Source organism: Marinifilum sp., assembly GCF_965230805.1.
In the GTDB taxonomy this organism is placed as follows: domain Bacteria; phylum Bacteroidota; class Bacteroidia; order Bacteroidales; family Marinifilaceae; genus Marinifilum.
Window position 1 is genome coordinate 4556045 of record NZ_OZ246019.1, and the last position, 115343, is coordinate 4671387.

Below are 115343 nucleotides of genomic sequence, written 5' to 3' on the forward strand. Positions count from 1 at the left end.
GGTAAAAGATTCAAACACCACTTTTCTTAGGAGACCATTATCCATCCATTTTGTAGATTATGAGCTTAATACGATCAGCTTATACATCAAAAAGATCGGTGATGGAACCAAAAAATTAGGTGAATTAAAGGAAGGTGACACATTAAACATTGTTTACCCACTTGGTAATCAATATTCCATTCCAAATAAGGCCAATACCCTACTTGTTGGAGGTGGTTGTGGTGTAGCACCCCTGCTATACCTTGCCAAACACCTTAGCGAAGCAGGAAACAATGTAACTACACTACTGGGGATACGCACAGAAAAAGATGCAGTAGAACTTGATGCTTATAAAGAATACGGCAACATTCTGCTTACAACAGAAGATGGCTCTTTGGGCGAAAAAGGATATCCAACCCAACATTCCATTCTCGAAAAAGAGAAATTTGATTACGTATTTACATGTGGCCCTGAGCCTATGATGAAGGCCGTAGCTGCCTATTCTGCAGAAAGGAACATTCCATGCGAAGTGTCGCTCGAAAACACAATGGCATGTGGATTTGGAGCATGCTTGTGCTGCGTAACCGAAACAACAGAAGGTAATAAATGTACTTGTACCGAAGGACCGGTATTCAATATAAACGATCTGAAATGGTAAATTTAGGAGTAAAACTTAAAGATCTAAGCTTAAAAAACCCAGTGATGACTGCTTCGGGAACCTTCGGGTTTGGTGAAGAGTTCGAAGATTTTATTGATTTAAGCAACTTAGGCGGTATTTTGGTAAAAGGTACCACCAGACATCACAGAGAAGGAAATCCTTACCCTAGAATGGCTGAAACGCCTTTAGGAATGCTAAATGCTGTGGGATTACAAAATAAAGGAGTAGAAAACTTCTGCAATGAAATTTATCCGCGAATTAAACACTACGATACCAATATTCTTGTAAACGTTTCAGGTTCGGTAATTGAAGATTACGTGGAAACAGCTGCCATGATTAACGAACTGGATCAAATTCCGGCAATTGAGTTGAATATTTCTTGCCCGAATGTGAAAGAAGGTGGAATGGCATTTGGAACCAGCAGTGAATCCGCAGCTTCCGTGGTGAAAGAGGTTCGAAAAGTGTATAAAAAACACTTAATGGTGAAATTATCGCCTAATGTTACGGATATATGCGAAATTGCTAAGACTGTTGAAGCCGAAGGCGCAGACTCCGTGTCGCTTATCAATACCTTATTGGGGATGGCCATTGATGCTGAAACCAGAAAACCATTGCTATCAACCGTTACAGGAGGTTTATCGGGTCCTGCAGTTAAGCCGGTTGCCTTAAGAATGGTTTGGCAGGTGTTTAATGCTGTTAAGATTCCAATTGTAGGTTTAGGCGGTATTATGAATGCAAAAGATGCCATTGAGTTTATTCTTGCTGGTGCTACTGCAATTCAGATCGGGACAGCGAATTTTATTGATCCACAGATTACAGAAAAGGTAGTTGTTGGTATCGAAGACTACATGAAGCGCCATAACATTCAAGATATCAATGAATTAATTGGAGCTTTGCAAGTTCAGTAATTCAAGCTTTCTAATTAAAGAAATAATTCTCTATTATCAATATGATGAGTTTACATTTGTGATTACATCTGTAAACTCACCCTTTTTTAATCCCTTTTACCGGAAGTAATATCTTTATATAAATTAAACTTTATACACTATAAAATAGCATGTTACAAGGACACGGCGACGATGGTTACAAATTTAAACAGGACATAAAAGCTAATTTTAGCACTAATGTGTGGTATGGTGGCTATTCCGAAGCTTTAAAAAATCATTTGATCGAGAATTGGAATGCCATTAACTCCTATCCGGAAGCCTCAGCAGAGAGTTTTATTACTATTTTGTCTAAAGATTTGGATGTTGAACCTGAAATGTTGATGGCTGTAAACGGTGCTACCGAAGCTTTTTATCTGATTGCCCAATGCTTTAAGAATACACGCTCAACTATTATTATTCCTACGTTTTCGGAATATGAAGATGCCTGTAGAATTAATAATCACAAGCTAGATTTTATCAATTGGAACGAATTGTCCTCTTCCTCCCAGTTCGATTCAAAATTGGTTTGGATCTGCAATCCCAACAATCCAACCGGCGATATCCTATTGCAAAAAGATCTGGATACTTTATTGCAAAATCATCTCAATTCGGTTTTTGTTCTTGATGAAGCCTATATAGATTTTACCGATTCAATTTCATCTTCTATAGATTTGATCAAAGAGCACCAAAATCTAATCATCGTAAAATCACTAACGAAAAATTTTGCAATTCCCGGCCTGAGATTGGGATATTTGATTGCCAACTGTGCATTGGTGCAGAAAATTGAATTCTACAAGGCTCCCTGGACGGTAAATTCACTGGCAATTGAGGCCGGAAAATACCTAATTCAGCACAAAAGCGAAGTATTGCCTCCTGTAAAACACTATAAATCAAACACCGATAAATTCATAGAAAAACTGAAGCAAATTTCAGGAATTAAAATTCACAGCACAAAAACTTCCTATTTTTTAATCGAACTAGAAAAAGCCCACTCAACAGAACTTAAAAACTACCTGATTTCGGAATTCGGCATCCTCATTCGTGATGCAAAAAATTTTCGCGGCCTAAATTCTTCTTATATTCGTGTAGCAACATTGAGCGAAGAAAAAAATCAATTGCTAATTGATGCATTACAAAAATGGAGCAAAGTACATTAATTATCATACCTCTTCTTGTAGGATATGTTTTAGATCTAATTTTCGGAGATCCCAGAAAACTACCTCACCCAATTGTAGGTTTTGGAAATTCAATATCTTACCTAAGCAAATCTTTAAACAAAGGCAACAGTCGATTAATTAAAGGTGCAATCATGTGTTTGTTTCTGGTATCATCGGTATTTGCTTTTTTTTACCTGATCTCGCATTTTTTGCTGGAGCTTAACGAATACACTTACCTTATTTTTACATCGACATTTGTATTTTATGGATTGGCCAACAAAAGCTTATTGCAAGAAGGTACAGAAGTATTTCACCACTTGAACAGCATGGGATTAGAAGCTGGCAGAAAAAGGTTATCGTGGATAGTTGGGCGTGATACTTCAAATCTATCGGAACAGGAAATCCGTTTGGCAGTATTTGAGACACTTTCTGAAAATTTGTCTGATGGTGTTGTAGCCCCTTTATTTTATTACGCTATTGGCGGAGTGCCGGGCATGATGTGCTATAAGATGATTAACACCATGGATTCCATGATTGGTTATAAAAATGAAAAATATATCTTATTTGGCAGGTTTGCTGCACGACTTGATGATGTAGCAAATTTTGTTCCTGCAAGAATTACAGCCTTATTAATGGTATTGGTTTCTTTTAATTATCGTGCATTTACATTCCTGTTTAAATATGGAAATGCCCACACCAGTCCTAATGCGGGCTATCCCGAATCAGCCTTGGCCGGAATACTAAATTGTAGATTTGGTGGCCCGCATGATTATGGAGGGAAAAGCGTTGATAAACCCTTTATTGGTGAGAATAACCGCCTATTAAAAAATGAGGAAATCAATACCATTAAATACATTAATCATGCAGTTTGCTTTGTTAGCATTTTTCTGATAATTGCATGCTACTTACCATGGAAGAGCCTGTTTTAAAAAAGAAAAAAATGTTCCTATACGGAATGATAAATTCGTAAATTCACAACAGCAATAAATTCTCGTCAAACATCTACAAAAAGCTATGATTCATCTCATTACAGGAGGGCAAAAATCAGGAAAAAGTGAATATGCCGAAAGCTTAATCCTAAATAAAACCAATCAACCTGTTTATATGGCCACATCCCGAATTTGGGACGATAATCATAGAAAAAGAATTGAAGCCCATAAGGCGCGTCGTGGAAGTCAGTGGTTGAATATCGAAGAAGAGAAATTTTTAAGCAATCATGATGTGAATGGAAAAATCGTTCTGTTGGATTGCATCACCCTTTGGTTGAATAATTTCTTTTTCGACAACGGAGAGGATGACAATAAAACCATTGAGCAAGCCAAGGAAGAATTAGATAAGATTTTTGCAAAAGACTGCGATTGGATCATTGTAAGCAATGAATTGGGTTTGGGGGGGCATCCCGAAAACCAAATGGCTATGAGATTTAACGACATTCAGGGGGCTATAAACCAATATATTGCAGCTAAAGCTGATATTGTAACTATGCTAATCTCAGGAATTCCACTTGAAATAAAGAACACACTAAAATAAATGAGGATAGAATTTAAAATTGAGTCTTTATCAGACCAGCTTAATAAAGAATTACAGCAAAAAATTGATTCGAAAACCAAGCCCATTGGTTCCTTGGGAATGCTAGAGAAAATAGCATTCCAATTGGGAAGAATCCAAAATAGTCTGAAACCACAGATCAATCATCCAAATGTTGTAATATTTGCAGGAGATCATGGCATTGCTGATGATGGAGTCAGTTTTTATCCTAAATCTGTAAGCTACCAAATGCTTTACAATTATATGGAAGGCGGAGCTGCTTCAAGCGTATTTGCCAAACAGCACGGCATAAAGTTTAATGTTGTTGATGCTGGTGTTGATCACGATTTTGAGCCGGATCTTCCTATAATAAATCGGAAATTGGCCTATGGCACTAAAAACTACCGTTTTGAATCGGCAATGACCAAAGAACAATGCCTTGAAGGAATAAAAAGAGGTGCCAAAGTAGTTGAAGATATCTATAATAAAGGATGCAACTTCCTTATTTTTGGCGAAAAAGGAATTGGTAATACATCATCGGCTTCTTTAATTTTAAGTCTGCTGGGCAATATTCCATTAGAGGAATGTGTAGGCAGAGGAACCGGACTCGATAAAGAAGGTGTAAAAAACAAGTTTGATTTGCTAAACGAAGGACTCTCGAAATACAACAAATCAAAGGATCCTATTGATGTTTTGACTCATTTTGGTGGATTCGAAATTGTAATGATTGTTGGTGCGATGCTGAAAGCTGCCGAACTAAAAATGACACTTTTAATCGATGGCTTTATCATTACTTCAGCTTTGTTGGCAGCATACAAAATCAATCCTAAAGTGAAAGAATATTGCTTGTTTGCTCACAAATCGAATGAACAGGCACATGTTAAAATGCTGAATATCCTCGAAGGAGATCCCATTCTGGACATCGGCATGCGCTTGGGTGAAGCAACCGGAGCGATGATTTGTTTTCCGCTAATAAAAAGTGCTGTGCAATTTATGAACCAAATGGCTTCATTCCAGGATGCTGGTGTTAGCGAAGCCAAAGAAGAGATAGTAATATAAAAACCACAATCGCATACTTATGAATTTCGAAATCGAAAGTCCAAAAAAAGAGTTGATTGAACAACTCCAACACAAAATAGATTTTAAAACCAAACCCATTGGCTCACTGGGAATGCTTGAGCAATTGGCTCTTAAAATCGGATGCATCCAAAATACATTATCACCAGAATTAAAAAAGCCGGTGATCATGGTTTTTGCCGGTGATCATGGCATTGCCTTAAATGGGGTTAGTCCTTATCCACAAGAGGTTACCTGGCAGATGGTTGCCAACTTTATGGCTGGTGGGGCTGCCATTAATGTATTTGGTCGACAAAATGGTATCGATATTAAAATTGTAGATGCCGGAGTAAACTACGATTTTAACAAAGATTGGAATGTAATTGATGCTAAAATTGCTTACGGAACCAAATCCTATTTGAACGATGCAGCCATGACTGCCGATCAGTTTGCCGCTGCCTTAAAAAAAGGAGCTGAACTGGTAGAGGAAGCACATGCCGATGGAACCAATATTATTGGCTTTGGCGAAATGGGCATTGCAAACACCTCTTCGGCAGCAGTTTTGTTACATCTTCTTGCTAAAATTGACTTAAAAGAATGTGTTGGCCGAGGCACAGGATGGGATGATGAAGGTTTAAAAAGAAAATATGAAATCCTTAAAACTGCCGTTGATAACTACAAAGGAGACCTGTCGGCAGAAAACATATTTGCACACTTTGGCGGTTTCGAAATTGTAATGATAGCCGGAGCCATGTTAAAGGCTGCAGAATTGAAAATGATTGTGATGGTAGATGGTTTTATTATTACATCGGCACTTTTGGCAGCATCAAAAATGAACCCAAATGTGTTAGACTATTGCATTTTTACTCATAAATCGAATGAAAATGGGCACAATCACATGCTCGAACATTTAAAAGCCAACGCCATTCTTGATTTGGGAATGCGATTGGGCGAAGGAACAGGAGCCGCTGTTGCCTATCCAATTATCGAATCGGCTGTTAACTTCCTGAATCAAATGGCTAGTTTCGAAGATGCCGGTGTAAGTAACAGCGATAAAATTTAAGTGCATGGTTTTGCACATCGCTATCTAAAAAAATACGGAAATAATTATTTTGATCTTTTCCATCTGGCAAATGGAAAAAATGATTAACAGATGAAAGAACTCAATATTTTCTTTACAGGATTATCCTTTTTTACTCGGATTCCTTTTCCAAAATGGGCTGATTTTAAAAAAGAATATCAGCGCGAAGCAATAAAATATTTTCCCATAGCCGGTGCAATTATCGGAGGAATAGCAGCACTTGTATTCTACCTGTGTAATGTACTATTGCCTTTTAACCTTGCGGTGATATTGAGTATGATTGCTACGGCCATGCTAACAGGAGCTCTGCACGAAGATGGTTTTATGGATGTTTGCGATGGATTTGGTGGTGCTTGGACCAAAGAAAGGATTCTTGAGATTATGAAAGATTCTTTAATTGGTGCTTTTGGGGTAACAGGTATTATTTTCCTGATACTCACAAAATTCTACTGCCAGTTTTCCATATCGGCCAATCAATTGCCATGGATTTTAATTGCAGCACACTCAAGTTCGAGAATGACAGCAGCTACTTTGGTAAACACACACCAATATGCCAGAGTCGAAAACTCCAAAGCAAAAGACTATTCGCAGAAACTAAGTATTGGAAATTTTATTTTTATGATATTATCGGGAATTCTGCCATTGGCGCTCTTAGGAAATGCTAAATTTTTCTTGATTATTATTCCTGTATATGCAAGCAAATGGCTGTTAGGAAGATTCTTTAACAAATGGATTGGCGGATATACCGGCGATTGCATTGGAGCAACACAACAGGTTTGCGAACTGGTATTTTATCTATCGTATTTATCACTATTAAACTATTAAACTGAAAGAATATCGGAGCAATATCCCCATATTTATCCGATAATTTGAGAAATTTTCTACTCAAAATCAGTGAAAACTATGACAATATTTTTAGTGGAACTAAACTTATTAATAATACACATATGGAAATCTATTTAATAAGACATACCGCCGTAGCCATTGAAAAAGGCATTTGCTACGGACAAAAAGATGTTGATTTGGCCGAAACATACCCTCAAGAATTAGAAACTGTTAAAACAAGCCTTGAAGGAGTGGAGTTTGATAAAATTTATACAAGTCCGCTAACAAGGGCAAAGAAATTGGCAAACGACATTTATCCCGATAAGGCAGAAGAAGACAAGCGTTTAATGGAGCTAAACTTTGGCGATTGGGAAGGAAAAAACTGGGACGAGATTAAAGACCCATTCCTTGAAAAGTGGATGGAAGATTTTGTGAACTTAAAGTGCTCAAACGGAGAATCATTTGTAATGCTTCGCGATCGTGTTCTTGAATTTTGGAATGAAGTAAAATCATTAGAGGCAAATAAAATTGCCATTTTTACTCATGGCGGTGTGATCAGAACCATTCAGGCAATCGAGAAAAATATTAAACTGGAAGATTCGTTTAACCAACCAACACCAGCCTTTGGCGAAGTAGTTATTGTTAGCACACACAAAAGCCTTTGATGCTCGCAATTTAAATTAACGTGAGTTCGACGTAAAATTAATAAGCCAGAAAAGTATATTGCATAAAGGCTTTCTGTGGCCGGCAAACCCGTTCAGTGGTACAAAGCTCTGAACGTGGTTCATTGCGTTTTTTTATTCTCACCAAACTTTTTATTAGCATTAAACTGGTTTCTTGCTAATGACAGAAGCACTGTCGGGCTTTCTGCTGCCCAATATTTTTAATCGAACTTAGCTTATTACATCAAGCAAACTGAAATTGCCAGGTATTTTGAAATAAAACTGGCATAAATTATAATCAATATAAACTAGATGTAATGCCTTGTTAATTAAAAAAATATTCTACTTTCATATATCTATTAAGAAAAATAACACTACGGGTAATATTGATGAATAGGGACATTCAATAAAAAAAAAGCCTGTAGTGTTTCATACTAAAGATACAATTAACCTCATTTTATAACTTTTAATATTTGAATTTATGTATTATTATACATTGTATGACAACAAGCTAACCCAAGACAATCCTGATGATTGTATGGCAAAGTCTGTAAACAGTGTCGTTAAAACTGAAGAAGACCTGTTTAAATCTCTTACTGCACCTGGTTCCATATTAAAAGATGTGGAAGTTAAAGCTGTTAAAAGTGAAATCTGGAAAACCATAATTTCTTTTCTTGAAGAAGGTTACGGATATCGCGATGAAAATATTAGTATTCGTTTGGATATCAGTGGAAAATTCGAAGACAAAGATGATAGATTTGATCCGGATCGTCACAAAGTGAATATCTCTATAGTACCCGGAAAAAGTCTGAAAAAGGCTTGTAAGGAAATTAAGCCACAGTTTGTAAAAGCTACATCTGTTAAACCCGAAATTGAAAGTGTTTACGATTGGATTAGCGATACAAGCGATGATGTTTTAAGCCCGGGAGGTACTCTTGAAATTTCTGGTGAAGATTTGAAAATATACACCCAACCTACAGGGCAAGGCGTATTTTTCATCAATAAATCGAATGGACAGGAAACGCTTGCTGCCATGCCACGAATGAATGAACCCAAAATGCTTTCATTAAGAGTGCCGGAACTTGTGGCAGGAACTTATAGAATTGAGATCAGAAATTCGGCTCGAAATGCAAAAAAATTGCGTGTTGGCACAACACCTACTGAATTTACTGTGAAATAGAAAACAAATGGTTAATTGTATGACTTGATCCGTTTGGAATAAAACCCAAACGGATTTTTTTTTACCATACCCTGTATAAGCTTTAAGCATACCCCTGTATAAGCCTTAAGCATTACCCTGTATAAGCTTTAAGCATACCCCTGTATAAGCTTTAAGCATTACCCTGTAAAGGTAGTATACAGGCTATGGTAAAAAAATAAGATTTTAAGGAGTCTAAAAACCAAGTTAATTTCTATGAATAAGATTATTTAACGTGAGTTCGAGGTAAAATTCGTTCACAGTTTGATCTGATTTTGAGTAGAAATTTTCTCAAATTTTCAAATGAATATCGGGATATTTCAAGAAGATTTGAGGAAATTTATGCCGAAAGCAGGCAAACACATAATAGAATTTTACGTCGAACTCACGTTATTTAGGTCGTTTCTGATTGATCAAAACTCCTTTCTATAATCAACGATCATTTTAGTTTTAAATTTGCCAGCACAAATATAAAATACTATTTTAGCGAACTGGAATTAACAATAATTAAACATGAAACAAGTGTTTATTTCTTTGATTTTCTTGCTTTTAATCTGCGTATCATGCACAGAACGTGTAGTATTCATGCATGAGAAGGTTACTCCGGAATATGCAGAGGTTGTAAGCAAAGATGATGTACATGCTTTCTCGGATACACTTATTACCCCTTATATATATACCAAGGTAAGCTCCTTGCGAATGCTTCCGGTAAAAGAGAAGAAACAAAAATTTGTAGAACTGTTACTTCCTTCGGTACTACTTGCACAACACGATTTAAATCAGAAAATTAAGAGATTGGAACATGTAGAAAATTGGCTGAAACAACATCCAAACTACATTAAAAGTGATAGTATTTTTCTGTTTGATTTATACAAACAGTACAAGTGCAGCGAAATCAACGAATTAAAAAGCAGGTTAAAACCGCATCCTGTAAGCATTGTATTGGGGCAGGCAGCTTTGGAATCGGGTTGGGGATCGTCACGATTTTTTGAGGAAGCGAATAATGTTTTCGGAATTTGGTCGTACAATTCAGGCGAAAACAGAATAAAAGCGCTGCGCCAAAGAGATTCCACAAATATTTATGTGCGCAGATACTCCAGTTTAGAAGAATCGGTTTGCGATTATTATCGAACCATTGCACGAGTTCCTGCTTACAAAGAATTTAGAACGGAAAGGGAATTGAGCAACGATCCAAACAAATTGATACCCTTATTATATGCTTATTCTGAAGTCGGAAAAGATTACACAAAGAAACTGAATCGCCTAATCAAGAACAATAATCTTGCTCAATACAACTGTTATTCTATTGACAAAAAATTCGTACAAACCGAAACCATTGAGCTGGCTCAGTTAAGTAAATTCCCTCTAAAAAACCTATACTAACTAATATTTTTGCGTTAATTCTATTTGAATTTTCTGTGAAATGTATATTTTTAGGCTTGTTTTGACAGAAAAATCTAAAATCAAATAATCATAAAAGTATCAGTATGAAAAAATTAATTTTATTTATGGCAGTATGTTTTTGTGCTACAAGTATATTCGCACAATCTGCTGCTCAGTTGAAGAAAGAGGGTGGTGTTGCTGCAAAATCAAAGGATTACAAAACTGCATTAGAAAAATACGAAGCATATTTAGCAACTGAAGGAGCTGGTGAAGATTTACCAATTATTTACAATTTAGCTATCATTTCAAATCGATTGAAAGATTACGGTAGAGCTGAAAAATATTTCGCAAAAGCTGCTGAAAGTAATTATAAACCAGCTGGCGCTTATTATAATCTTTCTAAAATTCAGAAGAAGTTAAAAAAGACAGATGAGATGGTAGCAACCTTAAAAAAGGGTATTAAGGCTTGTCCTACTAAAAACTCTAAAATGATTGCTGCGCTTTCTAAGCATTATTTACTTGAAGGTCAAAAAGCACAAAAAGCAAACAAAGTAGATGTTGCTAAAGATTTTTACAAAAAAGCCAGCGAAAACAAATCAAGATATCAGGCTGACGCATTGCTAGGTTTAGGCATGTTGTATTTTAACCAAGGTGCTACCATCATGCAAAAAGCCAATCCAATTGCCAACAAAGAGCCGGAAAAATTCAAAGCTGAATCGGCAAAAGCTCAAGCTTTATACAAAAAAGCAATGGCAGAATTGAATAAAGCAAAAGCATTGGCTCCAACAAGAGAAGATCTTTTGAAAACCATGGCTACAGTTAAGGCTGAGATCAAGTAATTTCTTAGAAATAATATAAATAAAAGGGATACTCAAAATTGAGTATCCCTTTTTGTTTTCTTTCGTATAGGAAATTGTATTTTCATGCCGTCCCCTATGAACTTGTGTTTCAAATATATCAGCAAATCAGTTTGCAAGAGTATGCTGCTCTTGTTGATCTGTATTTTTTCTTTTTCGCTACAAGCAGGTAATCTTAAAGGAAAATTCGATCTTCACTCCGTAAACTTCGTACAAAAATCGATTGATGTAAGCAAATCCGACGAAACTTTATACTTTTCGCTAAGAGCCTACTCCTTGCAAGGATTAAGCAAGGTTGATGTTTTTTTTGAATCGCCATCGGGTAAAAAAATCATTCAAACCTCATGCAGTAATAAAAAGAAAACCAAAGTGGGAATGCTTTTGGGCAGGATCCTGTTTAAAAAGAAATCAGAAAGTGGTGAATGGAAAATCAATAAAATTGTTGTTGTTGATTTGGAAGGCAATAGCCACACTTACGACAAAAATTTTCTTGCCGAGAACAAGTTTACGCATTCATTAATGATCAAAAGCAAAAGATAGACTTGCGGCCCAAGATTCGAGAAAAAATCCTTTATTTATTACTAATCTTAATTAATAGTAATTCAGTAAGATACTGATAGCGTTACTGTTTTTTACACATTTTGCTGTAATTTCTAAGCTGTTTTATTCGCATCTTTGCAATTCACAGAATACTTATTCACCGTGCATTTGCACATATAATTAAAACAAATGGCTAAGATTAGTTCAAAAGATGCTTTAAGATATCACGCCGAAGGTCGCCCAGGCAAAATTGAGGTGATTCCTACCAAACCCTACAGAACACAAAGAGATTTAGCTTTAGCATATAGTCCTGGTGTTGCAGAGCCATGTCTGGAAATTGAAAAAAATGCCGCCGATGCCTACCGCTATACCGGCAAAGGAAATCTTGTAGCAGTAATTTCTAATGGTACAGCTGTTCTTGGTCTTGGTAATATTGGAGCTTTAGCAGGAAAACCAGTTATGGAGGGTAAAGGCCTTCTTTTTAAGATTTTTGCAGATATTGATGTTTTCGACATTGAAGTGGATGCAAGTGATGTTGATAAATTTGTGGAAACCGTAAAGGCAATTGCTCCAACCTTTGGGGGAATTAACCTGGAAGACATCAAAGCTCCTGAGTGTTTCGAAATTGAAGAACGACTAAAAAAAGAGTTGGACATTCCGGTAATGCACGATGATCAGCATGGTACCGCAATTATTTCGGCTGCAGGTTTGCTTAATGCCTTAGAATTAGGGAACAAAAAGATAGAAGAAGTTAAAGTAGTTGTAAACGGTGCAGGAGCTGCAGCCATATCATGTACTAAACTTTATATCTCTTTAGGGGTAAAACCTGAGAATGTAATCATGTGCGATAGCCGAGGTGTTATCAACTCGAAAAGAAGCAACCTAAACGAACAGAAAAAGCTGTTCATGACCTCTAAGGATGTGGATACACTTGAACAAGCTCTTGTAGGGGCTGATGTATTTTTAGGTTTATCGGTAGGCGGAATCATGAGTAAGGAAATGGTTCAATCTATGGCTAAAAATCCTGTTGTATTTGCCTTGGCTAATCCTGACCCTGAAATTTCGTACGATGATGCCTTCGATGCCCGTAAAGATGTAATTGTAGCTACAGGTCGTTCCGATTACCCTAACCAAATTAACAACGTGTTGGGTTTCCCATATATTTTCCGTGGTGCTCTGGATGTAAGAGCAACCGCCATTAACGAGGAGATGAAAATCGCCTCGGTACATGCCATTGCAAAATTGGCCAAAGAAGCTGTTCCCGAAGCGGTTCATGCTGCTTACAACGAAGCAAATATTGTATTCGGAAAGCATTACATCATTCCCAAGGCACTAGATCCACGTCTTGTTTCGAGTGTGGCAGTTGCTGTGGCTAAAGCCGCAGTAGAATCCGGTGTTGCCAAAAAAGACATCAAAGACTGGGGTGCTTATGCCGATGAATTAAAACAACGATTGGGTACCGAAAATGAATTGTTGAGAACGGTATTCAACAAAGCAAAACGATTCCCTAAACGGGTTGTTTTTGCAGAAGGCAACAACTTTAACGTTCTTAAAGCTGCCCAAATTGCAATGCATGAAGGAATTGCTAAACCAATTATTTTGGGTAATCCTGAAAATATTAAACGCATTGTTGCCGAAAATGAACTGGATTTAGCTGGAGCTGATATTATTGATGTAAGATGCGAAGCCGAAAGAAAACGCAGAGATTGCTATGCTGATATTTTATGCGAGAAACGCGGCAGAAAAGGCTTAACCCATAAAGAAGCTGCAGAAAAAATGTACGATCGAAATTACTTTGGTGCCATGATGGTTGAAAATGGTGATGCCGATGCCTTTATTTCGGGTTACGCCACCAGGTATTTCGAAGCTCTTAAAATAGCTACCAAAGTAATTGGAATAGAGGATGGAATGAAAACCTTGGTGGGAATGAACATCATCATGACCAAGAAAGGACCTCTTTTCTTTTCGGATACCACCGTTAATCCGGAACCAACACCACAATCCCTGGTTGATACTACAATAAGTACAGCCCGAGCGCTGAAAACTTTCAATGTCGACCCGGTAATGGCCATGGTGTCCTATTCTAATTTTGGTTCTGTAAGAAAAGGAAGTCCGGTAAAGGTGAATTTGGCAATTGATCATTTGCACGAAAACCATCCGGAATTGCTTGTTGATGGTGAAATGCAATTGAATTTTGCACTTGATAAAAAACTTCGCGACAAAACATTCGCTTTTAACAAGATTAAAGGGAAAGATGTAAATACCATTATATTTCCTAACCTTAGCTCAGGGAATATTGCATACAAATTGATGCAAGATTTGGGTGGCTCAGAAAATATTGGACCAATTTTGCTGGGAACGGCAAAACCATTTCATATTGTTCCTATGGGCTGTTCGGTTCGCGAGATTATTAACATGACAGCCATTGCTGTGGTGGATGCTCAAGGGTAAGTATAGTTTTAACATGAAATAATACTGATATATAAAAGAAAGGGTGGACTTCGATTCCATCCTTTTTGTTTTATCAAATGACTTTCTATTTTTGCACAAAATATAAATCATGAGTATAATTTACATCCTCGATCTTGTTGGAACACTTGTATTTGCGATTAGTGGAACCATGTCTGCTGCAAATAAAAAGCTGGATCTGTTCGGTGCCTACTTTACAGGCTTTGTTACTGCTATTGGTGGAGGTACACTCCGGGATGTAATTTTGGGTAATTTTCCGGTTGCCTGGATTAGTGATTTAAATTACATCATGGTGATTAGCTTGGGTGTGATTTTAACTTTCCTGTTCAAGAAAATGATCATGTCCTTAAAACGAACACTATTTTTGTTTGATACCATTGGAATTGGCGTGTTCACAATAATAGGTATCGAAAAATCATTAAGCTTGGGCATTCATCCGTTCCTGGCCATTATCATGGGTTTGTTTTCGGCGGTAATGGGCGGTGTAATTCGTGATACATTGTGTAACGATATCCCCTTGGTTTTTAGAAAGGAAATCTATGCAACGGCTTGCCTTGCCGGCGGTGTATTATTTATATTCCTGGACTATATCGAGATAAACTCTGCCTTAAACCAATTCTTAACCATTTCGTGCATAATTTTATTCAGGCTAATTTGCATTCGGTTTAAGATCTCCTTACCAGTATTAAAATACTAAGCACTATGACTTTCTCCGGTTTCCCGAATTTGTTTATTTCAATAAATGAGAGTTAAAAATGGCCATTTGATTAGATTAACGTGAGTTCGACGTAAAATTCTATCCACAGAAAGTTATATTTGGGATAGATTTGCATTAAAAATTTGGAAAGAATAGCGGGCTATTTTGAGGAATTTTTAATGTGAAAATGTCGTAAAGAGAACTTTCCATTATGTGTTTGCCTGCTTTCGGCATAAATTTCCTCAAATCTTCTTGAAATATCCCGATATTCCTTCGAATATTTGAGAAGATTTCTACTCAAAATCAGTGCAAACTGTGAACGAATTTTACGTCGAACTCACGTTAGATTAAGACATATCTATCAAATTTGTAAAATTTAAATACTTGGAAGCGTGCTCACCGTAAGTATGTACATTGCCATCAGTAACTCGATAAGTACAGCGTTCACCGTAAACACCCGAGAATAGTATTTCATATTCCTGGTCTTCTTCATCCTGCATCAATATTTTGTAAATGTTTTCATGTATTCTGCTATCAAGTAAGCTTTTAGAACAGCAGGGGCAGTACATAGATATCTTTTCGTTTTCTTCCATCTCAAAATTAGGGTGTTTAATAATTTCATAATCACCCAGGCGAATACTAAACAAAAGAATTCCTCTTTTTCCCTTGTGATTTTTTGCTGATATTACGATTCTGTTGTTAACATTTAGGTAAGATCGGCAATGTGGACATATATAATTTGCATTCATAACATTAAGCTTTAATTGTTAATTTCATTTAAAAAAAATATACACCAATAATAGAACAATGTCAATTAAAATCAGCCAATTATAATGGTGATGTATGAATTGGGATATCACCACATGTTAATTAGTTTAAACTATGTTTTTGATTCAATATTAATTGGTCTATATTTGAATTAATGTGCTCAAATAACAAATTATCAAAATCGTAGGGTTTGAAATTAGTAATAAATATAATTCGCTGGTTAGCAAGGTTTTTAGGGATATTTCTATTCCTATTTTTTATTTGGTTTACAATTGAAATAGGTACGCCTGATTTAGCTATCATGAGTAATCAGGAAGTTAAATTATTCATAGCAAATCTAATCATGCTAATTGGACTTATTGTTGTTTGGAGATTCGAATTTATTGGAAGTTTATTTTTATTGGGAGGTTACACTTTTTTTTCAATTGCTAATTATTCCTTTTGGATAGGTCCCATTTTCCCAATCTTCTCGCTTATTGGCCTTCTGCATATAATCTGTTGGTTAAATGATGTGATAAAACAATCCAAAACCGATAAATTTTCTATGCAATACTTCCTGAAATGATATCGAAATATAATTCGTTCGAAGAATACGGATGTAGCTTAAAATTTACTAATTTTGAATCTTGACTGAAGTAAACAACATAAATATAACCAAATGTTAAATATTGCATTATTCGGCCCTCCAGGTGCCGGAAAAGGAACCCAATCGAAAATGCTAGTAGAAAAATACAATTTAGCTTATATTTCTACTGGTGATATCCTTCGTAGCGAAATTGCAGAAGGTACCGAACTTGGGCTTCAAGCTAAAGATATTATTAAAAAAGGGGGACTGGTTCCTGATGAAATTATCGTTCAAATTATTGAAGAACGAATTAAAACAAATACCGAAGTAAATGGATTTTTATTTGATGGCTTTCCTCGTACAACAGTTCAGGCATACATTCTGGAAGGATTACTTCTTAAGATGAATACCAAACTAGATTGCATGCTAAGTTTGGAGGTTCCTGCCGATCAACTGCGCAATCGTTTGCTAGAGAGGGCGACAAAAGAAAACAGACCTGATGATACTGATGAAGTTATTAATGTGCGTCTTAAAGAATATGATACCAAAACTGCTCCTGTAGCTAACTTTTATAAGGAAAAGGAAATCTATCATGGAATTGATGGAATGGGAGGTATTAATCAAATATTTGACCGTTTAACCAATGTTATCGATCAAACTCTGGAAAAATCGTGGATAAACCTGGTTCTTCTTGGCCCTCCCGGATCAGGAAAAGGAACTCAAGGTCGAAAGCTAGCTGAAAAATTTAACTTGGTATACATTTCGACAGGGCATTTAATGCGTCAAGAAATTAAGAAAGGCACGCAAATGGGTAAGAATGCTAAAACTTATATAGAAAAAGGGGATATCGTACCCGATGAAATTGCCATTAAACTTATCGAACGCCAAATAAGGAAGCATCCAAATGCCAATGGATTTATATTTAAAGGATTTCCTCGTACCATTGTTCAAGCTTATATTCTGGATGGTTTGCTAAGAAAACTAGAATCTACCGTTACCACTGCAATTAATTTAAATGTTCCAACTTTAGAGTCAATTAAAAGATTAACTGCCCGTAGCAAAACGCAAAGTAAACGCGCTTATGATGCTGATACAGATATTATAATTCACAGATTAGAACAGCATGAGAAACGCAGTTCAAAAGTTAGTGAGTATTATATAAAGCAAAATAAAATTGAATTGGTAGATGGAGTAGGAGAAGAAGATAAAATAGCCGATAGGCTAAGCCAAGCTGTTCTCGATTCCTTCAAAAAAATTAGATAAACTAATCCACCGACTTTGTTTCATTTTACAAAGTCGGTTTTTTTTTGGACAAATAAGAATATCATTGCTTGACAGGCTCATTAGGTCATTTGGTCAAATCTGATCTTAACAGATAGCTATAATTTGTTAAAATTGTAATTATTATCAATCTTCTTTACATCATATGTTTCTGGAAAATCCTACTTTAAATGATATAATTTCTGGAATAAATGAACTTTTTACTTCTGAGAAGTCTCAATTATTACTTCTGATTGGTGAAAAATGTGATGTAAATTTAAATGATTTGGTAGCAAATCTGAATAGAAAAAACATTCTTTTTAATGGAGGAATCTTTCCTAAAGTCATTCACAAGAACATTACATCAGAGCAAGGAGTTGTCATAAAAAAAGTTGATTTTGAACTTGTTACAATATATTTTAATTCCGAAACTGAATTTCTTAATAAGTTTTCAGATTATCAGGATCATAACTTTACAACGGCATTTACTTTAATAGATGGACTCTCGGAATCTGCTTCGGAACAGCTAATGACTTTGTTTACACATTTGGGAAACAATGTAAGGTTTTTTGGAGGAGGTGTTGGTCGACTGCGGACAAATACAAATGGCATTTTAATAAATAACGATGGAGTTTATAACACAGGAACAATTGTAGTGTTTTTGTCAGCAAAAACAAAAATGGATGCCAAACATGGATGGAAAAAATCAATAGGCCCTTTTATCGTAACAAGATCAGAAAAAAACCTCATTAAAGAATTAAATTGGGAAAATGCTTTTGATGTTTACAGTCGCTGTTTAAAAGACTCTCAAAACATCTTGTTAACAAAAGAGAACTTTTTTAAATACTCTGTTAATTTTCCTTTTGGATTTTTTAAAGAAGAAAGAGACTATATTGTAAGAGATCCGATGGAAGTAAATAAAGATGGATATATAATTTGTGTGGGCAATATTCCAGAAAATTCTTTAGTTGATATTTTAAGCATTGAAGAGAAGAAACTAAATGACATACCCAAAAAAATGATATCTAACTGTTTAGAAGAATCTCAAAATGCACCCATTGCAGTTCTTTTTACCTGTATTTCTCGTGTAAATCATTTAAAAGAGAAGTTTGATGAAGAATTACAAGGATTTAATTCTGAACTTTTAAAGCATTTTCCTAATTGTGAGCTGGAAGGTGCTTTATCAATCGGAGAAATATATTCTAGTGGCAAAGGATATTTGGAACTGTTAAATAAATCAATTGTTTTAGGAGTAGCCTATTAATTTTTTTCAATGAACACAAATAGCTTAATTACTGATATATCTTTTTTATATGAACTTTCTTTATCTGTAGGGCAATCGTTAGATAAAAAAGAGAACTGTAAAAAATTTTTGCACACCTTAATGTCAAGAAAAAACCTCGAATTTGGTGGTGTGTGGATACGAAACTACAGTATACCATATTCACCAAAAACAACAGGCTATACAGTTATTTATTCTCAGCCTCAAATCAAGTTAAGTCAAACTCTCATTTCTGATTCAAATTTTTTAGATCAGTGTTTCGAGGATTCAGATTCATTTTCTATTCAGTTGACTTCCGAAGTTGCTGATGCAATTAGTTTTAAAAAAAAGGAGAGAGGCATTATTACCTTTTTTAAATTACAGGATTTGGGTTTTCTGGTTTTATACTCTTCGGCAAAAGTTAAAGTATGGAACCAAATTGAACAGAGAAAGTTAAAGAACGTAATTAATAAATTCGCGGTTTCGGTTAAAGCTTGTTTATTTCACGAAAAATCAACCTTAGATTTAATTACAATTTCCAAAACACAAAAGGAATTGGAAAAAGCGAAAAAAGTAGCGGAAGAATCTAATGAGCTAAAATCAGCATTTTTATCCAATATTAGTCATGAATTCAGAACTCCATTAAATGCCATAATTGGTTTTTCTAACTTATTAAAAGAAAACAATCTGGATAAAGCAGATCAAAATAAGTTTATCCAAAATATTTTGAGCAGTAGCAGTAAGTTAATGAAAATGGTTAACAACTTATTGTATGTCTCAAAAATGGATTCCAATCAGCTGAATTTTACACTTGATTTCTTTAATATAAACGCAATTTTAAGAGAGGTAGAATCCTATTTACATTCACAAATTGTAAACAAGCCTGAAATTGAGTTCAAATTGGTACTTCCAGTTAACTCTGAAGACTTACAAATTGAATCTGATAGAGAGAAAGTATTGCAAATTCTGGATAGCTTGTTAGACAATGCACTTAAATTTACTAAATGTGGTAAAGTTGAATTAGGTTATTACATTGATAACAATTCTATTCCCGTTTTCTACATAAGAGATACCGGAATTGGTATGTCAAAAGAAAAACAAGCCAGTATTTTTGAGGCTTTCAGACAATTGGATTATGAAGCCAACAGAAAGTTTGAGGGTTCAGGACTTGGACTAACCTTATGCAAAAAGCTGATCCATTTGTTAGGTGGAGAAATATGGTTTGATTCAGAAGAAGACTTGGGCACTAACTTTTATTTTAGACTATCAGGAAGTGGAAAAATACAAATGGATCTATTAAATAGTTTGACTTCTAAATCAGATCGAAATTTAAATGCTATTGAGAATTTAAAATATTCAGAGAAAAATATACTAATAGCTGAAGACGTTAAGTCAAACTTTAATTACCTAAATGCAATAATTGAGTTAACAGATGCTACTGTAATCTGGGCTAAAAACGGTAAAGATGCAATCCAAATTTGCAATCACAATAATCCTCGCATAGATCTGGTATTAATGGATATCAGAATGCCGGAAGTTGATGGCATGGAAGCCATTAAACAGATAAAAAATGTGAACGCAACAATTCCAGTAATTGTTCAAACTGCTTATGCAATGAATAGTGAGCGCGAAGAGTGTTTAAAGGCTGGTGCTGATCAGTTTATATCCAAACCTATTGATCCGAGGAAACTGATGAAGATACTTCAAGAGTATTTAAAGAAAACATAGGGAACTTAAGCAAATGCCAGAGAGTTTATATATTTGTCCTATAATTCACATTATGTTATTTTTATATATAAATAAAAAGGGATCGGATTTGATCCCTTTAAATATCTAATTATTCCATACCGTCTAACTGAGTCTTAACTTCGTTGTATTTTTCAAGGTAATCTTCTTTTTCATTCCTCAACTTGAAATATAATTCTTTCAAAGTAATCAGCGAGTTTTTCTCACCTGGCTGCATTTCAAGAACCCTTTCGAAATATGGAATTACTTTTTCGTATTCAGTATAAACTACTTTAATTGCTTCATTATACTTCTTAGCATCCATAATTTCGTTAGCCTCTTTGTGCTTTGCAATAGCTTCGTTCAACTTTAAAAGACCCAAGTTATATTGAGAAGTAAAATCGTCTGGACTTAATTCCAAAGCCTTTTTATACATTTCTTCAGCTTTATCTAGCTCCTTAGTCTTTTCAAATAAAGTGCCTTTAGCACGATAGAAAGAACCATTATTTGGATCTAATGCAATTGCTTTGTTAAGATAATCATCTGCTTTTTGTGGCTCTCCACCCATCATGTAGTAATTGATCAACTCCACCAACATCCAAGAATCATTTGGAAACAATTCAAAACCTTTATGCAAAAATTTTACCGACTCTTCTTCTTTACCTGCATGCTTAAGTACATGTGATAAATTAGCGTATGATTTAGCACCACCATAGTTATAATCAATGGATTGCTTGTAATACTTAATTGCTTTGTCATAGTTTTCAGATTTTTGAGCCGCCATACCTGCATTAAAAATAACCGCAGTATCCACTACTGAGTTTTCTTTAAACATATCCATAGCTTCAATTTCAAGAACTTTTTCGAAAGCATCCAATGCACCAGCAAAATCCCCATTATTATAACGGTTCACAGCTTCATTTGTGTAATTCGGAATCATGTTCGTCATTTGCGCTTTTACCGGCTTAAGCATCTTGCCCTTTGCATCCAATTCCAAAGCTTTCAAATATGCAGCATATGCAATATCCAAAGGATTCTTTTCTAATTTTTTATATGCAGGAAGCGGACTTTCAAAAATTCCTTGGTACACTTTACCTTTAACAAGGTATGCTTTTGGATAATTAACACATTTCTCGTCTTGAATTCCTTGATCAATAGCTTCTTTCGCTTTATCTATCTTCCCTGAAGTAAGATAATTTTGAGCTCCAGTTACTTTGCTTTTTTGTGCGAATACTGTTGAAACGCATATAAGCATAACCAAAATGAATGATAATTTTCTCATAATCAATGTTTAGTTTTTATAACAATCCCGAACAAAAATAAATCTTTCTTTGATATTTCGCACAAGATTAATCACTTTATAATTATTCTAAGTATCAAATGTTATTCTTCGCTACCCTCAATTGGCTGATCTTTTGCCTCATTTCCTTCTTCATCTTCACTAGATGAGTTTACTTTAGCCACAGCTGCAATTGAATCACTTTTCTTGCTTAAGTTTATTAAACGCACTCCTTGAGTTGCACGTCCCATAACTCTTAGATCCGAAACTGCCAAACGAATGGTGATACCTGATTTATTAATGATCATCAAATCGTCGTCATCAGTAACATTCTTAATTGCAATTAATTCTCCGGTTTTCTCTGTAATACTAATTGTTTTTACACCCTTACCACCTCTGTTGGTAATTCGATAATCATCAATCTTAGATCTCTTACCATAACCGTTTTCTGATACAACAAGAATATCCTCGTCTCCATTTTCGACACAAATCATGCCAACAACTTCATCATCTAGATCTTTTAAAGTAATTCCCCTCACCCCGGAAGCTGTTCTACCCATCGAACGAACCTGATTCTCAGCAAATCTAATAGCTTTACCTGATTTTACAGCAATTAGAATCTCATTCTTTCCATTAGTTAATTTTGCTTCAAGAAGTTGATCGCCTTCACGAACCGTAATTGCATTTACTCCATTAATTCTAGGACGAGAATAAGCCTCAAGAGGAGTTTTCTTCACTACACCTTTCTTCGTACAAAGAACAATGTAATTATTGTTGATATATTCTTCCTCTTTTAGATTCAGTAAATTAATATATGCTTTCACATTATCGTCGGGTTCAATATTCAATAGGTTTTGAATTGCCCTACCCTTCGACTGCTTTGTTCCTTCCGGAATTTCGTACACCTTAAGCCAGAAACACTTTCCTTTTTCTGTAAAGAACAACATGGTATTATGCATTGTAGCCATAATCATGTGCTCAAGGAAGTCTTCCTCCCGGGTAATTGATCCTTTTGAACCTACCCCTCCTCTATTCTGAGTCTTGAACTCTGCTAATGGAGTACGTTTGATATATCCCATATGAGAAATAGTAATCACCATTTCTTCATCTGCGTAAAAATCTTCAGGATTAAATTCTTCCGAAGCATAAACAATATCAGTTCTTCTTTCATCACCATATTTTGCCTTTACTTCCGTCAGCTCTTCCTTAATGATATCCATTCTCATCGATTCATTGGCAAGAATCGCATTCAAGTGATCAATCAATTTCATTAATTCATCATATTCAGCATGCAGCTTTTCGCGCTCTAAACCAGTAAGCTTCTGCAAACGCATATCAAGAATAGCCTTTGCTTGAATTTCATCCAGCTCAAAATTACTCATCAAGCCATTTTTAGCTTCTTCAGGAGTTTTAGAACCTCTGATCAATGCAATTACTTCATCGATGTGATCCAATGCAATAATCAATCCTTTAAGGATGTGGGCTTTATTTTCAGCTTGCCTTAATTCATATTGAGTTCTTCGGACCACCACATCATGCCTGTGCTCTACAAAATTATCAATTAAGTCACGGAGGTTAAGCAGCTTAGGTCGACCTTTAACAAGTGCAATATTATTCACACTAAAAGAAGTTTGCATTTGTGTATATTTGAATAGTTTATTCAATACAACATTTGCAATCGCATCTCTTTTCAAGTCGAAAACAATTCTCATTCCTGTACGATCCGATTCATCGTTAACATTTGAAATGCCATCGATTTTTTTATCATTGATTAAATCAGCTGCTTTCATAATCAGCTCAGCCTTATTAACCATGTATGGAATTTCGGTTACAATAATTTTCTCACGACCTTTTTCGTCTGTTTCAATATTTGTTCTGGCACGAACAACCACACGACCTTTACCTGTTTCAAAGGCCTCTTTAACACCTTGATAACCATAAATTGTTCCACCAGTAGGAAAATCCGGAGCTTTCATGATGCGAATCAGCTCATCCATTTCTACTTCTTTATTATCAATGGTAGACACAATCGCATCAATCGTATCAGATAAATTATGTGGTGGCATGTTTGTTGCCATACCCACAGCAATACCTGATGCTCCATTTACCAAAAGATTAGGAATACGGGTCGGTAGTACCGTTGGCTCCTTTAATGATTCATCAAAGTTAGGAACCATATCAACAGTATCTTTATCTAAATCAGATAAAGTTTCTTCTGCAATTTTACCCATTCGTGCCTCTGTATAACGCATCGCTGCAGGGCTATCGCCATCAACAGAACCGAAGTTACCTTGTCCGTCAATCAAAGGGTAACGCAAAGACCAGTGCTGAGCCATACGAACCATAGTCATGTATACAGAGCTATCCCCATGTGGGTGATATTTACCTAATACCTCACCAACAATTCTTGCTGATTTCTTGTACGGTTTATTAGCTGTGATACCTAACTCACCCATTCCGAAAAGTACTCTTCGGTGAACTGGTTTTAAGCCGTCTCTAACATCTGGCAAGGCTCTGGAAACAATAACTGACATCGAATAATCGATATAGGCAGATTTCATCTCTTCCTCAATGTTGATACGTATAATTCTTTCTCCCGTAGTCATCTATAATTAATTTAAAATTCTAAACTTTTCTCAGAACTACAAAAGTAACAAAATCTGTGATTTTTGCGTAAGAAAAGTAGCTATATTTAAGAGTAGATTAAGATAAATATTAATGCATTTTTCTTTACAGCTTGATTTCTAGTTTGGTTCCTATTTCGATTGAGTTTTTAATTGAAATTTGATGCCGAAAAAAAGCTTTATCTAATATTTTTTCATTACTTTAATGTTGCTTTAATCAAATCGACAAAAAAATGAAGTCGAATATTTGCAATAGTAAGAACTTAATTAAAAAACTACTATATGGATTCAAAATTTTCACCTCGTATTAAAGATGTTCTTTCATACAGCAAAGAAGAAGCCGAAAGGCTTGGCAACAGTGCTATTGGAACCGAACATTTATTTTTAGGAATTCTTCGTGAAGGTGAAGGTATTGCTGTTGATATCCTTATCTCTTTGGGTGTTGATCTATACGACATCAGAAAAAGTATTGAAAAGGAGATCAAATCAGATGCTATTACTGATTTGGATCAAAACAACATTCCTTTACAACGTTCAGCAGAAAGAGTTTTAAAACTAATTTATTTAGAGGCCAAAGCCTTAAAAAATAACACAATTGACACTAGCCATTTGCTTCTTGCCATTTTGAAAGATGACAATAGTATGGTTACTCAATTTCTTGAAGGACAAACAATCGACTACAATAAAGTAAAAGAGAATTTAAAAACCCTTTTCCCTAAAGCGCAGGCCGACTATCCATCGGAAGAACGTGAAGGAAAAAGTGGCATGTCGGGTGGATCAAAAAGTACTGGCGCTCGCGGAAAATCAGAAACTCCGGTTCTTGACAATTTTGGTATTGACATTACCAAATCGGCCGAAGAAGGCACTTTAGATCCAATTGTTGGACGTGAAACAGAAATTGAACGCCTTGCTCAAATCTTAAGCCGTCGTAAAAAGAACAACCCTATTTTAATTGGAGAACCTGGCGTGGGTAAATCTGCCATTGCAGAAGGACTTGCTCTTAGGATTGTTCAGAAAAAGGTCTCTAGAGTTTTATTTGGCAAACGAGTTGTTACACTTGATTTAGCATCAATTGTGGCAGGTACAAAGTATCGTGGACAATTTGAGGAAAGAATGAAAGCCATCCTAAATGAGTTGTCGAAAACAAGCGATATTATTTTATTTATTGATGAAATCCACACAATTGTTGGTGCCGGAGGTGCAACAGGATCATTAGATGCCGCAAACATGCTTAAACCTGCCTTGGCAAGAGGTGAGATACAATGTATTGGTGCAACTACTTTAGATGAATATCGCCAGAATATTGAAAAAGATGGTGCTTTGGAAAGAAGGTTCCAGAAAGTGATGGTAGAACCAACATCCTCTGAAGAAACCGTTGAAATTCTGAATAACATTAAGGAACGGTATGAAGATCATCACAATGTGTACTATACCGAAGAAGCAATTGAAGCTTGTGTGAAGTTAACATCAAGGTATATCAGTGATCGATATCTTCCGGATAAAGCCATTGATGCATTGGACGAAGCCGGTTCTCGTGTTCATATCTCAAACATTCACGTTCCTGTGATTATTGAAGAACTGGAAAAGAAAATTGAAGAGACTCGCCAAAGTAAAATAAAGGCTGTAAAAGCTCAAAAGTTTGAATTGGCAGCAAGCTTTAGAGATAAGGAAAAGAATTTCTCTGAAGATCTTGACAAAGAAAAAGACAAGTGGGAACAGGAAATAAGTCTTAAAAAAGAAAAAGTTTCCGAAGAAGATATCGCCGAGGTTGTGGCAATGATGACTGGAGTTCCTGTAAAAAGAATTGCCCAAGCTGAAGGTTCTCGCCTGCTTAAAATGGATGACGAACTACAAGGAAAAGTAATTGGTCAGGACGATGCAATTGCTAAAATTGTAAAGGCTATTCAGCGCAACAGAGCAGGACTAAAAGATCCTAATAAACCAATTGGAACATTTATATTCCTTGGTCCTACCGGAGTAGGTAAGACTCAATTGGCGAAAGTTCTTTCCGAATATTTATTTGATAGTTCTGAGGCTTTGATTCGCATTGATATGAGTGAATACATGGAAAAATTTGCCGTATCAAGATTGGTTGGAGCACCTCCAGGATATGTTGGCTATGAGGAAGGCGGACAACTTACTGAGAAAGTGAGAAGAAAACCGTACTCGGTTGTTCTGTTGGATGAAATTGAAAAAGCTCATCCTGACGTATTTAATATTCTTCTTCAATTGCTGGATGATGGACAGTTAACCGACAGTTTAGGGCGAAGAGTTGATTTCAAAAATTCTATTATTATCATGACTTCTAATATTGGTAGTCGCGAACTTAAAGATTTTGGAAAAGGAATTGGTTTCCAAACAGGCGGAAATGATTCTAATGATTATGCCAACAACATCATCCAAAAGGCACTTAAGAGAGCTTTTGCTCCGGAATTCTTGAATAGAATTGATGATTTAATCATGTTTAATTCATTAACACAGAAAGATATTCATAAGATTATTGATATCGAACTAAATGGGTTATACAAAAGAATCAACGATTTAGGTTATAACATCAAAATCTCGACTGCCGCAAAAGATTTTATTGCAGAAAAAGGATACGATGTTCAATTTGGTGCCAGACCATTAAAACGTGCTATTCAGAAATACCTTGAAGATGAAATGGCTGAAGTTATAATTAAAACAAGTATAATGGAAGGTGATACAATTTCGGTAGGTTTAGACAAATCGAAACAAAAAATCACTACAAAAATATTAAAAGCTCAAAAAGCAATTGAGTAAATTAAAACCGGAGTTAATCTCCGGTTTTTTTGTGTCCTTTTCCCATATTTTTAATCTGTTTATTTAGAATAATTAAAAACAATTTCTATCTTTGATCGAAACAATAAATTACATAATTATGCAAAAGAACAAAAACAAAGTTACATTCGCAGGAAATGCAATGACTTTAGTAGGAACTGAAATAAATACTGGCATGAAAGCAGATAACTTTACCGCTTTAGGACAAGATCTAGCTCCGGTTCAACTTTCCGATTTTGATGGAAAAGTAAAGGTTTTATCAATCTTCCCTTCTATCGATACTGGTGTTTGCTCTGCACAAACTCACAGATTTAACAAAGAAGCAGCTTCTTTAGATAAGAATATCCAGATCATTACATTATCAAATGACCTTCCTTTCGCTTTAGGCCGTTTCTGTGGTGCTGAGGGAATCGAAAATCTGATAACCTTATCAGATCACAAAGAGTGTGATTTCGGTTACAAATATGGTTTCGTTGTAGAAGAATTGCGTTTATTAGCTCGTGGTGTTGTTGTAATTGATAAAAACAACGAAGTAAAGCATGTTGAATATGTTGCAGAAATGACTGAAGAACCTAATTATGATACAGCACTGGAAGTTGCAAAATCATTGGTATAAGTTAAAACAGTTGCAAAATTATAATGAAGCTCTTTCGGGAGCTTTTTTTGTGCGCTGATTGTTGAGAACCATACAGTAAACAACTCCACAAGTTCCCTTTTTTTACACTCACTTTTTAACCTTTTTAAAATCAACCTTTTTTAAATCTTTTTTTACCCTTACACTAGGGCGAAATGCCATTTTTACACTTTTAATTTTTGACGCATTCACTTCTTCAATTTCATCTGATCCTTCGCCACTAACATGTAAGGAAAACGTTCCTAAATCACCTAATTCCACACTGCAATTATCTTTTAGAAAATAAGGAATTTCAGTTGTAAATGCCTCTAATACACCGATGACATCTATCGTGCTAAAGGAAGATGCCTGCGATATACTTTTGGCAATATCTTTTAAACCTTTCTTTTGTCTGCCAGCCACTCTAGGATAGTATTGCTCCTTTTTACCCTCTTTTTTTAAAGGCGAATTCATTTTTACCGCTTTATACTTTATTGTCATATTCTAATACTTTAATTCTTTTCAATTAATAAGATTAATCGGTTTGAAACATTGTTAATTTAGTAATTTTTGATATATATCAAAAATATAAATAACATATATTTAAAATACTTTTAATATATATTATCAACCACATTAATATATATTAAAATAGTATTTTTAAATAGAAAAAAATAAAACCACCTGTATTTCTGCAGATGGTTTTTAGTATGAGAATATGTAATAACTAAGTTTACTTTACTATTCCGAACAGGTCATAATCTTCACAATCGGTAATCTGTACATTGTAAAATTCTCCAATTTGCAGGTTTCCGCTTTCTGCCTTAATTAATACTTCAGGATCTACTTCGTAGGAATCAAATTCGGTTCTTCCGTAAAAATAATCGCCTTCTTTTCTGTCGATGATAACTTTTAGAACCTGACCAAGTCGCTTTTTATTCGCCTGCATGCTTATATCTTGTTGGATTAGCATAATTTCCTCTTTTCTTCTCTCCTTTTCTTTTTCTGATATATTGTCACAGTAGTTAATTGCAGCATAGGTATCTTCTTCATTCGAATATGGAAACACCCCTAAGCGTTCAAATTTCATTTCCTGGACAAATTTTTTCAGATCTTCCATGTCTTCCTCTGTTTCACCCGGATGACCAACTAACATAGTGGTTCGAAGAGTTATTCCTGGCACTTCCTCACGTATCTTTTTGATAAGATCAACCGTTTTATCTCTATCTATGCCTCTTCGCATCAATTTTAACATGTTGTCACTCGAATGTTGAAGAGCTATATCGAGGTATCGGCAAACTTTGGGATTCTCGCGCATTAATTTCAATATCCCGTAAGGAAATTGTGTTGGGTATGCGTAATGCAATTTGATCCACAGCAGGTCTTCTATTTTAGATAGTTCATTTACCAGTTCGGCAAGTTTCGATTCGTTATACAAATCAATACCATAATAAGACAGATCTTGGGCAATGACCAAAAGTTCTTTTACACCACCTTTTACCAGATTTCTGGCCTCTTCAACCACGTCTTCTATAGGACGAGAAATATGTTTCCCTGTAATTATTGGAATAGCACAATATGAACATGAACGATTACATCCTTCAGAAATTTTAAGATATGCAAAATGCTTTGGAGTCGTTACCATTCTCAAATTTTGAAAGTCTGGCATATAATCTTTATTCAACTCCTTTACCATTGATTTCCAATCGAATTTTCCAAAATACTTATCAACCTCGGGTATTTCTTCGCTCAGCTGTTCTCTGTATCGTTCTGATAGGCATCCCATAACAAAAAGCTTGTCGATTCGGCCATCCTTTTTGGCTTCTACATATTGTAGAATGGTATCCACCGATTCCTCTTTGGCATCTCCAATAAATCCACAAGTATTAATGATAATGATTTTGGCATCGCTATTTTCTTCTTCGCAAGTAACAGCAAACTGGTTTGCATCGAGTTGTTTCATTAACAGTTCGGTGTCGACCAGGTTTTTTGAACAACCTAAGCTTATGATATTGATTTTGTTTTGACTCATACAAATCTTCTTATCTGAAATTAAATTTTGGCAAAAATAGGATATTTTACTCTTTTTTCCGCTCATGTGCTTTAAAAGAAATAGGCCACCATAAAATGGCAGCCTATTCGTATATTTTTACAATTGCAAGAATCAATCAAACAAAGATGCAACAAATTCATCTCTATTGAAGACTTGCAAATCTTCCATTCCTTCGCCAATCCCAATATATTTTACCGGAACTTTAAATTGATCGGAAACACCAATTACAACACCACCTTTGGCCGTGCCATCAAGCTTGGTGATGGCCAAGGCATTAACCTCTGTAGCTTTAGTAAATTGTTTGGCCTGTTCGAATGCATTCTGACCTGTAGATCCGTCGAGAACCAAAAGAATTTCATGCGGAGCTTCAGGAATTACGCGATCCATTACGCGCTTAATCTTACTTAGCTCATTCATTAAATTAATTTTGTTATGCAATCTGCCTGCAGTATCAATAATTACAACATCAGAACCTTCTTCTTTTGCTTTTGTTAAAGTTTCGAATGCAACGGAAGCCGGATCGGCACCCATTCCCTGATTCACAACAGGCACTCCTACTCGTTCCGACCAGATAATCAATTGATCAACGGCTGCAGCACGAAAAGTATCGGCAGCACCAAGCATTACCTTTTTGCCCGAATTTTTAAACTGATGAGCCAATTTTCCAATTGTAGTAGTTTTACCAACGCCATTAACACCAACCACCATTATAACATAGGGATGATCAGATTTTGGAAGTTCATAAGCTTCGTAATTGCCTTTGTTGTTTTCTTCAAGCAAACCAGCAATTTCCTCTTTAAGAATACGATTCAATTCTGATGTTCCTAAGAATTTATCCTGAGCAACTCTCTCTTCAATTCGTTCGATGATTTTTAATGTTGTATCTACACCCACATCAGAAGTTATCAATACTTCTTCCAACTCATCAAGTACATCATCATCAACGGTAGATTTACCAACAACAGCCCTCGAAAGCTTTGTAAAAACACTCTCTTTTGTTTTGGCCAATCCTTTATTAAGATTTTCTTTTTTCGATTTCGAAAAATTTCCAAATAATCCCATTTTTTCTAAATTTTAAGATGCTAAAGTACAAAAAAAACACAATCCCAAGCAATTAACAATAAACGTTTTAAGCCAAAACAATAAAAGTTTCGGTTTAAAGCACAAAAAAAGCTTCTCGAAAAATCAAGAAGCTTTTATTATTCGGTATGATATGAATTTCTTATTTCTTTGCAAAGAAATCCTTAACGTTCTCGTTTGGAACAATCTCTTCTTTAAAAGAGTATGAACCAGTCTTAGGCGACTTTACCATTTTGATTACTTTTGCGTAACCACGGCCTTCACCTTTTTGTAGGGATGCTACTACTTTCTTAGCCATATCTTAAAATTATTTAATTTCTCTGTGAAGGGTTACTTTCTTCAAAATAGGATTATACTTCTTCAACTCCATACGATCAGGAGTATTCTTTTTATTTTTAGTGGTGATGTACCTTGAAGTTCCTGGCATACCGCTTTCTTTATGCTCAGTACACTCAAGAATTACTTGCACTCTATTACCTTTTTTAGCCATTTTCTATGCCTCTTTTTTAATAATTTTTAATAAATCCTTTTTCTTGAGCTTTAGTAAGTGCACCTTTCACACCTAATTTATTAATTAGACGTACACCAGCAGCAGATACTTTCAATTCAATCCAACGATCTTCCTCAGGAAGATAAAACTTTTTAACGAAAAGATTTGGATAGAATCTTCTTTTAGTTCTTCTCTTAGAGTGAGAAACATTATTTCCCACCATTACGCTCTTTCCAGTAATTTGACAAACTCTTGACATAGTCCAGATTATTTTTTTCCTTAAACGCTTTTCAAACAGGTCGCAAAATACGCAATAATTTTCTTAAAAATCAAATTATCTTACAACTTTTTACAGATATATTTTAAATCAGCCCCAAACCTCCTCTAATCTGCAAAAACAATAAGTTTCTACGATTGGTGTAATTTTCGAATAACAAACAATAAATTCTTGAATTGTAAATTTGAAGCGTCGCACAAGCAAAAATAAAAAAATCCCTCCGTATTAGAAGGGATTTAAACAATTATCTCGATTAAATCTTTATTCTTCTTCCTCGTTCAAAGATTTAAATCCTTTACCAATAATTTCATTTGCCTCGGTTACATTTACAAATGCTTCGGGATCTACCGATTTAACATGTAGTTTTAAAATCTCAAGTTCCCTTCGGCTCATCACTGAGTAAACCATTTTTCTTTCTTCACCTGAGTAAGCCCCTGTTCCGCTAAATACAGTAGCACCACGTTTTAAATCATCTTTTATTTTAGATACGATAGATTCGTAATGCTCAGATACGATCATCACTGTTTTGTGATAATTTGCACCACTCACTACCATATCGATAATTTTACCTTCGATATAGATAATAATTAATGAATAGATGGCGAACTCCCAGCCAATTGCACCTGTTTCGGTTGGCTGTACCAAAGTAAATAATACAATTAAACCATCAACAATCATTACCAACTTACCCAATGATAATTTGGTATACTTGGCCAAGATCATTGCTACAATATCAGATCCTCCCGAAGTTGCACGTGATTTAAAGATAAATCCGATTGAAATTCCATAAAACACACCAGCTACAATGGTATTCAGCATTGGATCCGCAATTACTTTTGCATAATCCGGAGAAATGTAGGTTTCCATAAACCAAACCGTTAGCAAAATTGTTGCAATGCTTACGATGGTTTTAACGCCAAATCGGGGACCCAAAATTATAGTTCCAATAATTACCAATGGGATCTCCATAGCAAAAGTACAGTAACTAATTTTCCATCCAAACAGTGTGTTTAGTACGGTTGCAATACCATAAACTCCTCCTGGAGCCAATTTGTAAGGTACCACAAATAGGATGTCGGAAACAGCAAAAATAATACTACCTAAAATCAGGTAAGAGTATGCCGTTAACCATTCATTCGACAAGAACTTTTCTTTAGTAATAAAAGCCATTTTAATAGTGTTTGTTAAAGTGATCAAAATTCGCCGACAAAAATAGATTCGCCGATTTTATTTGCAAGCTTTTTGCTCATTTTTCTTACTTCTGCAAATCACTGATAAACAAGGCCAAAAGAAAGTTTGGCTTATTTTTTTTGACAAGTCTTCAAAAATCGATTAAAAAAGACGTCAATTTTTCACTTATGACATCTATTTTTATTGCATTACTCCTGATTTTAAAACCTTAACCCAAACTAAAAATAAGAATATAAAAGTGGTATTATGTATATAATGCAGTTTTAATAATTGTTACACTATCAATTTTTCCTTTATTCGGGCGAATATCAAACAGGGAAACAGCACAGATAAAGATGTTTTAGGCTGAAACAATATCATCAATACTTATATTTGGCATTCGCTCCATTTTACTCACTTCTATGCTAAGAAATCCATATGCATCCATTACTTTACCTTCTATAACATAACAGCCAGGTCCCCGAAAAGGATATTCTTTGGCTATTGGATAAAAATGGACAGTATCCAACCAATGTCCATCCAAATCTATCCATGTTCCGAAATACATAATCTTGCCATTACTAGCTTTTGTGGGTTTGCGATGAATTAAAAATCCAACAATTCTAATATAGCGGCTGATTAAGCACGGTAAATGACAGGCTTTTAAATCAGACGGTAAATCATCTTTCACCAATTTAAAAGGAGATTGTACAGACAAACCAAGTATTTCTAACTCATCAAAAGCATCTTCGAGCTTATGTTTCCACAATTCAGGCAATTGAAATTCTTTCACTTCAGTCTGAAAAAGTGTTTTCTCCGGTTTGGTTTTCTTGGAATGACCTAACAAGAAATGTGCGTCCCACAAAAGCTCTTTTTTACCTTTGTCAGTAAACCGAAAGGATCCTATGCGGATTAGAATAATTAGCTGTTCCAAACTAATTGGAAAACGTTTCACAAAATCGCGTAAGCTCTTAAAATTTCCATTTTGCTCTCGCTCTTTAATTAAATTTTTTCCTGTTGATCGTTCTAAATCTCTTAAAAGATAGAATCCCAGCCAAATTTTATCCTTTTTAATAGTATTTTCCCATGCACTTCGATTTACACAGGGAACTTCTACTTTGGCTCCATGCATTACAGCTTCATGCAAATACAATTGAGCAGAATAAAATCCACCACCATTATTTAGTGTGGCTACCATATATTCCAAAGGATAATATGCTTTTAAATAAAGTGCCTGAAAACTCTCTACCGCATAACTGGCAGAATGACCTTTGGCGAAAGCATAATTGGCAAAACTTTCTATTTGTCTCCAGATATCACGAACTACAGCATCGGCATATCCCTTTGCTTGGCAATTGGAAAAAAACTTGTCTTTTACCTTCGCAAATTCATTTCTCTGCTTAAATTTCCAGGACATTCCCCGGCGCAATACATCAGCTTCATCAAGTGTTAACTCAGCAAAATAATGAGCAACCTTAATTACATCTTCCTGATACACCATTACACCATATGTTTCTTCCAGGATATCATATAATTCAGGTAAATCTCGTTGGGCTTGCTCTCTCCTTTCCTTGTTCTGAAAACGAATAATATATTCTCGCATCATTCCGCTTTTGGCTACTCCCGGGCGAATAATAGAACTGGCAGCAACCAAGCGTTTGTAATCTTCTGCTTTAAGTTTAGTTAAGAGCATGCGCATAGCCGGAGATTCTACATAAAAACAACCAATTGCCTGTCCTTTTTTAAGCATTCGTTTTACACGAACATCTTCCATGAACAATTTGGTATCGTTAATATCAATATCAATTCCATGATTTTGCTTGATAATCTCTAAAGTATCTTTAATCTTTCCTAAACCACGTTGACTTAAAATATCGAATTTGTGTAAACCCAAGTCTTCAGAGATATACATATCGAATTGGGTAGATGGAAAACCCTTTGGCAATAACTCTGTAGCCGAATAATTGCTAATTGGATCGTCAGAAATTAAAATTCCACTTGAATGAATACTATTATGACTAGGAAAACCACTAATGTATTGACTGTAACGAATTACCCATTTGCCATACTCATCGGCTTGTGCTGGATTGGGATTTTTCTGCAAACGGCTGATCTCTTCATCGGGCAAACCAAATACTTTCCCAATTTCCCGAAAAGCCGATTTGTGATTGAAAGTGATAAAAGTTCCCAACAACACAACATGATCCCAACCATACTTATCAAACAGATAACGAGTAACATCATCCCTGTCAGTCCATGAAAAGTCGATATCAAAATCGGGAGGCGATGTTCGAAACGGGTTGATAAACCTCTCAAAGTAAAGGTCTAAGTCAACTGGGTCAACATTAGTGATTTTCAATAAATAAGCAACAAGACTATTGGCTCCACTTCCTCGTCCAACATGGTAATATCCTTTACTTTGGGCATAACGAACCAAATCCCAATTGATCAGAAAATAGGAACAAAAACCAAGTTGCCTTATTACTTTCAGTTCTTTATTTAAGCGATCCAGAATCTCATCTGTTACATCATGATATCGATACCCTAAGCCATCACAAGCCAATTTCATTAACAGCTTGAAATCTTCTTCTTCCGATTCTGTAAAAAGCTTTTTGTTCTTGTTGGTTCCAAATTCAAAATCCATGCTGCAAGAAGCCAGAAGAACTTCTGTATTCTCAATAATTTGAGGATATTCTTTATACAATTCCAATAGTTCAGACTCATTTCTGTATTGATCTTCAAAACTGGCTTGATCCTCTTTCGCAAGCTTGCTTAGCAAAGTATTTCCATCTATTGCACGTAACAACCTATGAATATTATAATCCTTTTTATTTCGAAAGCTTGCAGTTTGTAGTACAACTAACTTGTCCTGATGATTTTTCCACTCGGAAAAAGGCAAGTGGGGTAAATCCTGAGGCCTGACACCAATATATTCGTTTGATTTTAGCTCTCTATAATTATTTTGAAAAGGATAAATTACAAACGCCTCTTTTAATGTTGGTGCATCTGGTGCAAACACTTTACTTTGATGCAGGTTTCCTGTTAAAAATTCATTGATTTCTCGAAAACCATCTGCATTCTTTGCAAGTAACACATATTGCTGTTTAGCTCTATTTCTGATATCTACACCAACAATAGGACGTACATTAAAAGCTTTTGTCTGCCGTACAAAATCGAGACTTGCTGCTGTATTGTTAATATCAGTTAAGGCAATAGTAGTGTACCCTCCAGATTGAGTTTCTTTTAAAACTTCCTCTATTGAAAGAGCTCCGTATTTAAAACTATAGTATGAGTGACAATTCAATAACATGCTCAATGAATCATTAGTAATTCGAATCTAGGATTGAAAATTCCTTTTATTTATATTTTATCCTCAAGCCGGAAGGCTCTTACTTTCTCCATTGCTGAGAAAGTAAGCAAAGAATCTAGGGTGTGTAAGCTAAAACTACTTCTACTTAAAAACTTTAAGTGCGGCGGGGTGATCTTCTCAATTCTTCGAAGCTTCCCCGTCTTTCTAAAAAAGTTTTCTGCGCATAAGCAGTTTAACCTTCCAATACCCATTGAGTCCTATGTCGTTTTTTGTGTTTTTTACAATTACACATTATTCATTCTTAATTATTAATTGATATTACCGTCTGCGATGAGCAGGAATAATTGGTGCTTGCCCATTAAAAGGATTCATTCCTCCAATGGTTTTTACATCCATTCCTATGGCTCGTTTCACTGCATTTTTCCCAAACCTATTTCGCAAATGATCCATTTTCTGATACAGCTTAATGAGTTTCTCAGAGTCTTCGAACAAACGAATTTGATAAGTTCCTCCCACCAAATTGCTGAAGCGAACTCCGATGAGCCGAATCAAAACCCGGCGTTCATACATCTTATCAAACAGGTCGAGCACTGTAGCGATTAGTGTATGATCGAGCGATGTGTAAGGAATTCGCTTTTGTTTGGTGTAAGTTTGAAAATCAGAATAGCGAATCTTAACCGTCACACAGGCAGTTAGTTTGTTTCCATTTCGAAGCTGATAAGCCAGATTTTCGGCCATTGCAACCAAAATGCTGCGTAATTTTACAACATCGGTGGTATCTCGTTCAAAAGTTCGTTCTGTCGATATGGATTTTCTCTCATTCCAGGCAATCACAGGAGTGTTATCAATTCCCTGCGCCTTCTTCCAAATCACTTGTCCATTTTTTCCTAACACACGCTCCATTAATTCCATGGGCATTTCTTGCACGGTTCTTACTTTCTCTATTCCCATGCTTCGCAATTTGTGATAAGTTTTATCGCCAACCATAGGAATTTTCTTTATCGAAAGTGGAGCTAAAAAAGGGATCTCGTTTCCATATTCTATATTGATATGATTATTGGGTTTGGCCTCACCTGTTCCCACTTTAGAAACCGTTTTGCTGGTAGATAAGCCAAAAGAAATTGGCAAGTGTGTTTCCTTTATAATTTTATCTCTAAGCTCTCTGGACCACAAGTAGCTCTCCTGCACAAAACGATCCATCCCAGTAATGTCCATATAAAACTCATCGATAGATGATTTTTCGAACAAAGGCGAACGCTCCTTAATGATTTCCGTTACCTGGTCGGAAAATTTACTGTAAGTACCACTATTCCCCCTAATCACAACAGCTTCGGGACAAAGCATACGAGCCATTTTCATGGGCATGGCAGAATGAATGCCATATGTACGTGCTTCGTAAGAACAAGCTGCTACTACTCCCCTGTCTGATGTTCCCCCAATCAATACCGGTCGATTGTTCAACCTACTGTCCAACAACCTCTCACACGACACAAAAAATGTGTCTAAATCCATATGTAATATTGTTTTTTTCATTAAATGTCGATATTTTCGTCATAATCCTGTCGATAATTTAGTCTATCGTTCGTATATTTGAAAGAAAAAAGCATGTTTTTTGCAGAAAATATCAAGTTCCTTCGCAAGAGAAGAAAGAAATCGCAGGCCGATTTGGCTGAGCAATTGGAGATTACACGTACCACTTTGGCAGGATATGAAAAGAGTGTTCAACCACCTTTTAGAGTACTAATTAAATTTGCTGAATACTTTGGTGTTTCTATCGATGCATTAATAAGGTATAACTTGCAGGAATTATCGGAATTTCAGCTTTCGCAGATCGAAGATGGTTTCGACATTGATGTGACGGGAAAGAAACTTCGTTTGCTAACCATATCGGTAAACCAAAATGGAGATGAAAACATTGAAATGGTACCTTTAAAAGCCCAGGCTGGCTATACAAACAGCTATGGCGATTTAGATTTTATCGAATCGCTGCCAAAGTTCTCCCTTCCCTTTTTGCCAAAAGATAAAACCTATCGAACTTTTCAAATTGAAGGCGATTCAATGCTTCCCATTCCTGAGGGATCATGGGTAACTGCATCATACATCCAAAACTGGGAAAGCATTAAAGATGGTACTCCCTGCATTATTGTTACCCAGGAGGATGGTATCGTATTTAAGGTGGTGTACAAACAGCTCGAGAAAAATCAGAGTCTTCTTTTGGTATCGACCAACCGAAACTACAAACCTTATGAACTACCGATTGGAAAAGTAGCTGAGATATGGAAATTTGAAACTTACAATGGTTTTGAGATTGAGCAAAGTGAATTCGACATTAAATAAATTAACAATTCATTACCATTATAATTGCTTTAATGATGGTAATTTTGAACCCTTAAAAAAATCAAAACAATAAATATGAAAGTAGTAGCCATTAACGGAAGTCCCAAAAAAGAAGGCAATACCTACCATGCATTACAATTGGTGTGTGAGCAGTTGGAAGCCAAAAACATTGAAACGGAAATTTTGCAAGTGGGTATCAAAAATGTGAAAGCATGTACTGCCTGCAATATGTGTGCGAAAAATCGGGATGAAAAATGTATCATCAAAAATGATGATGTGAATAATTGGATTCAGAAAATGCAAGAAGCCGACGGAATTCTTCTTGGATCACCCGTGCACTATGCATCACTAAGTGCAGGAATGAAGTCCTTTCTCGACCGCGCTTTCTATGCAAGCGGTGCAAATGGCAATTTGTTCCGTTATAAAGTAGGTGCTTCGATAGCTGTAGTAAGAAGATCAGGAGGCTTACCAGCCTTTAATGAGATGAACAACTACCTTACCTATTCCGAAATGATGATTCCAACATCGAACTACTGGAATGTGATTCACGGTTTGGCCCCCGGGCAAGTTCTCCAAGATGAAGAAGGTGCTCAAATTATGAGAATATTAGGTAAAAACATGGCATATCTACTTGAATTAATTGAAAATGGAAAAAACAAAGTGGAAGCGCCAATACCAGAAAAGAAAGCCTATACTCATTTTGTGAGGTAGATGTAAACAAATACCAGCATTGCCAACTTTAAAAACATCGCCAATCTATAAGCATAGACTGGCGATTTTTATTTAAACTGTTTACTAAAATCTTCATAAGAAATATAACGGATATGTCTGTAATATTCTTTCTCTTCCTTATCGAGTAGAATTTGAGTTGGAATACGAACCTGAATACTTTCATTACTTTCTAACTTTCTTGTTGTGAGGTATTCATAAAAACAACACTTACCTTGTTTCTCTATTTGTTTTTCACCTATTCCATTACCTTTTTCATTTTACGACAAGAAATGCAATTCCAGTTAGAATATTTCTTAGCTCTATGAGAGGTTTACTTTAAGCCACTTCTTTTCAAAAGAGGATCAATTGACGGTTCTTTACCTCTAAATTTTAGGTACAAATTCATTGGGTGATCGCTACCTCCTTTTTCCAGCACATTCTCACGGAAGGCATTAGCCGTAGCTTTATCGTAAATACCATTCTCCTTAAAAGCCTCGAAAGCATCCGCATCCAAAACCTCTGCCCATTTGTAGCCATAATATCCGGCTGCATATCCTCCCGCAAAAATATGCGAGAAAGATGTACTCATGCAGCTTCCATTTACTTTCGAGAAGAGCTCGGTCGACGCCATTGCCCGATCTTCGAACTCCTCTACCAAACCCGTAACTGGCTTGTTTACAATATGCCAAGCCATGTCATTCAAACCAAAACTTATCTGGCGAACAAAACCATATCCACTTAAGAAATTCGAGCTATCAATAATCTTCTGAATCAATTCCTGAGGGATCTTCTCTCCCGTTTCATAATGCATTGCAACTTCATCCAGCCACTCTTTACGGTATGCAAAGTTCTCCATAAACTGCGATGGTAACTCCACAAAATCCCTGTATACATTAGTTCCCGACAAGGTACTATAGGTACACTTCGAAAGCATTCCGTGCAGTGCATGACCAAATTCATGCAAGAATGTAGTTACTTCATTAAAAGTTAATAAAGACGGCTTGGTTTCGGTCGGACGAGTAAAATTGCACACAATGGAAATGTGCGGTCTGTAATCCTTATTTTCTTTCTTGTACTGATCAACAAAGGAAGTCATCCAGGCGCCTCCTTGCTTTGTGTTTCTTGGGTGAAAATCAGTATAGAACAAGGATATAAAATTCTGATCAGCATCAAACACTTCGTAAACATCCACTTCATCGTGATATTTTGGAATATCGGTATTCAATTGAAAGTGCAATCCGTACAGTTTGCCTGCTAAATCAAAAATCCCCTCCTTCACACGCTCCAGTTCGAAATACGGACGCGTTATTTCATCATTGATATCAAATTTTTCGGTCTTCAACTTCTCGGCATAGTAAGCCCAATCCCATCTTTGCAATTCAAAATCTGCGCCAAGCGATTTAGCATACTCTTGCAATTCCCTGAACTCTTCTTTTGCTCTTGGCATGGATGCATCCAAAAGTTCATTCAAAAAACGGATTACATTGTCTGCCGATTTTGCCATTCTTTCCTCCAACACGTAATCCGAATAGCTTTGGTAACCTAGCAATTGAACCTTTGCCAATCGCAGTTCCACAATGCGATGAATAATCTTTTGATTGTCGAATTTATCGTTAAAACAGCGCGAAGAGTAAGCTTTAAACATTTTTTTGCGCAATTCGCGTTTTTCGGCGTATTGCATAAAAGGAACATAGCTAGGAAATTGCAGGTTAAACATCCATCCTTCCTTATCTTTTTCCTTTGCTAAGGCCGATGCAGCTTCTAAAATCCCCTCAGGCAAGCCCGCCACATCTTTTGAATCTGTTAAATGCAGCTCAAAATTATTAGTAGCAGCCAATACATTCTCACCAAACTGAAGGGTCAATTTTGAAAGTTCTTTTGAGATTTCTCTGATTTTTAACTTTTTCTCTTCATTCAAATCAGCACCCGACCTAACAAAGGATTTGTATCTATCGGTCAGCAACTGTGTTTCCTCAACATTCAAGTTCAAATCCTCTTTGATTTCATACACATGCTTCACTCTTTTAAAGAGTTTCTCATTCATAATGATATCATTGGAAAACTCGGTCAGCATTGGAGAAATTTCGCGAGCCAAAGCCTGCATTTCATCATTTGTATCCGCATGATTCAAATTGAAAAAAACCGAGCCTATACGATCTAGCTGCTGCCCTGTATACTCAAGAGCCTCGATGGTATTCTTGAAAGCAGGTTCTTCTGTCGAATTGGTAATTTGATCTATTTCATTTCTGGCATTTTCAATACTCTTTTTAAATGCCGGCATATAGTGTTCCATCTCAATTCTATTGAATGGCACAGATTCATATGGTGTTGAGAATACTTCTAACAAAGGATTTTTACTCATAATTATTCTTGATTTTAATTTCACAAACAAAGATAAGAATTGAACATACAAAATAAGGCTTCAAGAAATCTAATTTGTAAAATTTCCGAATACGTTTTTTTTAATCTTCAATCTAAATTAGCTCACATTTCTAATATACAAAGCATTCAACAGTCAATTTTTCTTAAGAATATTTACTTTTCCCCATCCCATGTGGGGATCAGCTTCTTGTCTTCTTAATTAAAGTAATACTTTAAACAAAGCCTTTAACTCACAAGTAAACTAAAACTTGCACCTAATAAAGCATTCGCTGTATTAATGATTTGGGAGAGGCTCTGAACCACATCCACAAGTACAGTTCGAAGCACAGCAAGGGCATTATATGTGAAAACAGAGAAAGCATAAATGCCTTTTAGTCAATGCTTGATGCAGTAGTAATCTATTCTAATACTTCAACTGCTTTTACTGATGGATCTCAATTCGGTTTGGCAGCTGAAATAGGAATCAGCACACAGAAACTTTATGCTCGCCAAGCAATGGCGTTAGAAGAGTTGTGCTTTTACAAATGGATGATTATTAGCAATGGACAAACAAGAGTATAAATTTCTCAATCCGAATAACATACGATATATTCGGGTATTTTTTTCTTTTTATTGAACATTTTATGCTTTATTTTGTATTTACAACTAAAAGTAAACGATAATGGAAAAGAATTGTATTCTAATTTGGCTAAGACGAGACCTAAGACTTCAGGACAATGCAGCAATTAATCAAGCGCTACAAACGAACATGAAGCTCCTTTTCTACTTCAATTTCGATACAGAAATCCTGGATCAGTTGGAAGACAGAAAGGATGCCCGAATCAATTATATTCATAGTAAACTACAGAAAATAAACCTAGAGCTTTCTAAAATTGGATCAAGATTATTGGTGAAATATGGTTCTGCATTGCATTGTATTTCGGAAGTTTTAAAGGAATACCCTATTGCGAATATATATGCAAATGAGGATTACGAACCATTCGCTATCGCCAGAGACCAAGCATGTAAAGATTTGTGCGAATCTCAACAAGTAGGTTTTCAGCTTTATAAAGATCAGGTAATATTTAAAAAGAAGGAAATTCTTAAAAAAGATGGAACACCCTACACGGTTTATACTCCATACATGAAGAAATGGCGATCGGTGTTCAACCCAAAAGAACACCTTCCCTATTCCTACGAGTTAGATGCATCGAATACCGTACAAATGAAATTCAATAAAATTCCATCTCTTGCCGATATTGGTTTTAGCGCATCTTACATTGATATTCCTGCCATAAACCTTTCGATGGATATGCTTTCGAATTACGATGACCGAAGAAACTTTCCAGCTTTAAAAGCGACTTCGAATTTAGGCATTCATCTGCGTTTTGGTACAATCAGCATTCGCCAGGCAGTTCGGGAAGCTTTAAAAGGAGATGATCAATTTTTATTTCAACTCATCTGGCGGGAATTTTTCATGCAAATTCTGGTCAACTTCCCAAGAGTTGAACAAGAATGCTTTAAACCGTCTTATAACCAAATCCAGTGGGTGAATAACGAGGAAGAATTTGAGCTATGGACAAATGGTATGACTGGCTTTCCTATTGTAGATGCTGGTATGAGAGAATTAAAGGCAACGGGCAATTTGCACAATCGGGTAAGGATGATTGTAGCCAGCTTTTTGGTTAAGGATCTATTGATTGATTGGCGTTGGGGCGAAGCTTGGTTTGCCAATTACCTGCTTGATTACGACCAGGCTGCGAACAATGGCAATTGGCAATGGGTTGCAGGATGCGGTTGCGATGCCGCACCATATTTCAGGGTATTTAATCCAAGCGAACAACAAAAGAAATTTGATCCCGATTTTGCTTACATCAAAAAATGGATTCCGGACTTGGGAACAGATTCCTATCCTAAACCGATGATCGATCACAAGTTTGCAAGAAATAGAGCCTTGGAAAGTTACAAATCAGCATTACAAAGGCAAGGAGTTTAAGTCTGATCATCTTTTTAATGAATGTAGCTTTTATTACTTTTGGTTCCGAACAATTAAGTAAGAAATCGTATGAATCAAAAAGCAAAAATTTACTCTCAAAGAATAAGCTCATTTCAACAAGAAATTAAGCAATTAAAGAGCACAAATAGAAAATTTTCTATGTTCCGTTTGCTTAGCGCTGTAGGCGCATTTGTGCTTTTCTATGTCATTTTCCCCTATTCGATACCTTTAGCTATTTTGCTTGCTGCGATTTTAATTGGAGCTCTTATTTACTTTGTTCTCAAATACAACAGAAATGAGAAGAATATCAAAAGGCTTCAAAAACTAATTGAAATCAATGAAAATGAATTAAAATGCATTGAAACAAGACATAGTTCATTGTATAATAATGGTGAAGAGTACGAAGTTCATAATCATCCTTACAGCTCAGATCTGGATATATTTGGAGAACATTCTATTTACCAATTAATAAATCGAGGTGTAAGCAAAAGTGGAAATGATGGTTTAGCTTCATACTTATCTGCACCTGCAAGTAACAAAACTATTATTGAACGTCAAATGGCAATTCAGGAACTTAGTGCGAAAATAGATTGGAGACAGAACATCATTCAATATGGCTTGCTAAGAAAACTAAAAAATGATGATCCTGATTTTGTTAGTGACTGGGGGAAAATGCCCTCGCCTTTTTATGGAAATAAAAAACTACAAATAGCCATCACAATTTTGCCGTTCTTATCACTTCCTGTTTTAATTTACGCAATAGTAGGTTCTTCTATTCCTATTATGATTTTGTTGATGATTAGTATTGCAATTCACTATTTTAACTTTAAAAAAGTTGGACTTGCACATAATACCACCTCAAAACGTGCAGATATGCTAATGATCTATGCCAATATTATTGAAGAATTTGAATCTCAGGAATGGAAGTCGGATAAACTGAAAGAAATCAAGCAAAATCTTGCAAGCAGCGGCATCAAATCTTTCAAAAAAATTAGAAAACTCTCAAAGTTGATTGAGTTGCTAGATCAGCGATACAACATGTTGGTGCAAATTCTTTTCAATTTGCTTTTCTTTTACGAATTGCATTTAATTTTCCGCATTTCCAGATGGAAAAACAAATATGGACACGAAATAGGAAATTGGTTTAAAAGTATTGGAGAAATTGAAGCCTTAAGTAGTTTGGCAAACCTAAGCTTTAACCATCCTGATTGGGCTTTTGCAACTATTGCAGAGGAACATTTCAAATTGGATATGTCTGATGCAGGACATCCTATGATTGATGAAAATAAGCGCGTTTGCAACGATTATAAAATGACCGGCCCTGGAGTAGTTCACATTGTTACTGGTTCGAATATGGCTGGGAAAAGTACTTTCTTACGCACCATTGGTGTTAATGTGGTTCTTGCTCTTAGTGGAGCTCCTGTCTGTGCTAAAAAAATGATGGTTTCGAATGTAGAGATAAATACTTCTATGCAAATTAAAGACTCAATTGAAGAGAATGAATCATCTTTTTATGCCGAACTGAAAAGGATTCAACAAGTACTTGATAAGGTGACCAAAAAAGAGAATACACTTCTTTTACTTGATGAAATTCTAAGAGGAACCAATTCGAAAGACAAGCATACAGGATCGGCTGCATTAATTAAGCAATTGGTAAAGTACAATGCTGTTGGATTGGTTGCCACTCACGATTTGGAATTATCGGTTTTGGAAGACGAGTTGCCTGGTTGTGTGGAAAACAAATTCTTCGATATTAAAATCGATGGCGAACAATTGTACTTCGATTATAAAGTTCAAGATGGTGTTTGCAAAACCTTTAATGCTCCTATTTTAATGAAGAAAATGGGAATTGAGATGGAACTGATTAATGATTAGTACCCGTTTGATTATGAATAGGTATAAAATTTTTTAATGCGAAAATGGCTGCGCAAAACAGCATTAAAAATGATTTAACGCCCTTTTAAGTCGTCGCAACCAACATTAAAAGACTTTTAATGCCATATTGACACAAAAAAATAAGCATAAAAAGAGAAGAAATTGGCGTATTTCTACAAATATGAGCGTTTCAAGTAAAACAAATTGGCTTTTAATGCAAAAAGCCCCTTTAAAAATCTCAAAACGCCTCTTTTTATTCTCAAAAGGCTCATTAAAAATTCGGGCAAAGCCAATTGTGCAGTAAATACACCAATTAAATCTTTCTTGTTGGGTTAATTTAACAGCAGTTTATCGTATTTAAAATGTAGTTTGGAGTCGCTACTCCTAATTTGCAATAAGGAGTAACACCAATGGTAAATCAAAATGATTGATGTTTTAATTCTCTTATTTAACGTGAGTTCGACGTAAAATTCGTTCACAGTTTGATCTGATTTTGAGTAGAAATTTTCTCAAATTTTCGAAGGAATATCGGGATATTTCAAGAAGATTTGAAGAAATTTATGTCGAAAGCAGGCAAACACATAATGGAAAGTTCTCTTTACGACATCTTCACATTAAAAATTCCTCAAAATAGCACGCTATTCTTTCCAAATTTTTAATGCAAATCTATCCCAAATATAACTTTCCGTGGATAGAATTTTACGTCGAACTCACGTTATTTATGCTTACCAATTCCAAAGACGTTTGATATTCTCAATTAGGGTTAAGAAATGGTATAAATCTAACTTTACAGATATTTTTAATCGAACTTAGCTTGAAATCAATAAAAAAGAGCGATTAAAAATACATCGCTCTTTAAGTTTTATATCGGCTTAACTATTGAATACAAAATGGACGACTTTTGCGGTCAACCATTATCATATGGCACTAAGGTTCTATGTTGTATACCAAATTTAATTACAAGATAGAATGTTACTACATTTTATTGGCTATTATTTTCTCCTTAAGTTCTTTCAGAGAAGTTTGCCAATTCTCAACAATTGGTTTTACAATCATTCCCGAAGGTGTTAAATCAGCATCATAATCCCAATCTCCTTCTACGCTTGCCCCTTGAACTAATGCTGATGCTCCGGGTGCGTCTTCGTTCTTAATCTCATTTGCACTTTGGCACCCCTCAACTTTATCGGTAAGCGACCAATTACAATGAGATATCATATTTTCTCTCAAAAAAGTCATCCATTTGTCGGTCCAAAATTCATCAGGACTGCATTGCCCTAAGTTATTAACTGTTCCCCATTCTGTTGCAAACAAAGCAATGTTTCCCTTGTCGATTGCATACATTGCTTTATCCATTTGCACTTGCTGATGAGTTGCAGCATAAAAATGCAAGCCATAAGCAATATTTCTTTCCTCTTCGTTTCCGAGTGGCGAATCTGCTGCAATATCAACATCCTGGCAATATGTAGTTGTTCCTACAAGGATTAAGTTGTCACAGTTTTTTTCATTACGGATATAGTTAATAATTTGCTCAGCATATGGTTTAACTTTTGATTCCCAATCAATCTCTTTAGGTTCATTATAAATCTCAAAAATTAAATTTTTACAATTGGGATATTCATCAATAACCTGTCCAAAGAAATCCTCTGCCGTTTCAGGAAATTCGTGTGCATAATGAGTATGAAAATCTACGATAACATAAATATCATCTATGATGGCCTGATCTATTACACTCCGTAAATTGATAAAATTCTCTTCCCATTCATCGCACAAACCTCCTTGCATTCCATCCTTACTATCTACTCCAATAGCACATCTTACAATATCACAATTCCAATTTTCTGCCAATTCTGAAACTGTTCCTTCATTGTAAAAATGATCACCATAACCTTCCCAATTGGGTGTTGAATGATTTGACCAAAAATAGCTCATGCCTGCTAGGCAAACGGCATTGTTTTCCTCATTTACAATTTGATTTCCTAAAACTCTTAGTGCTCCGTGGTCACTAACAATTCTGTTTTGTTTTTTCTTCTTCATAAAAGTGTAGTTTTAAAGTCTAAAATATACTGATACAATTTAACCCCAGAAATCTTTGGAGCTTGTTTGATAATCCGATATACATCGAAAGTTAGAATGAAGAATATCAACTAGCAAAAAGAATTGTATTACCTGCTTCATTTAATGAGTGAAAACTATCAAAATATGAGTGAAGTAAAAATTTCGATAAATATCCTATAAAAGAATAAAGCTGAATGAAAAGAAAAGCCGTTAAAAAGAAAAGTACAATCTTTTTAACGGCTTGTTAATACTTTTACCTGATTCAATAAAATGGCCAGGTTTTTTTATATGATCAGAATGGTAAAATTTATGCTATTTTTGCTTCATGTTCCTAAGCAAAAAATACAATCCTATAAGAACAAAAGGTATACTTAGCAATTGTCCCATGTTTAAAGCCATTCCTTCTTCGAATGCTTCCTGATTTTCTTTAATGAACTCGATAAAGAAACGAGCTGTGAAAATCAATACCAGAAAGGCTCCGAAAATCATTCCTGAGCGCTTTTTTGCATCCGTTCGCCAGTACATATACATTAATACTCCAAAAGAAATCAGGTAACAAATGGCTTCGTACAATTGCGCCGGGTGACGTGGTGCCTTTGGATCATCAATAGATGCCCTTACAAACTCGAATGCCCAGGAAACATTAGATTTTACACCAATAATTTCGGAGTTCATTAAATTACCCAAACGGATAAAACATCCTGCCAAAGCAACCGGAATAACCACGTAATCTAAAATCCAAAGAATTGATTTTTTACTTACTTTTTTAGAGTAGAACCACAATGCTGTAATAATACCAATTGCGGCACCATGAGAAGCTAATCCACCACGCCATACCTTAATGATCTCCATTGGATTTTGTGAATAAAACTCCCATCCATAAAAGAAAACATGACCGAGTCGGGCACCTACAACTGTAGCAATCATGGTATACAAAAACAGTTTATCAAGCAATTCGATCTTGATTCCATCCTTCTTAAACATTTTCTCTACAATGTAATATCCCAACAAAAAGCCAAGGGCAAAAAGTAATCCGTACCAGCGCACAGAAAAAGATCCGATCGTAAAAATTTCAGGTTTTACATCCCAAAGGATTGATAGTAACATGTTGTAAGGTTTTAGATTTTATATATGAGAATTGAGATGCAATTTACTCAATTCTCATTAACTCATTCATTCTTTAACTCTTAACTTTATCTTAAGCAGGCACACCTTTACCGTGGCAATGCTTATATTTTTTACCGCTACCACAAGGACAAGGCTCATTACGTCCAACTTTTTGAACATTTCTTACTGGCTCGGCCTTTTTAGGTGCTTGTTTTCTTCCGTCAGAACTTAACTCTTCCTTTGAAGTTCTTAGCTTACTCATATCTCTTTTGCGTTCTTCAGCCTGACGAACTTCCTCAGGATCTTGCAAAGGAATATGTCCTTTCATTAAGCTGGCTACCACTTTTTTGTTTACATCTTCAACCATTGCTTTAAATAAGTTGAATGATTCAAATTTGTAAATCAAAAGCGGATCTTTTTGCTCGTAAGATGCATTCTGAACAGATTGTTTCAAATCATCCATCTCACGCAAGTGTTCTTTCCACGATTCATCGATGGTAGCCAAAATAGATACTTTCTCGAAAGATCTCATTACATCTTCTGCTTCGGTATTGTAAGCTTTCTTCAAATGTGTAACCACGTTAAACATCTTTGAACCATCAGAAAACGGAACTACAATATTTTCGTACATTTCGCCTTTCGATTCGTATACATTTTTGATTACCGGATAAGCTTGCTTGGCAATGGCTTCGGTTTTTCGATTATAGGTATCCATCACCGCATCATTAATCCTTTCGGCAATTACTTCCGGAGTTTCTTTCATGAATTCTTCCTCTGTTACAGGAGATTCAACCGAGAAAGTACGAATCAAGTCCATTTTGAATTCTTCATAATCGCCACCATGATTTTCGTTGGCAATTACTTCAGAAACATCGTACATCATATTGGCAATATCCACTTGAATACGCTCTCCGAACAAAGCGTGACGACGACGCTTGTAAATTACCTCACGCTGAGAGTTCATTACATCATCGTACTCAAGCAAACGCTTACGAATACCAAAGTTGTTCTCTTCTACTTTCTTCTGAGCACGCTCAATAGATTTGGTAATCATGCTATGCTGAATTACTTCACCTTCTTCAAGCCCCATGCGGTCCATCAGCTTCACAATACGATCGGAACTAAACAAACGCATCAAATCATCTTCGAGCGATACAAAGAACTGAGAAGAACCAACATCTCCCTGACGGCCGGCACGACCGCGTAACTGACGGTCTACACGACGAGAATCGTGACGCTCGGTACCAATAATTGCCAAACCACCAGCAGCTTTTACTTCGTCGGTTAATTTGATATCGGTACCACGACCCGCCATATTGGTAGCAATGGTTACTGTTCCTGCCTTACCTGCTTCAGCAACAATATCTGCCTCTTTTTGGTGTAATTTCGCATTTAGTACATTGTGTTTAATTCCTCGAATCTTAAGCATTCTGCCTAACAACTCCGAAATCTCAACCGAAGTAGTACCCACCAATACCGGACGACCAGCTTTAACCAATTCAACAATCTCTTCTATTACAGCTGCATACTTTTCACGTTTGGTTTTGTAAACCAAATCATCGCGGTCATCACGGGCAATTGGTTTATTGGTTGGAATTACAACCACCTCTAGTTTATAGATATCCCATAATTCACCTGCTTCGGTTTCGGCTGTACCAGTCATCCCCGAAAGCTTGTGATACATTCTAAAGTAATTCTGTAAGGTAATGGTTGCAAAAGTTTGAGTAGCAGCCTCGATCTTCACACTTTCCTTTGCTTCAATAGCCTGGTGCAAACCATCAGAGTAACGACGGCCTTCCATAATACGACCTGTCTGTTCATCTACAATCTTCACTTTTCCATCCATTAGCACATACTCCACATCCTTCTCGAATAAAGTATATGCTTTCAACAACTGATTTACAGTATGAACGCGCTCTGTTTTTACCGAGTAAGATTGAATCAATTCATCCTTCTTTCTCAATTTTTCTTCATCAGAAAGCGAAGATTTTTCAATATCATTGATTTCAGAGCCAATATCCGGCAATACAAAGAAACCAGTATCCTCGGTATCAGCACTTAATAAATCGATCCCTTTATCGGTCAACTCAATGGAGTTATGCTTTTCATCGATAACAAAATACAGCTCATCGGTAATAATGTGCATGTTTTTGTTATTCTCTTGCATGTAAAAGTTCTCGGTCTTTAATAAGGTAGCCTTGTTCCCTTGCTCACTCAAGAACTTAATTAAGGGTTTCATTTTTGGTAAACCTTTAAATGTTCTAAGCAATAGCTTCGCTCCTTCTTCCTGCTCTTTCTTATCTTCGCTATTCAGTAATTTTTTCGATTCTGTAAAGATTTTCATTACCAAATCGTTCTGAGCTTTTACAATTTTTTGCACCTGAGGCTTTAAAACATCAAATTGCTGATTGTCGCCACGAGGAATTGGACCTGAGATGATCAAAGGTGTACGAGCATCATCAACCAACACCGAGTCAACCTCGTCGACAATGGAATAGTTGTGTCGACGCTGCACCAAATCCTTTGGATTGGTAGCCATATTATCGCGCAAGTAATCGAAACCAAATTCGTTATTGGTACCAAATGTAATATCGGCAGCATAAGCTTTTCTGCGCTCATCAGAGTTTGGCGTATGCTTATCGATACAATCTACCGACAAACCATGAAATTGGTATAAAGGCCCCATCCATTCCGAGTCACGCTTGGCCAGATAATCATTCACAGTTACCAAATGAACACCACGACCCGTTAATGCATTAAGGAACACTGGCAAAGTTGCCACCAATGTTTTACCCTCACCCGTTGCCATTTCGGCAATTTTTCCTTGATGAAGAACAGTACCACCAATCAGCTGCACATCGTAATGAATCATATTCCATACAATCTCATTACCTCCGGCAGTCCACGAGTTGAAATAAACCGCTTTATCACCATCAATTTCAACATTATCAAAATGAGGAGCCAAATTGCGATCAAAATCGTTGGCCCTTACTTCTATTTCCTCATTTTCCGTTAACCTTCTGGCTGTATCCTTCACAATAGCAAAGGCTGTAGGAAGAATTTCCTCTAAAACCTCTTCTATTTTCTCATCAATCTGCTCTTCAATCTTATCGATTTGATCGTAAGTCTCTTCTTTTTCGTTTACAGAAAGGCCTCCGTTCTCGATTTTATCTTTTAAGGCGCTTACCTGGTCGGTTTCTTCTTGCACGTAATCTTTAATACGCTGTTTTAATTTCGCCGATTCCTCGCGAATTCCATCGTGACTTAACTGAGTTACTCTGTCGTATTCAGCTTTAATCTTCCCCAAATAAGGAGATAATTCTTTTAAGTCTCTGTCTGATTTATTCCCAAACAGCTTTCCTAATGTTTTATTTATAAAACTCATAATGATTTTGAATAATTGCTATTTAAATGTGTACATACCAATTTGGTATTTTGTACTGGTATTTTTTCTTGAAGTACTTAAAATTCTTAAAGTGCCTTAAGTACTTAAATTTAATTTGCAGAAAAATTAGCAGGTAAAACCAGGAGCACGGATAGGATTATCGCTCTTGGCAAGTTGGGTAAAACATGGTACTGAATAAGGATGGCATCCTATTAAATCCTCGGGTTCAGGATCATTCAGGAAATTTGAACCTTGGTTTAACGCAGGAATTTTAGGCAAATTCTTTAAAACAGATAATTCCTCTGTATTTGAAAGACATGAGCCAGCTAGTTTTTCTTGCTCTAAATTAACCAAAATTGGAGAGGTAAATCCTTCCTCGAGGTGCAGAATATGATCGGCATACCATTCCGCAAACAGTTCATTGTCAACAGAAAAATCCTGAGCATTGGCCATAGGCGCAACCGCTGCACATCCTGTTAGCACACAAAAAACCACTATGAGGTATCTGTTCATATCCATCGAGACCAAAAGTAGAAATTTTTATTGGTTTGAAGCCTTATTTAAATGAAAATAATTTGACGCAAAATGCTTTACAATTAATAAAGTTGATTGGTTCCCATTCTTTCAAACTCAATTTTTCCAATTTTTTTACCATTGATAATTGCAGTGTCCCAATCCTGAACAATTTTCCAACTTCCTGATATCTTTTTCAGAACAATATGAAATTGCCCATAATAAATAGAGTTTTCGTCACCTATTTTCGTTACGATCCTATAATAACCAACTTCATATGATGTATTTTGATTTGTATGCCGGCTTTCGAACCAGAAATCAAGCTTCACAATGGCCGAGCTCTCATTAAGAGTTTGAAACCTTTCAAGATTTGCAGCCTTAAAATGGTTTTCGGTATCTATTCCCTTTGGGCTTACTCTTAAAGTTTGATCGGCATACAAAGCATTTAATGCTTTTGCATCAATTCTCTCAAATGCAGATTTAAATTCTATCCACACAGTTTTATCAATTTCTTTTTGTATTCTTTCCATATTAATTTGAGCTGAACTTAAGCCTGACATACACATGATCAGAAGCAAGATGATTATTCGCATAGCAAAAGTTTTTCTTTAAAGATAGATCCTTTTTGCAAATCAGATAAGAAAAAGGATCTTACATTAGTATTATGCCAGGGCAATCGCATTTAAAGGTATTATGTATTTTTCTCGCAGCTTAAGGCTGATAAATATCCGTAAATTTACGCAGAAAGAAGTTTGAATATTCAAATAATCCCGATGGCTATTGAGAAAGCTAATGATTTACGCATATCAGCGAAAAATATCTCCAGCTAATCTTTTCAACACCCTATTTTGAACACATCTGTTTCGATCCTAATTAAATAGGATAAGCTCTCTTAACAATTCATCATTAATGAGGATTGACACCTATTGAGAATATTCTCACTTTTGAAATTCAAATTTCACATCAAAACAGAACACGTACATGTTGAATTGCGCAGTTTTAGAAGATGATTTCATTAATCTTCCATTATTAAAGAAAATCAGACTATACCTTTTTATTGCAATCTTCTTATTAGGTATGGCTCCCAATGGCCTTGAAGCTAAAAATACATGTACCATAAGCGGTACGGTATTTAACGGTTCTACCCTTCAACCAATTGAATTTGCTAATGTTACCATTAAAAACACCAATCGTGGTTGTACTACCGATCTTCAGGGGCGTTTTAAAATTACCATTGGCAATACCCAAGATATCGTTTTGACGATTAGTCATATTAATTTTGAAACACAGGAATATGCATTAGGCAAAAACAATAAAATAAGAATTTTGCTTATTCCAAAAAACGAACAGCTTTCCCAGGTAGTTATTTCTGCTCATCTTTACGAACAAAATCTTAATAAACTCACAAAACCTGCCACAATAATAGCCCATGGCGAAATATTGGACAATATGAATTCCAATATGACTGACATGTTAGCCTCTACCCCTGGATTTACACAAGTATGGGAATACCACTCTCCTATTATTTTACGTGGCTTAAACTCGAATCGTCTAATTATAATGAAAGATGGAAATCGCAGAATTGGAACATTTCCCGGGGGTTACTTTGGTCAGGACATGAATATTTATGATACAAAAAAAGTAGAAGTAATTAAAGGCCCGGGTTCTGTTATTTATGGAAGCGGAGCCATATCAGGTATTATAAATGTGATTAGTCAGGATGTATTTGGACCGAAGAATACAGATGTTAAAATTAGTTCGGGATATGGAAGCAATAACAATGAATTCTTAGAACTATTTAAAATTAAACACAGTAACCAGAAATTTGGCATTTCGGTTAATGGCAAATTTCGCAAAACAGGTGATATTGAATACGGCAATGGTGAAACAGGCCAAAACAGTGATGTTGAAGATCGTGATATGGCAATTAATACTGGTTTTAAATTCTCGAAAAACCACAAAATCACACTCAACTTAAATTATCACTACGGAGATTGGGGCAAACCACGAGGTTTTAATGGCCCTGCAAAATCGTTTACAAAAATCAGAAACGAAGAAGAAAATATTCATACAAATTTAAGCTATGCCTATACTCCGGGTAATTTTCTTGAAACCTTTAAGCTCTGTTTATACTATGACAATGGCGAGCGTGATTATTTTCAATATAAATTCGCTACAACCAGCGGAAACTTGTCATCATTGGATCTTGTGCATTATGAGGATAATTATGGAGGTGGTCGTCTTTTTTCAATTTTTAATCTATCGGAAAACAATAAACTAACTGCTGGTGTTGATGCTTACACATTTAGGCTCGATAACCCTTCTGAAATCATTGATTACTACAACAACACAGAAGGAACAAGCGCCGGATATAAAGATGCAGGACAAGAAAACTTTGGTGCTTTTGTAAGTGATGAATGGAAAATAAGTGAGAAATTCAACTTACAAGCCGGTATTCGATTCGATGCAGCCAAAGTAATTGAAGGAGAATCGGCAACTAATTTGGATCGAAAAGAAACAAGGAATGCCCTAAGTGGTAATGTTGGAATAGTATATTCACCTACTTCAATCAGTCATTTTTCTTTTAATATAGGACGAGCCTTTAGAATGCCTACCGCCGAAGAGCTATTTACCAAAGTGATTAGTTGTAAAGGCGTAAAAATTGGCAATCCTGATTTGGAAGCAGAATATAGTTGGAACTTTGATCTGGGTTGGAGAGGAACATCTGCTCAAGGCAAATTTAAATATGATCTTGCCCTATTCTATAATAAACTAGACGATTTTATTAATGAAGCACCGCAAACCAATGATACAGATGTAGATTTTACATACAAAAATACAGATGCCGAAATTATGGGAGGTGAATTTTCCGCTTCCTATCGTTTCGATAATGTATTTAAAGCATCACACCGTTTATATGCAAGTTTGGGCGCATCATATGTTTACGGAATTGATAAATCAACAAAAAATGATGAAGCTTTGTTTGGGATTCCCCCATTAAAAAGCACTGTAGAACTAAAATATCACGGACTATCAAATGTAAAATGGATAACATCATACTCTTTTAAACTAGGAGCTGAATATTCCACAGAACAAAACCGGATTCCTCCTGTTCCGGAAGGTACCGGAGGAGGTCCTTGGGGGTATATCCCCTCTGATTCGTATTGTTCGCTTAAATGTGCTACCGGACTAAAGTCTGCAAATTTGCCTGGCAAACCCCAAGTTCGACTAATTGTAAATAACATTCTGGATAATGATTATCAACCATATGGCTCCTATCTGCCTGCAATGGGGCGCAACTTTAAAATCCTCTTATCTTTTAATTTATAAATCTATATCATGAAAAAAGCTGTATTACTATTAATTATTGCCTTTCCCATATTAATGGCAACATCTTGTAAAAACGATAAGAAAACATCTAATAAGCAAGAAACAAAAAATGAGATAACAAATTACCTCACAGTAGATGAAGCAATTGCTTCGGCAGAAAAATATACCAATAAAACGATTCACATTAAAGGCATGGTAGAGCATGTTTGCAAGCACGGAGGAAAACGGTTTAAAATTGTTAATCCGGAAGGAAAGAATGAAATAAAAATTGAACTGGGTGATCAATTTAAATCTGTAGAACCCTCGATAATTGGAAATAATGTAAAAATAAGTGGCAAACTTATTCCCAAGCTATTAAATGCAGAACAGGTTAAACAATGGGAACAAAAAATGCGCAACAGTCATAAAGGCGAAGAAAATACGCAACATTTTAAAGATGAATTAAAACAAATACAAGAGATTCATGCCAAAATTATTGCGGGAGAAATATCCTATCATACCACCTACTCGGTTGATTGTGAAGCTTACGAAATTGAATAAAGAACATTTTTATTATAAAACTTAAAAACAAATTTATTATGAAGACAAAAAACATATTATTGGTCTTATTTGTGTCGATGATGGCCTGTAGCCTTTTGCTTTCTTGTGATGATGATGATGACAATGAAGAAGAACCAATTGAAAACAATTTTAAAGAGATAGAATCTCCATATTTGATATGTGCTGGTCGTAATCCAGGTGGTGTAGGTTTCGATTTTGAATATCTGAATGAAAAAGGAGGAGCCAACAATATTGATTCTCCATCGGTTGATGATTTTGAGGAAGATATTGTAATTCGCACCATTAAAGGTGAAAAACCAGATGGCAGCTTAGGAGGAGCACCTTTTTTTAAACTATATGATTCTACTGTTGAAGCTGTAAATTACACTTCCGTAGATCCTGAATGCAAAGGAATAGATGCTTTTAACAGATTAAACAGTTCAGATCTTAAAGATTACACCTTAAAAACTGATGGTACAAACTTTGATATTTCCGCTGTTCCAACAGGAGACACAGGCAAGCCAATTATGAAAGATTTGCTAAATGAGTATAAAAAATTAGCCATTGGCATACAATGGAAATCAGCAGCCAATAATGATGTTGTTAAGGATGAACCAATATGGATAATTAAAACCCGAGAAGGTCGTTTGGTAAAGCTAATGGTAAGTGATTTTCCTGCTGAACCAGCACCTACAGCAAAAGGTTATGTATCCATTGTATGGGATTTTATCAATTAAACCAAGTTCTGTCTGTGCTTACAATAAAAGTTTCTTAGACAGAACCAAGCTTTTTCATTACTAGTTTAAAGTGTAAAGTAACGTGAGTTCGACGTAAAATTCGTTCACAGTTTACACTGATTTTGAGTAGAAATTTTCTCAGATTTTCGAAGGAATATCGGGATATTTCAAGAAGATTTGAGGAAATTTATGCCGAAAGCAGGCAAACACATAATGGAAAGTTCTCTTTACGACATCTTCACATTAAAAATTCCTCTAAATAGCCCGCTATTCTTTCCAAATTTTTAATGCAAATCTATCCCAAATATAACTTTCTGTGGATAGAATTTTACGTCGAACTCACGTTAATTTAGGCTACAGGAGGGTGTTTTTTGCTACAGGCGCCTCCTTTTCGCTACAGGAGGGTAATTTAGGCTACAGGCGCCTCCTTTTCGCTACAGGAGGTGTAAATTCGGCTACAGGCGACTTATTTTCGCTACAGACGTATCAAATATCGCTACAGGAATACCTAAATTGGCTACAGGCGATATATTTTGGCTACAGGCCTAAACCAGACACTTACAATTCACACCAATAAAAAAGCCTCATGATAAACTCATAAGGCTTTTTGTATGCTAAGTAAGTATCTTATTCTGCCGGAGCAACAAAAGATCTTGCTTTAAATTCTTTGTCCATCATATAAAGACCATGTCCTTTCCCTTCGAACATTCTTAATTGGTCAAGAATTTCGGTAACACCAGCTTCTTCCTCTACTTGCTCATCAACGAACCATTGCAAAAGATTAACTGTTGCATGATCTTTTTCGGCAATAGCAACATTTACACATTCGTGAATCAAACTGGTTACTTTTTCTTCGTGAGCTAAAGTTTCTTCAAAAACGTTTACCACACCATCCCATTCCGAAGGAACTTCCGGAATTGGCTTTAGGATAACACGTCCGCCACGTTCATTAATATAGTCTAACATTTTCATTGCGTGGAAAGTTTCCTCTTCGAACTGAACTTTCATCCAGTTAGCGAAACCAGGCATTCCGTTCGCATTAAAATAGTTCGACATGGATAGGTAAAAGTAAGCCGACCAAAATTCTTCATTAATCTGCTCATTTAAAATCTTTTCTACATTTTTATTGATTGCCATAATGTATAATCTTTTTTGTGTTTTGTAAATCTATACCAAAAATAGAAATAAATCAGAGAAACAGCAGTGAAAGCTAATGTAAATTGATTCTAATTTATTCCATATATTTCTCTTTAATTCTTTTCATACAATAAACACAAAATGATGTGTTTTGTTTCGAAAAATATTCCATTTACCTAAAATATTATTTACCCACATTGTACTATTAGCCAATCACATTAATGATTTCTAGCTAGAAACAAGGTTATATTTGAGCGTTAATCATCAATCGGGTATATAAATAATCTCGCCATTTTCCATTTGGTATGCCGTACCTACTCTTTTCCCTTTACTTCCCGAGCCTTTTTGATCAGAAGCTTTATAAGTTTCAATTTTTTCACCTTTTTTGGTTATGATTTCCATTTGTTCCGAACCTGGATTTTTAACCATCGTAAAGTCTTCCTTCGAAAACATCTCTGTCATTTTATATCTGGCCACCAAACAATGTAAGTAAGGTCTTGTTTTACTCACAACCACCAAATGTTATGATTTTTAGATTAAAAAACACTCACCAAAGAGCAGCTTAAACTGCTTGAGGTGAGTATCGAATTAATAGCAAAAGAAAGTCTTTATTATCCAACTAACTTTGAATTTAAGTAATCACTATTGATACCCTTACGTTTAATATACCTGTCGTATTGCTGATTTCTGGCATAACCAAGCATAATACCAAGAATAAAATCTTGTTCGTCCGTAAAGTCAGATAATGATTTATCTCCAAAGGATTTTACAATTTTAATGCAATCTTCTGTTCCAAAAAATACATTTATCTTGTTTGCGCTAACAGTTTGAAGAAAATAACTGATCCCCTTTCGTTGCAATAAATTTTCAGTTTTCTCTTTTTCACTGCTGTTCATAGTGTGCAAAACCAAACTTCTTAATCCTTTGTTGTATTCATAAACATGATGAATCAATATCTGCATATCAGCAGTCTTATAATCCGAACAAGTTAGTTTCATTGTATATTAGTTAAATTGATTCTTAAGTTCCGCAACCCACTCACTCACTCTGGCTTCAGTTTGATCATCCTGATTTTCAAGATCCAAAGCCAAACCTACCAACTTGCCATCTTTTTCAGCTTTTGAAGCATCATATTCATATCCATCGGTTGAGGTTTCACCAACTAATTCACAATTTTTGTTATCCAAAGCTTCATAAATCTCGCCCATTCCATCAACAAAAGAATCTGAATAAGAATATTGGTCACCTAAACCAAATAAAGCCACTTTTTTTCCATTCAAATTGGCATTCGAAATTTCTGTTAAAAACCCTTCAAAATCGTCCTGTAAATCTCCAATACCCCAAGTTGATGTACCGAAAATGATATTGGTGAATTTCTCAATATCACCAGCTTTGGCATCTGCAACATCAAAGGTTGTTGCGTTATCTGCGCCAAGCTTAGCTTGTATCTGTTTAGCCACTGTTTCTGTATTTCCGGTTGATGAACCGTAAAAAATTCCGATGTTTTGCATTTTGTTCTTTATTTAGATTAATTATACGGACAAAAGTAGGAGCCAAAATCTTCACAATCAATCGCTATTTATTGTGATTTTATCAGTACCAGAGGGTTCAGTAATTTATAAACCCTTCTTACTCAATCAAATCTTGAATAAACCTGACGTTTTGTTGGTGGATCTTTTCAATCGAACTTATATGATTTACTTAAATGCAATGCCTAAATATCATTAGCAAATAATATTGGTCATTGCTGCAGTTTTATCTATTTTTAGTACTCCGCAAAAGGAGTGCGGAGCTTAATCTCTAAAAACATTACTTATGGATCCGGTATGGTTAGCTATTGCGTTTGGTTTAGGACTTTTGGTCAAATTAATTGGATTGCCACCTTTGGTAGGCTATCTCTTAGCTGGTTTTACATTAAAATATTTTGGCGCAGAATCTGATGATTTAATTCAAAGTATTTCGGATCTGGGTATCACCCTACTCCTTTTCACCATAGGATTGAAACTGAGGATTAAGGATCTCTTGCACCGCGAAATTTGGGGAGGTGCATCCATACATATGCTATTGGTAACACTGTTAATGGCGGTTATTCTATTCGGCCTGAGTTTTAGCTCGCTACAAATTTTTACTGACTTTACCTGGCAACAAGCCTTAATCATTGGCTTTGCACTTAGCTTTTCAAGCACCATTTATGCAGTTAAAATTCTGGAAGAGAAAAGCGAGATGAAATCTGCTTATGGAGTGTTGTCAATTGGTATTTTGATTATACAAGATATTTTTGCTGTACTTTATATTGTTTTGGTTGCAGGAAAGCTACCAAGCTATTGGGCCATTGGCTTACCAGTTTTGTTCGTGGTAATCCGCCCTGTTTTATTATTAATCCTAGAAAAAATAGGACATGGCGAAATTCTCGTTTTGTACGGTTTTTTTCTGGCTTTTATAATTGGTGCAGAGCTTTTTAAATTTGTTGGATTAAAAGCTGATTTGGGAGCATTAATTGTTGGTATTCTTATATCAAATCACAAGAAAGCAAAGGAATTGGCAGATTCTTTAATGAATTTCAAGGACATCTTTCTAATCGGATTCTTTTTGTCGATTGGTTTAATCGGATTGCCAAGCCTGCAAGTTTTGGTTCTCTCATGTGTTCTTGCAATAGTTGTTAACTTTAAAGTAATACTCTATTTTCTTGTTTTAACTCGATTTAGAGTTCGTGCAAGAACCTCGGTATTTACCTCTTTGGCTCTTGCCAATTATAGTGAATTCGGTTTAATTGTGGCTTCCATTGCGCTAGGAAAAGGCCTGATTCCTTCAGATTGGCTGGTTGCTATTGCCATAGCTGTAGCCATTACTTTTATCATTTCATCTCCGCTAAACTCCAATGCTCATAAAATTTACTATGGCATCCGAAAATATCTAAAATCATTCGAAACAGAGAAACGATTGGTTTACGATAAAGCTTTTGATATTGGTGGAGCCGAAATTCTTGTTTTTGGTATGGGAAAACTCGGAGTGGCGGTTTACGATCAGTTGAACCAGACTTATGGCAGAAAAGTTTTGGGACTTGATTATAACTTTGATGTGGTTCAAAGATTGAAAAAAGAAGGCAAAAATATACAGCAAGATGATGCTGCCGATAGTGAATTTTGGGAGAAAATATTCGAGAAATCAAACCATCAAAATGTGCGTTTGGTTATGCTTTGCATGAACGATCACCAGTCTAATCTCTTTGCAATTGAAAGATTGAAAAAGACCAGCTACAAAGGAAATATTGCTACCATTGCCCGATTCGAAGACGAACGCCGTCAGCTCGAAAAAATGAATGTAGATGCTGTTTACGACATCTACTCAGAGGCTGGTTATGGTTTTGCCAATCATGTTTGTCACCAAATTGATATTGGTTGTGAGATCAAAAAACCAATGTGGTAAGCAATTATTTACAGGTTGGTGTTGTTAAGTACATAGTGAAAAGAAGAGCATTTAAACCTTAAGGTTAACGAATCAATTAAATAGACATATAGCGGTTTGTTGAATCTTTTATTCAAAAAAATATCATTTTCTAAATCCTACTGACATAAGGCTGTCACTACTGTCATTTAGCTTTGAGGTATTGTTAATTTAAAATTGGAGATTATGAAACGAGTAACAGCACCTGAAATGACAGTCATCTCGAAAGATGTAAGAACTACTTTTAAAGATTTAATGAAGAACATTGAGGATTTTCCAAAGCAAATTGTAACAGAGGCTGTAAAAGCCGGATTGCACCCTACAGGGCCACAATGCTGGGTTTACACCTGGGAATCCTGTGATATGGAAGCTGAATTTAACTTGAAAATTTGTTTGCCGGTAGCTACATTTGGCAAGTCTTTTTCAAGCAATAAATTCAAACTCGAAAAACTAGAAAAGTACAATCATGTGAAGAAAACACATTTGGGTTCTTGGGAGAAATTAATGGATTCATACGAAATCTTAACAGAGGAAATGAAAGCTGAAAATGTTACAGCCGAACAATCATGTCGTGAATTGTATATCAATTGCGATTTTGATAATCCTGCGAATAATATTACCGAAATTCAGTTTCAAGTAAAGTAAGTACTTTTAGGAGTATTGTTTTGATTGAAGACAATACTCCTTATTTCATCTTTAATCAGTAAGTTGAAAGTTTTGAACAGAACCGACAGATTACAAGCAATATTAACACAACTGCAAAGTAAAAAAATTGTAAAAGCGCAGGAAATAGCCGATAGGTTCGACATTAGCCTTAGAACCGTTTACCGGGATATTCGTGCTCTTGAAGAAGGCGGAGTTCCTATTGGTGCCGAGGCTGGTGTAGGTTATTTTATTGACGATAGTTACTCACTGCCGCCCATCATGTTAACAACCCAAGAGGCCTCAGCCATTTTGATTGCCGGAAAGTTGATTCCTCACACTTCCGATAAAAAGCTTGATGATGCCTTTCAGGCTGCCCTGTATAAAATTAAATCGGTTATGAATGCTGATGACAAAGAGATATTGGAAAAACTCGAAAATTCGGTCAAGGTATATACTGGCATGAGCGAAATTCCTCGGAAAGATTCAATTTACCTTCAGGATATTCAGCAAGCTTTGGTAAAATCAAGAGTTCTATTGCTAAGTTATTTCTCACATTACAAACAAGAACACTCCATGCGCGAAGTAGAGCCCGTTGGCTTACTTTTTTATGCCTTAAACTGGCATTTAATTGCATACTGCCGACTGCGTAAGGATTATCGTGACTTTCGACTCGATCGCATAACCAATCTCGAACTTAAGAAAGAGACCTGTCATCGTAAATTGGATAAAGCTTTTGATGAATATCTGCAAAGAGAAAGAGAGCAATATCAATACTTTGAAATAGAGATTAAAGTGGAACAAAATTTGGCATCGTGGATAAACGAGACTAAATATTGGTATGGATATGTAAGCGAAAAAAAAGTAGGTGATTACATTCGAATGAAGTTTTTAAATCCAGACCTGCATGGTTTTGCTAAATGGATTTTAACCATGACAAATGAGATTGAAATTGTATCTCCAGCCAAATTAAACGACATATACCACAATCTAGTTATTAAGTTATTCGAAAAATACAAGAAGCATTTGCCTTAACCTAAGTCATGATTTTCCCATAATTTTTTTTACATCATCAAACTGCTTGCGAAACGAGCATGATTAAAATAATTATCAAACACACATGATTATTTTGATCTTGCGGTTTTCTTCCAACAAATAAAAAAGATATAAACAGACGATTGATCTTCTTATTAAAAAGCATCTGCCCACTCATTTTTAAAAGTTAATGAGTATCAGCAAGTACTGATTACAAACAGCACTTGTAAAATAATTTTAACTTGCTACTACACCTTAATCTTTTTAATTTTAAGTGCTTAGCTTTATACAGATGAATAAATAAAGCCATTTATTAAAATAAAATCATATGCCTAAAACTTATGTAGAAAAATCGATAACAATTGCGGCTAGCAGCGATAAAGTTAAAAGCATTATTGCTGATTTCAATCATTGGAAAGCCTGGTCGCCTTGGTTTATTTTGGAACCCGACGCAAATGATACCATATCCGATAATGGAAAATCCCACGAATGGGATGGAAAAAGAATTGGATCAGGAATGATTAAAGTTGTTGCCGAAGAAGAATCCGTAATTAAATACGCTCTCACGTTTTTAAAACCTTGGAAATCGAAGTCTAAATCCGATTTTATTCTTGAAAAGCTGAACGACAACAGTACCAAACTAAGCTGGACTATGGAAGGGACTCTCCCATTTTTCATGTTTTGGATGAAAACCATGATGGAGCGCCTAATTGGAATGGATTACAATCGAGGGTTATTGATGTTGAAAGATTATATCGAAAAAGGACAGGTTGATGCAAAGCTCGAATTCCTCGGCGAATCGCAATTTGAAGGCTGCAATTTTGTTGGTGTTAAAAGCACATGCACCATCGATAATATTGGTGAAGTAATGGAAGCTGATTTTAAAAAGCTGACAGACTTTGCTAAAGAAAATGAGAATATTGTTACCTGCGATTGGTTCTCGGTATATCACAAATTCGATTTTAACCGGAATAAAGTAGTTTATACCAGTGGTGTAGGAATCAAATCAGACCCGAGTGAAATACCTGCCGGAATGTTTAAAGGAAACCTGCCTGCCACCAAAGTGCATACGGTAAGGCATATCGGATCCTACGAGTTATCGGGTAATGCCTGGAGTGCAATTATGGCTATGGAAAGAGCCAAAGAGTTTAAGCAGAACAAGAAAATTCCTCCTATGGAGTTCTATCGCAATAGTCCGATGGAAACCGAGCCTAAGGATTTGATCTCGGATGTATGCATAGCAGTAAAGTAAATATTTATAGGCCATAAATAGATGCCAGGGATAAAACCACTTTATATCCCTGGCATTCTTATTTCTGCATCGCTAGTCCTGATTTGCAATCAGGGCGTTGGGAGCTTAGGATTTTAACCCGAAAAATTTAGCTCTGCAAAAGGGATCCACAAATTCTAACGAGTTTGGCATCTTCGCTTAGAGTGATCCTATAATTTAAAAAGGGGCGCTAGCCCTGATATCCAAAAAACAGATTTTGTAATGGAATCATAAACAGATGTCGGGACTAAGGCTCCTTTCTATGACTGACATTCTTATTTCTACATCGCTAGTCCTGATTTGCAATCAGGGCGTTGGGAGCTTAGGATTTTAATCCGAAAAATTTAGCTCTGCAAAAGGGATCCACAAATTCTAACGGGTTTGGCATCTTCGCTTAGAGTGATCCTATAATTTAAAAAGGAGCGCTAGCCCTGATATCCAAAAAACAGATTTTGTAATGGAATCATAAACAGATGTCGGGACTAAGGCTCCTTTCTATGACTGACATTCTTATTTCTACATCGCTAGTCCTGATTTGCAATCAGGGCGTTGGGAGCTTAGGATTTTAATCCAAAAAATTTAGATCTGCAAAAGATTTCTCATTAACCGATTGTTTAAAATCAGCAGGCTACTTGTACCATCAAAAAACGCATATTGTACTTCTTTTTAATGGTATAAGCTCAGCAAAAAAAACAGCCACCGTTTAGGTAGCTGTTCTATGCTTGTAAAATGCAATCTAGTTTACTGCTTCGTCAATCGCTTTTCCCGGTTTGAATTTAACCACTTTCTTTGCAGCGATTTGAATCTCTTGACCTGTTGCTGGGTTTCTACCCACTCTGGCAGCTCTTTCTGACACTGAAAATGTACCAAATCCAACCAACTGCGCATTTTCTCCTTGTGCCAATGATTCCTTAATTGAATCTGTAAATGCATTTAATGCTTTTTCGCTATCCGCTTTCGACAATTCCGTCTTTTCAGCAATTGCTGAAATCAATTCTTGCTTGTTCATATAATTTTTATTTTTAGAGGCGGGAAAATAATAAAAAATCTACAGATTGAGCGATTTTGTTGATATTTCTTAATACAAAAATAACACAACAAATAAACAGTATATTAGTTTTCATTACACCAAATCAAATTAGCCCAAAAATCATCAATAAATATAGCTGTGAATTTCAGGCACTTCCATTATAAATGTACTGACTTACAACTATTGTCCATTGCGAGGAGAATGTGTTGATGTTGTGATTTGCTTGCAGTAACATGTTTCATGATACCTATTTATTAAAATGATCAATCATGCATCTATCTTTGCTGTGTTGACTTACAACGTTTCAATTTTCTTTTATCAGCTTCATTCAGTTGTGATTTGCTTGCAGAATGTATCTTTGATGTGTTGACTTACAACTTGATGGCCAACGCAGAGTGAAATTCAACAGTTGTGATTTGCTTGCAGAATGTATCTTTGATGTGTTGACTTACAACCAGATACTATGCGACTCCCTACATTAGCTTGTTGTGATTTGCTTGCAGAATGTATCTTTGATGTGTTGACTTACAACTTCACTCTCCGAAATCCTAACCCTAACGAAGTTGTGATTTGCTTGCAGAATGTATCTTTGATGTGTTGACTTACAACTAACCAGCTTTAATTGCTGGCCCATTGTTTGTTGTGATTTGCTTGCAGAATGTATCTTTGATGTGTTGACTAACAACAAATGATGCAGGAGGTTATACGGTACCTAGTTGTGATTTGCTTGCAGAATGTATCTTTGATGTGTTGACTAACAACTAATTCGTTTGGAGTATATATCCCTGAGTTGTTGTGATTTGCTTGCAGAATGTATCTTTGATGTGTTGACTAACAACTATATGTATAGACACAGTTTTACACCGCTTGTTGTGATTTGCTTGCAGAATGTATCTTTGATGTGTTGACTAACAACGTCGGTGGGGCGCACCAACGGCACAAGCTGGTTGTGATTTGCTTGCAGAATGTATCTTTGATGTGTTGACTAACAACCAATGGTGTCATGATTTAAAAGTGGATCCTGTTGTGATTTGCTTGCAGAATGTATCTTTGATGTGTTGACTAACAACATTTACTCCCCATGAATAATTGAGCGTACTGTTGTGATTTGCTTGCAGAATGTATCTTTGATGTGTTGACTAACAACCTGGAGCTTTAACGATCTTGTCTTGTTTCAGTTGTGATTTGCTTGCAGAATGTATCTTTGATGTGTTGACTAACAACTGCAATTACCAACTTCGACGGTGCCGAAGCGTTGTGATTTGCTTGCAGAATGTATCTTTGATGTGTTGACTAACAACCTTTAACAATGAGTATGCACACATCAGTAAGTTGTGATTTGCTTGCAGAATGTATCTTTGATGTGTTGACTAACAACTGATTGTTTTTGATGAGCCTTTTCCGCCTTGTTGTGATTTGCTTGCAGAATGTATCTTTGATGTGTTGACTAACAACCAAAAATGAATTTAAGCTTTTCAGAACTACGTTGTGATTTGCTTGCAGAATGTATCTTTGATGTGTTGACTAACAACTTTGGTAGAGGAAGATCCTGTTGAGCTTGCGTTGTGATTTGCTTGCAGAATGTATCTTTGATGTGTTGACTAACAACAGATTGCACAGCCAATGCTAAACAGGTAATGTTGTGATTTGCTTGCAGAATGTATCTTTGATGTGTTGACTAACAACTTTCATCACCAACCTTAAGAGATAAAGCCTGTTGTGATTTGCTTGCAGAATGTATCTTTGATGTGTTGACTAACAACTAATTCTACTTTCATCTTCATCCTTAGATGGTTGTGATTTGCTTGCAGAATGTATCTTTGATGTGTTGACTAACAACACAAACGGCAGGAGTTGGAGCAGACGAACTGTTGTGATTTGCTTGCAGAATGTATCTTTGATGTGTTGACTAACAACAGATGGAGATATGAAAGTTGTTGCATGGATGTTGTGATTTGCTTGCAGAATGTATCTTTGATGTGTTGACTAACAACTGGAAGTGTGCCACGAACGCTAGGACGAAAGTTGTGATTTGCTTGCAGAATGTATCTTTGATGTGTTGACTAACAACAGAATAGAAAATATATCTTCCGTTGATCCGTTGTGATTTGCTTGCAGAATGTATCTTTGATGTGTTGACTAACAACTAGCACAAGAAAGTGAAGGCTATAATACAAGTTGTGATTTGCTTGCAGAATGTATCTTTGATGTGTTGACTAACAACCAATGTCATGCAACGAAGGCATAACAAACGGTTGTGATTTGCTTGCAGAATGTATCTTTGATGTGTTGACTAACAACTCTACATAATGATCCTATGTGGGTGTGACCGTTGTGATTTGCTTGCAGAATGTATCTTTGATGTGTTGACTAACAACGCATGAACCGCCCGCACAATCGCCTCGTTTGTTGTGATTTGCTTGCAGAATGTATCTTTGATGTGTTGACTAACAACGAAGTTGTTTTCTTGCTTGATTCTGATTGGTTGTGATTTGCTTGCAGAATGTATCTTTGATGTGTTGACTAACAACTTACACAACACAACAGATTATTAACTATCTGTTGTGATTTGCTTGCAGAATGTATCTTTGATGTGTTGACTAACAACTGTCTAGTAATAATTGCAAAATCTGTTCCAGTTGTGATTTGCTTGCAGAATGTATCTTTGATGTGTTGACTAACAACCAAGTTCTTTTACTCTACTGCTAATCTGATGTTGTGATTTGCTTGCAGAATGTATCTTTGATGTGTTGACTAACAACAGATTTATGGGTGCTAAAGCTCAGGTTCAGTTGTGATTTGCTTGCAGAATGTATCTTTGATGTGTTGACTAACAACACTATATTGCAGGGTTTTGGAGCTCAGATTGTTGTGATTTGCTTGCAGAATGTATCTTTGATGTGTTGACTAACAACTTCCCATTCTTGTCTGCGAGCATCCGCACTGTTGTGATTTGCTTGCAGAATGTATCTTTGATGTGTTGACTAACAACCAAACTATCTGTATATCAAATAAAGTTTCAGTTGTGATTTGCTTGCAGAATGTATCTTTGATGTGTTGACTAACAACTCTTCAATTATTATATCTTCTGCTGCATCCGTTGTGATTTGCTTGCAGAATGTATCTTTGATGTGTTGACTAACAACAACAGCCAGAGATTAAAATATACGGAACTCGTTGTGATTTGCTTGCAGAATGTATCTTTGATGTGTTGACTAACAACATTAACCGCCGACATGATTTTTGATTGTGCGTTGTGATTTGCTTGCAGAATGTATCTTTGATGTGTTGACTAACAACTAATAACAATATTCTAGCAACAGAACACCGGTTGTGATTTGCTTGCAGAATGTATCTTTGATGTGTTGACTAACAACTCAAGCTTTCCAACTACTCCTTGCTCGAATGTTGTGATTTGCTTGCAGAATGTATCTTTGATGTGTTGACTAACAACTTGGAGCCGTTGCTAGAATATTTAATCCAGGTTGTGATTTGCTTGCAGAATGTATCTTTGATGTGTTGACTAACAACATGAATTTCTTATGAACCTTATTCATCTCTGTTGTGATTTGCTTGCAGAATGTATCTTTGATGTGTTGACTAACAACATTCAAAGTATCTGATGACCCGGATTATCTGTTGTGATTTGCTTGCAGAATGTATCTTTGATGTGTTGACTAACAACCTATCAAGGGAAAGTATCTCACAATAAGAAAGTTGTAGAACACATCAGAAATGAAAAACCCAAGGCTTTTTAGCTTCGGGTTTTCTTGTTATGGGTATTTTTTGAATTCTAAGTACTGCAAAAATCGACAGATTGCTTCGTCCTTTGTCCTCGCAATGACAATATTAAAAAAGCTGTAATTGTTGCACCACTTCAGGCTTTTCAGCTTCTTGTCGGCTATAAAACAATTCCATTGCAGCAAATTGCTTATCGGTAATCTTTAATATACCAACATGCCCATGTTCGGGCAACAAGTACTTCACTCGTTTGGCATGCACATCGGCATTTTCGCGGCTGGGGCAGGTTCGCATGTAAATCGAAAACTGAAACATGGTAAAACCATCTTTCAACAATTCCTTTCGAAATCGGCTTGCAGCCCTCCTCTCCTTTTTGGTATCGGTAGGCAAATCGAAAAATACCAACACCCACATGCTACGATATTGGCTTAAAGCTTCGTGACTCATAAAAATCGGGATACAGTATTTTACGTCGTTCTCTGGCAAAACATTCAAATAGAGAATTGGTAGTTCGGCTAATGGCATTCATCAACGGGCTTTTCTTCCCTCCAATCAATACATCGCAGGTTAATACACTCAATAATTTAGCCTTCTGATTGCTGCTTAAATCTTCTGATGTAAATTCACCATTATAATACATGGGCAGCACCAACTGATCGCAAAACGGACGATAAGGTTCCATTATATCATCGGCCAAACAATAAGCATTGTATTTGTTACGATGAAAAATACCCAGAGTAGGCAACATTCCGCTACTTACCAAAGCACGAGCTACTGCAGCACGAATTAAAGCATAGGCATAGTTCAACTGGGAGTTGGGAGCATTTCCGTAACGCTCCCTCACAAAAGCCACATCGCCCAAGAGCAAATCCCAATACACCCTGGCAGCACGGCCTTCTACATTGTCCGAGTCGCCCGATTTTATTTGCGGAATCAAGGCATGCAAAGGCTTGGCATCCTTTCCCATTTGTTCCAATATCTCTGCCTGATTGGTCAGCTTGGCTGCAACCGTCTGAGCCCACAAATTCTTTTTTAATGGCTCAGATGCTGCAATCTGAATTCTAAAACGCTCACTTTGCAAAGAGTTCCCCGCCAAAGGCATCAACAAGCCAACCGGATGATGTTTCTCATCGCAGGATAAAACCGCCACATTGTTTAGTACCAATTCCGATAACAAAGCCTGACTCAAAGTAACTTGCGGATGATCCAAGACCACCACCCCAATATCTTCAATGGGAATGCTGGCTACCTCCTTTCTTTGTTCTGGTTTCAATACCTTCAATTGTTTGTCTTGCCTACGTAGATAAGCAGGATTTCCAAAGTACAAAGTGCGTTTGATCATGGTATTTACTTTTAAGATTCTGAATACATTTCTACATTACTATGCTTTATAACTTTTGTAATATTTCCTAAACGATCTACTTCGAGCTTCCAACAAATTGCTTTTATTTGAGTTTTACCATCAATCATATTTTGATTCTTTGTTTGTTGACTACCAAAACCAAACTCATCTTTTATCAGTTCATCTTCTGAGATTTGCAATATGTTATTTTCTAACAATTCCTCATAGATTTCCTTTTTCTTCTTATTTTCATGAAACTTCCATATTGGTTTTGCTACTGCATAAGGAACAAAGTTAGCTATACCACCACCACCATCTACAAATTTATAAACACGACTTATTTGTTCTTTAGATAAATTATGGTGATCAACTAAATGAGGATGTTCAATTTCTTCCTGAGTAGGAACATACACCAAATCCAATGGAGAAATAGTAAACAACCATTTATACTCCATATCTTTTGAGCTATCATAGATTCTAGATGCGAATGGATTTAACCTTTTATCCTTATCACATTTTAACTCATCAATCAATAGCATCAACGAAATATCCTCAATTTTACGAACCGTAACTTCTTCTCCTTTTCTATCCTTATAAGTTCCTTTATAAAATCCTAAATACAAATTTGAACCAGCATCAGTTTTTATATATTGCTCGTTCTTTATGTAATCTTTAGATCCATAATCTTCTTCACAAACTTGTCTTTGTTTGCCAAAACCTTCTGATATTCTTACTTTTTTAATTGGAGCATGTGCTTTCCCTTTATTTAGTCCTCTAAGAATTTCTGGTTGATTTAATACTTCTATTTCTTCTGGTGTAAAGGCAAACTCAGGATGTTCCGTTATATCTGAACTTTTTGTATTAGTTCGAACCAAATTTGGATCTTGCATTTTATCGATGAAAATATTCAATTTAGAATAATCCGTTTTATTAAATTTATACTTATTGCTTTCTAAGTATGTAACAAAATCATCAAGAGAACTAAAGTTATTTTCCGGATCTTCAACAATAGAACAAATTTCAGTCCTTTCAATTGAAGCATCAATATAGTTTATAGCTTGTGTAAAAGGAAGTTCTAGAGTATCGAACCTTTCCAGATGTCTTATTAAAATCTTCCGAATACCAGAATCGGTTATCGTTTTAATCTTTTTTCTATTAAATGAAGAGTCGAGTTTTTTTCTAACCACTATTTTTTCTGAACCTTTTATAGTTTTCTTACCATAAAAAGTATCCTTTCCCAGACTTCTTCTAATTGCCCAATTGTATTTTTGTCCATTATCTGTATTTTGTTTGCTTGTTTGATTATTAGAATCTTTATAATGATTTACAGTTTTGTTTATCACTCTAAGGTTTTGCTTAAAAGTAACGATAGTATTCTGCAACGCATCTAATACCATTGTCTTCCAGTTTCCGTGATACTCAATTTCTCCATAGAAATAATCTTTCTTTAAGACTGTATTTTCTCTTGAATCAATAGCATCAGGCTTTCTTTTTTCACCAGGTCGCATAAAGTACCAATCATTATCCTTTGGGTTCTCTTTATTTGGAGAAGAATACATGATATTTCTTTTCATCGTAAGACGATAAGCTTCTAACTGTTTCTGCTTTCCAATATCTTTTAAGTGAATTTTTGAATTAATATTATTCATATAATTCACATGTCCTCTTGTACATAAAGCTACAATTAAAGCATCCAAAGCGTGATGACGATGATCTATACGTTTTATATCATAGGATTCGTCTTTTTCTCTTATTGTTTTGTTTAAGTTACAATTAAAGAACTCTTTCCCGGTTTTAGCTAACTGTACTTGACCAAATAAATTTGATTTAGTAAGCTCATTCATTCTAATAAACCTTGAAGAAACCAACTCTGTCCATACCTCATTTAGTTGCCAGGCTTTTTTAAGATCTGAAGTTATTCTTCCTGTTACTGGCAGAACATTTCTCGAACAGAATTCAAGTTCACCTTTAGCTCTTACAATATGACTCAACAGCTCCATTGCTTTACGTGCAATATGCCTTGCATTATTTAGTTGACTATTGGTAAAACTTTTGGGAATCTCTCTGGAGAGAAGGATATGTTTTTTATTACCAGAGAATTGTTTCAATACTGTTGCTACGTATTCGTCATCAGAAATAACCCTAACTTTTTCATTATGTGCAGAACAGTATATTTCTCTTTTTCCTGGATTATTTATGAATTCCCGACCAGTTTTATTACTCTTTTCTTTATTAATCTCAAATTCACATACAACTTTATTACTTAATGAATTGTTCGTAACAGAGGCTCGGGGAAAAATGTGGTCAATGTTGTACTTTTTCCCATCAAACAAATCAGTCATACTAATAGTTTTGTTAGTGTATGGAGATTTATATCCTTGTTCTATCCAGAGTTTATATTTTTCAAAAGTTTCTTTTGTAATAGGATTCCTAAGAACCTTATCAATTTCATCTTTTTCGGCTTTCTTTTTATATTGATGCTGATTTAAAACAGAATCTTCAACAATCTTTAAACGCTCAAAATGATCCTTATTTTTGGGGCTTGCATTGTATGGTTCACAACAGAGAAACTCCTCTAACACTTGTCTTAATCGTTTATTTTGCTCTCTATTAATTTTTTGATTGTCTGTATCCCTCTTTTTTTCTTTTGCTGATTTTTTAAGCTCTCTACCTACTTCTACATGAATTTCAGAAAAGTAATTCTTTTCACTGTCACCATGATATTCCCAAATATCAGCAACTACCTGCATCATCTCCAACAAAACTTTTTCAGCAATTGGATTGTTCAATGAATGTTGCTTAAGTTCTTTATGCAACTCATTCCTTATGTCCTCTGGAGAATTCCAATGTTTTGCTTGTGCCAATTCAGAATGGCGTCCATAAATTAAATATGAAGCTTGGCTTAAATTCAATTTTTGGAAATCTGTAATATTTGAAAAACCTCTAAATGCATTAAATAAACCTTTCGGGAAAGGTAACTTATTATTTTTAGGAGCAATTTCAATTACATCATCGTAATTAATGTTTCCAGAACTAAAGTCTATTTTTTTTACTTTGTCAAGTATTTCTTGTTTTCTGGCTTCTTGTTGTTCTTTCCATTGAACAAACCAATTCTCATTTACCCAATAATCAGTTTTCATGCAGCTTCCCATTCTAAGATATGGGATAAATTTCTTCAATGATTTTTCTGAGAACGCACAATATTGGGATGAAAATTTCGGATAATTAGCAAAGTCCTTAATGATATTATTCTTTACTTCTTCGCTGATATCCCATTCTTCAAAGTAACCTTCGAAAAATGTTTTTATGCTTTTATTGTCATTGGCAACTCTTTCCTTATAATTTACTGAATAGAGATAATGCCATAATTTTACCTCTTTTTCTTTAGTCAAAAAAACTTCATAATCAGTAAATCCACATCGCCTAAATCTGGTAACAAAACTAACTCGTGTTTGATTTCCTTTTAACTCTTCATCTTCCAGGAAATTCCAAACATAGTTGCTGTTTTTTGATTTGTAATCAATCTTAAATTTCCTTTTACAAAAGCTAAGAAATTGATTTTGATTTATTGATTTGCATTTATTAAATTCTTCATAAAGCTCCTGATATATTTCTTCGTTAAAATATTCATTTGTGATATCAACATTTGTAGCAATTGTTCCCGTATCTTTATTCTTTTGTTCTAATTGGATAAGTTTTAAACTGTGTATTTTATCCCAAATTCTATACTCTTGAAATAAGGGATGAGTAGTAGGAGCTACCTTTCGATACATAGGGATATAATTAATCTCACCAGAATTCTTATCAACTGTTTCTTTCCAGTATCGAACCTCATATTTACAATTCGAAATTTCTGACTTCTTACTTTTTAGTGGACGTTGATATAAAAGGATATCTTCTACAAGTAAATGTTGTATCGCTTCTTTGTTATTTAATAAAGATTTAGCATGTGAATCATTATTAGGATATAACATTCTTACACATTTTTCAAAAATATCTTTATCCCTTAAAGTATCATGAAATTTTCTTTGGGTACTAATAATTTGCTTAAGTTCTTGACGATAGAATTCACGATCTAATACCTGGAACATACCACCAATAATCTTCGTGCGCTTACCCGTTTGAGCATCTTGCTTAAGTACACTATAAATCTTCGGTGAGATAAATTTATTCGCTTCTCCTGTTTCTTTATAATTAAAAGTAAGAGCTTCTTTCTCGGTTTTCTTTTTTAATAAGGTCCAATCACTAGAATTATCACTAAAATCCGGCTCTCTAAATTTTCTTTCTTTACCCTTAACTTTCTTTATTTCTCCCTGATGTGTATACTTTGTTTCAATTATATAATCATAACTTTTACCTTTTGCACTAAAATATTTATTTGTAAAGTTCTTTTTCGGTGGTTTTACTTCTATCCAACCATTATCGTAAATAATACTAAAATTGTGTTTTCCATCTTCCTTTTGATATTTTACATCTGTTATCTGTAAATTAAAAATATCAATAACAGTAAATTCTACTTCTTTATCTTTAATATTACCTTCAATATCAACCTTCGATGTTTTTATTACTTCTTTTATATCACCGGTAAATGTAAATTGAGTTTCAGTATATTCTTTATATTTAAATGAAATCGCACCATCAAGAGTAATGTCAAAATATGTACTCCCATTATTATCAATTTTCCTTTCAACATGAGTTACATGTAAATCAAGTTCCTCGATAATTTCATTGTCTTTAGTCGATTTATCTTCGACTTCTATTTTTTCATAACCCCTTTTTTGGTTATAGCTTAATAAAACCCATGCTAATTCTTCTAAAGAGATCTTTTCAGAGAGAGCTTTTTGTCTTAAATAGTAGAGTGTCCAATCATAAGGTATTCGTTTTCCTTTCTGATTTTCCATGCCAATTTCATCAAGCATTTCTTGATAACTATCCTTAAATAGAAAGTTTCTTTTTTTATTTTTTCCTGTATCATAAGCTATTTTTGGCTCTTTAAATAATTTAAATTGTCCACATCTCTTATTGGAAGAATTTGTAAAATTTATATCTAACTTGTAGTGCTCGGGCAATGAGTCCAATAGATTCAAGACCAAATGAAGTCTGTCTCTACGGAGTAGATATCGTTCATTTAGTCTTCTTATTCCCCTTCTTTCAGTTCTTAATGCTGCTGAACTCTTAATCTTTCCTTGACTTTCGAAGTCATTAATTTCTCCGGCATCCATAGGCAATATTCGTGAACCTAATCCAATAATTCCTAATTTTCCATTATCATGATCTATTTCAACTAATGCCCATCCAATCGAATTGGTACCTAGATCCAATCCTAATATGTTTTTTTTCATACTCTCTTGTATTTTATATTTATTGTTTCTATTTTTGATCCACATTCTGTAAGCAAATCACAATAAGGATTATTCCGTTGTGAAAACATTTAAAGCGGCATTTGTCGCTTTTTTTGTGTCTGTATTTTTTACCCTAATTTCTCGGTTGTAGGCTGTCATAACAATTAACCAAGCCGTTTCTTGCAGAAAATCAATATAATGGTAAGAAGTGTCAGTCATTAATTTAAGTAGTGTTTATATTCATATAAAACAAACAATATGTAAAGATATGAAAAAATAAGCTACGCTAAACAGTATTCTTTTTTGTTATTTAGCCCGTATCCTGATTCCGGCTGCTAACACTACAAACCAAAATTCGATATAATCAAACCTTTCAGCAGCAACCCCCTGTTTAAGACGCCGAACCCATTCCCAATATAAGTTTTGTGTGTATTTGTGGATCTCTTTTGCAGAGCTAAATTTTTCGGATTAAAATCCTTAACTCCAAAAGCCCTGATTGCAAATCAGGACTAGCGATGTATCAAAAAACAATCTGTTTTCTGAATGAAAAATGCCAATAATAATCCCAATCAATTGAAGAAATACAAATCTCTAAGGACAGAAAGGGGCGTTAGCCATAATATCTTAGTAGAAAAATAAGCTATGGCAGAAGAAGAGGGGCGCTAGTGTAAAGAATGCTAATTCCCCGAACTAATTTTTTGACCTATTTTCCTTTCTACTGCGTTAAGCTTTTTCGCCGTAGCTACGGCTATGCCTGTAAACCTTGCCTTGTAAAAAGAAAAATATTTTCAAAAACTTTAATTCGTTTTATTAACACTCTTCACACTAGCTCTGACATCTTTAAAATGAAACACTAAGCAGCAACCCCCTGTTTAAGACACCAAACCCATTCCCATTATAAGTTTTATGTGTATTTGTGGATCTCTTTTACAGAGCTAAATTTTTCGGATTAAAATACTAAACTCCAAAAGCCCTGATTGCAAATCAGGACTAGCGATGTATCAAAAAACAATCTGTTTTCTGTGTGAAAACAAGAACTTACACCAACTTACAGAACTTTTTATTTCTCTTCTAAGATCAATACCACTTTATTAAAATCAGCGGCAGCGTTAACCACTTTTCTAAATGCCTCAAAGTATTTTTTATCGGTATAGATTTCGTCGTAAAACTCATCAATCTCTACGATGTACTGATTTCCCTCGATACGATGTTTTGATTCAAATTTAAATACGCTTTCTCCATTCATTTCGTGCGAAACATTTAGATCTGCAACTTCGGGATTTGATATACTGAAATCTTTGGGAATGGTAAAATGTATGGTTCTTATATACCAACGTTTAAAATCATTTACAACATCGGCCTTGCGCTCTTCTTCCTGGTACATTTCAGTTTGGGGACCAATACTCTCACCAATATTCACCAATATTTTATTTCCTGCCATCTCCATAAAGTCTTCCGATTCCACATCAGCATAAATAATAAATTCTGCATCCTTGGCCTGTTCATGTTTCGATTTTTCATGGGTAGTCATTTCCTTATACTCGGGCTTTCCAAATTTGGAAGCCATGATATTCTTTATGAATTCGGCCTTGGCCTTTTCATCCATCATGTTGTAAAATTGCTTAAAGTAACCTCCGCTTAAACCCTTAAAGCAACGCTCGGTAATGATATGAGTGGTCCCCTCATCTACATTCAGATCCATTTTAATAAACATGTGGTCGTAATTATCGTGGTAGTCCAATGCTTTTATCTCCTTTATATGCGCCACTGCCGACTCAAAATCGCCCACCTGAACCAAATGAACAAATAAGCCATTGGTTGCACCAAGCAATGGAGGAAAAACGCCCAATCGATATTCAAAGTTTCCCGGAGCAATATATTTGTCTATTGCAGGTAGATAAATCAAATACTTGCGCAAATAATCCCACGAACTAAAGTCTTTGTCCAAAGGAAAAACATCGCGATCGGATGCCACAACAATATTGTGCTGTATGCCTAATTTCTTAAACAAATTAACATACAACTTCAGAATTCCTCTTTCGCTGCTAACCTTATTTTTGGAAACAAACTCCAGATCCTCAAAATCGGGGTGGTGAAATTCCTGAATTAAGATGTTCTTTTTAAGGTACTCTTCAATGCTTGCGATTTTATCTTCCAAATTGTTAGAAGATACATCGATGTTAGCAATCATCTTATCCAATACCTCATAATCTTTTGCTTGTAGTATATAATTGTTCTCATAAATGCGTTGAGCCACATTATCCCATGTTAATATGGGAAAGTTCCCTTGTCCCTTATTGTAGGCCAACCGAAATTCAATGCGTGCTCTTCGAGGATTTACAAATGCATATTTCTCTTCCTTAAGAGCAGGAATATGATTCATTTCTGCCGTATAAATGTTGCGTTTCTCTCCCAGTTCACTCTTTAGTTGTATTGGTGCATTGTAAGCTTTTGTATCGTAAAGCAATGTAGTCGGAGAACTTAGTTCCCATTTGGCTTTCAATACGGGGTAGGCATACTGAAAGTAAGTTCGTCCGAAATAATCCGAAGGAATCTTTTTGCTTATGATGTACTCAATGTCATTGCCTACTTCTATTCCATCAATGGCAAAGATTTTATAATTATCGCGACTTTCATCGTCGGTTACCTCTTTAATACTACTTTTATCGAAATCAACCACTTTGCCATTTTCATTAATGGTTCTGGCTTTAATATCCAACAGTTCAACCCCATTCCCTATTTCGATAGATAAAGTATTGAGCTGATTCACTGCCTTGTGATTTAAAGCTCTAAATTTCTTGTGAATGGTTTGAAATACAAAAAGGTTTCCCTCCTCGTTATGGAAATATTCGTAACGTTCGAATACATAGAGTGCAACACGATCTTCATTGGTAAATTCATCTGATATGTTCGAATATGTTGGATTCTTCTCCCAAGAATATTCACTAGGTGCGATTTGTGCCAAAGCCATCAGTTGGCTAAAAACAAGGCAAATTGTGATATAATGTGCTTTCATAATAGTAATGCTTTAATTTTCTTGATGTTTCAGAACAATGGTTTCCCTGTAAGCTTTATTCAGTTGTTTAATCATTTTATTCCAATTGGTAAATTCTGATTTTGGCAAGTTTAAGAATTGAAAATTAATGCTCTTTTCCAGAATTACCTTGTTGTCCTCCGTTTTGTACACAATGTTAAAGCCGAATTGTTTGTTGCTGTAACTTGAGTTTTTTGGGAGATATTTCAGCTCGTAATCAGAGGGTATTTCTAAACTGGTTACATCAGTTTTTGTAAAATGAAAATCGTTACCAATTGGCGCAATAGAGACAGTTGTATCTGCCTTAAAATTCTTATACTCCCGCTGCAAATTCAAGTTCAGATAAATCTCATCTTCGTAGGATCTTATGTAATCATCCACCTGAAATTCGTAGTGGATATCTATGGATTTCTCACGATCCTGAAGTGGGCTGATTTCATAATTGGAAACTGTGCACTTGTTGTTGCCCTTATTTAAGATCTTATTCAACTTCTTCTTCAAACGTTCTTCATTCTGATCATAGAGAGCATAAGCCAATTCCATACGGTTGTATCCTACATGGCTACGTTTTCCTTTGCCACTCACCATTTTTTGATCAATTTGAATTTGAATTGAATCAACGATTTGGTTCTGGTAATACGGCAGCACAGGGAGTCTAAAAATCTTGTACTCATCCTTATTAATGCTCAAAAGAATATCTTTTCCCTGAATATGATCCGGAACCTGACCAAATTTCAGATGGCGAATGGTTCCGTCCATTACAATTAAAGAATCTTGATTCAGGTATGCAGCAACCATATGATTGTCGGTCTGAATCGTTGGCAATTCTTTGTAAGAGTAAGGTAAATTTCGTGTTCCCACCCAAGCGTAGTAACAAGGTAAACCAGCACAATCCATCATACTTTTAATAATACTGGTCATGTCTTTGCAGTCGCCATATCTTTTTTCGAATACCTTATCAGCAGAATTTGGCACAAAACCTCTCATCCCATCCTCAAAGGCAACATATTTGATGTTGTCCTGAACCCAATAAAGAATTGTTTTTGCCTTTTCATCATCTCCTTCAACTCCTTCTAAAAGTTCTTCAACAAATACCTTTAGATCTGCCGACTCAGTTTTTAAACCTTCAATATTAGAATAGTAGAAAGCATACAAGTCCTTCATATTTCCATAGAATGATTTCGAAACACCCTTGTACTTAACTTCACTAAGAATAGGTATGATATGAGGTGAGTAATACAAAATATTAAAGTTATCGTTTCCTGTTTTCAGCTCCGGAAGCTTTGTCGCTTCCCACACCATGTATTTGTACTTGCCTTTTTTATATTCCGTAAATTCATAAGGCAGGTTTTCGCCGTGAAACATACGATAATCCATCACGATATTCTTGTGGTACTTGATCACAAATTTTGAGTGCATGCAAGGAATAAAAGATTGAAAGAAGAACTTCCTAAAAAAACGCTTATCCTTGTAATCTACATGATATTGCAAGGATGTTACAGCTCCCTTTTGCACATTGGGATAGGTAAAATGAATCAATTTGGAATCGTCGTAAAATATTGAAGTCGAAATGTCGTGAGTCTCTTTAAAATTATTGGTTTCATACTCGTCGAATTTTTCTCCCGCAGGTACATAGGTTTTTGCGTTTATATCTCTAACGCCAGTAAAACCGGAATAAAAGATATTGTCATTCGAAAAGGCTTTGGTATGCTGATTCAATATTAGAATTTGCTCCTTTACATTTTGAGAAGCCACTACTTCTCCTTCTTTAAAATCCAATAGCAAATGAGCTTCCTTCTCCAAAAAAACTGCATTGTATGCCTTGTATTTTTCCTTTAGGATGTCTAAATCATACTTGAATTGAGCCTGCAAGCATAAAGGCAATAAAGCCATAAGAATGAAAATGCTTTTCTTTGTCATCATAGTTCTTTGTAGCCAATTAGTTTACCATTCCAATATTCCTCTACACTAGTTAACTCGCCCGTTTCATTGTAGTTTTTAGATTGCCCGAACAAAGCGCCCATCTTATAAGTTTTTTGTCTTTTAAGCTTTCCGTTCGTACGATAAGTGCAACATTCACCCTCTTTCTCATCCTGAGCGTAATGATTTTTACTTCTCAAATTTCCATTCATATCTCTCAGAATCTCTTCACCTGTTTTATCTCCATTGGCATATTCCATTACCAATATCTCTTTTCCATTTCTGAAAAAGTGAGTTCGTTTGCCCTCGAACTTTCCATTTTTGTATGTGCATTCAACACTAGGCTTTCCATTGTCGTAATAGGCCTTTATTGTTCCGCTCCCGTTTTCAAGATAAATGGTATCGCACAAAGCTCCATTTTTGTTGTACTGACAGGCATAAATTTCACCATCAACATATATCTTTTTAAGCATTAAGTTTCCTTCCGGATCGTAATAAAACAAATCGCCATGCTTCTGGTCATTTTTGTAGTTCGATTGAGATTTTATCTGTCCGTTTTTCCAATAAACAGTGTAGGTAGAATCCAATTGATCTGCAATGTAATGATAGGTTCTCTCCAATTTACCATCATCGTAATAATCATTCCATTCTCCTTCTCGATATCCATCGAACAACTGACCTTTGGTTTCTATTTTTCCATTTAAATAATATCGGAGGTAGTCTCCCGAGGCATTGTCATTTTCAAAATGTTTCTCAACAAATTTGCTCCCATCGGCATGGTACCATATTAAATTGCCATTCATCTTTCCTGCTTGTATTTCGCATTCTCCTTCAAGGGTATTGTTGCAGTTCATAAATTTGCGTTTGTTAGCGGTGAGCAAAATTTGTGAATTCATCACTTTCCCTTTCTGATTGTATTCACAAATCTCTACCGGAACATCTTTAACTAATTTGGTTCTTAGTATTGGTTTTCCATCAACGGCATAGTTCCACATCCATCCTGTTGCCACTCCCTTTTTAAATGAATTCTCTTGCTCCAAGCTGCCATCAACATAAAAGTTCATCCACAAACCATCCATTTTCCCATCAACAAATTGTCCTTTTACTTTTACATTTCCATTGTTGTGGTATTCGAAGTATGCACCATTTTCCTTTCCATTGGAGTAGTTCTTTTTGTAATGGATATTACCATTTTTATAATACAAAATCACTTCCCCCTCTAACAATCCATTCTTAAAATGCGATGATTCCTGAACTTTTCCGTTACGATAGTATGAGAAACGCTCGCCGTCTTTATTTCCTTTAACAAATTGCCCTTTGGCTACCAACAGCCCATCAGGACTATAAGTTTCGTAGGCAAAGCTTCCATCATCCGATCCACTTTGTTTGATCGTATCTCCTTTGGCATTTAATGAAATACTTGCAATAATGGTATCATTTCTGAACTTCTCAATGATTTGAATCTTCCCATTCTTATAAATTGAATAATCACCACTCAATTGTCCTTTATCATTGCATTGGTACTGATATAAAATATTTCCTCGGTTATCAAATTCACTAACCGCTCCGGTTTTTTTACCATCCTTGTAACGAATCTGTGATTTCTTTACACCATTTTTGTGATAATATTCCCAGGTGCCATCTTCTTTACCATCCACATATTTTCCTGTAACCGACAAGCTTCCGTCTGAATAATATTCGGTATACCCGCCTACTCTTAATCCGTTGTTAAACTTAACTGCATAAAACAAGTTGCCATTGGGATGAAAACGCTTGTAATCGCCATGCACCTCTTTATTCTTGTAGGTAAATATGGCTAAAGTATCACCAGTTGGATAAAGAGCGTATCCCGGTCCATCTAATATATCATTCTGATAATGATTGAGCTCTGCAATAATTTTGTTGGGAAACAAGAATTTTACATCTCCTTCCAACACCCCCATTTGATAATTTATGGCAGTTCTTTGGTTTCCATATGAATCGAAATCCATATAAATTCCGTTTAGCTTGCCATCAACATATGAGCAAGTAGTTTCTTTATAGCCATTTACATTGTTGTAGATCCATGCTCCTTCTTTCTTTCCATCGATAAACTTACCTACTGCTTGCAAACATCCATTCGGAAAATAATATTGCCACTCTCCGCTTTCCTGTCCTTCTGAATTTAAATTCCCAATAGATTCCAATGTACCCGAATCGTTATGCTTACAAGCTATTTTTGTACTATCATTAATCCATCTATAGCTTCTATAATGCCCCAGGTAATTACCAGTTGCATAAAATTCCTTTAAAGATTTTTCATTGTCCTTCGACCACTGATTAATGCTTTTGCGACGTGCAGAACGCAATACCGTATTTAACAACTCTTTTACAAAACCATTGTTTTTGGTGTTTTGATAAAATGGAAAGTAAAACTCTGCCCAAAAATCTTTCTCATTTGTATCATATGGCAATTTTTCAAGAATCAATTGGGTTTGTTTTACCAATGAAGCATTAAACTCATAAGCAGGCTTAAAACGAGAGTTCAAAACAATTTTTGCCCTAAAATAATGATCCAGGTCCTCAAACAGTTCATTCGGAATAAAAGGATCAATTCTTTTTCCTACATAGCTGGTATCGATATAATTGTTTGACAGATTTTCCAAACAAATCAATGCCTTGTTGCTTCTATCTGAATTTGGTTCGAGCAAAAGAAATGTTTGCAGCGACATAAACGCATGGCTATACTGTCCCTGAGCAGCTGCAATTTTTCCCAGCATCAAATGGCTGGATGTGTGAAATGGATTAGACTTTAAGGCCTTCTGAAAGTATTCAAACGCTTTTGAATAATTTTCTACCCGATAATAAGTTATTCCAAGATTATAGAGTAATAAATAATCGTAAGGATATTTGTTCAAAGCCTTGGCATATATTTCAATTGCTTTATCCGTATCTCCCTTTTCATCATATGCCGTGGCCATGGTTCTCATGATATGATTTTCATAAGCACTTGCATCACTCAATGCCTGTTCGCATGTTTCTATCGACTTATCATACTCTTTATTCATCATATAGCTCATCGCCAATTCACTCATCATATGCAAGTAGTTGGTATCGGCAGGATGAACTTTTTTATAGATTTGAATTGCTTCGGAATATTTTCCCTCATCGTATAGGGCAATTCCCTTCTTAATAAATTCGAAAGAGTTGTATTCCTGATTGTAGGCAAATAGTGCATACAATAAAAACAAAGTACATAGAACATTTTTTTTCATGAGAGTAAAAGCTTTATGATTATGGACATATTAAGATTGATGTTTTAGTATTATAGCATCTTACATATAATATCGATCTGTATAAAAATAATTAAATAGTTGAGTTTACATATTTGATAACCAGATTAATATTGATTTTTAAGCTAATTCATAATGATTTTATCTAAAAAAATAAGCATCTGTGTCCGAATGGCATAAAGCAGATCCTGTACTACCCCACAAAAAAAAAAGGCCTTCCAAAACGGAAGACCCCCAGCAAACAGCATGTTTTGCTATTTCTACTCTTAACAGTCTAATTACCTGAGTTAATAACCGGAGTTCGATTTGAATTAAACACCTCCTGAACAATCCTTTTGTGAGATTGAAATAGCTCTACTTCTACCCATTTGCACAACTCTCTTTGTTCAGATGAACTCAACCATTTTATTGATTTGGTTAATTCCCTTTTAAATAAGTTTAAATCATCTGAAACCGCATTCAATACCATTTTTTGATGTTCCAACATTCTTTGTTTGTTTTTATTGGTGGCAGTTAAAGAATTGATCTAATATTTAATAATTCGTAAATAAATTCAATTCTTTACCAATACCAGCATTAGCATGAAATACGCCTCGTTCTATTGGCCTTTTGCCAGATGGAAGCCACAAGATCAAAATAATCATTATCCTGTGTTTAATAATTGTTTTAATCATGCTCGTTTCACAGCAAAACTGGTATAATCTGTTTAGCCCACTTGTTAATTCTATCTTCCGTTAAATCTCCCTGGTTTTCCTCATCAAGAGCCAAACCAATAAATTTTCCGCCTACTACAGCTTTTGATTTCTCAAAATCATAAGTATATGTATCAACCGATCCAATAAGTTTACAAGCTTTATTCTTCACAATCTTGTATAAGGTTCCCATTCCATCAACAAAGGTATCCGGATTACTGCAAGCATCACCGAAGCCAAAAATTGCCACTACTTTTCCATTTAGATTTGCCACTTCGAGCTCTGAGATAAAATCTTCCCAATCATCCTGCAAATCGCCGGCACCCCAGGTTGAAGTCCCTAAAATAAGATTATCATATTGGTTTAATGCATCACATGGGTTCGAAGAAACATCAAATACATCTGCTTTTAATAAACCGGCTAGTTGATTTGCAGCATTTTCTGTATTCCCGGTAGTGGAACCGTAAATAATAGCTGTTTTACTCACTCCTAATTGTTTTAGTTTGTTACACTTGAATTGAGTCCTTCTTTGTTTAGAATAATTCAAAATTAAAGGTCATATCAGAAGCAAACAATCCTAAGAAATGATGATTTTTAAAAAGAACCCAAGTGATTATATACATTATCGAATAATAGCATATCAGTATCACACCAAGAAGCTGTTTTTAATATTCATACTTCTGTTAAAGGCTTTTTAGAATGCAGACTTAAATCGAGCTTAGTTTAATGTATAATGAAGAATTCGCCCCCCGTATTTAAATCTAGGAACAATAGACATGATAAAACCCATCATAAATCCTACCTTTTTCCATCCCGGAAAGTCGGAATAAAGATATGTTTTGATATGACACAAATTTTGCCCCCAGCTTTCAATCAACATATCATCATCTAAGCCAAATTCAAATTTTGCTTTACTATGCTTTAGGGAATCATGCCTATGAGAGTGTTTAGATAACCATTTGCTTACAATGTCAAAATGGATTTCACTCTTTGTAAATCGTTCTGACAAATTGAAATAAAACTCTTTCAGGTCACTTTCATCGAAATACATTACTACCCCTTCAATTATAAATATTATCGGATTTTTAGGGTGTTTTTCTTTAATATAGTCCATCCAATCGGTATCAAACATCGATGAAGAGATGTACTTATTGTTTTCGGATTCAGGCAATAGCTTTTTTCTAAATTGAATAACTTCTGCAATATCCAACTCATAAAACATTGCATCCTTGTTGCAATCTTTTAATCGTTCGTAGCGTGCATCCAGTCCACAGCCCAGAATTACCACAACAGGATTTAACTTCCTGCTAATAAAATCACGAACCTGTTCATCAAAATGATTGGATCGTACCACTACACCCACAGAACTGCGAATTGCTTTATTGTATTTTGAAAAGTCGTAATCGATGGCTTCATACATTTCACATGCTTTCTCATCATATAAAATCGGATCCTTTTTCTTGGTTTCCAATGCTTTCATGTAAAGCGTAATGTAAAGCGTATCGGCAATATTATCTTGCAAAGTATTTTTTAGTTTTTCCATCTTAATTCTATTGGGAGTAAGGGAATAAGCTTGTGATTTATGATACCAATCGCATCAGAAACATCATTAGGTTTTAAATGAGGGCTCATACATCTTGTATCTTTCTGGCAGCCAAAATAAGTTCCGGATACGCTAATCGGTAGTTGGGAGCTTTGGTTGATATGATTTCAAATCCTGTATCAAGTAATGCCTTCCTAAGCATATCTTCTTTTAAACAATGAGTTGGAAATCCCATGCTTCGAGTAATTAACTCAACAATACAAAGCGTTAAATGATGATCTCCTTTCATGCCTCCGCTAATGTGATTGGAAACAAACAAGGCACCTATTTTCATTGATTTATTAATTCTTTTTAATATACAAGCAAGGCTTTCGGGTGTATCATATTTGTATAAAAAATGTGATGAAAAGAAAAAGTCATAATCACATCCAAAATCATCCCCTTTAATTAAATCAAACGAATGGTAGCTTACACGATTATAATTTTTTTCATCCTTTTTAATTTGAAGCGCAATCTTACAAACTTGTTCCAAATCGTAAACATGAGCATGCAAATCGGGGTTTTCGTTTAAAAAAGCATAGGAATAGTAACCCGAATTACCGGCAAAATCGCACATTTTCTTTGCTCTTTTAAATTCGGGTATTTCTTTAACAAAGGCCAACACATTTTGCAAAGCTCCTGCTTTTGTGCCCTGTTCAATTCCTCGCATGGCACTTTCGTTGCTCCAGGCATGCTGATCAAAATCTACGATATTCCCCTTTAATGCTTCTGTTAAATTTGCCAAAGGCCCGTTATGGGTAGTAAATTGTTTAATTGCTCCCAACTGGTTGAATTCGGATGCTTGTGTAAGAAATTCATCTGCCAATGGACTTAGTTTGTAGATACTTTTATCTTTTTCCAAATAAGTAAGAGCTAGCAGTACCTCAAGTAATGCATCCATAATTCTCTCATCGGCACCACAAACATCGGTAATTTGGGCACACGACATTGGTTTGTAGCGCAATTCATCAAAAACTCCTATATCAATGGCCGCGCTGATAATATTTGGCAAATAGCTTCTATAAACAAGGTTATTAATCTCGCTGTAAGCGGTTTTTGGTGTTGCTGTATTCGTTGTCATATCTGGTTTATTTGATTGTTTTCAGCGCTAATGTCTCATTTATTCTATGATCTAACAATCCTCATTTCTGATTATATTATAGCAGTATTACCCTTTGCTGATCGATTGTAAATACTTAAATACTTGTTGATTATATCATGCTTATCTGCACAAATAAAGTGCTACGGCTATGCGGATACAAGGTATCCTAACCGCAGCACTTCCCACATATCAACTATCTTTCTATGTAACGGGTTGTAAAATAGGAATCAGGTAAACCCGGATTGTACTTTATTTCTTTAATCACATTGGTTGATTTTCTGCCATTTTGAATGTTTTTGATCTCAATATTGGTCAATCGATATTTATGATTGGTTTTATCAAGCTCTTTGTATTCTTTTACAATCATAATTTTTTCCTTATCGCCATACAAATCAAAGTATACAGATTTGATGCTTACAAAATTTTCTTTGTTGATATAAGTAATCTTCTTCGAAAAGCCATTTTCATTCTCAACCTCTTCGTTAATTGGCCTTTCTTCTATCACATAACAGATCTGGCCTAAAATGTTTTCCTCTCCTATCATTTTATAATGATATTCATCCACATTTGGGAGAGTCATATCAGCATACGAAAATTCGGTGCCCATAAAGCTTTTTGCATTTTCCGAATTGATAATTCTTCTGGTTTTTCTTAGGGCCGGCATATAAATCCACTTGTCATCATCCTCTTTGTTGTAATCGAAGGTTAAAAAGCCGGTTCCTTTAACATCGGCAGGTTGCAAGAACTTTAGTAATTTTTTCTCGGTTTTGCCGCCATCATACAACTTGGTAATCGAAGCCAATTCACGAATTCGCGTTTGCCCATTTTCATTAATGGTAGTTATCGTAGCCAAACCCTCTGTTCCCTTAACACGGGTAGCTTCAATCGATTTTTCTTTAATCTGCTTGCCGTTAATTTTTTGTGCTACAACAGCATTAAAAAACATCACAAGAAGCAATAATGTAATCGGTATTCGTTTCATATCTTTTTATTTTATCAATTTATATTTTAAACCAACTCCTCTTCTTCTATTAAAACCAATGGCTTTTCGGATTGAGTAATGGCAAGCTTTGCCGGTTCTAAAAATCTTGGTCGGATAATAATGCATAAGGCAGGAATAATAACAAGAGAAGCCAACAAACAAGCCGAAATGGTAATGATAACCAATACACCAAAGAATTTTACCGGCATAAAACTTGAAAACAACAATGCTGAAAATCCAATGATAACCGAAAGAGCATTAAAAAGTATGCCTCGTCCGGTAGTTTGAAGAGTAATAACAGTTGCATCTTTAAGGCTTTCTCCTCTAAGCCTTAACGACCTGTATTTCCAAATATAGTGTATGGTATAATCGATGCCTACACCAATCATTATAGATGACAAGAGTGCTGTAACAATATTTAGGTCGATGCGAGAGAATCCCATGATTCCAAACAAAACTACAATTGAAAACAGAAGAGGAACCGTTGAGATTACTGCCGCCATCAATGAACGGAAAACAATCATTAATAGAATAAACACGAGTGCAATGGCACAAACCAGCGAAAGCAACTGACCATTTACCACACACAGGTCTAACTCCGAAAAGACCGCAGAATTCCCCCCTATGTATTGCACATCAGCGTCGTCTCCCACAATTTTCTGAATCTCGGCAATTCCTTCGCGAAGCTTTGGTGTACTCGTACTCGTAAATCTTAACAATAGCATGGCGTGTTCAAAATTGAAGTCTATCATTTTTTCAAGATCATCGGGATCACCACTCATCAGGTACAACTCTAAATATTGTGCAACTGCATTATATGTATCAGGAATTCGATCATACAAATCATCTTCGGGATCGTTTATGGCTCTGCTGATTTGCCTCATAACTTTGGCTATGGAAGTTGTTGCACCTACGGTAGGTATGTTTTTAACCTCTTTCTCAATCCTGTCTATCTTCTTCATTAGTTCAGGCTCTTTAATATCACCTTTAAAAACAATAGACAAAGGAAAATAACCACCCAAATCAGAATTCAGTTTGTCGGCAGAGCTAACAACAGGATGATCATCTGCAAAATATTTTATGGGATCGGTATTCACCACTATAAGTGTTAAACCCACTATTCCGCATAGCGTTACAAAACTACTTATTGTAATTACACGCTTAGGATGTTTGGCTACACCAGCTCCTATGGCGGTTAAAAACTTATGCAATTGATTCGAAGACTTTGCTTTTTTTGTGTATGATTTTCTTTTTGGAGTAGGTAAAACAGCTATTAAAGCAGGTATCAATACCAAACTTGCTATCAATGCAACGGCTATACCTATGCCTGCCAATATGCCAATTTGTTCAGCCGGAATCAAAATATGTCCCAAAAGACAAAGCAATCCGGCAATGGTTGTAATACCTGCCAACACGATTGGTGTGCCTAAACTCGACAGCATATTTTTTATCAAATCAGCCCTGCTTAATTTTTCATCCCTTCTAAAATCCTCTTGCCACTTGGCAATCATATGTATACCGTAATCATTGGCAACTGCAATTAGCAAAATGGGCAACAGAATGGTTATTGCAGTAATTTTCCATCCCAGCATTGGCAGTAAGCCCATGGCTGCAAAAATGGATACCAACACAACAAGAAACGGAATCCATACACCACGAAACTGTTTGAAACAGAAGTATAAAAAAATCAACATCAGTAGCAATCCTAAAGGAAGGAGTCTTACAAAATCTTTCATCATATTTGATGATACATTTGATCTGGTATATGGAGGGCCACCCAAATACACCTTCTCGGGTCCTTCGGATTGGGCAAGCATATTATTCACCTCGCCAATGATATATTTCTCCGATACATCAGGTTCCAACAAACCAATTATGGTAGTGGTTTTAAAGTCCTCGGAAATAACGCTTCCGTAAACCAATTCATTTTCGCTAAGCTCCGTCTTTATTTTCTCCACATCTTTTGCTGAGCGAGGCAAAAGACGAACAGCGGGGTCTACCATCATCGCTCCATCCTGATTGCGAACCTGCTTGGTTTCGAAAAGAGACATTACCTTATCCACACCTTTTAAACGCTTCATTTTATCCGACAATCGCTTCACCCTTTTCAGAGTAGGCGAAGAAATAATATCATCGTGTTCAACAATAATCACGATCATTTCGGTTCCTCCAAATATATCCTCAATTTTTGCTTGTTGAACTCGCGAAGGCATATCTTCCGGCATATAGGTTAGCATATCCGGATTTAGCTCCGCCTTTTTAATCTGAGATGCCAATAAGGCCGATATCAACAGAAAAACCAATATTATCATCCATCGATACCTAATTGTAAAATCAGCTAATTTATTCATCTGACAACTGTATTATATAGTTAATTAAAAATTCACTTTAAACTCCAAAAAAATTGCATTGGCGCTGTGTTCCAAATAATCGTATCTCGAATCGGATGGGCCAAAGTAGAGCTGAGCTCCTATTGAGGTGCTAATGTTATCGGTTAGCAGATACTCGATCATTGGTTTGCAGTATAACTCCTGAGTTGTAAAATTGTAAAGGCTTAGTATTTCCATTTGCAGTGTTTCGTGAGCCAAGTCCATAGCAGGACGCATCGATACGGAATGGATCCATTTATCGGTTTGCCCAAACATCAAGTTGTTCTGTTGGCAAATAAAACCTTTTCTCGAATCGCTAAAATCAGACGCTTTACATACTTCATCCGGCACATATTTGCCAACATATTGCAGAATCAAACTAAAGTTTCCCCATTCTTTATCAACCCCAAGTGTATATTCCAATTGATCTTCGGGAATGTAAAACTCCTCTTCTTCTTTATCCTCGTTAAGCGATAAAGCAAACTCGCCTCGCAAGCCAATTTTGCCTAAGTTTGTCGAAAAATCAGCGCCAAGCACATAAGAAAGGTGTGCCCGCTGAAAAAGATGGAGATGGTTTTCCTTGATTTGATAATCTAAACCTGTAGTTTTATGATATCCCCGAAAAAACGACAGAGAAGCATCGAAAGAGGCTTCTTCGTACGACAATTTAAAGGCCAAAGCACTGTTCTGAAGTGTTTCTTCGGGGAAATAATTTGCCAGCCAGCTTATCGATTCGGTATTTACTTTCGGAAAAGGGATGTTAGAGGCTTTATAAACCGGTATTACATTTACATTGATTCGCCAAGGGTAAGCATTATAAGTTGCTGATAAAATAAAATTCGACATGCGTCGGTCGTCTTCCTCGGGCGAAAACACCGCAAAATCATTGGTGCTTAAATTATTGGTTGGATTAAAACCATCGGCTCGTCCCCATACAATAATTTGCTGACCCACTCGCAAGTCTATTTTCCCCAAATACAGGTCTACATATGCTTCGCGCAGATTGTATTGATCGGGATCTTCCTTAAGCAAACTTTTTTGTATGCGGAAATCGGCGTAAGCTCTGCCTAAATTCTCTTTATTGGTTTCGAACTGTAAGGATAACTCGCTATAACACGCACGGTAGTCTTTTTCGCTCATATAAGCATCGGCACGCACATATCCATTTAATCGAAAACCAAAATCCGATCCTCCATTACTTGATAAAGAAGATTCGAAAAGAGATTGAGAAAACAACAATTCTGCAAGAAGCAGAAAACACATTATTAATAACAACTTTTTCATCCGTAATTTTCATTGATTTAAGACTTACAGCAATAAGTCAATTACAGAATCAAAAGTAGCGTGGCAAACACATCAAAAATATCCCAAAACAGGCAAGCAATACCCCCAAAACGGTAATCATTTAAAAAAACAGATGGGAATATGGCAATTTTCGGATATTGAACAATTGAATAATGATACCAGTTTAATCAGGTAAGAGGTTTTAATTCTTTTTAGATTTTTTAGTTTGATAAAGGTTTAATAACGTGAGTTCGATGTAAAATTCGTTCACAGTTTGATTTGATTTTGAGTAGAAATTTTCTCAAATTTTCGAGGGAATATCGGGATATTTCAAGAAGATTTAAGGAAATTTATGCCGAAAGCAGGCAAACACATAATGGAAAGTTCTCTTTACGACATCTTCACATTAAAAAATTCCTCAAAATAGCCCACGATTCTTTCCAAATTTTTAATGCAAATTTATCCCAAATATAACTTTCTGTGGATAGAATTTTACGTCGAACTCTCGTTTAATAATAAATACATCGCATGATGCTACGACAATATTATTTATCAAAGAATTAACTCATAAAGACAAAAGCTTAAGACTTGTTTTATACTAATACTGATCTGAATGCCCATGATCAATCATTTTAGCCTGTTAGCAGTATTGGTTCGCCTCCTGGTAAGTTAGCATTTCAATCTTGTTACAATTTTTACTCGCCTGGTTAAGATACTTTTGCTTTTAAAATTAATTTGCGGATAATGTGTTATTATACAGACCACTATGATTGTAATAATGTTTCGGCATATTATTATGTACCCCCAACGGAAAACTGTAACCGAGCAGCGGAAAACCATAACCGAGCAACGGAAAACTGTAACCGAGCAGCGAAAAATGATAAGCAAGCGGTGCAAAATCGTAACCCATCAACATAAAATGATAAGCAAGTAGCAAAGAATGGTAAGCACGCAACGGAAAATTACAAGCGAGTAGCGAAAAATTGTAACAGTGCAGCGGAGACTTAAAACGGAGCGGCGGAAGATGATAAGCAATTGACGGAATGTTTCAACCCGTTAACAAAACGTCATAACCAACAAGCAAGTGTTTGTAATCATAGAGCGGATCATTATAAATAACGTGAGTTCAACCTTAAATCTATAAGGGAATGTTGCAATCTACCATAAAGTAAAGGAATTATTGACAATTGGTATTATACCTTCTTGCACATCGATTTTGGATTTAGTCCAAACTGATTCTTATAAGCTTTTGAGAAATGACTCAAATTAGAATAGCCTAATCGATAGCCTACTTCGCTTACCGAGAATCTGCCGGAAGACAGCATTTCTTTAGCCCACAACATTCTTTCATATAAAGCAAATTGATACAAGCTTTTTCCGAAAACTTGTTTAAAGAGTTTTTGTAGTTTGGTTTCGCTAAAAGCATATTTTTCGGCCAAGTCCTTAACTTTAGGAATTTCGTCGAGATGATTCAGGAGTTCCTTTTTTACTTTAAACAATCGATCAATATCATTCTCGTTAAGATCCAGAGCTTTTCCTATTTGTTGTCGTTTATTTACTCGTTCAATAAAACAGGCAAACAGTTCGCTAATCTTACCTTCAAGCATGTATAAATCAGAAATGGAATCTTCATATTTACTTAGTATGCCAACAGTTTCGGTTAGCAGGATATTTATTTTTGCAGAAATATGTTCGAAGATATAGAATGCCTGCTTCGAAAGAAGCAATTGTTTTACATAGCAATTTTTCGTATCTCTCATCCTTTCAAGCAAGTACACATGATCAACACTTATCACCAAATTGTCAATCCATGTATTGGCTGCATACTCCCAAATCGACTCGATGGAAGAGGACGGCCAAAATATTCCATTGGGTGATGCAATACCAATCTGCTCTATCTTGCCATCTATTTTCTGAGTAACCTGATCTTGATGAAGGTAAAAATGTATTGGCGAGCGAGGAACATTATCAATAGATTGTCTTATCACCTGCAAAGGTTCATAAAAAAAAGCATGCATATAACAAATGGTAAGGCCATTGGGTAAATAGATATTTTGAATAAATCCTTTCCCATGCTTGGGCGACAATAGTAAACGATCGTTAATAATATTGGAGTGCAGTTGATTCGCTACACTTTTTAACCAATTTGCAGATTCTTGTACGTTAAAGCTTATACTTGCCATTACGATGCCGAAATAATTTTATCTCTCAAGATAAAGAAATCATTTAATTATATTTTATAAAGCAGAAAGAAACCTTCCAAAAGGAAGGCTTTAAATAATCAAAAATCACAATAACAATCTAAGCATAAAAATACATTAATAAGGGTATGATAAAACCAAGAATCATCAACCACACTCCTCTTTTTTTAAATCCCTTTTTGCCTTTAACCATAACAGCACCCGAAAAGGCAAAAAATAGTAAGACAATAGCATAAATCATAGCGATTGAAGAAAACCTTTTGCCCGAATTGTAGTGAATATCGTTCACAAACTTATAAACAGGTATTTTTTTATAAGTAGTTAGCTTAATTTTTCCATTGTAAGGATCATACTCTCCTATTCCCCCCTTAACGTAGATATTATAAACTTTACCAGCAGGAATAATGTGTGTTAATTTTGGAACATCCTTAAAGTCATCCCAGCAAGACTTTAGCTCATCAGCACTTAAATTGATTTTAACATTCCTTTCCATTACAATTTCGCGATATGATGGATCTTGCTCATTTTTTTTAAGAACCAACAATATACCCGAAACCGCATAAATTAAGGTCAAGCCAATAAACAAATAGCCCAGGTCGCGGTGCAGAGATCTAATATTTTTATAAAAAGATTTCTTATTCCACAATTTCATAAGAAGTTCCTTTCACAAAATAGATTGAATAATAGTTTTTGTTATTTTCTTTCATCCAATCGCGCATTTTGGTAATATTGGCCATTTCGGCAGAACAGTGCTCCCCCCCTTCTTCGGCATCTTCTTTTGCTTTTACCTTCGCTTCATATTCATTAATTTCCTTTTCAGTTAGTCTTTGTTCTGCTATGCTACCTTTTACTGTTATGGTAGAACCGGATAGTTCACGATTAAAACCGTTAATCTCACCTGTGGCTTCCACTCGTATCGAAAACTTCCCTGTTTCATCAACCAGAAAAGCACGTCTTCCCGAATGTGCACAAACATGTTGAACAATTCCTTTAAAACAAACCTCTTTTCCAACATTTTGCTCTGCCATTTCGATAAGCTGCGAAATGCTATTGGCAGCAAGCGTTTTAACTTCTTCCTGTTTTGTATCTTGTTTTTTATTGCTTTGATTACAAGAAAGCAATACACTTAAAGCTGCAAAAGCAACAAATAGTAAATTTTTCATCTGTTTATAGTTTTATTTGATTTGCCAGATGGAAGCCGCAAAATCAAAATAATCATTACCATGTAGGTTTAATAATTATTTTAATTTTGCTCGTTTCATCTGTTTATAGTTTTATTTGATTTGTTATTTCTTTCGGTTTAACGGTTAAATATAACACTTGCAATAAATCCATAAATCCCTGTTATCGAGATCCAAATAAGCGGAAGGATTTGCATTTTTTGTTTGCGATACCTGATGATAAACAAAAAGGCAAATACCAAAATCATATTGGTAAATATAACCATATAAGATCCGAAACGAAGAATGGGTTTGATATATTTTGTATTTCCACTTGTAAATTTTACTGCAAATGGAAGAAAGAACTTGCTGTAATTCGTTCTTTTATCCCGACTCATAAAACTGGCCGTATCAACTATCTTTTTCGTATCAGCATTCAGCGCCAAAACACTTTTGCCCTTATTGGAAACCACATTCACATTCCAGTACAACGGATTTGCCATAATTAACAACTGATCTTTATCAACATCATAAGCAGGGGTTGGTACTTCCTGTAATTTGTACGATTCTGTTGTGATAATATGTAGCTTTTTGTTGGTATCGAATACAAAAGCATAAAAGCTCCTGTCGCCGGGTTCCTTTGTAAGTATAAATTCAGGAATAATATCGGCTGGCAAAGGCACCTTTTTTATAAAAGGCATGGCATTCACCATTTTCAAATGAAAAATCTGATTGTTACTATCTATTATAAAATAGCCCTCGTCGTATGCCTTTCTTGTAGAAGGATTTCCTGCAGCCAGTTTAGCCGGAAATTGAAATCCTCTTTTTATAAACTGCTTGTTAAAGCGATCACTTTTTTCTTGATTAATTTCGTTGGTTTCTGGATTAATAAACTCAATTCTATCAGTTAAACGAAACACATCGCCAGGCATTTCAATTTTTACACGCCCCGACATTGACTCAAACAAAGTATAAAGCGGAATGTGAGGTTTGTTTTTTTCGGCAGGTTTTACCCTAAAAAAGAATTTTTGCGAATTTACCGTTCTTGGATTGATATCTTTTCCATCAATGCTTTCAGGCATTCTTCTATCGGCAAACATCTGCTTCGAGTAAAACATTGGCAGTATGCTATCAAACTCAACTTCGTTATATTCTTTGTTGGTTTTAATGTTTTTACGAATAAGCCGATCCTCAATATCATCATATTCAATTGTGCAAAAAGCTTTGTCGATTGAACTGTAATAGGTAAATACATTTGAGGAAGCAGTATCGGTAATTAAATGATATGATTTTGGTAATAACCAAGCCAACAGTAAGGTTCCCAAAACAATGATAAGGTATTTTATATTTTTCATGTCTTTTAAAATCGATTTTATTAATCCTGTATCCCAACCTTAAATCGTTGAACAGAGAAATAGCCGAATGGCAATACATACAAAGGAATTAGAACAAGTGCCAATACAAGCAGACTGTAAGCACCCGGAAAATTGGAAAGGAAACACAATTGCAGACTTGCGAACATAAGCAAAGCATTAAAAATTCTGCGTTTCCAGGTAGGTTCCAAGCAGATCCATGACATGAAAGCGTATGCCGCAATTCCTGCAACATACCATGGCAGCAAAGTATACATCATACTTTCAATAATCTCGTTTGGAAAGTAAAGCACCGAAAACAATAAAATTACAGCAAGGTGCAAGACAAAAATAATTGTTAGTGACAGAAGCCCAAAGCCTAACATCGAGAATACAATCTTCTTGTTCGAAAGCGGAAGGTGTAAACTCAGTTTAATTCTTTTCTGAATCATTTCAGGAACAAATTGAGCCAAAGCCAAACAAAAACCTGTAGCCAATGGAAAATACTTTATATCGCGAAACAGAAACTGATCTCTGTTCACAATCACATCCCACAAATGTTCTAAACCAACCAGTCTAAACGATCTTCCTAACTTTAAAAATATATAACTCAAAAGAGCAAGGCCAACTGCAAAGGCACCTATTGCAAACCATTTGGTTTTTTTCCATTCTTTAAATAATAATGCTTTGGTCATTTCTTAATATTTTCCTGTTAATCCTATAAATGCTTCTTCCAAACTCAAACTTTCTTCCTGAATTTGATTGGTATTAACATTATTATTTGCCAATAAATTCTCCAATTCCGTTTTTCCCAACAAAGAATACACTTCGGTGTTCCCTTTAATTGTAACCGGATTGTGTATATCAAACATATCATCTAATCCTTCAGGATTTGCACAAGTAAACTTGTATCGCTTGAATGAATCTAACAACTCATTTACGGGCTTTTGCATAACAATTCTTCCGTAATCCATTATCAAACAATCATCAATTAGGCGTTCCATATCTTGTATGATGTGCGAGGTTACAAATACGGTTTTGTTCTCGGCTTTGGCATATTCGCTTAGGTAATCAACAAAAAGCATTCGGTAACCAGGATCTAGTCCCATCGAAAAATCATCCAGTATTAACAATTCAGGATCTTGTGCCAGTATCAATCCCAAAGCCACCTGCGATCTTTGACCGCAAGACATTCTTGAGATTTTCTGCTTCGGGTCAATTTTCAATAGTTTCATCAACTCATAATAAGCGTCCTTTCTCCATTTTGGATAGAAAGCCGAATAGAATTTCTCAATCTCTGAAATGTTCATGAATGAATACTGAACATGACCTTCAATTAACAATCCTACCTTTCGTTTGGTTTCGGGAGAAAGATTGGCTGAGCTCTCGCCAAACATCAAACATTCTCCGTTACGTGGTTTTAAATAGCCATTTAAAATGTTTATAGTAGTGGTTTTTCCAGTACCATTTTTCCCAAGTAATCCCAGAATTCTACCTTGAGGAATTTCAAAATTCAAATTCTCATAAATACAGCGTTTGCCGTAGTAATGAGTGAGGTTTTTGCATTGTACGATTGGTTGCATAAATGCTTAGTTATTATAAAATAATTGGTGTTATTGTTTTCTGTATTAATTAGATTATCGCCTACTCACTTTAAAAAGAGCATCCGATACTGATATCAACAATATTAAAAGTATCTCCTTTTATAAATTCGATATCAGTAGCTTTCGTATGCTTATAATTGATTCCTGCAAAAGCTCTGATTTTACTATTTTTTAAAAGTCTTGAGTACTTCAATCCTGCATGCATGCTGATGCTTGTATTGGTTAAATACTCAAATTCACGGTATAAATTAAAGTCGGTACTGCGATATGTAGTTTCTACATCTGTTGCTCCTGAGTAGATTCCAGCATTAAGAGGAGTTCCACTTCCTGAATTATAACATCCACCCAAATCAAAAGAGAGTTGATTTTTGTCAAGCACAATATTTCTTTTAAGATTCAATCTACCAACTAACTGTTTTACGGTTTGATATCGGTAGTGTGGATAAATGGATACTTCATGTTTTCGATTTCGATAATCTGCTGCCATTCTAAAACTCCACTTCGGGTTAAAATCACTGTAGTTGATATGAAGCTGGTAGTCAAATGAAGCGTGTAATTCTTTCCTTGTTAGCACTAGAGTTGGTGCTTCATAGTTTATATGGGTCACATCCGTTGCTTGGTCATGATCGTATATGGGATTCTTTTTCCAGTTCTCCAGTTTCTCGTTAGCTGCGTACAGGTGAATCTGATGTAAAGCCTTTCTACGTTTGTAAGATAAATATCCATTGTAAGCCCAAAGATCTGCACTATGATCAGTGTAAATTCTTGTCAGGTCAGATTTAACCCCGAAGTAACCTTCCCTTTTATTCATTGTAAACTCATTAAAGAATTGCAGGTGTTGTGTAATTTTTGTGTTTAATTGAACTGAAAAGCCATTTATTTTATCAACAAGCGGATTTTCAGAACTATCACCTGTGTATCCATCCATGCCAAATCCTTCGACTTGTCCCCAAAAGGTTCCCCAGGCAATAAGAGAGTTAAATGTTTGTTCTATATTACCATAGGTATCAAAACTAGTGTCTTCTACCCGCTTGTGGTAGTGATAATGGATTCCTATTTCTGCCCATGCTCTAATTTCGTACATAGTACCGATTGACAAATCGATATCCATTAGGTTGTTAAGATGCCTTAGGTCTTTCTTTTTTACATAGTTGGCCGATGTATAAGCAACTTTACCTCCAAGGGTTAATTTTTTAGAGAGGTCGATTGCCGTTGCTCCTCTTAGCAGGTAAGTCTCTTTCGATTTTTCTCCTCGTGTTGTATCGGCATATTCAACAATATTGAATGGTGCAAAATCCGGATCGATCCAAGCCGATGCCCCCATGTTTTTACCAGTAAAATTACTATAGCTAATACCACCCCATAGAACTACTTTGGGATTCAACCTAAAATAAGATTCAGCATCAACACCATAGGTATGGCTTCGGTCAGATTGATTATAATTGATAAAATCACCTCTTTTAAAGCTGCTATTCAGACTAATTTCGGAAATGGTATCAATCGGCAGATGTTTTAAGCCGGCTGCATTATTAGTTCTTAGCCAAACTTCCGATTGACGAACGAATTGCAGATCGGCCCACCTAGCCTTCTCTTGAGCCAAAGATGATAAGACGGAGCAAAGAATTGCCCCGCCTATAAATATTGCTATTGCTAAAGTTTTATGCATAAAATATTAGTCACGTAATGAAGCTTGACTTCTCTGATGGAAATCATTTGTTGAGTTATTGGTATCCAAGTATATAATCCTTGCTCCATTAGCAATTGAAGCTACAGCATTAATACCGCTAGGATCTGTACTACTCACTCCGTCAATCTCAGTTCCAAACTTGTATTCATACACCAATTTATCGGCATTGCCCTCAATCGCTTCGGTTGCTGCCTTGTCTACATTACGGTGTAAGGAGTATCCTAATTTCGAGCTAAATAATGCACTACCCGAATCAATACCATCAGGAAAACGTTTGAAATTTTCGTAACCGGTTCTAAATACCTCAATACCATCTAATATCCATTCTGTATTTAGTTTTTTAGATCCTTTATCCCCCTCTTCGTCAGTTAAATTATCGGTACTTGAACCAAAAGCTTCAGGTGTTGAACCTTTGGTAGTGAAAATAAAGAAAGCAGGACTACTACTGCTAAATACCCATGCTGATCCACGTCCCCATTTTTGGATGTCTAGATAATGACTGCTTGGAATGCTTTCATCAGGTGCTACATACTTGCTATGGGTCAATTGATCTTTATTATCCCAGAGCACCCAGTAATCTGAATTGGCCAGATTAACAGACTTACTGTATGTAGATGTATGATCGATGGCACCACATAAGGCGATAACCATTTCTTCTCCTGGCTCTAGTGTTACTGCCGTTTGAGTATGAGGAATACCACTGATTGCAGGCACCCATCCTTCGTTAAGATAATTCAAAGTACCATCTACGGTATAATCTCCTGACATGTTTGAATTATAAGGCGATACTGTTCCCAGGCAGATATTATCGAAAGTAGCTGTCTCATCTGAATTGTTGTATAGAATCACATACTGGTCATTGCGATAAGAACCTGAACCATCATCTTTGGGACACCCGCCAATATACAACTCTTTAATTATGATTTGGCATGATACAGATTCTATCAACTGTAATTCTATAGGTGTAGAACTGTCCCACGATTCGTTAAGCACAATGTCACTTTGTGTGGTGATATAAGAATAAACATTACTGTTCGCCACTCGCCTATCTACAACCGTAGCTTGATATGTTCCTGGATTGGCAACAAATTCGACTATACCGTCAGCTGTTGTAGTAGCCTTTAGTGTTTCATTTGTACTGCTGTTAATAATTGACACGTCAATTCCTTCTTTAACACTAAATTCACTCCCGGATGGGTAAGTTAGTTGAAATGTCACTTCTACTTTTGAATCTGTACGCCCCAGATATGTTTCTGTCAAATCAACACTTACCTGTATTGCCTCTAGCTCAGAGCTATTAACACTAATATTTGTTTTTGTTCCTGTATATTGGTAGGCATATACATCATCTACTACACGATCTTCGGTAACTGTTGCTTCATAAATGCCATAAGGAATTTGAAAAGTAGCTATCCCATTGGCATTAGTATTCGACTCATAATATTCACCAGTACCGCCTTTAAGCTCTACCATAACACCTTCCACCAATTCCGTATCTCCAGGATAATTCAATTGTACTTCAAGTGTTGCTATGCTTGGGTCATCATCATCATCACATGAATAAACCAGAATAAGCGAACAGATTGAAAGAAAATAAAGAAATTTTTTCATTGTGTTTATATTTAATTATTATACATATAATTGATTCAAAGTTTAATCCTCATGCTTACTCCGTAATGAAAATCAGGCAAGTAAGAACCATATAGGCTTCGGTTGCCTTCAGCTCTTGTAGATCTTACCGTTCCCATATTTCGCGTGAAATTTCTTGCGAAAAAGGAAACAGAGCCAATGTCTCCAACCTCCTTGGTTACTTTAATGTTGGCCGAATAGTAAGCCGATATTTTATTGCTTTTAAAGAAGTTTTCATAATCCGTTTTTACGACTAACTTAGACAGTTCGGCATATAAAGCCGGATCGTTTTCTCTTGCCCAAGCAAAGCGCTCCTCAAAAGGACTTTTGGTATCCATATCCTCCCAAGTGGTGTAATAAAGCGGATAGATTCCCACATATTCGTTTCGCTCATATATGTTGGTATCATCACCAAAATAGTTTGCCCGATCTTCTAGTATAAAGCCTCTGTTACCTCTTCCATATTCGCTCAGCTTCCTACTATAATTGTACAAGGAAGATTCTATCCTAAGCGTTACAATCATTCGTACTTTCGGAATATGAGTTTCTATGGTAAAGTTGGTATTAACACGTTTTGATAGGCTGCCGTTGGCAGCACTTTCAGACCCAATATAATGCCCCACATATTTTAAAGGCTCCTCGTTTGCCATACGTATGTTTGGTCTTGAAGCAGAAACGTGCTCTTCTATTCCTTTGTAGTAGTAATAGTTACCATCAATTCGAACAGATGTACTTAGTGCTTTCACTTTTGCAAAATCAATAATCCAATCTACACCCATTCGGGTTACTGATGATCCGTTACTATACTTTGTTCTGCTTAAAAAATCATTTCTTACCTTATAATTTAAGGGATAACTGGCATGCTGCCCACTGGCATCATGTACGGTAACAAGACCTGTGCTTTTATCAATTGTAAAACGCCTGTCGTCAGCAGGTATCATGCTGTTTTCAAGTGCTTCTACTTCCGTTATGTTATAGGAATATGGCGTATAAACCGAATGATGGATATAAGGATTATTCGTTTTCTTACGATAAGCTGATACATTAATTTTAGTCCCCTTAATATTGACACCAAAGCCAAGCTGAAACTGGTTGTTATATTGATATTTCAATTCCGGATTGTAAAGGGTAGTGCTAGCTTGGTTATAATAGGCTGTATAAGAAACATTATCGCTGTTTGAAGGGGAAACAAAGGCATGCTTATCTGAATATGTAGGTTTGGGGTTTAGTACACCCATACTCGGCAGTTTTACCGATTTTCCCCAGCCTGCATAAACATTGTAACTACTTACAGTTGAAGCTGTACCATTCTTTTGTGTGTACTTAATGTTTACCCGCGGCGAAATATTACCTACCCAAGCATAATCCGATTTTCTGATGTAAGTATTATCGGAACGCACACCGGCAGTTAATATGACCTTTGAACGTTCATTTAGCTTTCTGGTTAATTTATCCTCCAGGTAAAGCGCCAGATTATTGGTATGAGGAACCTCACTTAATACAAAAGGTTGCCAATCCGGAGCGTAACGAATATCTTCATAATAAGTTCCTTTACCCAGGTTACCACTATTGCTGTAATCAATGCCCAATAGTATTTTATTCGTATAGTTTTCGAAGGTATTCACCTTGTCGGCCTTTATTTTAGCCGCAAAAGCAATTTGTTTACTATCATGATATCTTGTTTCGTACCAATAACCGGTAGGCAGAAGCTTTATTGGGGCACTGGGATTTTCATCGTAATCAGTTGCCATAAAATAACCAGTTTCGGTGGCATGGTTCGCTGCTGATGTACCTGCTGCACTTTTATTATCTCTTTCTTCTTCAAACTTATCGGAATAATTGACAGATGTTGAAAACCATAAATTATTGATCCATTTTTTATTTAGGAACCACTTTGCAGCAATATTCCCCCTAATAACATTGTCTTTAATTTTTTCATAAGTTCCGGTAAATAAATCCGGATCATCTTCATTGTTGTAGCCTCCCTCATTCAATGTTAAACCTGTTGTTAATGTCAAACGATTTTTAAAATATTTTTCGTGAGTTAAGCTCAATCCATTTCGTTCATATGTTTTATAAGGAGACATTAGATTTGAGAATGAGCGAGTATGTTCTCCACTTACATTGAGTGTCCCCCAGTTATTCTTTAAAGCAAATCCCTTACTCAATCCAAACTGTTTTGTTTTAGGATTTAGAGCAACTATTGCTTTTAAGGGAGTACGTCCTTTTAGGGTATTAATTTTAACAATGCCATTGCTCAAGTCGCCATGCTCCACTGACGCAATACCTGTTGTTACTTCAATAGACTCGATATTAACAGTACTGATATTTCTGGTATCTATTCCATTAGGATTAAAGTCATTAAAGGATGCATTATTCTGCAATCTTACACCATCCACTTCAATGGCCGTTCCAAACGAAGCATTACCCATTTCTCCGGTCGACTCATTATGAATTAGTAATCTTCGAGACCCAATCAGGCTAGTGCTTGTGGACGTTTTTCCACCTGGTAGTAAACTTTGAATTTGTGACACATCCAATACTTGTTCGTGCTCCAGAGCTGTGCTGGTAATTTTATAGGTCGTTGATTGCTCCTCCTTTAATTCAGCGGTAACCTTAACCTCATTTAATCCTAAGGATAAAATTTCCATTTCAAAATGATGGATGGATGAATCGGGGCTTATCCAGATTTCTTGTTCAATAGTTTTATAACCCAAGCAGGTTACTGCAATATTGTATTTCCCAGATTGAAGGTGTTTTATTGAGTATTCTCCATTAGCATTTGTAACCGACCATTTGTTAATCTCCTTTAATACTACTGTAGCTAATTCAATGGCTTTACCCGATTCTTTTGACAGTACTTTTCCTGTTAAATCTTGATGAGTTTGAGAAATAGCTTGCGAAGGTATAATTGTTGCGCCTAGCACGAACAATAAAATAAGAGAACTTAATTTCATGTTAATCCAACAGTTTTGCCATTTGATAGCTCATATTATATGAGTAATTCGAATTTATTAAGACTAACTCTTAATAAGTGTGGCACAAAAGTAGGATGTAGTACAAGTTTTAACAATCATCATTTATGATGATAATATCCCAAAGAAATCACAAGAAATTATTATAATGTGAGTTCGACGTAAAATTCTATCCACAGAAAGTTATATTTGCGATAGATTTGCATTAAAAATTTGGAAAGAATAGCGGGCTATTTTGAGGAATTTTTAATGAGAAGATGTCGTAAAGAGAACTTTCCATTATGTGTTTGCCTGCTTTCGGCATAAATTTCCTCAAATCTTCTTGAAATATCCCGATATTCCTGCGAATATTTGAGAAAATTTCTACTCAAAATCAGATCAAACTGTGAACGAATTTTACCTCGAACTCACGTTATTATAGAATTCATAAAATCCTGATATATCAATATATTCTAACAAATCATTTATCTGTATATATCTTTTCATCATATCTAATAAAAAAAGCCTCACTAGAATAATTCCGGCAAAGCTCTTCAACTAACAAAAGTAACCGTTGCACAACCAAGTAATATTTCTAAAAAATAAGATAAAAGCCATAAAAGTATGCGGATTTGCAAGCTTTTAAGGCTTTGTTTTTTCTGTGTTTTTTGCTTGTGCTTTAAATTATTAAGTGCTTAAATTAACTCTAATTAAGCCAATACACTTCTTCAGGGAATGAAACAGAACAATGGCCTGATTTGTCATTGTTTCAGCTGTTTTATTCATAAATTTCATTAGTTTTTTAAGGTTATAGGCTGTTGCAGACATGTGCATTACCTTATTGGCCTGGGCAATTCCTATAGTGTTGATTTTTCGAAGTCCCATAAATTGTGTTAAGGTTCCGAATACAGGCTCGACTGTAGATTGCCGTTTGCCTTTCATGTATCTGCCGAACTTGCTCTTCACCCTTTTGTTGTTGCGTTTATACTGTTCTACATACACAGTTATTGCGATGCGTTTTTCGTGACTTTTGCCCAGGCATTTCTTCTTGATAGGACAGTTTTTGCAATCGCTTCGTTTGGTCAGATAATGATTCTGAAGAGAGTTGGTTACCATTTTTGTTTTTCGAAAAGTAACTTTCTTTCCCATGGGACAAATCCAGTAGTTTTCCTCTTTACAGAAAGTAAATCCTTCGGGACCGCCCTTGTAAGTTCCGTGTGGAGGTATGTAGCTGATAATGTTTTCCTTTTCCAGAAAAGCATAGTTTTCTCCGCTACTGTAACCGGCATCGGCAAGAAGGGTTGTCCACAACAAACCTTGATTTTTAAGTCTTCGCTTTAAACGCTTTGTGGCATCCTGCAAGTATTGATTGTCTTTTTTATCAGCATGGTAGGCTTTTACATCGGTGATCACATGATTGGCAGTATCAACACTGATATTATTTAGATAATTCAGCTTTCTGGCTTTGCCAGGTTTTACGCTGATTCTTGCATCGGGATCGGTTGGGCTGTAATGGGTTTTGTTACTGGTATACTTGGCTCCTTTGTTGGCAGCTCCCGGACGTTGATCCTGATTCTTTTGCCAATTACGATTGCGGGATTTTATTTCCTGCAATTCTCTTTTATCGGCTGTAATGATTTGCTGATTGCGAGAAGCCTTATTCTTTTTAGGCTTCCTGTCTTCTCTACTCTGGTAGCGAGCTTTTTGAAGATAAGCCTCCAGCTGTTCTTCAGGAACTTTCAGTTCCAAACTATCCATGCTGGCATTGGCTTTTATTGGTGCTGAATCCATGGCCTGAGTATGACCTGCAACCATTCCCTTGTCTACACACATGCTTAAAATATGAGTAAAAACCTCTTCAAATATCTTTTCGGGAAACAGTTGTCTTGTTCTGCTTAAAGTACTGTGCCATGGCAATTGCTCATCGATATCAAATCCTAAGAAAAATAGGATATCCAATCGCATGGAGCAGTGTTCAATTAACTGTCTGTCACTTATGATATTTTCTAAATACCCAACTAAACAGAGTTTATAAAAAACAACAGGATCAATGCTCTTCTGTCCACATTTCCCGTAGTAAGCTTGAGTCTTTTTGTATAAAAAGGATAAATCTAAAACGGATCTTAATCTTCGATAGAAATTATTTTCAGGAACTCTTCCGGAGAGTTGAAAGCTGGAAAATAACTTCTCTTGGTAAAGTTTCTTTCCTTGCATTTTTATTTACAAGTTAAGCTATTATCATTGCTAAGTAAAGTTATTATTGTTAGTTTTATAAACAAGTTATCAAGAGTTGTGCAACAGGCACAAAATCTAAATTACAACTTACAGCAGTCCTAATTTAAGAGTCTTACAGAATTTACTTTTTCTTTTGTTTTTTCATTAAATCCTTTTTGGATTGTTTCATCCAATCCTCTTCTACAAATAGTAATCCATTAACCGATTGAATTCTTACAATTGATTCACTTTCGTTTACTGATAAAATTTCCATATGCCGTCTATTTAAATCTTTATGGTTTTGCATTGATAAAAGTAATCGGTTTATAAACTGCCAACAACCCTCAATATTGATGAAATCGATCTACTGTAATCCTCATTTATAATGACAATCTAAAGAAATCAATTATAATGCCATATACCTAGTCTATAGGCACATTGATAGTATGTATTTATAAGTTTGCAGAAAAAACTATGAATCGGAATAAAAATAATTTACTTTTGCTACGAAATGAAAATGGTGCAACAACATATCAAAAAAATTGCCATTACAGGACTCTATATAATGAGTTTGCTGATTCTAAACAACATTCTGTTTACTCATCAGCATGTGCTTCCTGACGGCAAAATTATTGTGCATGCACACCCATTTCATAAAACCGACAATCCTCCAAATAAGCATCACCATAGTAAAAGTGATTTTCTTGTATTACAGAACATCTCTTTGTTATTCTTTATTGGAAGCTTAGTTGTTGGTTTCTTAACAAAAATTGTATCCAAAGAGAGTCATGATGTACAGCCTTTGGCATATCATCATCCTCTTGTTATTAAGAAATTTGGAAGAGCCCCTCCAAGATAGATCCGCACATGGCTTATAATTTATGCAAAAATTATAAGCTGCCTACATCTTATTTATAACTGTTTTTGCATATGATCTGCTTTATTTTATAAAGCCATATTGTATCATGAATCAAGATGAAACATCCCATATACAATGATGTGTATATACATATCGCTGGTTTAACGGATAATAGGTAGATAATGGAATTGTTTTGACATGAAAAATGACAAAATAATTCTCCTCATTTGTTTTTAATTTTATTCACATAACATTATATCATATCACCAATCTATGAGCAGAATAGGTGATGTATGATGTCATTACAAACATTTTTATGAAAAATTGTATTTTAATGCTTGTCGTATTATTCTTTACGGCACAATTCGCAATGGGTCAGAAAAAACACAGCGATGCTGTTATTGTAGGTCACGTGGTATGTAAAGGCGAACACATTCCATTTGTAAATGTAACCATTAAAGGAACAACCATAGGAACAACAACCGATGAAACAGGACATTACAGGTTAATCGATTTGCCTGTAGGAGAACTAACGGTTATGGTTTCCGGGATAGGCTACAAAAGCCAGGAAAGAGCTGTAACTACAACAGCTGATAAAACAGTAGAAATCAAATTTGACATTGAAGAAGATGCTTTAGGACTAGATGAGGTGGTGGTTACCGGCGATAAGGGTGCCAGCAAACGTACCGAATCACCTGTTATTGTTAGCTCCCTGTCTCCTGCTCTATTTTCGATAAGTCAATCTGCAGTTCTTAGCGAGAGTTTAAATTTTAGTCCTGGTTTGCGTATGGAAACCAATTGTCAGAATTGTGGATTCAATCAAGTTCGCATGAATGGTATGGAAGGTCCATACTCTCAGATTCTTATTAATAGTCGTCCTATTTTTAGTGGTTTAGCGGGAGTTTACGGACTAGAATTGATTCCAACCAATATGATCGAAAAGGTGGAAGTAGTTCGTGGTGGTGGTTCGGCACTTTATGGTAGTAATGCCATTGCTGGTACCATCAACATGATTTTAAAAGATCCTTTAACCAACTCATACGAATTGGCAGCAAGCACAAGTTTAATTGGTGTAGGAGTAGATGGTGCAGATGATCCTGCTATTGACTACAATGCCAGTTTTAATGCCTCAGTAGTATCTGATGATTTCAAAACGGGACTATCCGTTTATGGGTTCTATCGCGACAGAGAAGCTTTTGATGCCAATGATGATGATTTTTCTGAATTGACACAACTTGATAACACAACAGTTGGCACCCGATTCTTCCATCGTTTTGGTTTTAGAGGAAAACTAGCTGTTGATTTCTTCCACATTAACGAAGAAAGAAGAGGAGGAAATAGATTTGACTATGTGCCTCACATGGCAGATATTGCAGAGCAATTAAAGCATAAAATTACAACCACTGCCATCAATTACGATCAGTTTTTTAGAGAGGAAGACAAATTATCAATTTATGCATCCGGACAAAAAGTAGACAGGGCTTCTTATTACGGAGTTGAACAATCGTTGGCTGATTATGGGCAAACCGATGATTTTACTTACAATGCAGGAGCGCAATACAATGCGAAGTTTATGAATTCTTCTCTTGTTTTTGGTATAGAGAACACTCACGCATCACTTGATGATGAAAAACTTGGATACTACGATCAGAAAAAAAACATTTATACCGAGAATACAACTGTATCAGATCAAACCAGTAATACGCTGGGTATTTTCTCTCAGTACACTTATCAGTTCGAGAAACTAAAATTGTCATTTGGTGGCCGTTTCGATCATTATAGCATTAAAAACAATGCTGAGGATGCTGATCATGCATTATCGGATAAATCAGGTAATGTATTTAGTCCGAGAGTAAATGTTCTTTACGACATTTTACCAGAGCTTCAGTTTAGAATGAGCTATTCTCAAGGTTATAGAGCTCCACAAATTTTCGACGAAGATTTACACATTGAAGCTTCACAAGCGCGCAGAGTGATTCATAAAAATAGTGCAGATCTGAAAAAAGAAACGAGCCATAGTTACATGTCGTCCCTTGATTACAACACCAAAATCGGGAACACCAGAATTGGTCTTTTAATTGAAGGCTTTTACACTCAGTTAAACGATGCTTTTGTTAAAGAATCATCTGAACCTGACGAAAACAATGTGGTAACCCGATTGCGCACAAATGCAGAAGATGGAGCTAAAGTATATGGTATTAATACTGAGTTAAACATCTTGCCGACGAGAGATATTTCTATTGTTGCAGGTTTTACTACTCAAAAAAGTGAATACGAAAACCCACAGGAATTCGACACCAAAAAATTCCTAAGAACACCTAATAACTATGGTTTTATTACCGTTGATTGGGGTTTTGCAGGCAGTTGGAGTATAAATGCTTCTGGTAATTATACAGGAAAAATGTATGTACCCTACCACGGAAACACAATTAACGATCCGATAGCAGGTGAATTAAGAAAAACAGATTCCTTCTTTGATTTGGGAACAAAAATTGAGTATACCACACAATTGAATGGCGCAAGTGTACAATTCTGGGGAGGCATTAAGAATATCTTTAACTCTTATCAGGATGATTTCGACATGGGAAAAGACAGAGACCCTGGCTATATATATGGTCCCGGTAATCCTCGTATCATAAGCTTCGGAATTAAAATCGGAAATCTTTTATAGGAAATCTCATTTTGGGGAATGCCTTTTTTTTTCAAACTTAGCTTCCCCAACTTGGGGAAGGCTTCTTTTTTTTGAAGCAAGCTTCCCCAAGTTGGGAATCGCCCCTTTTTTTGAAAAATGTATTTTCCCGACTTGGGAAAGGCTCCTTTTTTTTTAAAATCCTTTTCCCAAGTTGGGAAAGCTCTGTTTTTTTCAATTCAAGCTTTCCCAAGTTGGGGAAGCTCTGTTTTTTTCAATTCAAGCTTTCCCAAGTTGGGGAAGGTATTTTTTTTTTGGTTTTGAACTTTCCCAAGTTGGGGAAAGGCTTAAGGGAGTGATTTCTAAACACAATATCAACATTCTTGGCATTTGTAACTGAGTTTTGCATAATCTCGGTCAGGATTTAAAGCCACTAAAGGGCTCTTTAAACTTGCTGTTCTTGTTTTCGCCTGCGCCTAGGCATCTCCGGAAAGGACACATTCTACTCGAAACTTATACATCCTGTGTTATATAACGTGAGTTCGACGTAAAATTCGTTCACAGTTTGATCTGATTTTGAGTAGAAATTTTCGAAGGAATATCGGGATATTTCAAGAAGATTTGAGGAAATTTATGCCGAAAGCAGGCTAACACATAATGGAAAGTTCTCTTTACGACATCTTCACATTAAAAATTCCTCAAAATAGCCCGCTATTCTTTCCAAATTTTTAATGCAAATCTATCCCAAATATAACTTTCTGTGGATAGAATTTTACGTCGAACTCACGTTATATAGCTTCTTCAGCAGTAATAATTTGATGCATCAATGCATATACCGTTAATCCTGAAATGGTTTTAATACCAAGCTTACTGGTAATATTTTTACGATGAGTAATTACAGTATTTATTGAAATATAAAGCTGGTCGGCAATTTCTTTGTTCGAGAACCCAAGTGCAACAGCTTTTAATACATCTATCTCCCTATCACTTAAGGCATGTGATTCATTATCATTCCCATCATTTGTTTTAGGCTCGTAAAAGAATTGTTGCAATCTATCAACTACCATTTTCCGATCACAAGAATGAGAGATAAAATGATCAAAAACACAACCTGGTATCTGCTGTTTTCCGATTAAAACCGTTCGGCATAAGCTACAGGATTTTTTTATGTGGCCAAAACATTCTGTCGCTTTCTGTTTGTGTAATATATCTTCGCTAAGTATTAAATAATTAACATCCTCTCCATTACTGATAAGGTATTCTAATTCTTCAAAACTATCTACTTCGTGCAATTCCGACTCTACTCCAATTACATTTAAAAGTGTTTTAACTCCTAGTCTAACCAAATATTGTTCAGAAGCGATAATGGTGTGTAACTTTTTATCCTCAAACTCCATAATACTCTAATACTTTTTCTTCTAACATCTTCACTTTAGGAATCAATACTTTTTCTTCCATCCTTGTATGATCCTCAATATCGCACTCTAATTCGAACAATTCTGTTAAAAGGTGTTCACAATCATCCTCACAATTTAGGGGTGGTAAAAACCTGATGATCAAATTTTTCATATCGGCCAGCTTTACCTCCAGACTCTCATGATTTCTTTCGTATACCTCAATCGGTTCTTGCTTGATTTTATTAATAAGAATTTGTTCACAATTGCTGGAAGAAATAGCTTTCTCTAAATCTAGAATATATGGAAATACATTTTTTTCTTCTTCTTTGAAATGATGCTTTATATCAATTTTATACTCACTAAAAAATTGCTTGAGCAAAGCAATATTTCTAGAGTTATCCTCATGAGCCTCCCTTTCCATCTTATCAATAAAAAGCTCGATATGTGGTACTTTCGACTTTAAATAGTAATTGTGCGTATTGGTTAAATAATCCACCATTACAGCAGCATTAAAATCACTTAAATGATTATCGGGATAATAATTCGAATTGTGATAAGAATTTAGGATCTCCAAAAAAAAGGCAACATTTACACCTTTCTCAGTGCATACCTCTTCGACTGTTTTATTACCGAATCCCAATTTTATGCCAAATCTAGACATAATGGGTAGCAATTGATAATCTTTCAGAATTATCTCTGCCATTTTACTATTCTTTGTAAAAGACACCATCTACATTGTTTTTGTTATTGTTTTTTTGTTCAGGAAGAATTCTGACATTTAAAAAAATATCACTTTTATTGGTTAAGCAAGCATTGCTTCCTCCAAACACAAAAATAACTTATCAGTATATTAAATGAAATCCCTATATGTTGTGATTTTTTCAAAAAAAAGGCCTTCCGATCGGAAGGCCTTTTAATATGTATCACTTATGGTAAACTAAATAGCGTCTACAATTTCGTTAAATGTAGCCGATGGACGCATTGCTTCGAAAGCCATTTCATCCTTTGGCATGAAGTAACCTCCAATGTTCATTGCGGAACCTTGAGCATCGTTCAATTCTTTCACGATTTTTTCTTCATTAGCTTTCATATCAGCAGCCACCTTAATAAATTTATCTTTCAAGTCAGCATCTTTGTTTTGAGCAGCTAAAGCTTCAGCCCAGTACATTGCCAAGTAAAAGTGAGAACCGCGAGTATCCAGCTCATTTACTTTACGTGATGGAGACTTTCTTTCATCTAAGAATTTAGTTACACCAGCATCTAAAGTATCAGCGAATAATTGAGCTTGCTCGTTGTTAAAGTTATTAGCAATATGCTCGAAAGAAACACCCAATGCTAAGAACTCACCCAATGAATCCCAACGCAAGTGACCTTCTTTTTCGAACTGTTGTACGTGCTTAGGAGCCGATCCACCTGCACCAGTTTCGAATAAACCACCACCATTCATCAATGGAACGATAGATAACATCTTAGAAGAAGTACCTAGCTCAAGAATTGGGAACAAGTCAGTAAGGTAGTCACGCAATACGTTCCCCGTTACCGAGATGGTATCCTCACCTTTGCGGATTCTTTCCAATGATACAGTAATTGCATCAACCGGAGCCAAGATACGAATATCTAATCCTGCTGTATCGTGATCTTTTAAATACTCGTTTACTTTTGTGATTAGTTGAGCATCGTGAGCACGGTTTTCATCTAACCAGAAAATTGCAGGAGAACCAGTTGCCTTGGCTCTGTTTACTGCCAGCTTCACCCAATCCTGGATTGGAGCATCTTTTACCTGACACATTCTAAAGATATCGCCAGTTTCAACAGCTTGCTCCATAACAACGGTTCCGTCGAAATCTACAACGCGAATAGCACCTTCTCCTTGCGCATAGAAAGTTTTATCATGCGATCCGTACTCTTCCGCTTTTTTAGCCATCAAACCAACGTTTGATACCGAACCCATTGTAGCTACATCGTAAGCTCCGTTTTTCCTACAATCATCAAAGCAAACCTGAAACATTCTAGCGTAAGATCTGTCTGGAATCAATGCAACACAATCTTGAAGCTCTCCTTCCGGATTCCACATTTTACCACCATCACGAACAACAACTGGCATCGATGCATCGATAATTACATTGTTTGGTACGTGCAGGTTGGTAATTCCTTTATCAGAATCAACCATAGCCATATCCGGACGAGTCTTGTACACTTCCAAAATATCAGCTTCGATTTCCGCTTTTTTATCTGCTGGCAACTTCTCAATCTTTGCGTAAAGATCACCCAAACCGTTGTTGAAGTTCACGCCCAACTCCTTGATGGTATCAGCATGCTTGGCAATAGCCTCTTCGTAGAATACTTCTACCGCATGCTTAAACATTTCAGGATCTGAAATCTTCATCATGGTTGCTTTCAGGTGAAGAGACCATAACAAACCTTTTTCTTTGGCTGCTTCGATTTCTTTTTTGTAGAATGCTCGCAATTCTTTTACATTCATTACAGCTGTATCGATAACTTCACCAGCTAACAATTCAACTTTTTCTTTCAGTACCGTCTTATTTCCTGCATTGTCAACAAACTCGATGCGAACATTGGTTTCTTTTTCAATAGTCACTGATTTTTCAGAGCCATAGAAATCTTTCTCACTCATATGAGCCACGTGAGATTTAGAATCTGAAGACCACGATCCCATTCTGTGCGGGTTCTTTTGAGCAAACTTTTTAACAGAAGCAGCGGAACGACGATCTGAGTTTCCTTCACGAAGAACAGGATTTACTGCACTACCCAATACTTTTGCGAATCGCGCTTGCAGTTCTTTCTCTTCAGCAGTGTTTGCTTCCTCAGGATAGTTAGGAATGTTATATCCTTTTTCTTGTAACTCAGCAATTGCCGCCTGCAATTGTGGTAAAGAAGCACTAATGTTAGGCAATTTAATAATGTTAGCCTCCGGAGTTAAGGATAGTTTTCCTAACTCAGCCAAATAATCAGGAATTCTTTGATCTTCGGTCAAATTATCTGGAAAATTAGCAATAATTCTACCTGCTAAAGAAATGTCTTTTGTTTCAATCTCGATACCTGAACTTTTAGTAAAGGCTTTGATAATAGGCAACAATGAATAAGTTGCCAAGGCCGGAGCTTCATCAATCTTGGTATAGATTATTTTTGCTGTCTGTGCCATGTTGGTTGTTGTTTTTTTTTGTGTTTTAATTAAAAATA

The 115343-nt window shown here is 35.7% G+C and carries 84 protein-coding genes, 2 pseudogenes and 1 CRISPR repeat array (1 of these 87 cut by a window edge); of the genes and pseudogenes, 36 read left to right on the plus strand and 50 right to left on the minus strand.

Features of this window, described 5'->3' with window-relative positions:
- The 16 genes and pseudogenes from ACO05S_RS17750 to ACO05S_RS17825 all read left to right on the plus strand — a co-directional run.
- Positions 1-637 carry the 3' portion of a dihydroorotate dehydrogenase electron transfer subunit gene (locus ACO05S_RS17750; protein WP_421919358.1) on the plus strand. Its footprint begins 128 nt before the window's first position, so only the last 637 of its 765 coding nucleotides appear in the window; its start codon lies beyond the left edge, outside the window; the stop codon is at positions 635-637.
- Positions 631-1545, plus strand: coding sequence for a dihydroorotate dehydrogenase (locus ACO05S_RS17755; protein WP_421919359.1), 915 nt, complete (start codon positions 631-633; stop codon positions 1543-1545). The genes ACO05S_RS17750 and ACO05S_RS17755 overlap by 7 nt, the downstream gene beginning before the upstream one ends.
- 149 nt (positions 1546-1694) lie before the next feature.
- Positions 1695-2720: a pyridoxal phosphate-dependent aminotransferase gene (locus ACO05S_RS17760; RefSeq protein ID WP_421919360.1), complete on the plus strand. Its 1026-nt coding sequence runs from the start codon at positions 1695-1697 to the stop codon at positions 2718-2720.
- Complete coding sequence (gene cbiB, locus ACO05S_RS17765) at positions 2702-3649, plus strand: adenosylcobinamide-phosphate synthase CbiB (protein ID WP_421919361.1); 948 nt, start codon at positions 2702-2704, stop codon at positions 3647-3649. The genes ACO05S_RS17760 and cbiB overlap by 19 nt, the downstream gene beginning before the upstream one ends.
- 85 nt (positions 3650-3734) lie before the next feature.
- Complete coding sequence (locus ACO05S_RS17770; RefSeq protein ID WP_421919362.1) at positions 3735-4250, plus strand: bifunctional adenosylcobinamide kinase/adenosylcobinamide-phosphate guanylyltransferase; 516 nt, start codon at positions 3735-3737, stop codon at positions 4248-4250.
- Positions 4251-5306, plus strand: coding sequence for a nicotinate-nucleotide--dimethylbenzimidazole phosphoribosyltransferase (cobT, locus tag ACO05S_RS17775; protein ID WP_421919363.1), 1056 nt, complete (start codon positions 4251-4253; stop codon positions 5304-5306).
- A gap of 19 nt (positions 5307-5325) precedes the next feature.
- On the plus strand, positions 5326-6366 hold the full coding sequence (gene cobT / locus ACO05S_RS17780; protein ID WP_421919364.1) for a nicotinate-nucleotide--dimethylbenzimidazole phosphoribosyltransferase: 1041 nt from the start codon (positions 5326-5328) through the stop codon (positions 6364-6366).
- Positions 6367-6456: 90 nt separating this feature from the next.
- A complete protein-coding gene (locus ACO05S_RS17785; RefSeq protein WP_421919365.1) occupies positions 6457-7209 on the plus strand; it encodes an adenosylcobinamide-GDP ribazoletransferase in 753 nt (250 codons plus the stop codon).
- A 122-nt stretch (positions 7210-7331) separates the two neighbouring features.
- Positions 7332-7874 (plus strand): alpha-ribazole phosphatase, encoded by a 543-nt coding sequence (gene cobC, locus ACO05S_RS17790; RefSeq protein WP_421919366.1) that lies wholly within the window; start codon positions 7332-7334, stop codon positions 7872-7874.
- Positions 7875-8352: 478 nt separating this feature from the next.
- Positions 8353-9051: a DNA-binding domain-containing protein gene (locus tag ACO05S_RS17795; RefSeq protein WP_421919159.1), complete on the plus strand. Its 699-nt coding sequence runs from the start codon at positions 8353-8355 to the stop codon at positions 9049-9051.
- Between the two features lie 531 nt (positions 9052-9582).
- Complete coding sequence (locus tag ACO05S_RS17800) at positions 9583-10452, plus strand: glucosaminidase domain-containing protein (RefSeq protein WP_421919367.1); 870 nt, start codon at positions 9583-9585, stop codon at positions 10450-10452.
- Between the two features lie 104 nt (positions 10453-10556).
- Entirely contained in the window at positions 10557-11291 is a 735-nt protein-coding gene (locus tag ACO05S_RS17805; protein ID WP_421919368.1) for a hypothetical protein, read from the plus strand.
- 96 nt (positions 11292-11387) lie between these two features.
- A complete protein-coding gene (locus ACO05S_RS17810; protein ID WP_421919369.1) occupies positions 11388-11849 on the plus strand; it encodes a hypothetical protein in 462 nt (153 codons plus the stop codon).
- Positions 11850-12038: 189 nt separating this feature from the next.
- A pseudogene (locus tag ACO05S_RS17815) lies at positions 12039-13298 on the plus strand (malic enzyme-like NAD(P)-binding protein); the annotation flags it as partial.
- Between the two features lie 36 nt (positions 13299-13334).
- A pseudogene (locus ACO05S_RS17820) lies at positions 13335-14300 on the plus strand (phosphate acyltransferase); the annotation flags it as partial.
- A gap of 109 nt (positions 14301-14409) precedes the next feature.
- Positions 14410-15015, plus strand: a complete 606-nt coding sequence (locus tag ACO05S_RS17825; protein ID WP_421919370.1) for a trimeric intracellular cation channel family protein — start codon at positions 14410-14412, stop codon at positions 15013-15015.
- Between the two features lie 347 nt (positions 15016-15362).
- Here ACO05S_RS17825 and ACO05S_RS17830 read toward each other — a convergent pair whose 3' ends face one another.
- Complete coding sequence (locus ACO05S_RS17830; protein WP_421919371.1) at positions 15363-15764, minus strand: hypothetical protein; 402 nt, start codon at positions 15762-15764, stop codon at positions 15363-15365.
- A gap of 209 nt (positions 15765-15973) precedes the next feature.
- On the opposite strand from ACO05S_RS17830, the gene ACO05S_RS17835 reads away from it, so the two are divergent.
- From ACO05S_RS17835 to ACO05S_RS17850, 4 genes are all read left to right on the plus strand, one after another.
- Entirely contained in the window at positions 15974-16348 is a 375-nt protein-coding gene (locus ACO05S_RS17835; RefSeq protein WP_421919372.1) for a DUF7670 domain-containing protein, read from the plus strand.
- 93 nt (positions 16349-16441) lie between these two features.
- On the plus strand, positions 16442-17611 hold the full coding sequence (locus ACO05S_RS17840; RefSeq protein ID WP_421919373.1) for an adenylate kinase: 1170 nt from the start codon (positions 16442-16444) through the stop codon (positions 17609-17611).
- 163 nt (positions 17612-17774) lie between these two features.
- The gene (locus ACO05S_RS17845) at positions 17775-18872 is read left to right on the plus strand and encodes an FIST signal transduction protein (RefSeq protein WP_421919374.1); all 1098 of its coding nucleotides are present in this window, start codon (positions 17775-17777) and stop codon (positions 18870-18872) included.
- 120 nt (positions 18873-18992) lie between these two features.
- Entirely contained in the window at positions 18993-20597 is a 1605-nt protein-coding gene (locus ACO05S_RS17850) for a hybrid sensor histidine kinase/response regulator (protein WP_421919375.1), read from the plus strand.
- Positions 20598-20706: 109 nt separating this feature from the next.
- Here the strand turns inward: ACO05S_RS17850 and ACO05S_RS17855 are convergent, their stop codons facing one another.
- Positions 20707-21876 carry a tetratricopeptide repeat protein gene (locus ACO05S_RS17855; RefSeq protein ID WP_421919376.1) on the minus strand — a complete coding sequence of 390 codons (1170 nt, stop codon included), beginning with the start codon at positions 21874-21876 and terminating at the stop codon, positions 20707-20709.
- Between the two features lie 101 nt (positions 21877-21977).
- Positions 21978-24479, minus strand: coding sequence for a DNA gyrase subunit A (gene gyrA, locus ACO05S_RS17860; protein ID WP_421919377.1), 2502 nt, complete (start codon positions 24477-24479; stop codon positions 21978-21980).
- Positions 24480-24779: 300 nt separating this feature from the next.
- Between gyrA and ACO05S_RS17865 the strand changes: the two genes are divergently transcribed.
- Positions 24780-27278 (plus strand): ATP-dependent Clp protease ATP-binding subunit, encoded by a 2499-nt coding sequence (locus ACO05S_RS17865; protein ID WP_421919378.1) that lies wholly within the window; start codon positions 24780-24782, stop codon positions 27276-27278.
- Positions 27279-27396: 118 nt separating this feature from the next.
- Positions 27397-27912 carry a thiol peroxidase gene (gene tpx / locus ACO05S_RS17870; protein ID WP_421919379.1) on the plus strand — a complete coding sequence of 172 codons (516 nt, stop codon included), beginning with the start codon at positions 27397-27399 and terminating at the stop codon, positions 27910-27912.
- 108 nt (positions 27913-28020) lie between these two features.
- Here the strand turns inward: tpx and ACO05S_RS17875 are convergent, their stop codons facing one another.
- The 9 genes from ACO05S_RS17875 to dinB form a co-directional block, all read right to left on the minus strand.
- Complete coding sequence (locus tag ACO05S_RS17875; RefSeq protein WP_421919380.1) at positions 28021-28410, minus strand: HU family DNA-binding protein; 390 nt, start codon at positions 28408-28410, stop codon at positions 28021-28023.
- A 232-nt stretch (positions 28411-28642) separates the two neighbouring features.
- Positions 28643-29941 (minus strand): 30S ribosomal protein S12 methylthiotransferase RimO, encoded by a 1299-nt coding sequence (rimO, locus tag ACO05S_RS17880; protein WP_421919381.1) that lies wholly within the window; start codon positions 29939-29941, stop codon positions 28643-28645.
- A gap of 132 nt (positions 29942-30073) precedes the next feature.
- Positions 30074-31024 (minus strand): signal recognition particle-docking protein FtsY, encoded by a 951-nt coding sequence (gene ftsY / locus ACO05S_RS17885; RefSeq protein WP_421919382.1) that lies wholly within the window; start codon positions 31022-31024, stop codon positions 30074-30076.
- Positions 31025-31184: 160 nt separating this feature from the next.
- Positions 31185-31340 carry a DUF4295 domain-containing protein gene (locus ACO05S_RS17890; RefSeq protein WP_320119712.1) on the minus strand — a complete coding sequence of 52 codons (156 nt, stop codon included), beginning with the start codon at positions 31338-31340 and terminating at the stop codon, positions 31185-31187.
- A gap of 9 nt (positions 31341-31349) precedes the next feature.
- A complete protein-coding gene (gene rpmG / locus ACO05S_RS17895; RefSeq protein ID WP_054721833.1) occupies positions 31350-31532 on the minus strand; it encodes a 50S ribosomal protein L33 in 183 nt (60 codons plus the stop codon).
- Between the two features lie 16 nt (positions 31533-31548).
- Positions 31549-31791, minus strand: a complete 243-nt coding sequence (gene rpmB / locus ACO05S_RS17900) for a 50S ribosomal protein L28 (protein ID WP_054721835.1) — start codon at positions 31789-31791, stop codon at positions 31549-31551.
- 279 nt (positions 31792-32070) lie between these two features.
- Complete coding sequence (locus ACO05S_RS17905; protein WP_421919383.1) at positions 32071-32979, minus strand: YitT family protein; 909 nt, start codon at positions 32977-32979, stop codon at positions 32071-32073.
- A gap of 361 nt (positions 32980-33340) precedes the next feature.
- Positions 33341-36289 carry a DNA polymerase III subunit alpha gene (locus tag ACO05S_RS17910; protein WP_421919384.1) on the minus strand — a complete coding sequence of 983 codons (2949 nt, stop codon included), beginning with the start codon at positions 36287-36289 and terminating at the stop codon, positions 33341-33343.
- A gap of 318 nt (positions 36290-36607) precedes the next feature.
- On the minus strand, positions 36608-37822 hold the full coding sequence (dinB, locus tag ACO05S_RS17915; RefSeq protein WP_421919385.1) for a DNA polymerase IV: 1215 nt from the start codon (positions 37820-37822) through the stop codon (positions 36608-36610).
- A gap of 72 nt (positions 37823-37894) precedes the next feature.
- Here dinB and ACO05S_RS17920 point away from each other — a divergent pair, with 72 nt between their 5' ends.
- Together ACO05S_RS17920 and ACO05S_RS17925 are read left to right on the plus strand one after the other, a co-directional pair.
- Positions 37895-38626 carry an XRE family transcriptional regulator gene (locus ACO05S_RS17920; protein WP_421919386.1) on the plus strand — a complete coding sequence of 244 codons (732 nt, stop codon included), beginning with the start codon at positions 37895-37897 and terminating at the stop codon, positions 38624-38626.
- Between the two features lie 75 nt (positions 38627-38701).
- Positions 38702-39337: a flavodoxin family protein gene (locus tag ACO05S_RS17925; protein ID WP_421919387.1), complete on the plus strand. Its 636-nt coding sequence runs from the start codon at positions 38702-38704 to the stop codon at positions 39335-39337.
- 331 nt (positions 39338-39668) lie between these two features.
- Here ACO05S_RS17925 and ACO05S_RS17930 read toward each other — a convergent pair whose 3' ends face one another.
- On the minus strand, positions 39669-41699 hold the full coding sequence (locus ACO05S_RS17930) for a M3 family metallopeptidase (protein ID WP_421919388.1): 2031 nt from the start codon (positions 41697-41699) through the stop codon (positions 39669-39671).
- A 398-nt stretch (positions 41700-42097) separates the two neighbouring features.
- On the opposite strand from ACO05S_RS17930, the gene ACO05S_RS17935 reads away from it, so the two are divergent.
- From ACO05S_RS17935 to ACO05S_RS17945, 3 genes are all read left to right on the plus strand, one after another.
- Positions 42098-42280, plus strand: a complete 183-nt coding sequence (locus ACO05S_RS17935; RefSeq protein ID WP_421919389.1) for a hypothetical protein — start codon at positions 42098-42100, stop codon at positions 42278-42280.
- A 100-nt stretch (positions 42281-42380) separates the two neighbouring features.
- Positions 42381-43694 carry a cryptochrome/photolyase family protein gene (locus ACO05S_RS17940; protein WP_421919390.1) on the plus strand — a complete coding sequence of 438 codons (1314 nt, stop codon included), beginning with the start codon at positions 42381-42383 and terminating at the stop codon, positions 43692-43694.
- A 69-nt stretch (positions 43695-43763) separates the two neighbouring features.
- Positions 43764-45569: a MutS-related protein gene (locus ACO05S_RS17945; RefSeq protein ID WP_421919391.1), complete on the plus strand. Its 1806-nt coding sequence runs from the start codon at positions 43764-43766 to the stop codon at positions 45567-45569.
- 975 nt (positions 45570-46544) lie between these two features.
- Here ACO05S_RS17945 and ACO05S_RS17950 read toward each other — a convergent pair.
- From ACO05S_RS17950 to ACO05S_RS17970, 5 genes are all read right to left on the minus strand, one after another.
- Positions 46545-47603 (minus strand): glycoside hydrolase family 5 protein, encoded by a 1059-nt coding sequence (locus ACO05S_RS17950; RefSeq protein WP_421919392.1) that lies wholly within the window; start codon positions 47601-47603, stop codon positions 46545-46547.
- A gap of 333 nt (positions 47604-47936) precedes the next feature.
- Positions 47937-48731 (minus strand): prolipoprotein diacylglyceryl transferase, encoded by a 795-nt coding sequence (gene lgt / locus ACO05S_RS17955; RefSeq protein WP_421919393.1) that lies wholly within the window; start codon positions 48729-48731, stop codon positions 47937-47939.
- A 91-nt stretch (positions 48732-48822) separates the two neighbouring features.
- Positions 48823-52116: a preprotein translocase subunit SecA gene (secA, locus tag ACO05S_RS17960; RefSeq protein WP_421919394.1), complete on the minus strand. Its 3294-nt coding sequence runs from the start codon at positions 52114-52116 to the stop codon at positions 48823-48825.
- Between the two features lie 126 nt (positions 52117-52242).
- Complete coding sequence (locus ACO05S_RS17965; RefSeq protein WP_421919395.1) at positions 52243-52635, minus strand: hypothetical protein; 393 nt, start codon at positions 52633-52635, stop codon at positions 52243-52245.
- Positions 52636-52712: 77 nt separating this feature from the next.
- Positions 52713-53222: a nuclear transport factor 2 family protein gene (locus tag ACO05S_RS17970; protein ID WP_421919396.1), complete on the minus strand. Its 510-nt coding sequence runs from the start codon at positions 53220-53222 to the stop codon at positions 52713-52715.
- 388 nt (positions 53223-53610) lie between these two features.
- Between ACO05S_RS17970 and ACO05S_RS17975 the strand changes: the two genes are divergently transcribed.
- Genes ACO05S_RS17975 through ACO05S_RS17985 form a run of 3 tightly spaced genes read left to right on the plus strand, consistent with a single transcriptional unit; the run spans position 53611 to position 57236 of the window.
- Positions 53611-55959: a TonB-dependent receptor gene (locus ACO05S_RS17975; protein WP_421919397.1), complete on the plus strand. Its 2349-nt coding sequence runs from the start codon at positions 53611-53613 to the stop codon at positions 55957-55959.
- Positions 55960-55968: 9 nt separating this feature from the next.
- Positions 55969-56499, plus strand: a complete 531-nt coding sequence (locus ACO05S_RS17980; protein WP_421919398.1) for a hypothetical protein — start codon at positions 55969-55971, stop codon at positions 56497-56499.
- Between the two features lie 38 nt (positions 56500-56537).
- A complete protein-coding gene (locus tag ACO05S_RS17985) occupies positions 56538-57236 on the plus strand; it encodes a hypothetical protein (RefSeq protein WP_421919399.1) in 699 nt (232 codons plus the stop codon).
- 627 nt (positions 57237-57863) lie between these two features.
- On the opposite strand, the gene ACO05S_RS17990 is transcribed toward ACO05S_RS17985, so the two are convergent.
- The 4 genes from ACO05S_RS17990 to ACO05S_RS18005 all read right to left on the minus strand — a co-directional run bounded on the left by ACO05S_RS17990 (position 57864) and on the right by ACO05S_RS18005 (position 59884).
- Positions 57864-58373: a ferritin gene (locus ACO05S_RS17990; RefSeq protein WP_421919400.1), complete on the minus strand. Its 510-nt coding sequence runs from the start codon at positions 58371-58373 to the stop codon at positions 57864-57866.
- 264 nt (positions 58374-58637) lie between these two features.
- Positions 58638-58883, minus strand: a complete 246-nt coding sequence (locus ACO05S_RS17995; RefSeq protein WP_421919401.1) for a DUF2149 domain-containing protein — start codon at positions 58881-58883, stop codon at positions 58638-58640.
- A gap of 101 nt (positions 58884-58984) precedes the next feature.
- The gene (locus ACO05S_RS18000) at positions 58985-59371 is read right to left on the minus strand and encodes a DUF2023 family protein (RefSeq protein WP_421919402.1); all 387 of its coding nucleotides are present in this window, start codon (positions 59369-59371) and stop codon (positions 58985-58987) included.
- Positions 59372-59377: 6 nt separating this feature from the next.
- On the minus strand, positions 59378-59884 hold the full coding sequence (locus ACO05S_RS18005) for a flavodoxin (RefSeq protein ID WP_421919403.1): 507 nt from the start codon (positions 59882-59884) through the stop codon (positions 59378-59380).
- 304 nt (positions 59885-60188) lie between these two features.
- On the opposite strand from ACO05S_RS18005, the gene ACO05S_RS18010 reads away from it, so the two are divergent.
- The 4 genes from ACO05S_RS18010 (at position 60189) to ACO05S_RS18025 (ending at position 64746) form a co-directional block, all read left to right on the plus strand.
- Positions 60189-61799: a cation:proton antiporter gene (locus tag ACO05S_RS18010; RefSeq protein WP_421919404.1), complete on the plus strand. Its 1611-nt coding sequence runs from the start codon at positions 60189-60191 to the stop codon at positions 61797-61799.
- Between the two features lie 204 nt (positions 61800-62003).
- A complete protein-coding gene (locus ACO05S_RS18015) occupies positions 62004-62462 on the plus strand; it encodes a hypothetical protein (RefSeq protein WP_421919405.1) in 459 nt (152 codons plus the stop codon).
- A gap of 24 nt (positions 62463-62486) precedes the next feature.
- A complete protein-coding gene (locus ACO05S_RS18020) occupies positions 62487-63494 on the plus strand; it encodes a helix-turn-helix transcriptional regulator (protein WP_421919406.1) in 1008 nt (335 codons plus the stop codon).
- A gap of 328 nt (positions 63495-63822) precedes the next feature.
- Positions 63823-64746, plus strand: coding sequence for an SRPBCC family protein (locus ACO05S_RS18025; protein ID WP_421919407.1), 924 nt, complete (start codon positions 63823-63825; stop codon positions 64744-64746).
- Positions 64747-65500: 754 nt separating this feature from the next.
- Here the strand turns inward: ACO05S_RS18025 and ACO05S_RS18030 are convergent.
- The 25 genes from ACO05S_RS18030 to ACO05S_RS18150 form a co-directional block, all read right to left on the minus strand.
- Positions 65501-65812, minus strand: coding sequence for an HU family DNA-binding protein (locus ACO05S_RS18030; protein ID WP_421921299.1), 312 nt, complete (start codon positions 65810-65812; stop codon positions 65501-65503).
- Positions 65813-66125: 313 nt separating this feature from the next.
- Positions 66126-69479: a CRISPR direct-repeat array (repeat unit 47 nt; unit sequence GTTGTGATTTGCTTGCAGAATGTATCTTTGATGTGTTGACTAACAAC).
- Positions 69480-69643: 164 nt separating this feature from the next.
- The gene (gene cas2, locus ACO05S_RS18035; protein ID WP_421919408.1) at positions 69644-69982 is read right to left on the minus strand and encodes a CRISPR-associated endonuclease Cas2; all 339 of its coding nucleotides are present in this window, start codon (positions 69980-69982) and stop codon (positions 69644-69646) included.
- Entirely contained in the window at positions 69951-70877 is a 927-nt protein-coding gene (gene cas1 / locus ACO05S_RS18040; RefSeq protein ID WP_421919409.1) for a type II CRISPR-associated endonuclease Cas1, read from the minus strand. Before cas1 ends, cas2 begins: the two co-directional genes overlap by 32 nt.
- 11 nt (positions 70878-70888) lie before the next feature.
- Positions 70889-76219, minus strand: coding sequence for a type II CRISPR RNA-guided endonuclease Cas9 (gene cas9 / locus ACO05S_RS18045; RefSeq protein WP_421919410.1), 5331 nt, complete (start codon positions 76217-76219; stop codon positions 70889-70891).
- Between the two features lie 1060 nt (positions 76220-77279).
- Positions 77280-79235 carry a DUF3857 domain-containing protein gene (locus ACO05S_RS18050; RefSeq protein WP_421919411.1) on the minus strand — a complete coding sequence of 652 codons (1956 nt, stop codon included), beginning with the start codon at positions 79233-79235 and terminating at the stop codon, positions 77280-77282.
- 12 nt (positions 79236-79247) lie between these two features.
- The gene (locus ACO05S_RS18055) at positions 79248-81176 is read right to left on the minus strand and encodes a transglutaminase-like domain-containing protein (RefSeq protein WP_421919412.1); all 1929 of its coding nucleotides are present in this window, start codon (positions 81174-81176) and stop codon (positions 79248-79250) included.
- The gene (locus ACO05S_RS18060; protein ID WP_421919413.1) at positions 81173-84427 is read right to left on the minus strand and encodes a tetratricopeptide repeat protein; all 3255 of its coding nucleotides are present in this window, start codon (positions 84425-84427) and stop codon (positions 81173-81175) included. The genes ACO05S_RS18055 and ACO05S_RS18060 overlap by 4 nt, the downstream gene beginning before the upstream one ends.
- Before the next feature lie 292 nt (positions 84428-84719).
- On the minus strand, positions 84720-84932 hold the full coding sequence (locus ACO05S_RS18065; RefSeq protein ID WP_421919414.1) for a hypothetical protein: 213 nt from the start codon (positions 84930-84932) through the stop codon (positions 84720-84722).
- Between the two features lie 194 nt (positions 84933-85126).
- The gene (locus ACO05S_RS18070; protein ID WP_421919415.1) at positions 85127-85624 is read right to left on the minus strand and encodes a flavodoxin; all 498 of its coding nucleotides are present in this window, start codon (positions 85622-85624) and stop codon (positions 85127-85129) included.
- 231 nt (positions 85625-85855) lie between these two features.
- Positions 85856-86680: a class I SAM-dependent methyltransferase gene (locus tag ACO05S_RS18075; protein ID WP_421919416.1), complete on the minus strand. Its 825-nt coding sequence runs from the start codon at positions 86678-86680 to the stop codon at positions 85856-85858.
- Between the two features lie 85 nt (positions 86681-86765).
- A complete protein-coding gene (locus ACO05S_RS18080) occupies positions 86766-87800 on the minus strand; it encodes a methyltransferase family protein (protein WP_421919417.1) in 1035 nt (344 codons plus the stop codon).
- 214 nt (positions 87801-88014) lie between these two features.
- On the minus strand, positions 88015-88803 hold the full coding sequence (locus tag ACO05S_RS18085; protein ID WP_421919418.1) for an outer membrane lipoprotein-sorting protein: 789 nt from the start codon (positions 88801-88803) through the stop codon (positions 88015-88017).
- Positions 88804-88829: 26 nt separating this feature from the next.
- Positions 88830-91154: an efflux RND transporter permease subunit gene (locus ACO05S_RS18090; RefSeq protein ID WP_421919419.1), complete on the minus strand. Its 2325-nt coding sequence runs from the start codon at positions 91152-91154 to the stop codon at positions 88830-88832.
- A 24-nt stretch (positions 91155-91178) separates the two neighbouring features.
- Positions 91179-92456, minus strand: coding sequence for a hypothetical protein (locus ACO05S_RS18095; protein ID WP_421919420.1), 1278 nt, complete (start codon positions 92454-92456; stop codon positions 91179-91181).
- 1193 nt (positions 92457-93649) lie between these two features.
- Complete coding sequence (locus ACO05S_RS18100) at positions 93650-94639, minus strand: helix-turn-helix domain-containing protein (protein ID WP_421919421.1); 990 nt, start codon at positions 94637-94639, stop codon at positions 93650-93652.
- Positions 94640-94757: 118 nt separating this feature from the next.
- Positions 94758-95309 carry a PepSY-associated TM helix domain-containing protein gene (locus ACO05S_RS18105; RefSeq protein WP_421919422.1) on the minus strand — a complete coding sequence of 184 codons (552 nt, stop codon included), beginning with the start codon at positions 95307-95309 and terminating at the stop codon, positions 94758-94760.
- Positions 95293-95820, minus strand: a complete 528-nt coding sequence (locus tag ACO05S_RS18110) for a hypothetical protein (RefSeq protein WP_421919423.1) — start codon at positions 95818-95820, stop codon at positions 95293-95295. The genes ACO05S_RS18105 and ACO05S_RS18110 overlap by 17 nt, the downstream gene beginning before the upstream one ends.
- A 137-nt stretch (positions 95821-95957) precedes the next feature.
- The gene (locus ACO05S_RS18115) at positions 95958-97172 is read right to left on the minus strand and encodes a DUF4857 domain-containing protein (RefSeq protein ID WP_421919424.1); all 1215 of its coding nucleotides are present in this window, start codon (positions 97170-97172) and stop codon (positions 95958-95960) included.
- Positions 97173-97192: 20 nt separating this feature from the next.
- Positions 97193-97864, minus strand: a complete 672-nt coding sequence (locus tag ACO05S_RS18120; RefSeq protein WP_421919425.1) for a hypothetical protein — start codon at positions 97862-97864, stop codon at positions 97193-97195.
- Positions 97865-97867: 3 nt separating this feature from the next.
- The gene (locus tag ACO05S_RS18125) at positions 97868-98752 is read right to left on the minus strand and encodes an ABC transporter ATP-binding protein (protein WP_421919426.1); all 885 of its coding nucleotides are present in this window, start codon (positions 98750-98752) and stop codon (positions 97868-97870) included.
- Between the two features lie 70 nt (positions 98753-98822).
- Positions 98823-100439 (minus strand): DUF6850 family outer membrane beta-barrel protein, encoded by a 1617-nt coding sequence (locus ACO05S_RS18130; RefSeq protein WP_421919427.1) that lies wholly within the window; start codon positions 100437-100439, stop codon positions 98823-98825.
- A 6-nt stretch (positions 100440-100445) separates the two neighbouring features.
- Positions 100446-102071, minus strand: coding sequence for a DUF4876 domain-containing protein (locus ACO05S_RS18135; RefSeq protein ID WP_421919428.1), 1626 nt, complete (start codon positions 102069-102071; stop codon positions 100446-100448).
- Between the two features lie 35 nt (positions 102072-102106).
- Complete coding sequence (locus tag ACO05S_RS18140; RefSeq protein WP_421919429.1) at positions 102107-105046, minus strand: TonB-dependent receptor; 2940 nt, start codon at positions 105044-105046, stop codon at positions 102107-102109.
- A 684-nt stretch (positions 105047-105730) separates the two neighbouring features.
- On the minus strand, positions 105731-107257 hold the full coding sequence (locus ACO05S_RS18145; protein ID WP_421918671.1) for an IS1182 family transposase: 1527 nt from the start codon (positions 107255-107257) through the stop codon (positions 105731-105733).
- Positions 107258-107399: 142 nt separating this feature from the next.
- Complete coding sequence (locus tag ACO05S_RS18150; RefSeq protein WP_421919430.1) at positions 107400-107531, minus strand: hypothetical protein; 132 nt, start codon at positions 107529-107531, stop codon at positions 107400-107402.
- Between the two features lie 237 nt (positions 107532-107768).
- Here ACO05S_RS18150 and ACO05S_RS18155 point away from each other — a divergent pair, with 237 nt between their 5' ends.
- Together ACO05S_RS18155 and ACO05S_RS18160 are read left to right on the plus strand one after the other, a co-directional pair.
- Positions 107769-108116, plus strand: coding sequence for a hypothetical protein (locus tag ACO05S_RS18155; protein WP_421919431.1), 348 nt, complete (start codon positions 107769-107771; stop codon positions 108114-108116).
- A 316-nt stretch (positions 108117-108432) separates the two neighbouring features.
- The gene (locus tag ACO05S_RS18160) at positions 108433-110787 is read left to right on the plus strand and encodes a TonB-dependent receptor (protein WP_421919432.1); all 2355 of its coding nucleotides are present in this window, start codon (positions 108433-108435) and stop codon (positions 110785-110787) included.
- Positions 110788-111533: 746 nt separating this feature from the next.
- On the opposite strand, the gene ACO05S_RS18165 is transcribed toward ACO05S_RS18160, so the two are convergent.
- From ACO05S_RS18165 to ACO05S_RS18175, 3 genes are all read right to left on the minus strand, one after another.
- Entirely contained in the window at positions 111534-112142 is a 609-nt protein-coding gene (locus ACO05S_RS18165) for a response regulator transcription factor (RefSeq protein ID WP_421919433.1), read from the minus strand.
- A complete protein-coding gene (locus ACO05S_RS18170) occupies positions 112132-112845 on the minus strand; it encodes a hemerythrin domain-containing protein (protein ID WP_421919434.1) in 714 nt (237 codons plus the stop codon). The genes ACO05S_RS18165 and ACO05S_RS18170 overlap by 11 nt, the downstream gene beginning before the upstream one ends.
- Positions 112846-113079: 234 nt before the next feature.
- Positions 113080-115305, minus strand: coding sequence for an NADP-dependent isocitrate dehydrogenase (locus ACO05S_RS18175; RefSeq protein ID WP_421919435.1), 2226 nt, complete (start codon positions 115303-115305; stop codon positions 113080-113082).
- Positions 115306-115343: the final 38 nt, after the last annotated feature.

Bases quoted from the DNA above. Each gene is read 5' to 3' on its own strand.
- ACO05S_RS18100 (WP_421919421.1), bottom strand. From the start codon at position 94,639: ATGGCAAGTATAAGCTTTAACGTACAAGAATCTGCAAATTGGTTAAAA.
- ACO05S_RS17965 (WP_421919395.1), bottom strand. From the start codon at position 52,635: ATGGATATGAACAGATACCTCATAGTGGTTTTTTGTGTGCTAACAGGA.
- ACO05S_RS18175 (WP_421919435.1), bottom strand. From the start codon at position 115,305: ATGGCACAGACAGCAAAAATAATCTATACCAAGATTGATGAAGCTCCG.
- ACO05S_RS17810 (WP_421919369.1), top strand. From the start codon at position 11,388: ATGAACTTGTGTTTCAAATATATCAGCAAATCAGTTTGCAAGAGTATG.
- ACO05S_RS18135 (WP_421919428.1), bottom strand. From the start codon at position 102,071: ATGAAAAAATTTCTTTATTTTCTTTCAATCTGTTCGCTTATTCTGGTT.
- ACO05S_RS17980 (WP_421919398.1), top strand. From the start codon at position 55,969: ATGAAAAAAGCTGTATTACTATTAATTATTGCCTTTCCCATATTAATG.
- ACO05S_RS18145 (WP_421918671.1), bottom strand. From the start codon at position 107,257: ATGCAAGGAAAGAAACTTTACCAAGAGAAGTTATTTTCCAGCTTTCAA.
- ACO05S_RS18025 (WP_421919407.1), top strand. From the start codon at position 63,823: ATGCCTAAAACTTATGTAGAAAAATCGATAACAATTGCGGCTAGCAGC.
- ACO05S_RS18170 (WP_421919434.1), bottom strand. From the start codon at position 112,845: ATGGCAGAGATAATTCTGAAAGATTATCAATTGCTACCCATTATGTCT.
- ACO05S_RS17990 (WP_421919400.1), bottom strand. From the start codon at position 58,373: ATGGCAATCAATAAAAATGTAGAAAAGATTTTAAATGAGCAGATTAAT.
- ACO05S_RS17970 (WP_421919396.1), bottom strand. From the start codon at position 53,222: ATGCGAATAATCATCTTGCTTCTGATCATGTGTATGTCAGGCTTAAGT.
- ACO05S_RS17940 (WP_421919390.1), top strand. From the start codon at position 42,381: ATGGAAAAGAATTGTATTCTAATTTGGCTAAGACGAGACCTAAGACTT.
- ACO05S_RS18000 (WP_421919402.1), bottom strand. From the start codon at position 59,371: ATGAAACTAACTTGTTCGGATTATAAGACTGCTGATATGCAGATATTG.
- cobT (WP_421919364.1), top strand. From the start codon at position 5,326: ATGAATTTCGAAATCGAAAGTCCAAAAAAAGAGTTGATTGAACAACTC.
- cas9 (WP_421919410.1), bottom strand. From the start codon at position 76,219: ATGAAAAAAAACATATTAGGATTGGATCTAGGTACCAATTCGATTGGA.
- cbiB (WP_421919361.1), top strand. From the start codon at position 2,702: ATGGAGCAAAGTACATTAATTATCATACCTCTTCTTGTAGGATATGTT.
- ACO05S_RS18165 (WP_421919433.1), bottom strand. From the start codon at position 112,142: ATGGAGTTTGAGGATAAAAAGTTACACACCATTATCGCTTCTGAACAA.
- ACO05S_RS17785 (WP_421919365.1), top strand. From the start codon at position 6,457: ATGAAAGAACTCAATATTTTCTTTACAGGATTATCCTTTTTTACTCGG.
- ACO05S_RS17830 (WP_421919371.1), bottom strand. From the start codon at position 15,764: ATGAATGCAAATTATATATGTCCACATTGCCGATCTTACCTAAATGTT.
- cas2 (WP_421919408.1), bottom strand. From the start codon at position 69,982: ATGAGTCACGAAGCTTTAAGCCAATATCGTAGCATGTGGGTGTTGGTA.
- ACO05S_RS18010 (WP_421919404.1), top strand. From the start codon at position 60,189: ATGGATCCGGTATGGTTAGCTATTGCGTTTGGTTTAGGACTTTTGGTC.
- ACO05S_RS17950 (WP_421919392.1), bottom strand. From the start codon at position 47,603: ATGAAGAAGAAAAAACAAAACAGAATTGTTAGTGACCACGGAGCACTA.
- ACO05S_RS18125 (WP_421919426.1), bottom strand. From the start codon at position 98,752: ATGCAACCAATCGTACAATGCAAAAACCTCACTCATTACTACGGCAAA.
- ACO05S_RS17975 (WP_421919397.1), top strand. From the start codon at position 53,611: ATGTTGAATTGCGCAGTTTTAGAAGATGATTTCATTAATCTTCCATTA.
- secA (WP_421919394.1), bottom strand. From the start codon at position 52,116: ATGAGTTTTATAAATAAAACATTAGGAAAGCTGTTTGGGAATAAATCA.
- ACO05S_RS17910 (WP_421919384.1), bottom strand. From the start codon at position 36,289: ATGTTATTGAATTGTCACTCATACTATAGTTTTAAATACGGAGCTCTT.
- ACO05S_RS18140 (WP_421919429.1), bottom strand. From the start codon at position 105,046: ATGAAATTAAGTTCTCTTATTTTATTGTTCGTGCTAGGCGCAACAATT.
- cobT (WP_421919363.1), top strand. From the start codon at position 4,251: ATGAGGATAGAATTTAAAATTGAGTCTTTATCAGACCAGCTTAATAAA.
- ACO05S_RS18055 (WP_421919412.1), bottom strand. From the start codon at position 81,176: ATGATGACAAAGAAAAGCATTTTCATTCTTATGGCTTTATTGCCTTTA.
- ACO05S_RS17760 (WP_421919360.1), top strand. From the start codon at position 1,695: ATGTTACAAGGACACGGCGACGATGGTTACAAATTTAAACAGGACATA.
- rpmG (WP_054721833.1), bottom strand. From the start codon at position 31,532: ATGGCTAAAAAAGGTAATAGAGTGCAAGTAATTCTTGAGTGTACTGAG.
- ACO05S_RS18115 (WP_421919424.1), bottom strand. From the start codon at position 97,172: ATGAAAAATATAAAATACCTTATCATTGTTTTGGGAACCTTACTGTTG.
- ACO05S_RS18095 (WP_421919420.1), bottom strand. From the start codon at position 92,456: ATGAAAAAGTTGTTATTAATAATGTGTTTTCTGCTTCTTGCAGAATTG.
- ACO05S_RS18090 (WP_421919419.1), bottom strand. From the start codon at position 91,154: ATGAATAAATTAGCTGATTTTACAATTAGGTATCGATGGATGATAATA.
- tpx (WP_421919379.1), top strand. From the start codon at position 27,397: ATGCAAAAGAACAAAAACAAAGTTACATTCGCAGGAAATGCAATGACT.
- ACO05S_RS17770 (WP_421919362.1), top strand. From the start codon at position 3,735: ATGATTCATCTCATTACAGGAGGGCAAAAATCAGGAAAAAGTGAATAT.
- ACO05S_RS17925 (WP_421919387.1), top strand. From the start codon at position 38,702: ATGAAAGTAGTAGCCATTAACGGAAGTCCCAAAAAAGAAGGCAATACC.
- ACO05S_RS18005 (WP_421919403.1), bottom strand. From the start codon at position 59,884: ATGCAAAACATCGGAATTTTTTACGGTTCATCAACCGGAAATACAGAA.
- ACO05S_RS17855 (WP_421919376.1), bottom strand. From the start codon at position 21,876: ATGAGAAAATTATCATTCATTTTGGTTATGCTTATATGCGTTTCAACA.
- rpmB (WP_054721835.1), bottom strand. From the start codon at position 31,791: ATGTCAAGAGTTTGTCAAATTACTGGAAAGAGCGTAATGGTGGGAAAT.
- ACO05S_RS17935 (WP_421919389.1), top strand. From the start codon at position 42,098: ATGCTTGATGCAGTAGTAATCTATTCTAATACTTCAACTGCTTTTACT.
- ACO05S_RS17805 (WP_421919368.1), top strand. From the start codon at position 10,557: ATGAAAAAATTAATTTTATTTATGGCAGTATGTTTTTGTGCTACAAGT.
- ACO05S_RS17850 (WP_421919375.1), top strand. From the start codon at position 18,993: ATGTCAAGAAAAAACCTCGAATTTGGTGGTGTGTGGATACGAAACTAC.
- ACO05S_RS17795 (WP_421919159.1), top strand. From the start codon at position 8,353: ATGTATTATTATACATTGTATGACAACAAGCTAACCCAAGACAATCCT.
- ACO05S_RS18075 (WP_421919416.1), bottom strand. From the start codon at position 86,680: ATGGAAAAACTAAAAAATACTTTGCAAGATAATATTGCCGATACGCTT.
- ftsY (WP_421919382.1), bottom strand. From the start codon at position 31,024: ATGGGATTATTTGGAAATTTTTCGAAATCGAAAAAAGAAAATCTTAAT.
- ACO05S_RS17755 (WP_421919359.1), top strand. From the start codon at position 631: ATGGTAAATTTAGGAGTAAAACTTAAAGATCTAAGCTTAAAAAACCCA.
- ACO05S_RS18065 (WP_421919414.1), bottom strand. From the start codon at position 84,932: ATGTTGGAACATCAAAAAATGGTATTGAATGCGGTTTCAGATGATTTA.
- ACO05S_RS18120 (WP_421919425.1), bottom strand. From the start codon at position 97,864: ATGACCAAAGCATTATTATTTAAAGAATGGAAAAAAACCAAATGGTTT.
- ACO05S_RS17890 (WP_320119712.1), bottom strand. From the start codon at position 31,340: ATGGCTAAGAAAGTAGTAGCATCCCTACAAAAAGGTGAAGGCCGTGGT.
- dinB (WP_421919385.1), bottom strand. From the start codon at position 37,822: ATGAAAAAAACAATATTACATATGGATTTAGACACATTTTTTGTGTCG.
- rimO (WP_421919381.1), bottom strand. From the start codon at position 29,941: ATGAGTCAAAACAAAATCAATATCATAAGCTTAGGTTGTTCAAAAAAC.
- lgt (WP_421919393.1), bottom strand. From the start codon at position 48,731: ATGTTACTATCAATCCTTTGGGATGTAAAACCTGAAATTTTTACGATC.
- ACO05S_RS17905 (WP_421919383.1), bottom strand. From the start codon at position 32,979: ATGGCTTTTATTACTAAAGAAAAGTTCTTGTCGAATGAATGGTTAACG.
- ACO05S_RS18080 (WP_421919417.1), bottom strand. From the start codon at position 87,800: ATGACAACGAATACAGCAACACCAAAAACCGCTTACAGCGAGATTAAT.
- cas1 (WP_421919409.1), bottom strand. From the start codon at position 70,877: ATGATCAAACGCACTTTGTACTTTGGAAATCCTGCTTATCTACGTAGG.
- ACO05S_RS18105 (WP_421919422.1), bottom strand. From the start codon at position 95,309: ATGAAATTGTGGAATAAGAAATCTTTTTATAAAAATATTAGATCTCTG.
- ACO05S_RS18130 (WP_421919427.1), bottom strand. From the start codon at position 100,439: ATGCATAAAACTTTAGCAATAGCAATATTTATAGGCGGGGCAATTCTT.
- ACO05S_RS17985 (WP_421919399.1), top strand. From the start codon at position 56,538: ATGAAGACAAAAAACATATTATTGGTCTTATTTGTGTCGATGATGGCC.
- ACO05S_RS18155 (WP_421919431.1), top strand. From the start codon at position 107,769: ATGAAAATGGTGCAACAACATATCAAAAAAATTGCCATTACAGGACTC.
- cobC (WP_421919366.1), top strand. From the start codon at position 7,332: ATGGAAATCTATTTAATAAGACATACCGCCGTAGCCATTGAAAAAGGC.
- ACO05S_RS18050 (WP_421919411.1), bottom strand. From the start codon at position 79,235: ATGAAAGCACATTATATCACAATTTGCCTTGTTTTTAGCCAACTGATG.
- ACO05S_RS18015 (WP_421919405.1), top strand. From the start codon at position 62,004: ATGAAACGAGTAACAGCACCTGAAATGACAGTCATCTCGAAAGATGTA.
- ACO05S_RS17845 (WP_421919374.1), top strand. From the start codon at position 17,775: ATGTTTCTGGAAAATCCTACTTTAAATGATATAATTTCTGGAATAAAT.
- gyrA (WP_421919377.1), bottom strand. From the start codon at position 24,479: ATGACTACGGGAGAAAGAATTATACGTATCAACATTGAGGAAGAGATG.
- ACO05S_RS17930 (WP_421919388.1), bottom strand. From the start codon at position 41,699: ATGAGTAAAAATCCTTTGTTAGAAGTATTCTCAACACCATATGAATCT.
- ACO05S_RS17875 (WP_421919380.1), bottom strand. From the start codon at position 28,410: ATGACAATAAAGTATAAAGCGGTAAAAATGAATTCGCCTTTAAAAAAA.
- ACO05S_RS18110 (WP_421919423.1), bottom strand. From the start codon at position 95,820: ATGAAAAATTTACTATTTGTTGCTTTTGCAGCTTTAAGTGTATTGCTT.
- ACO05S_RS17920 (WP_421919386.1), top strand. From the start codon at position 37,895: ATGTTTTTTGCAGAAAATATCAAGTTCCTTCGCAAGAGAAGAAAGAAA.
- ACO05S_RS17800 (WP_421919367.1), top strand. From the start codon at position 9,583: ATGAAACAAGTGTTTATTTCTTTGATTTTCTTGCTTTTAATCTGCGTA.
- ACO05S_RS17865 (WP_421919378.1), top strand. From the start codon at position 24,780: ATGGATTCAAAATTTTCACCTCGTATTAAAGATGTTCTTTCATACAGC.
- ACO05S_RS18085 (WP_421919418.1), bottom strand. From the start codon at position 88,803: ATGAAACGAATACCGATTACATTATTGCTTCTTGTGATGTTTTTTAAT.
- ACO05S_RS17945 (WP_421919391.1), top strand. From the start codon at position 43,764: ATGAATCAAAAAGCAAAAATTTACTCTCAAAGAATAAGCTCATTTCAA.
- ACO05S_RS18150 (WP_421919430.1), bottom strand. From the start codon at position 107,531: ATGGAAATTTTATCAGTAAACGAAAGTGAATCAATTGTAAGAATTCAA.
- ACO05S_RS17825 (WP_421919370.1), top strand. From the start codon at position 14,410: ATGAGTATAATTTACATCCTCGATCTTGTTGGAACACTTGTATTTGCG.
- ACO05S_RS17840 (WP_421919373.1), top strand. From the start codon at position 16,442: ATGTTAAATATTGCATTATTCGGCCCTCCAGGTGCCGGAAAAGGAACC.
- ACO05S_RS18060 (WP_421919413.1), bottom strand. From the start codon at position 84,427: ATGAAAAAAAATGTTCTATGTACTTTGTTTTTATTGTATGCACTATTT.
- ACO05S_RS18160 (WP_421919432.1), top strand. From the start codon at position 108,433: ATGAAAAATTGTATTTTAATGCTTGTCGTATTATTCTTTACGGCACAA.